The organism is Bifidobacterium sp. 7101 (assembly GCF_000499285.1).
GTDB classification, from domain to species: domain Bacteria; phylum Actinomycetota; class Actinomycetes; order Actinomycetales; family Bifidobacteriaceae; genus Bombiscardovia; species Bombiscardovia apis_A.
Genome location: NZ_AWUN01000003.1, coordinates 1 through 115,343 on the forward strand (window position 1 = coordinate 1; position 115,343 = coordinate 115,343).

The window sequence follows — 115,343 nt, forward strand, 5'->3', positions numbered from 1 at the left end:
TCTTATTCTGTACTGCCGGGGATTTGCGTCGATCTCTGTACTGCAGTTTCTGAAACGTCACTTGGAATCCATGGCTTCTATTGGCAGTGTGAGCTCGGCATTTGCTCTTGCTTGCGAGTCCATCGAATGGTTCGATCATTCTCTTATATCAGGCTTAAGGCAGCGATGGAATTGGCAGGTAATTGACATCAGTGTTTGCCAGGTCAGCATTCCATGCATAACGGTTCGTTTACCCCAAACGGCCGGCGACTCAGGCAGTTGCGCGGTGAAGAACTCAGGCCAGGCGTGGAAGAAGGCCTTGTTGACCTTGAAGGAACAAGGAACCTAAATGCTTGACGTAGCCGGACCCCTCAGAACAGGGGATGCAGCAGCAGGGCCAACAGATAAAGGGCCATGAGAGCAATGAACAGGATGTCCATCCTGCCCAGTTGCAGCAATCGGTAGTGGGTGCGCTGTTGACGGCTGCCCTCGTAGCATCGGGCATCCAAGGCCCGGCTCAGATTGTCAGCGTGGCGCAGAGCTCCGGCGAAGACGGGAACCGTGATGGCTATGGCCGCATGCAGGCGTTGCGAGAGTGAGCCGGACTCGATGGATCCGCCACGGGCGGCCTGGGCTTCCACGATGGCCTGAACCTCACGTCCCAGTGTGGGGATGAAGCGCAGAGCCAGTGAGAGGACCAGGGCTATCTCATTGGTGTGGATGCCCAGCCTGGACAGTGGACTCAGCAGCGATTCACAGGCATCGGTCATCTGCGTTGGGGTGGTGGTCTCCACCAGGAGCGCGCCCAGAAAGATGATCAGCATGAAGCGGCAGGCATAGAGCACAGCCACCCAGATGCCACCGGTGGTCAGCACGAATGGACCCCAGGCAGCCAGTCTACGGCCGGTCTGGGTGACCAGAAGATTGAATACGGCCAGTAGAAGCATGAGGATCAGAAAGCCCTTGACTGATTTCATAATGGAACGAAGTGGGGCTCGGGCAGCGGTAAAGAGGCCGATAGTAACCACCAGCGCCAGAACAAGCTGCGCAGGCGTGGAAATGGCGAAAGCGGTGAACATGGCTAGGAGGAAGGTCACCAGCTTGGCTCGCGGGTCCAGCCTTGCCAGCAAGGATAAGGGTTTCTGGTCGGCTTGGGTGCGATCCGCTTTCCTGCCTGAAGTTTCTTTGCCAGCGGCCTCCTTCTCCGCTGCGTCTGTGGCGAGCAGCTGATGGTAGCGCTCCACGACTTTGGCAGTAGGCCCATAGGCTAGCGTTTCTCCATGCTCCAGGAGCAGGGTCTGGTCGGCCAGGTCCAGGGCCTCGCGATCGGCGTGGGTGCTCATGACGATGGTGACGCCGCGCTGATGGAGCACTCGAAGCAATGCCATAATTCGTACGCAGGCCTGGGGGTCGAGACTGGCGGTGGCTTCGTCCAAAACCAGCAGTTGCGGGCTGCAGGCCACGACTCCGGCGATGGCCACCAGGCGCCGCTGACCCCCCGAGAGGTCGAAGGGGGAGCGGTCGGCCAGGTCACTGATGTCCAGAAGCTTCATGGCCTCATCCACCCGCTGCTGCACCTGTTCGGGCCCATAGCCCAGGTTGTGCGGACCATAGGCGATGTCCTGGGCAACGGTGTCCGCAAAAAGCTGATGTTCGGGGTATTGCATGACATAGCCGACCCTTTGGCGCAGAAGCTTCAGATTCCGGCGTCGCAGATGCCTGGCCTTGGGCCGGTCGGGCCCGGCCAGGGGCAGACCGGCCACCTGGATGGATCCGCTGTCTGGGGTGGCCAGGGCGCAGATGAGCCTGGCCAGGGTGGACTTGCCGGATCCATTGCGCCCGATGATGGCTAGGGTCTGTCCTGCCGCCAGCTCCAGATTCACTTGGTTGAGGGCTTTGCTCCCGGAATCCGGAAAACTGTAAGAGACATCCGACAACTTGACCATGGGGAGAGCGTGGTCATCGACCGGGGTCTTCGCATCCGTGTCTGATACCTTGCTTTGGATCAGCGGATTTGGGTCAGGTTCGCCGACAAGGGCTGGCAGATCCTGCCTGTTCAGGATCTGGTTCGGACTTCCGGAGGCCACGATGCGCCCATGGTCAAGTACCAGGACCCGATCGGCCTGTCTGGCCTGTTCGAGCAGGTGGGTGATGTGCACGACAGCCGTGCCCTGGGTCGTCAGCCGGCAGAGGATTGATTGAATCTCCTGTCGACCGGCCGCGTCGAGCATGGCACCAGGTTCGTCCAGCACCATCATGCCTGGATTCATGGCCAGGCCGCCGGCCAAGGCCAGTCGTTGTTGCTGTCCGCCCGACATGCGGGTGGGATCATCAGTCATCCGCGTCTGCAAGTCGACCTGTTTCAGGGCCGCTGGCACACAGGAGAGCATCTTCTGGCGGGGCATGCCCAGATTCTCGGGTCCGAAAGCCACGTCGTCCTGGACGACGGTGGTCACGATCTGGTCCTCAGGGCTCTGAAAGACCATGCCGATGTTCCGCCGTACCTGTCGGTAGGCCTCAGTGTCGATCTGTCGGCCCTGATCCGGGGTGTCGAAGCAGACCGCTCGGCCCATAAGCTCGACCTGGCCGTGGTCAGGTGCCGTCGCACCCGAGAGGATGCTTCCCAGCGTGGATTTGCCGGAACCATTTGCTCCCAGGATGCATAGATGCTCGCCTGCATGCACCTCCATGGAAAGATGGTCCAGGGCCCAGGTCTGGCCTTCGTCATAGGAGAAAGAGACCTGGTTGAGTCGGGCGACGGTTGCCTTCGAATCCGCTGAATCGGAGCCTGTGGATTGGGTCATGGATGCTGCCATGACGTTCCGAACCGCCGTGGCCTACTTGTTGATCAGCGTGGAGATGGGCTTGTAGATCAGGAAAGTGACCACGCCGTGGATGGCGAACTTCATCAGGTTGAAGGGCAGAAGGATCGGCACGATCATGGCAATCACCTTGGCCATGGACATGTGCGCGTAGAAGGGGGTGATCACCACGTTGCACAGTATGGCTGCGATCACGCCCAGAACAGCGCCGGAGACGATTCCGATGACCGCTCCCTTACGGCTGTGCATCCTCCGGTAGACCAAGGCCGCCGGCACGCTCAGAGCCAGGGCCACGATCATCGAGATCAGAGCACCGAAGGGGTTGGTGAACAGGTGCGGGACGAATCCCAGGATGGAGATGATGGCGGCAGCCGCTGGGCCGAAGGCGAAGCCGCATACCAGGACGACGATGCCCGAGGGGTCATATTTGAGCCAGGGTGCGGCAGGAAAGATCGGGAAGGAGAAGAAGCTCAGAACCATGGCCAGGGCTACGAAGAGCGCGTAGACTGCAATCCGCTTGGTCGACCAGCGTCCTGAACCACCTGCACCTGTGGAATGGACATCGTTGAAGCGCGTGTCCTTGTTTGTAGTGGTGTGTGAATGAGAATTGGGCATGCTCATAGAGGGCCTCGTTTCTTCCATCCGGACTGTAACCGTTGGCTTCGGATTTTGACCGATATCCACCGCTTGCGCGGGTCGCGGGCTCCCGGCATTCAGCCGGATACCGCCAGTAAGGACTTTCACCTTCCCTGAAACTGACGATTTCAATATAGCTGCGGTCCTTGGAATGGTCAATTCCCTCTCGCTGCTTGTGCATTTTCAAGACAAGCAGGAAGGCAATAAAACCGCTAAAAGCCAACAGCCGGAGAAGTGCGGCGCGCTTGAACGTTCTGCCTGCTACTTGTCCTGGCTGCCTGCCTGGAAGTATTCCATGGAGCTGACCGGGCCCGCCAGGCGGAAGCCGTCATCCCCATAAATCACCTTGGTGACCGCGGTGTTGTCCATGTCGGGAATGGGGCAGTGGTCGTCGATGGCCACCAGGAACTGTTGCAGGCACATGCCCGAGGAGACCACCAGGACAGGTCCGCCTCCCTCTTCGATGGCAGACCGGGCGATGCGCGTCAGCGCGCCGATCATTCTACCGCGGACCTGGGCCGTGGTCTCAGCCCGATCCTCTTTCTCCAGTCCGGCGGACAGGACGTCCTGGGCATCCAGCCGATGGAAAGTGTCCTGCATATGGACGGGGATGTCCCTGCCGTAGGTTGCCTTGGCCGTGGCAAAGTCCTTGAAACCCATGGCGGCGCAGACCTGGTCCAGAGTGGTGGGCTCGTCCCGGCCCTCGAAACTGCCGAAATTGTCCTCGCGCAGATCGGGGTCCACCCCCACGCGCAGGTCTCCATTGCCGGACATGTCAAGGGCCAGGCGGGCCGTTTCATACTGACGACTCAGATTGCCGCTCCAGGCTGCCCGGAAGCGAATGGACCGCAGGCCCCGACCGAACTGGCGCACATCCTCGCGACCTTGCCTGGTCAGGGGGAAATCTGACCAGCCCTGCATCAGATGCATGACATTGGCCGTCGTTCTTCCGTGCCGGGTCAGGTACAGGGTTGTCGAACCTGCTTCAATGCTCGGTTCGGTGGTGGACTGGGATGAAGATGCTCCATTGTTCATAGTTCATCACCCTACACGGCCCCTTGCCGGGTCACTGGGATACCGCTACGGTCAGGACCTGATGAAACGGCCTCCATCGCCCCAGGTCCATGTGCCGCCCCCGGCCCCGATCTGGAAGTTCATTTTGGCTATGCCCAGGTCGACTGCGGACCCGTAGGAAACCGAGGGGTCCAGGGTGGCGATCGCATCGCCTGTGTCCTTGTCCCAGGCGAAAAGCACCGGCTGTCCGTTCATGGCCGAAGGAGCCTTGGCGGCGGCAGCCACGCCGGCCTTGAACCATTCCGGTGCATCCTGGCGGTCCTGCGCGCTCATGGCTGAGGTCAACTCCTCATAACTCTTGGAGGTTCGATGCTCACTCTGACGTTGGCAAAGCTTGTCGAAGTCCTGGTTGCCGTAGCCGACCTGGTCGGCCGGATAGCCGATGGTGACCACCAGATAGAGCGACTGGCTCGGGGTGATCCGGCAGTGGCGCTCGGCAGCCTGACGGTCCCAGCTGCCCGACACCCATCCTGTCCCCAGTCCATACAGCGTGGCGGCAAGAACCATGCGCTCGCCATAGAAGCCGGCTTTCTCCAGGCTCTCCTGATTATCCTTGGGTCCGACCAGGGCCAGGTAGTTGGCCGCATTGGTCAGGTGGCCGGAAGCGTTGTCGGCCGCAAAGGCGTCGGGTTTGCCCAGAACCAGCTGCATGTCCAGACCGCTCAGTGTGTTCAGAGCGTTCAAAGTGCTGCCCAGCTGCCTGGCCAGGTCGGGATCGATAGGCTTAGGATCGTATTCTCTGGTAGTGATGCGCACGTTAACTGCATCAATGAGCTGTGTGTGTTCGGTCATAGCCTTATTATTCCACTCAATTCTTCTTCCTGCAGTTTGTAGCACAGTGCCAGCGAAACAGCCTGACCCTCTTCCGGCTCATGCCGCTCCTACGAGTTGCAGAGGCATGGCTTGGGGTACAATCGCTACCGTGCCGGTTCGGACCCTCATCTTTGATCAGCTAAGGAGCAGCAATGATTGAAACAGCGCAGGCTTTCGGAGTGGATATTGGTGGATCCGGCATTAAGGCTGCCCCTGTTGACTTGACGATCGGCGATTTTGCAGAGCCTCGCAAAAAAATTCTGACTCCGGAACATTCCACGCCAGAGGCTGTGGGGGCTGTTGTAAAGGAGCTATTGGACCGTTTTGAAGTTCCGTCGGATGTGCCTGTGGGCATCGCCTTCCCGGCCCCTGTCAAGCCTGACAAGCCGCTGGATTTCATGGCCAACCTGGACCAGGCCTGGGTCGGTACTAATGTCCAAGAGGTTCTTTCCAAGGCCTGCGGTAGACCCGTCAGCGTTGTCAACGACGCGGATGCGGCCGGGCTTGCCGAGGTGCAGTACGGGGCCGCCAAGGGCCAGAAGGGTCTGGTCATCGCCACCACACTGGGCACTGGCATCGGCACGGCACTGATTTATAACGGCGTTCTGATTCCCAACAGCGAGCTGGGCCATCTGACGCTGGACGGCAAGGACGCAGAGAAGTACGCAGCATCATCGGTGCGTGACCGCAAGAAGCTGAGCTATAAGAAGTGGGCCAATCGTCTGACCAAGTACTACCGCCTGCTTGAGCACTACTTCAACCCTGACTTCTTCGTTGTCGGTGGCGGAGTCAGCAGGATGAGCGAGAAGTTCCTGCCCCACATCGACATCAAGACCCCCATTGTGGCTGCCAAGCTGCGCAACCAGGCCGGTATCGTGGGTGCCGCTTATCTGGCTGACCTCCGGCAAAAGCATCTGGGGTGAAGCAGAGCGTTTTCTGCGACCAATCTACATGAGGCGTTTAGGCGGTTGCTGGATCGGATGAGGAGCTGAAAAATCATGCATTTTTCTCACCGTACCGGGTCTGACCGCCCCAATCGCATAGCTCTGGCCGAGTCAGAAGCACGAGCCCATGGTCTCAAGTTAGGCAGGTTGAATGATTCCAATCCCACCCGTTTCGGACTGGCCCCGGCATTTCTGCCTCAGGTCTACGAGGCCGAACCGAGGGGGCCTCGTAACGCTCGGCAGGCTCTGGCTGAGTTTCTGACCAAGCGTCAGAGTTTGTACGGCAAGGATCGTGGTATTGCGGTTGATCCTGATAACCTCTACCTGCTCTCTTCAACATCCCAGGCTTATTCCTGGCTGATGAAGCTCCTCTGCGACCCGGGTGACGCCATTCTGGAGCCCAGACCCGGATATCCTCTGATTGAATCAATCGCCGGTCTGGAATGCGTCCGAACAATCCCATACCGCCTGACCTATGACGGGTCCTGGGTCCTTGACCTGGCCACGGTAAGGCAGGCCCTGGAGGGGCCTGGAGGCGACCGTATCCGTGCCCTGGTCCTTATCAACCCCAACAACCCCACCGGTTCCTACATTCATCCGGAAGAGCGTCGGTCGCTGCTGGAACTCTGCCAGCGGCAGGGGGTGGCCATCATCGCCGACGAGGTCTTCTTCGGCTATCCTCTGGATCCCCTGCCGGGCCGTGCCCGGCTGGCTGGTGAGGATCGGGTGCTGACCTTCGCCCTGGACGGGTTCTCGAAGAGTCTGGCAGCCCCCCATGCCAAGGTGGGCTGGATCCAGGTTTCCGGGCCCGCAGACCAAGTAGCCGCCGCCAAGCGTCATCTTGACCTGATAGCCGATGACTACCTGCCCATGAGTCTTCTGATCACCAGGGATATGGAAGCCATGCTCTCGGATATTCCCGTTCAGACCAGCCGGGTGGGCAAGCGTATCAGGGGCAATCTCGGAATCCTCAGACAGACACTGGGCCAAAAGGAGTCCTGCGTCTCCCTGCTCAGGCCTGAGGGAGGCTGGAACGTTCTGTTGCGTTTTCCTCAGGTCATCGACGAGGAGGAGCTGATTCTTCGCCTGATTGGGTCCTACGGGTTGACTGGCCAGCCCGGATACTTTTTCGACATGCCAGGCAACGGATATCTGGCCCTGTCGCTCCTGCCGGAATCCTCGGAATTCCGCCGAAATGTGAACTCAGTCGTCTCAGCTATCGGAAAAATAACCTGTTTATAACCCACGTAATGCACTGTTCGCTCCGATAATATGTTCGGAACAATTGCCGGTTATGGAAGGGGGAGATTGGTACGGCTCAATGATGAGCCACTGATTGCAAGGCTGCACACGAAGGAGTGATAACGATGGTAGACGAAAATAAGGATCGAAGGGGAGGCCCAGCCGACGGGGCTGGTGCCCGGATCGGGGAAAACATCAAGGCCATGGCCTCTGTAGATGAGACCGGAGGTGCTGTGGCGAATCAAGGAGTGGATCCAAGCCTGGCTCCGGATACGGGCAGAAGGCTCAACAGCGCGGAGAAGGTCCGCTTTGCCATTGGGTTCGTCCTGGTATCCCTGCTCTGGGCCGCGCCCTTTACCATGGGGTCCGGGGTCCTCCTGCCTCAGATTTTCAATTCCCTGCATGGAGTCAGCGCTGAAGCGGCTCTGGGGACGATGAATTCGATTGGCTGCGTGTTCGCCTTGGTGGCCAACGTTGTTTTCGGCGCTCTCTCTGACATGTCCAGGTTCCGAGTCGGCAAGCGCACCCCCTGGATCGTGCTGGGCGGCATCATCGGCGCCCTTGGATTCCTGCTGGTCATCCAGTCCCATACACTCCCCATGATCATCTTCGGCTGGTGCATTGTGCAGGTAGGCATCAACTGCCTGATAGCCCCGGCCGTGGCGGTCCTCTCCGACAGGATTCCCGAGTCGACCAGGGGAACCTATTCGGCACTCTATGGGGCCAGCCAGGTCATCGGCCAGCAGTTGGGAACCATCATCGGCAGCTCGTTCATGGCCAACATCCATACCGGCCTTGTAGTCGCCATGATCATCTTCCTCTTTTCCGGCATTCTCACCGTGCTGATCTGGCCCCGGGAGAAGTCGGCTGCCAACACGGTCGTGGAACGGACCTGGGCGGATGTCGGCCGGTCCTTCATACCGCCCACCAAGAATTGCCGTGACTTCTACCTGGCGCTTCTGGGCAGGTTCACCTTCGTCGTCGGCTGCTTCATGATTCAGGGCTACCAGCTCTACATACTGCAGAAGTACTGCCACCTGAGCGATGCCCAGGCCGCATCCACACTCAAGGTCATGGCACTGATCTCGGTGGTGACCACCATCCTGGCCTCCGTGGTCTCGGGCCCGCTCTCGGACTTCCTGCACAGGCGGAAGGTGATTGTAGCCACCAGCTGCCTGATTCTCGCCCTCGGCATACTCTTCCCCTTCCTGATGCCGACCGCCACTGGCATGTACTTCTATGCTGCCTTGGCTGGAATCGGCAACGGCTGCTACATGTCAGTCGACCAGGCTCTGAATGTCGATGTGTTGCCGAACGCCAAGGAGGCGGGTAAGGATCTGGGCATCCTCAACCTGGCCAATACGATCGGTCAGGTGATTGCCCCCGGGTGCACCACGCTGGTCATTGGCGTTTTCGGCGGCTACAGGATGATCTTCCCAGTCGCCATCGTCTGCCTGCTGGTGGGAACCGTCTTCATCATGATGATCCGCAAGGTCAAGTGAGTCTGAAAACCTGTAATCTGGACCTATGCTGAGCCGCGGACCGGCTAATCGAACCCGAAAACTCGAAAGGAAAAAGACATGACAGAACAAACGCATACCAAAGCCAAGGATCTGGACCTGCAAGAGGAGGCCTCGCTGACCTCGGGGTCCGACTCCTGGCACCTGCAGGGGCTGCCCGACAAGGGCTATGAAGGTTATATGATCACTGACGGCCCCTACGGCCTGCGCAAGGCCACCGGTTCTGACGTCTACGGATCGGTTCCGGCCACTTGCTTCCCTCCGACCGCCGGATTGGCCTCCTCCTGGAATCCTGATCTGACCTACCAGGTAGGCCAGGCCATGGGCGAGGAGTGCGTCCAGGAGAAGGTGGCTGTAATCCTGGGACCAGGCATCAACATCAAGCGAAGCCCGCTGGGTGGCCGCAACTTCGAGTTTTACTCGGAGGATCCTGTGCTGGCCGGGCATGAAGCCGCAGGTCTGGTTGAGGGTGTCCAATCCAAGGGGGTGGGAACCTCTCTGAAGCACTTTGCAGCCAACAACCAGGAGACCGACCGGCTCAGGGTCAGCTCTGACGTGGACGTGCGCACCCTGCGCGAGATCTACCTGCCGGCCTTCGAATATGTGGTCAGGAATGCCAAGCCCTGGACCATCATGTGCGCCTACAACAAGATCAATGGCGTCTTCAGCTCGGAGAATCGCTGGCTGCTGACGGACGTTCTGCGCGGCGAGTGGGGCTACCAGGGCATGGTAATGTCCGACTGGGGTGCCGTCCACAACAGGGTCAACGCTCTGCAGGCCGGGCTCAATCTGGAAATGCCGCCCTCCCGTACCGATGATCAGGTGGTCCAGGCCGTGCAGGCTGGCAAGCTGGACAAGGAGCAGCTGGACCGGATGGCCCAGGGGATCCTGGACCTGATCGACAAGGCCCGTCCGGCCATGTCCCAACAGGGTTATCGCTACGACGTCCAGGAACACAACGACATGGCCCGTCGCGCGGCCCAGGAGTCCATCGTCCTCTTGCGCAATGAGGACAGGATTCTGCCCCTTGACCCGAAGCAGAAAGTTGCGGTCATCGGCGAGTTCGCCCGGACCCCGCGCTACCAGGGTGGAGGTTCCTCGCACATCACGCCTACTGAGGTCTCCTCGGCCCTGGACGGCTTCAAAGAAGCTGGCATGAATGTGGACTTCGCGCCCGGGTTCACGCTGGACGAGAAGGAACAGGATCCCGCCCTGACCCGGCAGGCGCTTGAAGTTGCGCGCGGAGCCGACACCGTGGTGCTCTTCCTGGGATTGCCTGAAGATGCCGAGTCCGAGGGCTTCGACCGCACCAGCATGGATCTTCCCGACAAGCAGGTGGCTCTACTCAAGGCCGTGTCCGAGGTCAACGACCGGGTGGTCGCCGTCCTCTCCAATGGAGCCGTGGTGACTGTTGCCGACTGGATGGACAAGACCAAGGGCTTGCTGGAGACCTGGCTTTTGGGCCAGGAGGGTGGACGCGCCGTGGTGGATGTGCTGACCGGTGCCGCCAACCCTTCGGGCCATCTGCCTGAAACCATCCCGGTTCGGCTGGAGGACAACCCCACCATCACCTCCTTCCCCGGCGAGGAGGGTCACTCCCGCTACGGCGAGGGCGTCTACGTGGGATACCGCTACTACGACACCTTCCAGCGTCCGGTGGCCTTCCCCTTCGGATTCGGTCTGTCCTATGCCGACTTCGATCTGGATCAGGTTGCGGTGACCAAGACCGGAGCCAACTCGGCTCGGGTGGAGGTGACCGTGACCAACACCTCGCAGGTGGATGGCGCCCAGACCGTGCAGGTCTATGTGGCCCCCTGCGCCAGCCGGGTGAATCGGCCCAGTCATGAGCTCAAGGCCTTCACCAAGGTCTTCCTGAAGGCGGGACAGTCCAGCCGGGTGAGCATGGACCTGACCGAGCGCGACTTCGCTTACTGGTCGACAGCCATGGATGCCTGGCATGTGGAGGCGGGCACCTACCGCATCCAGGTGGGTACCTGCAGCCGCGATCTGGTTGCAGAAGAGAATCTGCAGGTGGATGGCGACGGCCGGTTCATTCCGCTGAATGCCGAATCGACCATGGCCGAGTGGCGCGAGAATTCAATCGGCGGACCTATCCTGCGCGATCGTATCGATCAGGATGGCATACCGCTGCCCGACGATCCCAATACAGCCCAGCTCTTCGACACCATGCCTCTGGCCTCGGTCATCACCTTGTCGGGTGGCGATGGCAATGGCATCGTGGCTGACATGGTCGACCGGTATCACCAGGCCCTCAAGCAGCAGGGTCTGGACTCCTGATATCACTGTCGGCTGGGCTCAGGGTGCTATAAACCAGACGGCTACGTTCATGGCCTGACTGAGGTCGAAGTGCTCCAGCAGGACCATGGCGTTGATAAATGTCAGGACCAGTCCAGCAAGACAGGCCAGTGTTAGCAGGCTCAAGACGGCCGCTCCCGCTGCGGAGCGGCCGTCTTCATATGTTGAGGATGCGGTGGCCATAACCACAACAGCTGCCAGGCAGATCAGCCAGGCGAAATCGATGGTGTAGCGCACCGAGAATCCACCCAGATACGAGTCTGCAACCATGACCAGGACTGCCAGGGCCAGGGCCATGATCAAGGCGGGCATCCATCCCCGACGATGCAGTTCTTTCCGCACCCGAGGCAGAGCAAGAAGAGCAAGGGCCAGTACAAGTACCGGGGTGGTGACCAGAAGCCCGCCCAGGCCGGGTTCGGTGAAGTGCCAGACCCGCATGGGAGCGGGGGAGAATTGCAGGTAGGGGAAGACCGGCAGGGCGGTCAGGGGCTGCAGCAGGTAGTAGCCAAAGATCTGCAGCAGGCCCTGGGTGCCAGGATGATAGTTGGTCAGGTCCAGGACGGTCATCTGATACCGGTTGCCGAAGTCCAGCAGGGACCCGAAGCGCCAGCGGTTGTACCAGAGCAGGGGAGCGGCGATCAGGAGAACCGGCAAGAGGCCGCAGACCAGCAGGGACAGCGCCCGCCTCCGAGACAGGCCTGCAGGATGGCTACCGCGCGTGAACAGAGCGTTGGTGACTGCCTTTATTTCCTTGGCGAACAGGGGCAGTGCCAGCAGGCCGGCTGCCAGGAAGGTTGGTCGGCAGCCCAGGGTGGCGGCTACTGACAGGGAACCAAAGAAAAGTCGAGGTCTGGACAGTTGCCAGCCTTGGCCCCCGTCTTCCACGGTCCACATTCGTGTTGACCGACGACTCGGATGTTCGCCGGCGGCCGCAGACTTTCGCTGGACCCGTCTGGCCCCCATCCAGATCCAAAGTCCGGTCATGACCGCCAGCAAAGAGGCATCGAAGGGAATCGTATAGAAGTTGCGGCGGCACCAGAGGTAAGCCATGCCGGATCCTCCCAGCATGGTTATAAGGGCCATGCCGACCACGGCCAGGTTGACCCGGGGGAACCATCGGGCCAGCAGGCGGATGGTGGCCAGGGCGGTCATGATGGTTGCCGTCGCGACCAGCAGGGCCGCAGCCGAGCTGGTGGGCAGGGCATAGCCGCCCGGATGCACCAGGCTGGTTATCACTCGGTAGGGCAGGAAGAGCAGCAGCACCGGCAGGACACCGAAGTAGGAATACCAGTGGCCGCCTCGGTAGACATAGTCCCAATATATGGGTTGCTGGTCCTGGGCCAGCAGCGCGTTTCGAGTGGCTATATCGAAGGGATTGGCTGCCTTGGCCAGACCCGGCGCTTGGCCAAGATTCAGCCAGGGACGTCCATGCAGCAGGGCCTGGGCCACGTGATCGTACTGGTTGAAGTCGTAGACGTATGCATTCGGCTGGTGGTAGGCCATGGGAGTGAAGGTGGACAGATCGTGCTGGATGTTCCAGCAGGACCAGGCTGCCAACGGAGCAAGAATCAGGGCCAGGACCAGACGCTGACCTACTGAGCCTGTATTCAACCGGGTCCGCCAGAGGACCGAGCCGGGCAGGTAGCCCAGGATCAGCGCTGCCAGACAGACCAGCATCAGTATCCGTGCCGGGTTGAGGTCCAGGGGGACTACCTTGGCCGGGGTCATTCCGGTCAGCTGCAGCCGGGATCCGATGGGCTCCTGTATCCACAGTCGCATGGCCTGGATCCGTGCTCCGCTCGGTTTGCCTCTGATGCGCAGGTAATGGCTACGGGTCTGACCGGGGCAGATCAGCCCTCGGGTGCCCTGGGTCCAGCCCTTGTCGCCGACCAGGCGCAGGTCCAGACGTACATGGATCTGCGACAGGGATGAACCCTCGATGTCTTCTGTCAGGTGCGCCTGAACGAAGGATACCTGCCCATCTGTGACAGGGACATCCATCCAGGCGTTGGACGGATCGGTGACCCTTAGTCGCCCGCCAGGCATCGTGGACAGCCCTGGTCCCAGTCGGTCCGGCCGGGGTTCAATACCGCTCGCAGTCCTTGCCGAATAGGTTGAGGAGGAACCCGCCAGCGACTGCCAATGGGCCAGATTGAATACCCCGAGTTCGAGGACGAGCACAACAATGAGTGCTACCAGCAGGCGGATGGTCGTGCCCCTGGCCGGGGTGGGGCGTCTCAGGGCTGGCAGAGTCATCACGGTTTTATTCTAACGGCGACATGTCTGGCTGGATTGGGACAATCGAAGGTATGTCCAAGAACGCGAAGAAGTCCCGGAGGTTCGGGGATCTGTCCGGCCTGGGCCGTTCCATTCTTTCCTCACTGGAAGGATTGGTGGGCTCCTCTCGGCCGACCACAGGGGGTCGCGGGGATCGTCCCCTGGATTCTTCGGTGGCCGACATGGTCAATTTGATCAACCGGACGGGGCGACATCCAGATGATCGTCAGATGCGTGAATTTCTGGCCTCCCACAGCCGTATTCTGGGTATCGCTGTCAAGCGTCGGCTTTTTCCCGGCCTGCAGGGCGTGCCTGAGGGACTGACGCTGGGCTGGGTCCAATGGCCCGATGCACCCGGCCGCGGCTTCGCGCTGGGTATCTTCACTGATCGTCGTCACTTTGCTCAGATCGCCCTGGCAGACGACCATGGCCGGGTCTTCATCGGTGAGCAGAGTCGGATGGACCTGCAGAACATGGAACCTGCCTTCTTGTTGGGTCGGGAGGAGGAGGTGACCCTGGTCGACGGTCGCCGGCTGGGTCGCGATCCGGGCCAGGATTCGGGGCCGGTCCATGCCCTGCAGGGTGCTGTAGCAGGTCGTGACGATGCCGGCCACATGCGTTGGCTGGCCTCCTGGCTGCGCGCCGATGGCCGCTATTCCCTGGAGCAGCTGCGTCCCTTGCTGCCACCGGAGATGCGCCTGGACCTGGAATACCGGGATGCCGTGGCCATCGCCTTCTTCGCTGCCTACCTGCTTCCACGCATCCAAGGGACCTTCACCGGGTTCGGCTCGGGCAACATCTTCTACCGGCTCAACCGGGAGGCGCCCATGGGAGCCATTCGACGCAGTGTGGGCGACATGATTCAGGCGCGCTCACATGGACAGCGGGTCTCCGGCCTGGAGGATCTGTTCGCCGACCTGATGCGTGAGGCCGGGGCCCTCTCGCCCGTCTCGGGTCTTGAGGCTGTTCACGGGGCCGAACCCCTGCATTTGTATGCTTCCTCTTACTCCGGTGCCTACTTCCTGAGCTGGGACAACGGTCTGGAGTTCACCGCCGCCCTTGCGGCCCTGCGCATCGAGGGCAATCTCAACAGATTCGCCGCTGTCAGCGCCTGGCTGGAACGCAATGCCCGCCTGGGGACGCTGCCTACCGAGGATTCGATCAACCGTGTTCAGGCAGCCCGACTGGACCAGGCACTTTTGGACGATCCTGCCATTGTCGCCCTGATGCGACCGGGAGACTATCCGACCCGCTTCGATCCCCTGGAGGACGACGGGCGGACTGCCATCAACGCCATGGTCGACAAGGCCGCCGCAACTGCTGTCATGGTCAGCCAACAGGCTCCCCAGGCGTTGCCTGTGCGAGCGGATGGCCAGGGTCAGGAGCCGGTGCGATCCGAGTGGGTTTACCGGCAGACGCTGTCCATGCTGATGCGATCCCTCCGACTGCCCTTCCGTTTCGATGTGGAGTTCAGGTCCAACCTTGCCCAAGGACGGGTGGCCCTGGCCTTCACTGCGGCAGGACGCACCATGATGCCCTCCAGCCGCTATGAGGACCAGTCACGGGCCTGGCGTGACCTGGACGACGGCGAGCGATCCGCCATGAGTGCTGACTACAATCTGCGCGTCGGGCTGATGATGGCCGCCCTGGCCTTCGGGGTGGATCCGTCTGTGCGCGAGGTCAGCCTACAGATCGACTCCATCGGTCTGGAGGAGGCTGTCGACCAGCAAAACTCAGCTATCAGGACCATGATGGGACAGGCCCTGGAGGCCTTTGAGCGCATGCGTTCCGGCGAGGTGGCCCCCACTGGGTCCAAGGCTGATCCCAAGGATGGCGACGTCCATGGCGATCCCACCAAGCCCATTGCCTCCCGAATCGCCCCTGAGCAACAGGAGGGCAATGAGGAGGATGAGGCCGAGGATCAGGGTGAAAAGGAATCCGTGGACCGAGAGTTCAAGGATCTCATGCAGGGCGTGGACCTTGACTCTGCCGCCTTTGCACCGCCATCGTCAGCCAATAAGTCCGATGCGGATGAATCGACCACTGATGATGTAACCAACGAGGATGTTCCGGATGAGGATGCCTCTACGGATCAGACCGAGGGCGACGGATCGCAGAATCCGCTCAGCGCCCTGCAGAGCAATCCGACCATCCGTACCTTGGTCTCGGTGGTCTTCAGCAGGGAGCTCTTCCTCTCCCGCATCCGTTCGCAGGGTCTGAGGGATCCACGTGACGTTTACCGTTTCTTCGATGCGGCCATGCAGGTGGATTCCCAGGGCGGGCTCAAGCCCACTGAGGCCGAGTTCGACATGCGCGATGACCGCTTCAGCCCCCATGGTAGCCAGGAGGAGCCCGAGTTCTCCGAGGTGGCCTTTGCCGACAAGTCTGCCGAGGCCCTGGGCGCAGATAAGGCCGTGGATCTGTCCATCCAACGGGCCGACCTGCTGCAGAGGGCTGTAGGTGGTTTCCACCAGCTGGCCTCGGACCGGACCATGACTTCGGCAGCCAAGGCACAGGCGGCAACAGGTATCATCCAGGGCATTGGCGACCCGGAGCTGGAACAGTTGGCCCCGCAGGTTGCCAGCGCCATGATCGACGGTACCCCTGTTCCAGATTTTGACTTCTCACTGTCCTCACAGCTGGACAAGGAGCGCGTCAAAGCCCGAGACCTGCTTTTCTCCGGTGGCGCAGCCCAGGGAATACAGGTCGAGCAAGACGCTATCGCCCATATGGATGCCGTCTTTGCGGCCGATGGTCAGGTGCCCCGCTACTTCAACTCATACGCCGAGCGGGTGGTCTATAACCGCCTCTTCGCCACACCGGGGGAGCGGACCCTGCTCATTCCTGACAACCTCTTCTACGCCCACCTGGAGATAGCCGACCTGCTGGCCCAGCTCAAGGAGGACCAGGCGGCCCTCAAGCATCTGAACGCCATGGTGGCCTATGCGCCCGCCTACCCGCTCTCCCATCTGAAGCTGGCAGTCATGCTGGCCAACCGGGAGGATTGGGATTCGGCTCGGGCCGCCACATTGAATGCCCTGCGGGTGGCCCTGGACCGTGACGATGCCTCCTTCGCCTACTACCGTCTGGCCTATGCTTCGTGGATGCGCGACGAGTTCGACGTGGCTGCAGCGGCTTATTTGATGAGCGAGCACATCAGTCCAGACCGGATACCAGCCCTCAAGAGTGAGCTGGCAGAGCTGCAGGCCAGGGCCCGCTCCCAGTGCGTGGTCCTGCCCGAAGACCACCGGCAGGCCCGTCGGGTGCTGGCCGAACACGGCCTGCCGGTCTGGCCCCACACCGAGGTGGCCTCCATAGTGCGCCAGACTGCACGCATCTGTGTGGACGGCGGGCTCTTTGTTCCGGCCCGAACACTGTCAATGGCGGCCGCCAGGATGAACGACGACGATAATGAAGGTGTTGATGTGGTACAGGCACAGTTCATGAGGTCGCTCAATGCATGACAAAACAGGTCAGGAAGATATTCAGCAAACCAGTGATGAGGGCGGGAATGCCGAGTCCAGGCCCAGGCCGGGCACTGACCGATGGATAGCATCCCTGCAGCCAGACGATGCTGATGCCATGCGATTGGGGGAGCTGGACCTTGACTCCTTGGGAGCCCAGCAGGCCCAGCGTCTATGGTCCAGGCTGGCCGCCTGGGTGGAGTCCGACCAGGTCGCCTACTACATAGACGACGCGCCGGTCTCCTCCGACGCGGCCTATGACGCCAGGATGCGCTGCCTGCAGGAGCTGGAGTCCCGCTTCCCCAGCCTGGACACCCCCCAGTCGCCGACGCACCGGGTCGGGGGAACCTTCTCCAACGACTTCGTCTCAGTCCGTCACCCCTCCCAGATGCTCAGTCTGGATGATGTCTTTAGTGTCGCGGAGCTGCGCCAGTGGTATGACGGACTTCGCAACGAGCTCGACTGGCCGCAGGATAAGGCCCTACCCATGACCAGCGAGGTCAAAATCGACGGCCTGGCCCTCAATCTCCTCTACCGCAACGGGGTCCTGGAGCAGGGCCTGACCAGGGGGGACGGGGTGACGGGGGAGGACATCACCCTGAACGTCAGAACCATTTCGAGCATTCCGCAGAACCTGTCGGGCCCGGCCCGTGACATCCCCGAGTTCGTGGAGGTCCGCGGCGAGGTCTTCATGCGGTTCGACGACTTCAACGCCTTGAACGAACAGCAAGAGCAGGAGGGTAAGGCGCCCTTCGCCAACCCTCGCAACGCCGCCGCCGGGTCGCTAAGGCAGAAGGATCCACGCATCACGGCCAGCCGCCGTCTGAGCTTCTACGCTCATGGCCTGGGCTCCCTGAGGTGGGGGCCGGCCCATCCCAAGGGGACCCACGACGAGGTCATCGACCAGTCCCAGGCCTACGACCTCTATAAGCAGTGGGGGATTCCCGTCTCCCCCCACAACCGGGTCGTCACCTCATTCGACCAGATCCTGGACATGATCGACTATTACGGTCAGCACCGCAATGACATCGAGCACGCCCTGGACGGCATCGTGGTCAAGCTGCAGGATCGGGATCTCCAGCGCAGGCTGGGCGCCACATCCCGTGCCCCTCGCTGGGCCGTGGCATACAAGTACCCGCCGGAGGAGGTCAATACCCGGCTTCTGGACATCACCGTCCAAGTGGGCCGGACTGGGCGGATCACCCCGGTGGCGGTTCTCACCCCGGTCACGGTGGCCGGTTCCACGGTCTCAAGGACCACCCTCCACAACGCCTCCGAGGTCAAGCGCAAGGGCATTCTGATCGGTGACACGGTCGTGGTCCGCAAGGCTGGCGATGTGATCCCCGAGCTGGTCGGACCGGTCGTCGAGGCCAGGAAGGGTCGTGAGAAGGACCTGAGACCCTTCGTCATGCCCGAGACCTGCCCCAGCTGCGGCGCCCGCCTGGCTCCGGCCAAGGAGGGCGATGTGGACATCCGCTGTCCCAATGTGGAGTCCTGCCCGGCTCAGCTGACCGAGCGGATCATCCATATGGCATCGCGAAAGGCCCTGGACATCGAGCATCTGGGGGAGCAGAGCGCCATAGCCCTGACCAACCCAGATGAGAACCGACCCGATTCCGTTGAGGTCTACGCCCCTGGCCTGCGTGAGGTCCTGGTCGATCAGGGTGGCCAGGCAGCCCCCTACCAGCCGGATCCAGACCTGAAGCTTCCGCCCCGGCAGGTTCCGGTCCTGACCAGTGAGGCAGGCCTGTTCGACCTGAAGGTGGAGGACCTGCGCCAGGTTTATGTATGGCGTGAGGTTCCCCTGATGGAGCAGGTGGAGGTCGAAGGCCGGCAGGGTCGTACCGCCACCAAGCGCCGGACTGGCGGCAGTGGCCTCTGGTACCGGGTACCCGCCTTCTATAATCTGCCCAAGAGCGCCCAGGCGGGCCAGGGCGAGCGGGCCATGAACAGCCATGAGACCCAGGTCCAGGAGGCCGCCCTGGGCAGCGCCGATGCCCAACCCTCCAGGAACACCCTGCAGATGCTGGAAGAGATCGACAAGGCCAGGCATGCCGACCTGTGGAGGGTCCTGGTTGCTCTGTCCATCCGGCACCTGGGACCGACCTCGGCCCGGGCCATAGCCACCCGCTTCCCGTCGCTCAAGGCCGTGGAGGAGGCCAGCGTGGAGGACCTGTCCGAGTTGGACGGGGTAGGTCCCGAGATTGCGCACTCAATCCACGACTGGTTCCAGGGCGCCCGGCAGCCAGGCGACTGGCGTGGACGCATCCTGGATGCCTGGCAGGCCGCCGGGGTGGGCGCTCACGTCGAGCGCAGCACAAAGCCGCAGACCTTGAAGGGTATGACCGTGGTGGTCACCGGCAGCCTGGAGGACTTCTCCAGGGACTCCGCCAAGGAGGCCATCGTGGAGCGTGGCGGCAAGGCCTCAGGGTCCGTCAGCAAAAAGACCACCTACGTGGTGGTGGGCGCCAATCCGGGCTCCAAGGCCGACAAGGCTGAGAGCCTGGGCCTACCCATCCTGGACGAGGCGGCCTTCCACCGACTGCTTGACACCGGTGACCCCAACCCAGCCCAGGGTTGATTGTGACATTCGCAATATCCGACCAGCCGCGCCCTGGCAGCAGATGGCTGGGCGCGATATGGTGACGGCATGGAACAAGTAGAGCATCGCAAGGAAGGGACCCGGAATCTGGAGGAGCTGCCTCGAAGAATCAAGGGGGAGGTCTATGAGCGGCTCAGTCGGGTCATCGATCCAGAACTGGGGCGATCCATCACCGATCTGGGTATGATCACCGACATCATTGTCGAGCCGGCCAGGGATGCCCAGGCCGACTATGAGGTGACCGTGCGGGTGGAGCTGACCATCAAGGGGTGTCCGCTGTCGACCACCATCACCAACCAGATCAACGGGACCGTCACCTCCTATCCACGAGCCCGGCTGCGCCCCCATATCGATGTCTCCTCCATGAGCCGGGAGAAGCTGGACAACCTGGTGGCCGACCTCAAGGCCGCCCGGCGCAGCAACCCCTTCTCCAAGCCTGGCGTAGGCACCCGCATCTTCGCCATCGCCTCGGGTAAGGGAGGCGTGGGCAAGTCCTCGGTGACCGTCAACCTGGCGGCCACCCTGGCTGCACTGGGCTATGACACGGCCGCCATTGATGCGGACATCTACGGATTCTCCCTGCCTGGGCTCTTCGGCGTGCACAGCCGACCCACCAATCTGCATGGCATGTTGATGCCGGTGACCGCCTGGGGGGTCAAGCTGATCTCCATCGGCATGTTCGCCGGGTCGGACCGGGCCATCCTCTGGAGGGGTCCGCGTCTGCAGCGCTCGCTGGAACAGTTCCTTTCCGATGTATGGTGGGGGGACCCTGATGTACTCCTGCTGGATCTGGCCCCAGGTACCGGGGACATGGCCCTGTCAGTGGCCCAGGCCCTGCCCAACAGCCGGCTGATCGTGGTCACCACTCCCCAGCCATCGGCCTCGCAGGTGGCCGTGCGTTCAGGGCTGGTGGCTCTCCAGCTGCCCACCAAGGTCCAGGGTGTGATCGAAAACATGTCCTGGTACGAGCACAATGGCGAGCGTCTGCGTATCTTTGGCCAGGGAGGTGGCCAGCGGGTCGCCGACCAGCTGACCCGGGATCTGGGGTATCAGGTACCCCTGCTGGAGCAGCTGCCTCTGCAGACCGACCTGCGCGAGTCGGGGGAGTCCGGGCGTCCGGCTGTACTCAGACCCGATGGCTCCCTGGATGATTCACCGCTGACCCAACGATTTGTGGACCTGGCCAAGACCCTGATGGCAGGTTCGGAGCCTGGCGATGCCCGTCGGGCCGCCGGCGAGGACTGACTTTACAAGAGAACTGCCACTAAAGAGACAACTCAGTATGCTGCACTGGCCACTGTAGATATGTCTTCTTGGCCATCCTTTGGATTAGTTAACCTCGAAGTCTTTAATTCGGTGTCAAGCCTTGTCCCAGACTAGATGGCAGCCGGGCTCTTCCGGCTGGTGATCTGCCGCGAGGGAATGGCCAGGAACCAGGGGACTGCCAGCACGACCAGACCGATGGCGCACATGGCCAGGAAGGGAATGACCTCATGCCCGGCCAGGATGTAGGAGGCGAACATGGGTCCCACGATGTAGCCCAGGGAGGCGGCTGTGTTGAGCAGGCCGAACATACGTCCGCTGAACGATGGCCCGGCCAGCTCGGCGGCCACCACCGGCTGGGAGATACCCATCATGACCTCGCCCAACCCGAAGATGGTGATGCCCAAGGAGGCCACGCTCAGGGCGCCGGGGGTGGAATCCAGGCGCAGACCCAGTACGATGATCACCCAGGCCGCAGCCCAGAAGACCGGCACGGTGCGTAGCATTCGCACATGGTTGGCGTCCTTGAGCCGGGGCAGCAGCACGATATTCATGATGACCACCGAGAAGGTGTTGACCACGTCCACCACCGACAGGGACCAGCGGGGGATGTGCGGATCCGAGATCAGGGTGGTGACCAGACCAGCGTCAAATTGGGAGTAGCCGAAAAGGTCCATGAAGAAGGTGCCCAGGGTCAGCAGGGTCATGGATGCCAGCACCCTGGTCAGTGAGCTGGTCCGCCCTCCGAAGGTGCCATTGATGGTCATGCTTTCTCTGTTGTCTGACTCCTTGGCCTTCAGGGCACCGGTGGCCCCTTCGGATTCCTGGACGACCTCCCGCTCTGCCTTGGCCTTGAGTTCAGCCGTCAATCGACGTAGCTGCCAGTGATGTTCGATGATTAGCAGGGACAGGCTGAGCAGGGCGAATCCCAGAGCCCTGCCGCCGAAGCCAATGCGATAGAGGAAGTCCTGACCTCCTGCGGCCAGCAGTCCGCCCACGGCCGCCCCAAGGCCGATGCCCAGGTTGAGTTCAGCCTGGTTGATTCCATAGACGATCCGGTGCTGCTCCCTGGTGGAGATCTGTGTCAGAATGCTGGCCCAGGAGGTCTGCATGCCCATCCCCAGGCCCGAGACGAAGGCTCCTGCGACTGCTGCCCGATAGTCGTGGGCCACGGTGAAGATCAGGGGACCGATGACCGAGAAAATCATGGCCGTGTGCATGGCCAGCCAGGAGGAGCGACGGTCTGAGACCCAGCCGATGATGGGATTGGAGATCAGAGACCCTACCGAGCTGATGGTCACCAGGAGGGCGGCCTCGCTCATGGTGGCACCGAGGGAATGGGTGGCGAAGAGCAGCTCGATAGGCATGACCAGGCCGATGCCGAAGTTGCACATGAGGTCCACGATGAGCATGGCTCGCAGATATACGGGCAACTCCATGAATTCACGCAGCCAGCGCATCGGTCTCCACCTCCATCGGACCAGTCTTCATACCTGCCCTTCATTCTGGCCTGACTGCCGCCGGAATGCCGGGGCTGGCGTGTTGCCATCCATAGGCGGATACCCATGGTCGTGATAATACAAATAGGCCCGACCCTTCAGCAGGAAGGATCGGACCTTAAGCGACCTTGCCCGTCAGCCGGCCTCAGTCGTCATGTGAACTCAGATGTGGAAGTAGAGCTCGTACTCGAGAGGGGTGGGGGCCAGCCGGGTCTGGTCCAGCTCGCCGCGCTTCAAGTCCAGCCAGGTCTGAATCAGGTCGTCGGTGAAGACATCGCCCTCGCTCAGGAAGTCATGGTCCTCCTCCAGGGCGTTCAGGGCCTCCTCCAAGGAGCCGGGCACCTGCTTGATTTGGGCGTGCTCCTCCGGGGGCAGCTCATAGAGGTCCTTGTCGATGGGGGCCGGGGGCTCGGTGTGGTTGAGGATGCCGTCCAGTCCTGCCATCAGCTGGGCCGAGAAGGCCAGGAATGGGTTGCAGGAGGGGTCGGGGGCGCGGAACTCAATCCGCTTGGCAGCCGGCGAGGTACCGGCCAGGGGGATGCGGATGGCCGCTGAACGGTTCCGGGCCGAGTAGACCAGGTTGACCGGGGCCTCGTAGCCGGGCACCAGCCGCTTATAGGAGTTGGTGGAGGGGTTGGTGAAGGCCAGAACGGACGATGCATGCTCGATCAGGCCGCCCACATACCAGCGGGCGATGTCGGAGAGTCCGCCGTAACCATTCTCGTCATAGAAGAGGGGCTTGCCATCCTTCCAGAGGGACTGGTGGCAGTGCATGCCGGTCCCGTTGTCCCCGGCGATGGGCTTAGGCATGAAGGTGGCCGCCTTGCCGGCCAGGGCAGCGGTCTCGTGGACCACGTACTTGTACTTCATCAGGTCGTCGCCAGCGTGCAGCAGGGTGTTGAAGCGGTAGTTGATCTCCTGCTGGCCTGCGCCGCCCACCTCGTGATGGGAGCGCTCCAGGATCAGGCCTACCTTCTGCAGGTTGGCCACCATGTCGTCGCGCAGATCCTGGTAGTGATCGATGGGCGGTACGGGGAAGTAGCCCTTCTTGACCCGGTTCTTGAAACCGATGTTGTCGGAGCCGTCCTCCTCGACATCCACGCCCGAGTTCCAGGGGGCCTCGATGGAGTCAACCTCATAGAAGGAGCGTTGCATGCTGTTCTCGAAGCGGACCTTGTCGAAGATGAAGAACTCAGCCTCAGGAGCGAAGGAGGCCGTGTCGGCAATGCCGGTGGAGCGCAGGTAGGCCTCGGCCTTGGAGGCGATCTGCCGAGGGTCGCGCGAGTAGGGCTCGTCGGTCACCGGGTCCACGATGGAGAAGGCCACATTCAAAGTGCGGTGGCGGCGGAACGGATCCAAGTAGGCTGTTTCAGGGTCCGGAATCAGCTTCATATCGGACTCGTTGATGGCTTGGAAGCCTTGGACGGAGGAGCCATCGAAGGCCATGCCGTCCGTGAAAGCTTCTTTGAGGAATTCGCTGGCGGGGACGGTGAAGTGCTGCTGGACCCCGATCAGGTCCGTGAACCTGACTGAGACATATTCCACGCCTTCCTGGTTTATCAGAGCTTCGCAATCGGCCTTTGACTTAAGTTCGCTCACTGAACTGCTCCTTTCGTGGAAACCTTAACGGTCACCCAGTCTAGGGGACCGGTTTTTTCGGCAATGCGCCACTGAGGTTACGGGGGTGTTTCATGCGAAGGTCCCGGCGCCTCCCTGCGGAAGGGGAGATACCGGGACCTTGGAAAACATCAGCGCCCGCGCATGGCCTTGCGGCTGACGTGTATCTTGGTCGGATCGATGCCCTTGGGCATTCCCAAGGCGTTCTGCCGCTTTTGCAGGGTGACCAGCCGGTCGTTCAGGGTCTCCAGCTCGGTGGCTGTCAGCTTGATCTTCTTCTTGACCACGGTGCGCTGGAGCTTGTCGAGCGGAACCTGGTCGGGGCCGTGGCCCACGCTGATCCGGTAGATGGGGATGGCCGACCCGCGGGTGATGCGGCGGATCTTTTCCTCCTCGCGGTTCATGGCCTTGTTGACGCGGTTGTAGTCGCCCTCGGCTATCAGATAGACCCCGGTGCGACCGGTGCCCCTCCAGACGGCATCCTTGGTCTTGGCATCGATCCAGACGGGGTCCTGGGGGAAGGAGAAGCCTGCCTTGGAGATGCTGCTCAGCACAGCGGCGGCTGCGCCTGGACGACCATCCATCTTGGCGTAGCCGACCTTATCGGAGCGCCTGGTAAGGGTCATGGTGGCCAGAAGCAGGCCAACCATGATGCCCAGAAGCACGGTCAGAATCCAGGACAGCCAGCCGAAGTGGGCCAGCAGGCAGATCACAACTGCTATCAATGTGGGTACCAGAATGGCCACGGCCAGCAGCCAGGGAAGGGCCTTGTCCTCTGCATAAGTGAATTGGTAGATCTTGACGATCTGGTTGATCGTGCTGCTCTTCTTTTTTGCTTTTTTGCCCTTGGTGTCCTCTGTAGCCATGCCATCCTCACTTGGAAACGTTCACTGGTTGACCAGTCTACCGCATGCCTATCGCATGTTCAGGGGTCTGCCATCAGCCTTGAGCAGGGCCTCTCCAATGGCTTCCGAGAAGGTGGGATGGGGGTGGATGAGCCCGGCCGCCCGGTGCAGGGGGATTTGGTTGCCCACCAGCTGCTGGGCCTCAGCAATGTTTTCTGAGGCCTGGGGGGATACCATCTCCAGACCGACCACTATCTGCTTCTCCAAATCGGTGGCTTGGCAGGCGGTGATCAGACTGAGGGTGCCCTGCAGGCCGCTCATGCGCATGCGCGAGTTGGACATCATGGGGTAGATGGTCTCCTTGACCTGGTTCAGCGATGGATCGTCCTCGGCCTCCTGCCGGCTGAAGCCCACCGCTGCGGCCTGGGGGGAGGAGAAGACCACGCGGGGGATGGTGGCCTCGTTGACCGGTTCGGGATCCAGGCCGGAGGCGGCATCGGCCAGGGTGATGCCCTGTTGGAAGGCCCTATGGGCCAGATGGTGACCCGGGGTGATGTCTCCCAGGGCCCAGACCCTGTCACGACTGGTGCGCCCTTGGGAGTCGATCAGGACCTGGCCATGCTCGTCCAGGTCGATGCCCAGCTCCTTCATGTGCTTGGGGTCAGTATTGGGATCCCTGCCGATGGCTACCAGGACCATATCAGTCTCGATTGATCCTTCCTGGCCCTTGTCGTCGGTCGGCTGGTAGTCGACCTGAATTCCCCCGTCTGCGGGCAGGCGGTGTCCACCTGAGCAGCGGGCGTGGGTGATGATCTGAATTCCCTGACGCTCCAGCTCCCGGGTCATGATCTGGCCGGTCCGCCGACCCCAGTGAGAGAGCACCCGGTCCCGTCTGACCATCAGCGTCACCTGGCAACCGGCTTGATTCCAGATGGTGGCGAATTCCAGGGCCACCGCACCTGATCCGATAATCAAGGCCCGGCGGGGGAAGGGTTTGAGGGTCAGGGCCCGGTCGGTGTCGATGACCAGATCGCCGAAGGGGAGTTCTTCCAGGGCCCTGGCATGAGAACCGGTGGCCAGGATGGTGTCGCAGGTGGTCAGGCGGGTTCGATTGCCCTCGTCGTCGGTCACTTCTACCAGGCCGTCGCCGACGATGGTGCCATGGCCATGCACCACGGTGATGCCACGTTGCTTCAGCAGGCTCGCTAGACCGCCGGTCATGGCATCCACCATCCGGTCCTGATAATCCTGGAGCTTCTGGTAGTCGATGTTGGCCGACTCGATATTGATGCCCATGGCGGCTCCCAGGCCAGCCTGTTCGAGGACCTGGGTGGCGGTCAGCAGGGCCTTGGTGGGGATGCATCCCCTGTTCAGGCAGACGCCGCCGACCACAGGGTCCTGCTCGATCAGAGCCACCCGTCCGCCCAGCTCTGCCGTGCGCAGGGCCGTAGCATAGCCGCCCGGGCCGGATCCGATAATGATGGTGTCGTACTGGCGGCTGTCGGCATCCCAGGGATCAAGAGACTCTGTGCCGGATTGGTTGATCGATTGCTGCATAGCAATCCATGCTAGCCGTAGAGGCTGGGAGAATGAAGACCATTAGCAGAATATGGAGTGATTACGAAGACCGCCTGGGGTGACCGACCCTTAGGCGAGAATATCAAAACAATCGGCTGTCACTTGGGCCAGTGCCCACGCTTGCTCTGGTTGGGCTTGGGAACCCGCCAGCGCCGGACCATCATGGCCCGCTGCCATGCATAGGAGGCCGATCGTGAACCCTTGGCCACCGAGCGCTCGCCGAACTTGTCGATCAGCAGGCGCTTGAGCTTGCGCCACATCAGCCAGGTGTCGACCAGGGCCACAATCAGGTAGCCGTACAGAAGAATGGTCACCACCATGGTGAAAGTGGCATAATGCTGCGGACCCACGAACATGCCCATCAGGGTGGCCACGAACATGAGGATGATGGCTGGGAAGATCCATTCCAGCAGATTGAAGCGGGCATCCACATAGTCGCGGATGTAGATCCTCCAAGGTAGGCGCTCCGACTTGGGCATGTGGTCGATGTCGCCGGTCCTCATGGCCTCGTACTGGGCATCCTCACGGGCTCGGATCCGGGCCTTGGCGGCCTTGCGAGAGGCCTTGCGGTCCTTGGGGACCAGCGGACGCAGGTTCCGGGCCTCGGCCTGCTTGCGCTTGGGGGTGGGGCGTCCCTTGCCTCGTACTTCTTCAGCGGAGGCCGTCTGGTCCGCATCCGCCTCTTTGTCCCGTCGATCCTTGCGTGAGAAGGGGTTCCATGTCATGCGAACAGGTTACGGTGACGCCTAGACTCGCAAGCATTGATACACAAGCAATCACAGGAGGTAACGATGGCGGAACTGGGCCTGGAGACGATCCGCACACGTGTCCAAAACGATAGGGGCCGGGTCGTCGATCTGCTCAAGGACAAGATCGCCCTGGCGTCGGTTTCGGCCAAGGGGATCACCGGGGATCACATGCGCCGCTCGGCCGACTATGTGGCCGGGCAGCTGCGGCAGGTGGGTGTGGATGCCCGGGTGGTCCAGGCAACCAATCCTGACGGGACCCCGGGCGCCTTTGAGGTCATCGGATCCCGGCTGGTGGATCCCGATGCCCCGACCGTTCTGCTCTATGCCCATCACGACGTACAACCGGTACCTGACCCCTCCCAGTGGTCCACTGATCCTTTTACCGGTGTTGAGAAGGAGGGGCGGCTCTACGGACGCGGATCGGCCGACGACGGCGGCGGCATCGCCATCCATTCGGGTGCCCTGCATGCCTTGGGCGATGACCTGCGCGTCAACGTCAAGGTCTTCATCGAGGGGGAGGAGGAGATGGGCTCGCAAAGCTTCATTCCCTTCCTTCAGGCTCATCGGGACGACTTCGCCTCGGATCTGATCATCGTGGCCGACTCGGGCAATTGGTCGGCGGACACCCCAAGCCTGACCACCTCACTGCGAGGGAATGCGGACCTGGATGTCACGGTCACAGCCCTGGAGCACCCCGTCCACTCCGGGCAGTTCGGCGGGCCCATCCTGGATGCCAACACCCTGGCCGCCATGCTGATCGCCTCCATGTATGACGACCAGGGCCAACTTGCCGTGCCCGGGCTGGAGGGCGGCCAGCCCATCGGCGGCCTGCAGCGTGATCTGGACCAGGCTCAGCTGCGTGCCGATGCCGGTGTGGTGGACTCCTACCGGCTGGCCGGAACCGACTCCCTGGCCTCCCGGCTCTGGACCAAGCCGGCGGCGGCCGTGATCGGCTTCGATGCCCACCCAGTGGAGGGTTCCTTCAATGTGCTGGCCGATAAGACCCGCTTCCGCATTTCCCTGCGCACTGCGCCCACCCAGCGGCCTGAGCAGGCCGCGCAAGCCCTGGCTGATTTTTTGATTGCCCATGCACCTCAGGGGGCCAGGGTGGAGGTCACGCCCAGCGATATGGGTATGGGATGGGCCATGGATGCCGATAGCCCGGTGGTCCGGCAGGCCGAGGAGTCTATGCGTCAGGCCTTCGGACGCGACCCGGTCAACAAGGGCGAGGGCGGATCCATCCCCTTCATCCCCGAGCTCAAGCGGCTCTTCCCTGAGGCCCAGGTCCTGGTGACCGGCCCCGAGGATCCCCAGTCCAACGCCCACAGTCCGAACGAGTCCATCTCCCTGCAGGGGCTGGTCGACAACATCATTACCGAGGCCTTGCTGTTGGATTCTCTTGACCATCGTATGTTCTAAGATGGCAGGTGACACGGGGGCCGTATGCCTTAGGGCGTGCGGCTGAGAGGAGGCTCAGCCTCAACCGGACGAACGTTTACCGGGTAATGCCGGCGCACGGATGTCACTGGACCCGTGCCTGAACGGGATGGCGCTCATAGGGAGCGCTCCGAGGAAAGGCACAAGATCATGACCGATGGTCATTTCATGAACAATACTGTTTCCGGATCAGGGCCGGAGTCTGAGCGGACTCCCTCCAAGGTCAGGATCCCCTCCAGACGGTGGAGGGTGGTGGATATTGCCGTCGCCTCGGTCATCGGGGTGGCCTCCGCCGTCATCTACTGGGTGGTCGCCATGGTGACCACTATTCCATGGTCTTTCCTGGACGGGGTTGTGCCCGGTCTGGGAGGCATTCTCAATGGTCTCTACCTGTTTGCCGGCCCACTGGCCTCGGTCATCGTACGCAAGCCGGGTGCGGCCGTCTATGCCGAGCTGGTGGCGGCCATACTGGAGTCGCTGCTGGGCAGCCTTTGGGTGCCTGTGGAGACCATACTGATTGGCCTGCTTCAGGGCTTCATGGCCGAGTTGGTCTTCATGCTGCTGCGTTATCGGCGTTGGAACATGTCCACGGTTGCACTGTCGGGCGCCGCAGCTGGTTTCGGTTGCTGGCTCTATTCCTTCTGCACCCATCTGCAGGCCATCAATCTGACCGGCCCCTATGGGGTGATCTATCTGATAGCCACCCTGATTTCGGGCGCGCTGATCGCCGGAGTGCTGGTCTGGTACCTCTACAAGGCCATCGCCGCAACCGGGGCTCTGGACCGCTTTGCTTCCGGCCGCGATATTCGCACGGCCGGGAAGTAGAGGTCCGAGCGTGGGTCAGAGCATCCAGGACAATCCCTATCGCCCAGCCGCATTGGAACTGCGCGGCTGGGGGTACCGTCATGCCTACAGGAACCACTTCGCCGTCAGGGATCTCTCCTTAAGCATTCCTGCAGGTCAGCGGGTGCTTCTGTTGGGAGCCTCCGGCATTGGCAAGTCGACCATCCTTGAGGGTGTGGCTGGACTGCTGGGCGATCATGCCCCGCAGAGCGGCCAGGATCAGGTTGAGGATGATGAGGGCGGGGTGACCCAGGGTCAGGTCCTGATTGACGGCAATCCTGCCGTCTCCAGCCGGGGGCGTGTGGGTCTGGTCCTGCAGGATCCGGATGCTCAGGCCATCTTTCAGAGGCTGGGTGACAATGTGGCCTTCGGGCCGGAGAACATGGGGCTGCCCCGCGAGGAGATCTGGCCACGGGTGCAAAAGGCCATGGCCGAGGTGGGCCTGGCCGACCTGCAGCTGACCCGGTCCACCATGCATCTAAGTGGAGGGCAGATGCAGCGTCTCGCCTTGGCGGGTGCTCTGGCCATGCAGCCTGGGCTGCTCCTATTGGACGAGCCAACGGCCAATCTGGACCCTATCGGTGTCGAGCAGATAGTTGATGCAGTCAGAAAGGTCCTGGATCGAGAAGGCTCCACCATGGTTCTGGTCGAGCACCGGGCAGGGCCTTGGATGGACATGATTGACCGGGTCATCGTGCTTGGGCTGGGTGAGGTTGAAGGCGGCACTGAAGGATCGGGTGCCGCGGCCTATCGCAAGACTGTGATCATGGCCGACGGCAGTCCCCAGGAGGTCTTTACTGATCCCGGGTTGGACCTGGCATCCCTGGGCATCTGGGTTCCAGAAGCCTATAGGAGCGCCAAGGATTCGCTTCATGCGCTTGGTCAGGACAGGACCAGGTCTGGTCAATCCGATATCGGCCAGGATGAACATCCCGTTCTGCTGGCCACCCGGGATCTGGCAGTGGGTCGTCAGGGCAAGGCGGTGGCCGAGCACATCGATCTGGAATTCAGGGCCGGGCAGGTCACGGCCTTGGTTGGAGCCAATGGGGCGGGCAAGTCCACTCTGGCTATGACGCTGGCTGGTCTGTTGGAGCCCGTGGCCGGTTCGGTACTTGCCCACGATCATCTGCTTCGGGGACCTCAGGGGCAGACGCCTGTCCAGCCCGAGCCCATTCGGTGGACCTCATCCCAGCTGGCGGCGCGCATCGCCTATGTTTTTCAGAATCCAGAGCATCAGTTCGCCCGGGGCACGGTCCTGGATGAGGTCAAACTGGCCCCCATCCGCACCGGCATGACTGAGGACCAGGCCCAGGCCCGCGCCCTGGATCTGCTAAGGCGCTTCAGTCTGAGACAGTATGCTCGCGCCAACCCGTACACGCTCTCCGGAGGTGAGAAGCGGCGGCTCACCGTGGCCTCGGCCCTGGCCGCTGCGCCACAGATGCTGATTCTTGACGAGCCCACCTTCGGCCAGGACAGGAACACCTGGGTCAGCATGGCCCAGCTGATTGCAGACTTGCGCGACCAGGGAGCCTGCATCATCCTGGTCACCCACGACCGGGAACTGGTTCAGGCCCTGGATGCCCGCCTGGTGGAAATGACACCTCCGGGAGCCCGGAAGACCGTCTGGCATGCAGCCGGGTCAGATTCGCAAACTTGTCAGAAGACTGTTGCCGCCCGACTGACCGTCACACCCATGGATCAGCGGGATGAACCGGTCAAACCGGCCAGCCGATCACCATACATAGCCTCCATCAATCCGGCCTTCCGCCTGATTGGGGCCTTTCTGGCGGCTTTGCCTTTGTTGATCAGCCTGGACCCCGTCTCCGCCACGACGGCCCTGGTCCTGGAGTTCCTGCTGCTGGGCGTGGCAGGCTTCACACCCCTGCGTGTGGTCAGATCCACCTGGCCCATCTTCCTGGGGGCGCCAGGTTCAGCCCTGGCGATCATCCTCTATGGCAAGAGTGGCGGCGCCACCTTCTGGCAGTGGGGGATGATCCACATCACCCAGCGCTCGCTGGATCTGGCCCTGGCTACTGCACTGCGAATCCTGGCCGTCGGGATCCCCGCCATCATCACCGTGCTGGGAATAGATGCCACTGACCTGGCCGATGCTTTCAGCCAGGTGCTCCATCTGCCTGATCGCTTCGTGTACGGGGGGCTGGCCGGCATGCGGCTCTTTACTGTTCTCAAGGATGATTGGTCAGCCCTGACCGCCTCGCGCCGCAGCCGTGGACTGGGCGATGAGAACCGTTTCAAGGCTTTTATGCCCCAGGCCTTCGCCCTGCTGGTCCTGTCCATCAGACGTTCGACGACTTTGGCCACGGCCATGGAGGCCAGAGGCTTTGGCGGCAGCACACCGCGCACCCATGCCCGGGTCTCCCATGTCGGTCTTCGTGATGTGGGCTTCCTGCTTATCTGCTTGGCTGTGCCCACGATCTCCCTGACCGCGGCTGCCCTGACAGGTTCCATTGCCTTCTTCGGCAACTGATCGCCGCGGTTTCGCAGGCTCTGGATATAGAGGAACCCTGGCCCTTTCCACCTCCCGCAGAGAGGGGAAAGGGCCAGGGTTTGCCTGTGGTTGGAAGCGCCGACCTCTTACCTGGCCAGAGTGGTGTTGATGTTGCGCACCTCGTCGAAGCGCTTGGAGGCATCCTCCCAGTTGACGATGTGCCACCAGGCCTTGACGTAGCTGGCCCGGTCATTCAGGTACTCCAGGTAGTAGGCGTGCTCCCAGAGGTCCAGCAGAACCAGTGGGAAGATGGTGACGGGCAGGTTGCCCTGGTGGTCGTACATCTGCAGGGTGACCAGGCGCTCACCCAGCGTATCCCAGGCAAGGACGGCCCAGCCGGAGCCCTGGATGCCTGCGCACATGGACTCGAAGTAGGTCTGGAAGCCCTGGAAGGACCCGAACTGGTCCTCGATGGCGGCCTTGAGCTCGCCAGTGGGCTCCTGGCCGATGGCCGGTGCCATGTTCTTCCAGAAGATGGAGTGGTTCTTGTGCCCGGCCAGGTTGAAGGCCAGGTTCTTCTCCAGCAGGTTGGACTGAGCCACGTTGCCGGACTCGGCCGCATCGTGGATCTGCTCCAGGGCCTTGTTGGCCCCGTTCACATAAGCCTGATGGTGCTTGTCATGGTGCAGCTCCATGATCTTGCCGGACACGTACGGCTCCAGCGCCGAGTAGTCGTAGGGCAGATCGGGAAGTGTATATACGGGCATATCGTCTCCTCACAATGATTCTGGCCAAGCCAGATGAGCGATGGTCGGTCTGCGCCATACCAACGACGGACGTGGTCGACCCGACCGGTTCTTTTAGACTAGCCCCTTGTCCGGCGAGCACAAGGGGTGCGGACCTTTCTTTCAGTGAACTTTCCCACAGATGTGTGCTCTTGAAGGTTCCTCAGCAGCGCTCTCGGCCGCCGGGGCTAGAGTTGTGCCCATGCGCTTCGATGACTCCCTTCTTGACAATCCCCGTGCCCAACGGATTCGCCGTCTGGCTGAACTGCAGGATCGGCGGGCCCGGCAACGTCATGGCCGCTTCCTGGTAGAAGGCCCGCAGAGCGTGCGCGAGGCGGTCCGCTGGCGTCCCGACCTGCTGACTGACCTCTATATTCAGGCGGATGAATCCTCTCCTGTGGCCCATGGCGGTCACCCTCGGCCGCTCAACGAGACCGTAGGCGCCATAATGGAGCAGGCCGGGGATCTACCCGACTGCTATGGGCACTTCGTCTCCGCCCGAGTCATGCGTGCCATCAGTGGCAATTCCCAGGGAATCCTGGCTCAGGCACGTACGGACGGATTTCTGGCCCAGTCGACGGGCCAAGACGATTCCCAGAGCCTAACCGGGGAGGGACCCGACCTGGTGGCAGCCTTCTGGCAGATTCGTGATCCAGGCAACGCTGGAACCGTCATTCGCACCGCTGATGCCGCAGGCTGCAGGGCGGTCATCCTGGTGGACCAGTGCGTGGAACCCACCAATCCCAAGGTCATTCGCTCCACGGCTGGCTCGGCATTTCACATACCCCTGATGACCATGGGCACCGAGGACTTCCTGGCCCTGTGCAGACGGCAGGGCCGGATCATGGTGGCGGCCGATGTCTATGGCACACCGGACAAACCCGTCCGCTCCCTGACCGATCTGATGGCGGGCGATACCCCAGCCAAGCCAGACTCGACACGTCAACCCACGGTCATGCTCTTCGGCAATGAGGCACGCGGACTGCCCGAAGAGTTGCTGCAATCCATGGATCAGATAGTTCGCATCCCTATATATGGGCGGGCTGAATCCCTCAACTTGGCTACCTCGGCGGCAGTGCTGCTCTACGCCATGGCCATGTCGAGTCGTATTGAAAGAATGTGAAGGCGTCAACGACCGGGATTTCCGCTGATTTGCGGCCCGGACACGGCATTGGCAACAGTGGAAAGGTCCATGGTGGCACAGGAAGAATTCGACCCCGCGGCGATGACCGACGAGGTCAACGAGGGCATCGGCAGGATTCGCGAAGCCTCCGATTTGGAAGAGCTCAAGGCGATCAAGGCCCGGTATGCGGGGACAGGTTCAGCCCTGGCCGGATCCGGACGGATGATCGGACGGCTTCCAGCGGATCAGAAGAAGACCGCTGGCCGCCTAGCGGGCAAGCTCAAGGCTGACTTCGGCCGTGCCTACGGGCTCAAGGAGCGGCAGTTGCGCCAGGAGGAGGAGTCTCGTCGCCTGGCTGCCGAGCAGGTGGATATGACCCTGCCGGTCAACCGCCGTCCCCAGGGAGCCCGTCACCCTCTGTCCAAGCTCATGGAGGACGTGGAGGACTTCTTCGTCTCCATGGGTTGGAGCATCGCCCAAGGACCCGAGCTTGAGGCCGAGTGGTACAACTTCGATGCCCTCAACTTCGGCCCTGACCATCCTGCCCGCCAGATGCAGGACACTTTCTACGTCAAGGGCAGTCAGGCCAGGGATGCCGCCGGCTTCGTCGGCTCCAACATGGTCATGCGTACACACACTTCGCCGGACCAGGCCCGTTCGTTGATAACCCGTGGCGTGCCGCTTTACGTGGCCTGCACGGGCAGGGTCTTCCGCACCGACGAACTGGATGCAACCCACACTCCGGTCTTCCACCAGTGCGAGGCAATCGCCGTCGATGAGCACCTGACCATGGCCGACCTCAAGGGCACCCTGGACAAGCTCGCCGTGGCCATGTTCGGCCCCGAGGCCCGGACCAGACTGCGGCCCTCGTACTTCCCCTTCACCGAGCCCAGCGCCGAGATGGACCTCTGGTTCCCCGACAAGAAGGGCGGCCCTGGATGGATCGAATGGGGAGGCTGCGGCATGGTCAACCCCAACGTTCTGAGGTCGGCCGGCGTGGACCCGCAGCGCTACTCAGGCTTCGCCTTCGGCGTGGGCATGGAGCGCACCCTGCTCCTGCGCCACGACATCAATGACATGCACGACCTGGTCGAAGGCGACGTGCGGTTCAGCCAGCAGTTCGAGATGGGGGAGTGACCGTCAGATGCCAATGGTAGATATCGACTGGCTCAAGGAGCATGTGCAGGTCCCCGAGGATCTGACCTATGAACAGCTGGCCAAGGACCTGGTCCGGGTCGGTCTGGAGGAAGAGGACATTCACCAGTCCACAGTGACCGGCCCCATCGTGGTCGGCTATGTGGTGGATGCCGAGCCTGAGCCTCAGAAGAACGGCAAGACCATCAACTGGTGCCATGTGGATGTAGGCGAGCAGTACAACGCTGTGGACGACCAGGGTCACAAGGTGCCCAGGGGCATCGTCTGCGGGGCCCCGAACATGGCTGCGGGCGAGAAAGTGGTGGTGACCCTGCCGGGGGCCGTTCTGCCTGGCGACTTCCGCATCGAACCGCGCAAGACCTATGGCCACATCTCGGACGGCATGTGCGCCTCCGAGCGTGAGCTGGGGCTGGGTTCGGACCATCAGGGCATCATCCTGCTGCGCAACTATGGGTTCACCCCCGAGCAGTACGAGCAGCTCAAGCCCGGGGACGATGCCATGGCCCTGTTGCATATGAACAGGCCCGTCCTTGAGATCAACATCACCCCAGACCGCGGCTACGCTTTCTCTTACCGTGGGGTCGCGCGCGAATACCATCACTCCACGGGCGCTGAGTACACGGATCCGGTGATTGAGCTGAACAAGACCGTGCCGGCCTCCGCAGCTCAGGAGGATCAGGCTCCACTGGCCGTGCGTATTGAGGACGACAACCCCATTCATGGTCAGCCCGGTTGTGACCGGTATTATCTGCGGGCCCTGACCGGCTGCGACCCCAAGGCGGCCACTCCCAGCTGGATGCGTCGTCGGCTGGTTCGGGCCGGCATGCGCTCCATCAGCCTGCCGGTGGACATCACCAACTACGTCATGTTGGATCTGGGCCAGCCCCTGCACGCCTACGACCTGGACAAGCTCAGCGGGCCCATCGTCGTCCGCAGGGCCAGGCAGGGCGAGCACTTGACCACTCTGGATGGTAAGGATCGCGAGCTCAGCACCGAAGATCTGCTCATCACCGACTCGCCCGATGGGCAAGAGGGATCCCGCATCCTGGGGCTGGCCGGAGTCATGGGCGGTCTGTATGGAGAGGTGACCGATCAGACTCGGAACATCCTCATCGAGTCCGCCCACTTCGACCAGATCACCATTGCCCGGACCGCACGTCGCCACAAGCTGCCCTCGGAGGCCTCCAAGCGCTTTGAGCGCGGGGTTGATCCTCAGATGCAACCGGCCGCTGCAGCCATGGCCGCAGACCTGCTGCATCGCCTTGCCGGTGGCCAGGATCTGGATGCTCCGCTTGATATGAACCAGACCAAGCCCATGCCGGTCATCGACTTTTCTGTCAGCGAGGTGGCCCGGCTGACTGGGCTGGAGGTGGAGCCCAAGCGCATCGTGGCCATTCTGCGTGACATCGGCTGCACGGTCCAGGGTGATCCTCAAGACAGGCTGTCGGTGACACCGCCAACCTGGAGGCCCGATCTGGGCGAGGGCTGCGATCTGGTCGAGGAGGTGGCCCGCCTGGTGGGCTATGACCGCATCCCCGTCACCGTGCCATCACCCAAGGTGTCCGGTGCGGTTGGTCTGACCGATCGCCAGCAGCGTCGCCGTTGGGTGGCCGACACCCTGGCCGAGTACGGGCTCACCGAGGTTCTGGACTACCCGTTCGTCGGGGACAATGATTTCAAGGCCTTCGGCATGGATCCTGACGAGGTCAATGTCAACAGCGTGGAGCTGGCCAACCCCATGGCCGCTGACAGGCCTTATCTGCGGCAGAGCCTGCTGCTGCCGCTGGCCAACACCGTGGAGCGCAACCTGCGACGCGGCAACACGGATGTGCGCCTCTTCGAGATCGGCTATGTCTTCCGTCGCGACCCCAAGGCTCCTGCGGTGCCCACCCTTCCGGGCGGCGTGCGGCCCAGCGACGAGGATCTGGCCCGCCTGGACCAAGGTCTGCCGGAGCAGCGGCTGCATGTGGCGGCCCTGCTGACCGGCCGCGCCCAGGAGGACGGCTGGCTCAAGGACAGCAGGGATGTGGACTGGACCGATGCAGTCGAATCGGCTCGCCGGCTCCTGGACAGGTTGGGTGCACACTATCGGCTGGAGCAGCCCTCGGCCGATCAGGTGCCCGACCAGTGGCATCCGGGCCGTACCGCCAGGCTGGTCCTGGATGACGGTACGTTTGTCGGTATGGTGGGTGAGCTGCATCCTCGGGTCGATCAGGCTCTGGGCTTCCCTGCCCATTCGGCCGCTTTCGAGCTGAGTCTGGACATGGTGCTGGATCACCTGGACTACACCCCCCTGCAGGCCAAGCCGGTCTCGACCTTCCCGCCGGTCCGTCAGGATCTGGCCTTCACTGTGCCGGACACGGTTTCGGCCGCTGACCTGACTTCCGCCATCAGAGAAGCGGCTGGGTCTAGTCTTGAATCCATCGAGCTGTTCGACGTTTTCACTGGCGATCAGATCGGTGAGCATGCAAAATCGCTGGCCTTCGCAGTCACCTTCCGCGCCCCGGACCGTACTTTGACGTCCGAGGACAGTGAATCCCTGCGTCAGGCCATCGTTGACAAGACTGCGGGTCTGGGCGCTGTACTGCGCGCCTGACCGGGCATCGAGGGGACCGAGGGACATGACGGATTCTCAAGAACAGGGCACAGCCGGTGGACCTGACCGCCAGGATCATGATGGGGGCGACCAGCCCTTGTACGGCGCGCGCGCCGATCGTTATCCAGGATGGAATCCGTACATATACGGTCGCCCGGACCCTGAACCCAAGGCCAAGGAATCCGACTCGTCCCAAGGCAACCCCGCCAACAGGCCCATGCCCATGGCGGGGCAGTCGGGCCCCGGACGCGGTGGGAATCCTGGGAATCCCCAGGTCCGTCCCGGCACGCCTGGATGGCCTCCCCAGGGAATGCCGAATTTGAACGATCCCTCCCAAAATCCTGTCTATGGCCACTGGGATCCATGCGCCATCATTGCTTTCTTCATGGCCCTCTTTCTGCCCATGCCTGTGATCCCAGCTTTGCTCGGCGGCATTTCCATGTATCGGACACGACACCTGCATATGAAGGGCTATGGGCTGGCTATGGCTGCCCTGATCATCAATCTGCTCTTCACCTTGGCCTGGATCTGGCTGCTGGCCAACGGCATTTCCCTGAACGACTTCTACCAACAGATGGTGCCGTCGCCCTCAACGGGTGGCGGAGGCTCTGGCGGAGACGGCGTCAGCGCCTGAACTCTCGAGATACAGGCGTCGCCAGTGCCAACGTGGGCTGTGAGCAAGAGACTGTGAAAGAGTGCCAGGAAGAACCCGGCAGTTATAGGCCTGGCGGTACCATCGATTGAGGCGGTGATGTCACTTCCCGGAAGTGAGCATTGGTGCCAATGAGTATTCATGCCTGTGCGACTGATGTCAGCCTTGAGTCTGATGAGTGGCAGGTCTGCCAGTGGGGAGAGGTTCATTCGAATGGTGCCGGATGTCAATATTGTCGTATTCGACGGATTCGAACCCCTGGATGTCTTCGGGCCCTTTGAGGTTTTCATCAACACAGATGGCGCCCGCGTGCGGATATTCTCCTTGGACGGTCCTGGCGTGAAAGTCAGCGAGGGCGGTGCCAGGGTCGAGGCCCTGGGACCGGAGCAGATCAATCCCAAGGGGGTTCTGCTTATACCGGGCGGGTCCGGCACGCGCGCTCTGGTTGACGATGACCGCTGGCTAAACAGTCTGCGGAGCCTGGTTACGCAGTCTTCGCAGGTGCTGACTGTCTGCACGGGTTCGGCTCTGCTGGCTGCTGCCGGTGCTCTGGATGGTAGGCGGGCCACCTCCAACGATCTGGCCTTTGACTGGGTGGTCAGCACGGGTGAGAGGGTGGATTGGATCAAAGAGGCCCGCTGGGTGGTCGATGGAAAGTTCCGCACCTCCTCGGGCATCTCGGCTGGCATCGATATGGCCTTGGATTATGTTGAAGACACATGCGGGCCCGAGGCTGTGGACAAGGCCAGCACCCAGATGGAATACATCCGCAACCGGGAGTCCGGTTATGACCCTTTTGCACGGTCGAAAGCATAACGACACGCCGGATTGCATAATTATGCATTTTGTCGCATGACTATTTATGATGGTGCCCGGTGAAAGGAGCGTTCATGCACCAATATACAGTGGCCGTGGTGGGAGCCTCCGGTTATGCCGGTTCTGAAATGATCCGACTCATGGCCGCTCACCCCGCCTTCCGGGTATGTACGGTCACTGGGCGCAGGACGGCGGGTCGACAGCTGGGGGAGTTCTCACCCAATCTTCCGAATTCGCTGGCCTCGCTACAGATTCAGGCCACAGACCCGAAGGTCCTGGCTGGCCATGATCTGGTGGTGCTGGCGCTACCTCATGGTGCCTCTGGTCCCCTGGCAGAGCAGCTGGATCCCGAATCCATGCTGGTTGACTTGGGTGCCGACCATCGGCTGGAGGATCCGGCCGACTGGCAGGACTACTACGGCGGGCACTTTTTCTCTCCCTGGACCTATGGAATGCCGGAGCTATTGACGGCGGAAGGCGTTCGTCAGCGTGAACTGCTCAAGCATGCCCGCCGGATAGCAGGTCCGGGTTGCAACGTAACCGCAGTCACCCTGGCCTTCCAGCCGGCCCTGGCTGCCGGATTGGTGCAGGCCGATGACCTGGTGGCCGATCTTGCCGTGGCCTACTCGGGTGCCGGTCGCTCCAGCAGCAGAATGGATTTACTCGCTGCTGAAGCCATCAATTCAGCCCATCCCTATTCGGTCGGAGGCACCCACAGGCACATCCCCGAAATTCTGCAGAACCTGCGCAAGGCGGAAGCAGCCAATCAGGACCTGGGGGGAGACCATCAACCGATTCGCCTGGGGCTGACCCCTATCCTGGTTCCCATGTCACGTGGAATCCTGGCCGTGGTTTCGGCCAAACTGAACGCGCGTGGACGTGCCTTGGGCGCGGAGGGCATTCGTGCCGTCTGGGAAAAGATCTACGCCAAGGAGCCGTTCGTTGATCTGCTGCCCCAGGGTAGGCTCCCCTCCACGGCTGACGTCTACGGTTCGAACCTGGCACAGGTTCAGGTCCTCACAGACGAACGCGCCGACCGTCTCTATGCTTTCGCAGCCATCGACAACCTGACCCGGGGTACCGCCGGCCAGGCCCTTCAGGCCGTCAACCTGGCCCTGGGTCTGCCCGAGGAAACCGGTCTGACAACCATAGGAGTGGCACCATGAGCATCACCTACGCCGCGGGCTTCCAGACAGGCACCGCCATCGCCCATCGCCCGGGAGGCTCACGCCGCCGCAACCTGGCCTTGGTTGTCAACAAGGGGCCCGTGGATACTGCTGTAGGCGTCTTCACTCCCAACCGCTTCCGGGCCGCTCCGGTCATCTGGACCAGCAGGATTTTGAAAGAGGGCCGGGCAGGAGCCGTGGTCATCAATTCAGGCAACGCCAACGCATGCACGGGTTCCGAGGGCCTGGACCAGGCCAAGGCCATGGCTGAGCGGACAGGCAAGAATCTGGGTCTGCCAGCCGAACAGGTTGCCGTCTGTTCCACCGGGATCATCGGCCACCTGCTGCACCTGGACCCCATACTGGCCGGCATCGACCAGGCGGCTCAGGAGCTGTCGACCAGTCAGGAGGCCGGCGAGGCTGCGGCCAAGGCCATATTGACCACCGACACCTGTACCAAGACTGTGGCCCTGGACGGTTCTGGCTGGCGGCTGGGCGGCATGGTCAAGGGCTCGGGGATGATCGCCCCGCAGCTGGCCACCATGATCTGCCTGATTACCACCGATGCCATTGTGGAGCCTGACCAGGCCCGCCGCGCTCTGACCGAGGCCTGTCGGCTCAGCTTCAACCGGATTGATGTGGACGGTTGCATGTCCACCAATGACACGGTCCTGCTCATGGCCTCCGGTGCTTCTGGCGTTCGGCCTGACCCCGATCAGTTCCAGAAGTTGCTCAGCCAGGCCTGCGGTGAGCTCTCCCGTCGCATTGTGGCCGACGGCGAGGGCAGCCGCCACCGTATCCGTATCCAGGTGGACGGTGCCGAGAGCGAGGATGCGGCCCTGGCCTGCGCCCGGGCTGTCTCCGGCTCGACCCTGCTCAAGTGTGCCGTGGCTGGCGAGGATCCCAACTGGGGTCGCGTAGTGGCCTCCCTGGGCACCGTGCCGACTTCGACGGCGGCCTATGATCCGGACCGTGTGGATGTCAGCTTCAACGGAGTCAAGGTCTGCCAAGGAGGCCGCCCCGGCCAGGATCCCTCCCTGGTCGACCTGCACGTGCCCGAGGTCCATATCGATATCGATCTTGGTCAGGGTGACCGCCAGGCCACGGTTTGGACAGATGATCTGACCCACGAATATGTGACCATCAACGCCGACTACCACACCTGATCCGGAGCTTGCGCACGAGCGTGAGGTACCGGAGGCAGAAGCGGCAATGAGGAAAGGGAAAAGGATGGCAGATGGCGAGCAGGAGGCAGAAGCTGAACGGGCCTTGGACGATGTCAGCAAGGCCCAGGTGCTGATTGAGGCCCTGCCCTGGCTGGAGGAGTTTGCAGGTCAGCGGATCGTGGTCAAGTATGGCGGCCATGCCATGGTCGATGACCACCTGCGACAGTGCTTTGCTCAGGATATGGTCTTCCTGCGGCAGGTGGGTATGCATCCGGTGGTTGTCCATGGGGGAGGCCCCCAGATCTCTGACATGCTTCAGGCCCTGGGCATTCCCTCGGTATTTCGTGGTGGTCTTCGGGTGACCACGCCGGAAATCATGAAGGTGGTCCGGATGGTCCTGACTGGTCAGGTGGGCAGGGATTTGGTCGGTGCCATCAATGCTCATGGTCCTATGGCCGTTGGTCTGTCGGGAGAAGATGCCGGCCTGTTCAGCGCTGCCCGCCGTACCGGTATGGTGGATGGCCACCCAGTGGACTTGGGCCTGGTGGGCGAAGTTGTGGCTGTGGATGCTTCGGCCGTGGAGGATCTGATTGATGCAGGGCGGATTCCTGTGGTTTCTTCGGTGGCCCCGGACGAGCAGGACGCCACCCAGGTACTCAACGTGAATGCCGATGCTGCCGCCTCTGCCTTGGCCGCGGCCTTGGGAGCCAGAAAGCTGGTCATTCTCACCGATGTCGAGGGACTCTATGCCGACTGGCCCCAGACTGATTCCCTGGTATCCAGCATTGGCGTGGATCGCCTGGATGGTCTGCTTGGAGACATGAAGGCAGGCATGCGTCCCAAGATGGAGGCCTGCATGCAGGCTGTACGTGCCGGGGTCAGTCAGGCCCACATCATTGACGGGCGCCAGCCACACTCCATGCTCACTGAAATCTTCACCCAAAACGGGATCGGCACCGTCGTTGTACCGGGCCATGAAATGGTCATGAGGAGGAGCCATGAACAAGGCTGATCAAGATTGCGGCAAGATCGCGGAGCCAGCCGAAACGGTTGAGGGTCCACAGAGTCGCCAATGGGCCGATCGCTATGACCATGTCCATATGCAGGTCTTTGGAAGGCCAGGCAGGGTCATGGACCACGGCCAAGGTGCATGGATATGGGACGTTGACGGCAACCGTTATCTGGACATGTTGGCGGGGATCGCGGTCAACGCCCTGGGCTACGCCCATCCTGCCTGGAACAAGGCCCTGGCCGAGCAGGCCGGCAAAATGGCCCACATCAGCAACTTCTTCGCCTCCCGGCCTCAGATTGAACTGGCCGAGCGGCTGCTGGAGCTAGCCCAGGCCCCGGATGGTTCACGCGTCTTCTTCTGCAACTCCGGAACCGAGGCCAATGAGGCGGCCATCAAGCTGGCCCGGCTGCATGGCACTCGCATGGGCGGCCACCCCGGGCGGATCCTGGCCCTGACGCACAGTTTTCACGGTCGCAGCATGGGCTCGCTCAGTCTGACTTGGAAGCCAGCAATCCGTGAGCCCTTCCAGCCCCTGGTGCCGGGGATGGGCTTCCTGCCGTCCGGTGACCCCAAAGCCCTGGAGGAGGCCTTCTCCGGAGAAGAGGCTTCCGACCAGCCAGTGGCCGCCGTCATACTGGAGCTCATCCAAGGCGAGGCTGGCGTGCTGCCGTTGGAGCCCGACTATGTGCAAAAAGTGCGTGAGCTCTGCAGCCAGCATGGTGCGCTGATGATTCTGGACGAGGTGCAGACTGGGATGGGCAGAACAGGCCACTGGTTTGCCTTCCAGGATCAGAGCTTGTCCGGCGGCGCCTGTCCCGATGTTCTCACCTTCGCCAAGGGGGTGGCCGGCGGCTTCCCCATGGGAGGGATGATCACTTTTTGGCTCCGGGCCTTCTGGTCTGCTGACCCCAGGTACGCACGGGTCCACCTTCGGCGGCAACCCCCTGGGATCGGCTCTGGCGCTGACCACCCTGGAGACCATCCAGCGGGAGGGTCTGCTGGAGCAAGCAAGACAAATGGGGGAGAGGCTGCGCGATGGCATAGCCGCCTGCGGCAACCCGCTCTTCACCCAGGTCAGAGGCAGGGGTCTGCTGGATGCCGTCCAGCTGAGTTCTCCCTGCGCCGGCAAGGTGGCCTCTTGGTGCTTGGACCACGGGCTGATAGTCAATCCCGTAGCTCCTGATGCCCTGCGTCTGGCGCCGCCCCTGATCATCCAGGCCGATCAGATCGACCTGGCTGTCGACGTTCTCTCCAAGGTCCCGATCCGTCTGGGGGACATGGATTCGCAAGAGGATGATCGGTGATCTACAGCATTTAGAGACATTCGTGATGACATCGTAAGGGAGGTAGAGATGAACAGCGGTTTGCGGCACATGCTGCGTGACGACGACCTCAACCACGAGGAGCAGCTGGAGGTGCTTCGACTGGGCATGGCTTTCAGGGCCAATCCCTATTTATCCCAGCCTTACCATGGGCCTCAGGCCGTGGCGATCATCTTCGACAAACCCAGCACGCGCACCAGAACCAGCTTCTGCGTAGGCGTGGCCCAGCTGGGCGGCTATCCCATGGTCATCGACAGCCCGGGCTCGCAGCTGGGCCGCGGCGAACCCGTTGCCGATACAGCCAATGTGCTGACACGGATGACATCCACCATAGTCTGGCGCACCTTCGGCCAGGATCGGGTGGAGACCATGGCTGCCCATGCCACTGTGCCCGTCATCAACGCACTGACCGACTCTTTCCACCCCTGCCAGGTCCTTGCCGACTTCCTGACCCTGGCCCAGCACCGGGGCGGGGTTGATGCCCTGGCTGGCATGACCATCGCCTACCTTGGCGACGCGGCCAACAATATGGCCAACTCCTATATGCTGGGCGGGGCAGTGGCCGGCATGAACGTGCGGATTGCCGGCCCACATGGCTTTCTGCCCGATCCGAGTCTAGTGGACCAGGCGCGGACCCTGGCTGCTGAAAACGAAGGATCCATTCTGGTCACCACGGATCCGGTTCAGGCCGTGGAAGACGCCGACTGCGTCTTTACCGACACCTGGGTCTCCATGGGCGAGGAGGACCAGTATGCCATCCGTTCCCATCCATTCCTGCCCTATCAGGTCAACGCCCAACTCATGGCCCATGCCCGCCCGGATGCCCTTTTCCAGCACTGCCTGCCCGCCTACAGGGGCCGGGAGGTGACGGCCGAGGTTATCGACGGCCCCCAGTCCGTGGTCTGGGACGAGGCTGAAAACCGCTTGCACGCCCAGAAGGCGCTAATGACCTGGCTGGTGGCCCGCTCCCGGGGCGACGAATCCCTCCTGCAGGGGGTGTGCTGATGCGGCCGACGACCAAGGTGGCCCGGCTGGATGTCATTCGTCAGGCCCTGAACCGACACCGGGTCAACTCCCAGCAACAGCTGTCGGCCCTCTTGGCTGAGCAGGGCATCGAGGTGACCCAGGCCACCCTGAGTCGGGACCTGGACGACCTGCATGCCACCAAGCTGCGGTATTCCGACGGGAGCATGGCCTACTGGATTCCCGCCACCACCGATCAGCAGGCCATGGAGGCCGCTGCCGCCGAGGGGCCTGAGATCGAGGGTGAGAACAAGACCGATGCCTACCTGGCCAAGATTCTGACCGGGCTGATCACCTCGGTGGCCCGGGCCCGCAACCTGCTGGTGGTCAGAACCCCAGCCGGTGCCGCCCAATATGCGGCTTCCGCCCTGGACCGCCAGCCCATCAAGGGCATCCTGGGCACCATAGCCGGGGACGACACGATTCTGATCATCGCAGCCGACGATGAAGCGGCATCATCCCGGGCCGACTGGCTTATGACCATCGTCTCCGGTCAGGAGGACTCCCGGGCCCGCTGATCAATGAAAGCACGAACTGAATCTGCAAATGTGAAATTAGAAGGAAAGAGGATCGCCATGACCGAAAACAATCGCATCGTGCTGGCCTACTCAGGCGGCCTGGACACCTCGGTGTCCATTCCCTACCTCAAGGAGCGCACCGGCAAGGATGTGGTGGCTGTCTCCCTGGACGTGGGCCAGGGTGGCGAGCGTCTGCAGACCATCCGCCAGCGGGCCCTGGACTGCGGGGCCGTAGAGTCCGTCGTGGTGGATGCCAGGGACGAGTTCGCCAGGGATTACTGCATGCTGGCGCTCAAGGCCAATGCCATGTACGAGGGCGTCTACCCGCTGGTATCGGCCATCTCCAGGCCGCTGATCACCAAGCATCTGGTCCAGGCGGCCCACAAGTACGGTGCTGACACCATAGCCCATGGTTGCACCGGTAAGGGCAACGACCAGGTCCGTTTCGAGGTCTCCATCATGTCCATTGACCCTTCGCTGAAGGCCATCAGCCCCATCCGAGACCTGGGACTGATGCGCGATGTGGAGATCGCCTACGCCAAGGAGCACCACCTGCCCATCGAGCAGACCGAGGAGAGCCCCTATTCCATCGACCAGAACGTCTGGGGACGGGCCATCGAGACCGGGTACCTGGAGGATCCCTGGAATGGACCCACCAAGGATGTCTACTCCTACACCGACGACCCGGCCTTCCCACCGGTCGAGGATGAGGTGACAATCGACTTCGAACAGGGCATCCCCGTGCGCATCGATGGCAGGGCGGTCACCCCTCTGGAGGCCATCGAGGAGATGAACCGCCGGGCCGGGGCCCAGGGGATCGGACGTGTGGATCTGATTGAGGACAGGCTGGTGGGCATCAAGTCCCGCGAGCTCTATGAGGCACCAGGCGCCTTGGCCCTGATCACCGCCCACCAGGAGCTGGAGAACTGCTGCCTGGAGCGCGAACAGCACCGGATCAAGCGCGACATCGATAAGCGCTGGGGCGAGCTGGTCTATGACGCCCAGTGGTATTCGCCTGCCGTTCGATCCCTGAATGCCTTCATCGAAGAGACCCAGCGCTATGTCTCCGGCCGCATCCGCATGGTCATGCACGGTGGACGAGCCGTGGTCACCGGTCGACACTCCGACAGCTCCCTCTACGACTACAGCTTGGCCACCTATGAGTCCGGCGACAGCTTCGATCAGAACGCCTCCAATGGGTTCATCGCCATCTATGGCTTGGCCGACAAGGTGGCAGCCGCCCGTGACATGCGCTTCGGCAACGGCATCGCACAGGACGGACAAGACCAGTGAGCACCGGCGACAAGCCCATGGCCCTCTGGGGCGGGCGCTTCAGCGGCGGTCCCTCGCCGGCCCTGGTCGAACTCAGCCGGTCCACCCAGTTCGACTGGCGGCTGGCCGACGACGACCTGGCCGGTTCCCGTGCCCACGCCCGGGCCCTCAACCGTGCTGGACTGCTGGATGATAACGAGCTGGCACGCATGGAGCAGGCCCTGGATGAACTTCAGGACCAGGTGGACTCCGGTGCTTTTGCCCCAGAGCCTGGCGACGAGGACGAGGCCACAGCACTGGAGCGCGGCCTGATTGCCATAGCGGGGGACCAGCTGGGCGGCAAACTGCGGGCCGGGCGTTCGCGCAACGATCAGATCGCCACCCTGATCCGGATCTGGCTGCGTCGTCACGCCCGGGTGCTGGCCAAGGACCTGCTGAATACGGCCCGGGCTCTGATGGATCAGGCCCGGGCGGCGGGAACCACGGTCATGCCTGGCCGCACCCACATGCAGCACGCCCAGCCCGTCCTGCTGGCCCACCAGCTCATGGCCCATGTCTGGCCTCTTATCCGTGACCTGGAACGCCTGAGGGACTGGGACCAGCGTGCCGATGCCAGCCCATATGGATCTGGCGCGCTCGCCGGCACCACCCTTGGTCTGGACCCACTGCCGGTGGCCCGTGATCTGGGCTTTAGCCGGGTCTGCGCCAACTCCATCGACGGGACTGCCGCCAGGGATGTGGTGGCCGAATTCGCCTTTGTCGCTGCCATGATCGGCGTGGACCTGTCCAGACTGGCTGAGGAGATCATCATCTGGAACACCCAGGAGTTCGCCTTCGTTCGTCTGGACGACGGCTATTCGACTGGTTCCTCCATCATGCCTCAGAAGAAGAATCCGGACGTGGCTGAGCTGGCTCGTGGAAAGGCCGGTCGGTTGGTTGGTGATCTGGCTGGCCTACTGACCACTCTCAAGGGGCTGCCGACGGCCTATGCGCGCGATCTGCAGGAGGACAAGGAGGCGGTCTTCGACCAGGTGGACACCTTGGAAGTCCTGCTTCCCGCCTTTTCCGGCATGGTCACCACTTTGACCTTCAACAAGGATCGCCTGGAAGAGCAGGCTCCCACAGGCTTTGCGTTGGCCACCGACCTGGCTGAGTGGCTGGTCAGGCAGGGGGTGCCCTTCCGGCATGCTCATGAGCTTTCCGGGGCCTGCGTCAAGCTGGCCGAGGGTCGTGGTTGCGAGTTGGCCGACCTGGATGATGCCGATTTCGTCAGGGTCTTCGCTGACTGGGTGCCTGCCGATCGGGCTCCGGAGGTCCGTACTGTCCTGACCGCCGGGGGAGCCGTGCGTGCTCGCCGGGGCCAGGGAGGCACCGCGCCGGAGAGAGTCAAGGAGCAGATGGATCAGGCTGCACATGCGCTGGAGGAGCTGAAGACCTTCGCAAATTCGCAGTCTGATGGGCCTGCCTACCGTCCTCCCAGGTGATATTTCTGGTCTCCGCCGGACTGGTGGCCGCGCTAAAATGCCCAACGGTAATTCCTCAAGGGGGACGGCAAAGAACGAAAGGCGGCGGCGATAATGAATCCGGTGGCACTGGTCCAGGCTTGGTGGGCCAAACAGCACATCACTCTGGCCAAGGAGCCACCCGGATCCCGCCAGGGCCTGTGCTCGCCTCCGGATCAGGGACGAGACCTGGAGCCGCTGACCATGTTGGTGGTTGGCGACTCCATGGCGGTTGGCTGCGGGGTGAAGGACCAGAGCCAGGGTTTCGTTCCTGACATAGCCGCCTGCCTGGCCACCCGGCTGGGGCGTCCGGTATCCTGGTCGACCCAGGGTCGGCTGGGGGCCACTATCCGTAGGGTGCGCTACCGGTTCCTGCCCGCCCTGCAGGACCATCCTGATCTGCTGGTCCTGTGTGCAGGATCCAACGACATCATGGCCAACCGCACCGACGAACAATGGCGGGATGACCTGGCTGCCAGCGTCGAGCTGGCCAAAAACAAGGGCCGTCAGGTGCTGGTCCTCAGCTCTGGTCAGCTCTATCGGGATCCTGCGCTCGGCCGGGCGCTCAGGGCCGAGGTGGAGCGCAGGATAGCCCGCCAGACGCAGACCAGCCGTCAGGTCTGTCAAGAGGCCTCGGTGCCCTTTGTGGATGCCACCCGCGACGATGTTGGCACTGACCGACCCGACTTCTGGGGCATTGACCATTTCCATCCTGGGGTTGAAGGTTACCGGCGCATGGCCGCCTGTGTGGTCGACCATATTCCCCAAGACCTGATCAATCAATTGTCTGTGTCTGCGCATTCCTGACATGAATGCAGCAATTACGCTGAGAGGTTCCTTCTGGACGCCCTGCCTCAACGAGGCAGTTAGCGGTCAATAGTCAATCGATAGCGGCTGGTCCGCAATGAATAATCAATCCAAGCTTCATTCCTCGGGAATTCCGGCTTGGTGAGGCCCCGCCGTGTCGGTATCTGTTGCAAGAATAGTAGGGTTTAGCGTACATTCATCAAATATTCGATAGGGAGTAGCCTCTCATGTCGCAGGTCACCGATTTCAGGCAGGCGGGTTTCGACTCGCTTTTCGACGAACTCAAGTGGCGCGGTCTCATTGCCCAGTGCACGGACGAGTCCGAGCTCAGGAAGGTGCTGGCCGACCCCTCGGTGACCTATTATTGCGGATTTGACCCCACCGCCCCCTCACTGCACGTGGGCAATCTGGTCCAGCTGCTCAACATGCGCCACCTGCAGGCGGCCGGTCTGCATCCCATCGCCGTCGTCGGCGGAGCCACCGGGCTGATCGGCGACCCTCGGCAGTCGGGGGAGCGCACCCTGAATCCCAAGCAGACCGTGGCCGAGTGGACCGAGCGCCTTCGTGGTCAGATCGGGCGCTTCCTGGACACCGAGGGAGACAACCCCGTCCGATTCGTCAATAATTATGAGTGGACCGGGTCCATGAGCACCATCGACTTCCTGCGCGATGTGGGCAAGAACTTCCGTATGGGCACCATGCTGGCCAAGGACACGGTGGCTCGCCGTCTGGATTCCGACGAGGGCATCTCCTTTACCGAATTCAGCTACCAGGTGCTGCAGGGCAACGACTTCCTGGAGCTCTTCGACCGCTACGGATGCAGTCTGCAGCTGGGCGGCAGCGACCAGTGGGGGAACCTGACCAGCGGCCTGGATCTGATTCGCAAGGTGCGCAATGCCTCCGTCAACGTCATGACCAGCCCTTTGATCACCGACTCCCAGGGCAAGAAGTTCGGCAAGTCCGAGGGCAACGCAGTCTGGCTGGATCCCACCATGTTCAGCCCCTACCGCTTCTACCAGTTCTGGTTCAACCAGCCTGATGACCAGGTGGTCAAGCTGCTGAAGACCTTCACCTTCCTGCCCAAGGCCGAGATTGAGCGTCTGGAGGAGCGGACCGCCCAGGATCCCGGTGCTCGCGAAGCCCAGAAGGTTCTGGCCTGGCAGGTGACCTCATATGTGCACGGCGAGCATGCCGCCCAAGGGGCCATTGATGCCTCGGGTGCCCTCTTCGGTCGTGGCAAGACCCTGGAGGAGCTGGACGAGGATGTGCTGGATTCCGCGCTGGACGGACTCAAGGTCGATGATGGTCAAGGCGGGCGAGCTCTGCCCGCAGCCCGCGAGGGTCAGCGTCTGGTGGAGGCCGGGGTTGCGACCGGGCTCTTCCGTTCGGTCTCCGAGGCTCGTAAGACTGTGGCATCGGGCGGTTTCTATCTGAATAACCAGCGGGTCGAGGATCCGGATCAGGTATTGGAGAAGAAGGACTTTCTGCATGGGCGCTTCGCCCTGGTTCGCAGAGGAAAGAAGGCCCTGGGCGCGCTTGAGCGTCGGGCCGGCAAGTAGGAACGTAGGAATTAAGGACACTGATGGCAGAAGAACATAATCATTCCCGAGGTGATCGCGGACGGGGCCGGGGCGGTTCGCGTCCAGGGGGCTTCCGGTCGGGCGGCCATCGCTCTTCGGGCTTCCACCAGGGCGGTTCGCACTCGGGCGGATACCGCTCCGGAAGCTATCGTTCGGGAGGTCACCGTTCCGGCAATTTCCACAACCATGACGGCGAGGGCGGCGAAGAGCATCGCTCCGAGAGCAGGAATGGCCAGCGGTCCTTCCGCGGGCGCAGGAACGATCGATTCGACCGCGACAATCGCGGATACAGGCATGACCGTCAGGATGGTCACGGCGGTTTCCGCAGGGATTCCGACCGGGATCGGCATTTCGACAAGCGTGACGACCGCCACGGCCGTTGGCAGGATGGCGACCGTCCACGTCGCGACTTCCACGCCAACAGGAACGGCGGCTACGGGCATCGCGATCATGACAACGACCGCGGTCGGTCGGGGTATGGCTACCAGCGGCATGACCGTGACCGTGATCGTGGTCAGGGCTTCCACGGGGACCGCCGTCGGGATGGCGACCGGAGGTTTGATCGTCGGCAGGATGAGCGGTCCGGTGGGAATCGCCCCTGGAACAACCGCTCCCGTGATGACCGTCCACGTCATGACCGTTCACATGGGGATCGTCCCTATGGCAACCGCTCCTATGGCGACCGTTCCCGTGACGACCATCGTCAAGGCGGCTATCGGGGCGACCGTTCCCATGGCGACAGGTACCAGGGCCAGCATGGTCACGATGACCGTCGTCGTGACGACCATCGTTATGACGACCACCGCGGGGCCTATCAGCGTGACCGCCAGAATGGCTATGACCGCGGTCGCCGCAACTCAGACGGGACCATCTCCTACCCCTCCCAGAACCCATATACGGATCGTCGGCCTGGCGAACCCAAGATGCCCAAGGGCCTGGAATGGTCCATGCTCTCCAAGGATGATCGCCTGCGCTTGCGCGGACTGAGCAAGGAGCACGCAGAGAACATCGGCCTGCACATTCTGGCCGCCTACGCGCTGGAGGAGACAGACCCTCAGGGAGCCTTGGCCCATGCCAAGTGGGCTGCACGACAGGCCTCCCGGATCGATCTTGCCCGGGAGACGCTGGCCCTGGTGGCCTACCGTCAGGGCGACTACAAGCTGGCCTTGAAGGAGTTCCGTACTGCACATCGCATGAATGGCTATTCCGATTACCTGCCCTTCATCGCCGACTGCGAACGTGGCCTGGGCAATCCCCGCAAGGCCATTGAGGAGGCCACTTCTGAGGAGGGCAGCCAGCTGCAGGGCGAGTCCAAGGCGGAGATGTTCCTGGTTTATGCCGGAGCCCTGGGCGATCTGGGCCTGTGGGACAAGGCCATCGAGACCGTTCAGGCCCTGGTCAAGGCCCGGGGGCTCAGCGGCGACTACCGGATGCGTGCCGTGCAGGCAGAGCAGAACTTCCTCGAACAGGCTGGTCGCAGCCAGGAGGCTCTGGAGCTGGAACCTCTTCTGGATCGGCTGGAAGCAGAGTATGCCGACGAGGATGAGGACGAGGACGGCCAGAATGGCGGGCAGTCCGAGGAAATCCTGATTGACTACGACCTGGAGCACCTGGATCCGGCCATGATGGAGGATCTCTCCATTGATCCGGATGGTGGTGAGGATGCCGAGGCTGATGTCACTGACGCATCCGAGCAGGGTGCCGATGACGGTAAGGCTGAGGAATCTTTTGAATCAGTAGCCTCGTACGATTCAGTGGACTCAACTGGCACAGGTGACTCAACCGGCGCATCTGATTCTGCCGGTTTATCCGACAAAGTCGATTCGACAGGTTCGTCCGACTCAGCCGGTTCGTCCGAAATGCCGGAATCTGAAATGACAGAATCATCAGATGTTGTGGAGCAGACTGCGGGAAAGTCTTCCCGCCTTGACGCAGAAACTTCGGATGATGGTTCTCAAAGCGGCCAGAACGATAGCGAAGCTGACGTAACTGTTACTGACGAAGCTGCTGACAATGGTGATGCGACCATCCAGGATTCAGGATCCGAAGCAGACACCATCGATGTTCAAAATGAACAGGTCAAGGATGAGCAGGTCAACCAGTCCGAAACCACTGATGAAGACAAGGCAGAATCGTGACCGTCTTCCTCAAAGGAACTGATGACGCCCCGGCAAAGACCTACCGTCTGGCTCTACTGGACCTGGACGGGGTGGTCTACCGGGGCGCCGACCCTGTAGAGCATGCGGCCGAGGGTATCGACCGCGCTCAGACGCTCGGCATGCGAATGGCATACACTACCAACAATGCATCCCGGTTCCCACAGGTGGTGGCCGATCAGCTGCGCGGGTTCGGTCTGACTCTGAACGATGATCAGGTCATCACCTCGGCCGTCGTTGCCGCACGGATGCTGCGCCGATACCTGCAAAAGGGCGCCAGGGTGCTGGTCATCGGATCTGATCATCTACGTGACCAAATCCGCCTCAATGGGATGGTGCCGGTAGACAAGGCAGCAGATCTGCCAGAGGCCGTTATTCAGGCTTGGTATCCGGAGTTGAGCTGGCAGGACCTGGCCCAGGCCGCCTTTGCCATTGAAAATGGTGCACGTTACTTCACTACCAACAAGGATCAGACCTTGCCCCGTGAAGGTGGCATGGCGCCCGGCAATGGAGCTATGCTCCAACCGGTGATTCTTGCTACCGGAAAGCAGCCGGAGGATTCGGCCGGTAAGCCGGAATCGGCCATGTACGACGAGGCTCGGCAGCTGTTAGCGGATAGCCAAGAGAAGATTTTCGACGTTGACCGATGCCTGCCCGTGGGCGATCGTCTGGACACCGACATCGAGGCAGCCAACCGGGGCGGGTACGACTCCATGGTCGTCCTGACAGGCGTGGCCCGAACCCCCGCCATCCTGACAGCACCGGCCAAGTTGCGGCCGACCTATCTGGCTGAAGACCTGCGCGGCCTGACTGAGTCGCAACCGCAGCCCAAGAAGGAGGCAGACCAAACCTGGCACTGCGGCGGCCAAACTGCAAGGGTGGACGATGACGGGCGTGTCACCCTGCGCGCTCTTGAGGCAGGTGGCGATCCCCTGTCTGATTTGGATGCTGTGCGAGCCTGTGCCTGTGCGCTCTGGGAGTACCAGGATCGTGGTGGAGATATGGACTCGCTGGATCTGCCCGCCTTTGTCGTAGGGGCATAGCGGACATGTCTGAAGAAGCCAAGTCCGGACAGCCCGAAGCGAGCGAATCATCCCAGGAATCCAATCACTACGGGCTACATGGGCAGCCTGGTCAGACTGAGCAGCCTGTAGGGTCTGAGGCTTTTGGACGGTCCTCCCAGTCAGATGATGAGGATCCGACTGCGGCAGAATCTGAAGAGCCCATGGATAAGCAAGCCATGGCTCCTCTTTTGGAGCGTTTCCCTGATTTGGCTGACTTGGATAATCTGGATGATGCCCAACAGGTTGAGCTGCTCGGGAAAGTACTGACCGGTCTCCAGCAGGACCTGAAGCGGGAGGGCAAGTGAACAATGAGGATACGGTCGTCAGCGCTGGGGACGGTCGGCGAAGAACCGTGGCTCTTGCCCACGACCGGCTTGACCGCATCCTGCCCGCACAGGGATTGACGGATTCGCGTGCCAGAGCCCAGGCTCTGATTCGTCAGGGACGGGTTACGGTTAACGATCGTCTGGCTTCAAGACCTGCTCAGAGTGTTCAGCCAGGCGATGTGATCCTGCTGGACCCGGGCGATGACTATGCTTCCCGGGGAGCGCTGAAGCTGGAAGGCGCCCTGACGACTTTTGCGGAGCAAGGGATGGCCGGTCCGCGGGACAGGCTCTGCCTCGATATCGGGGCCTCCACGGGCGGTTTCACTGACGTCCTGCTCAGGCATGGTGCACGGCGAGTTATCGCCCTTGATGTGGGCCACGGACAGTTGCTTGAACGGATTGCCGCTGATCCTAGGGTGATTGACATGAGCGGTGTCAACATACGCGAAGTTCAGCCGGGGGACCTGCCTTATCGCCCGGAATACGTGGTCTCGGATGTGTCTTTTATCTCGCTGACCTATGTCATTCCGGTCCTGCCTGCCTTGCTGGCGTCTGTTGCCAACTGCCTGCTGCTGGTCAAGCCCCAGTTTGAGGTCGGACGTAGCCTGCTGGGTCATCATGGCATTGTGACGGACGAGGACAGCAGGCAAGAGGCTTTGGAGCGAGTCTTGGCTTGTGCGCGTGAGCATGGATTTGTTGTCCGTGCTACCATGCCATCGCCCATAACCGGTGCCCATGGCAACATGGAATATCTACTTTGGCTGTCTTGGTCACAGTCGGCTTAAGGCCTGTGGCTTTACGCTTCCCGCACGACACACCAGACTGGACAGAATCTGCAGTTGCGGTAATATAAATGAGTTGTCAAAACGAGTTCCTCGTCGAGATGACATGCGCCAGTAGCCCAACGGATTAGAGCAGCTGACTACGGATCAGCAGGTTGCAGGTTCGAATCCTGTCTGGCGCACCACACGGAAGCCCTACAGCCACAAAGGTTGCGGGGCTTTTCCATTACTCGGGAAGTTTGCTTAAAACTTGATTTTGTGTGACATTCGTGTGACAAAGGTTCCCGCAAAGGAAAAGCCCCGCCGGAGTGGGGCTGATCCGTTGGGATCTGGTTACTGATTGAGATGCTGCATAGCGTAAGCCACTTCTTCGGGGGTGAACTTACCTCCGTACGGGCTGGCGAGCTGATGCTGGATTTCTGCTGGGCTCATGTGCATTTTCCGGTAGTCTTTGGCTGCGGCGAGAGCAGTGGCCTTGTAGTCGGCTTTTAGGCTATCTACGGCGTGCTGGGCGACATTGGGCGTGAATTTATCCTCGCTGGTGAGCTCGTAGTAGATGTCCTCCTTGCTCTCGTGTACTGTTTCCAAATAGTCTTTGGCTCTGGCGTAAGCAGCCGCGTTGTCGTCGGCTTGGAGGTTATCTACGGCGTACTGGGCGGCCTCGGGCGTGAATTTATCCTCGCTGGTGAGCTCATCGTAGATGCCCCGCTTGCTCATGTGTATTCTTTTCTGGTAGTGTTTGGCTTCGGCAAGGGCATTGGCGTTGTAGTCGGCTTTGAGATGGTCTACGGCGTACTGGGCGGCCTCGGGCGTGAATTTATCCACGCTCGTAAGCCTATCGTAGATGCCCTGCTTGCTCTTGTACAGAAGCTCAGAGTAGTCTTGCGCCTGAGCCAGAGCCGCCTTGTGATTGTCAGAGTCAGGGTTAGCAGGTTTTTTAGGGGCTTTTATAGTTTTCTTCATCTTGTTCAGTTGCTGTGATATGCCGGCTGTCTCGATCTTGGGGACGCTGATTGGCAACTTGATGTTTGATCCTGCGGTTGCGGCAAAAACAAGAATGGCAACGACTGCGATGACGACCCAGAACCAGACCTGCTTGTAAAACGGCTTTTCCTCCGGCGGCTGCATCCACGGGGGCACGGGTGTCGGCGGGGTCTGTGTGGTCTTTGGAGTCTGGGGGGTCTGTGGGGTCTGTTCAGCGTTGGACATGACTTATCCCTCTTTCTTCATCCTCTATGACTACCAGCAGGCTACCATTTATTCTGTACGATGGTCGTGCCTGGTGGGGGGGGGCAGGTTCGTGCTTTGCAGCGCGTCTGGTTCGAATGGGTATGGGCTGGTAGCACTGGTAGCCCTGGTTGATTTGGAGGCTGACGTCGGGTTCGCAGACGATCCGATGTTCGAGGGGTTGGCGGGCTTCAGCGCGGTTTCGTGCCTTGTACGGCGTTTCAGGCGCAGGCCGTAAACGCTTGTTCTAGTGGCGTCGGTGTGCTGCCAGTGGATGGTCGCCGGTCTTGACTGTGTCCAAGCACATAAGCCGCCTTCTTATTTTCTGAGAGTCGAAGGAAATCCGCAGTCAGAGAGGATAGGGGCTAGGCTTTCCGTCATACGTTGCTCGGCCCTGCGGATGACCACCCTGATGTCCGACACGATATAGTCGCAGATCTCATTGGCAACTGCTACGTCTATCGGAGGCTTTGCATTTAGCCAGTTCGACATTGCGGATCTTGCATGGTCCAGGGCGTCTGCCACCTTGCCTTGGCTGTATCCGTGTGAGGCGTGGAACCCTCAACTCTACATCAATGTATTTCCGTACAAGATCGCTCTGTTGTGAACAGTACCGGTCGTGCAAGCACTAACCTGCTTTTTGGTGAGCAGTAGCTGAATCCAATGCGGGTAGGCTGACCGATGCGTCATCAACCCTTCCGGCTAGTCATACTTAGAAGCACAGCTATATCACGCAAAGAACCACGAGGAAGGTCAATACAGCTCTAAATGGATGCATGTATATCCGCGGACATCTTGTTGATACCTTATTTAAATATTGAATTATGATTATCAGATAATTACTTTTTCTTGTTGGACAAAATTGAACTAAATCTTTTCTACTTAATATCGAAGCATGGTCAATCCCGCAAAGATTCCCGCGCCTATTAGACTAACTGCCGCTAGAATTGCGGTATTCGTAGGACCGACCAAGTCTGATAACCAGCCGGTTAGAGATCCTCCGATTAGATATCCGACCGTACCTACCGCGCCTATAGTGGACATCACAGAAGCTCTATATTCATTGGGGGAGAGAACCTGCTCAAGTAATTCTTCAATTACATTGGCAATTGTATAGAATAAAGAAAATACAAAAAAACTGCAGAAAGCGAAAATCAGAGATTGACCGCTCAATGCAAACGCGCAGAAGGCTATTCCAGAAGCGATGAGGGACATTGGCAAACTTTTTATTGCTGATCGGGTATTTGAGGAAAAAGGTGCAGCTAGTGCTGCTCCGATAAGTGCCCCAATGGATCCAATCGTGTTCAAATACCCGTAAACAGAGTTTGGAGCATGTAACACCGTACGGGTGAAAACAACGAGTAGAGTTTCTTGTAGTCCGAGGCCGAACCAAAGTGCAAGAACAACAATGGACAAGGCAGCAAGAAGTCGTTCCTTTTTGATAAAGTCTAAAACATTTTTCAATCGAATGTTGGTTGAAGAAATTATCCCTTTTAACTTAACCCAGAAGGAAATACTTTGACTTTCCCGAAAACCATTGCGTGAATCGAAAGTTCGCTTCGAATTATGCTCCTCATGTGAATAGCAACCGTCAAGTGAAGCCGCAATTAAGCTGCCAAAAGCAGCAACCGCAAATGCAGCGACACTGTTGAAATTGGTGAGCAAACCGGCGAGGGCGCCAGAGGCGATACCTGCAGCATTGATCATGAACGATAAAACAGAATTGAGAACTGACAGTTTTGAATCTGAAACCAGTTCAGCAGCTTTTGCATATCGTGCCGGCTTCATAACCGCAGCCATGCTTGTTATGACAAAAGCAAGAATAAATGAAAGAGCAATGTTATGGTTAAATGCGAGCAATAGACAACAAAGAGCTCGTAGCGTTCCGCCCACTGCTAAAACAATCCTGCGATTGTATTTGTCAGCTATGCCGGAAAACAGTGGAGCTACAATTAAATTTGGCATAAAGGTAACTAAAAAAAGGGCGCTGACAGCCAGCGGAGACGATCCCGAAATATCGTATACATGAATGGTCAGTAAGAGATTAACGATTCCACCGACAAGACTGGTAAAGAAAGCACCAAGCGATAATGTAACCAATGGTTTGTGTCTCAAAACGTCTTTGAGGGCTACGAATGTTGTCGCTGCTTTACTTAACATGTGGCATACATCCTTCGTCTACTTATGGCTCAGTCAGCAGAATGGTTTAAACCTTCAAGGATTTCATCGTGTTGAATTCAAATTCCGTAATAGATAATATTATGCCATCCTTGACTTGTTCATCTTTGATTTCAAAATGGTCAATATGAGTCTATTAGAATCTGTATTTCGTCTTAATACTGCATTTTATGCTCCACGAGGTTGGGTTCAAGTGCTACGGTGATTGCTTAATTAAATCTTGCCTTCTTGGAAACGACATGCTGCATCTTTGCGGCATTTATATATCAGATATCCCGTGTTGGTGCTACTGCTCGATATGCGTACGGCTGTTAGGTATTCTTCATATATTCGTTCGTAATCGGCAACCACATGAGGGCAATCAGAACCAAAATGCCGGCGATCCCAAGGGTAGTGATTGCGACATTTCGATCCGCGCTCCAACCTATGATCGGGTTGCAGACCATGCCAATCAAGCTTGCCAACGAGCCCGCAATATTAAGAACAGTAGAGCGCTGATCAGGCGGAATCAAACTATTCGTAGCTGCCGAAGTTATGGGTCCCCTTCCATTCATGCACACCACGGCAAGCAGGAATCCGATCGCTACGACGATTGGCGAAGGAACTGCCATGAGTGCGAAACCAGCTGCCCCGATAGTATAGGCTAAGAAGAGGGCTTTTGATCTTCCCAGGTATACCTCAAGCTTGTCAGAAAGGTAGCTATAATCTGCGGCTAAAATAAGAGCAGCGGATGACAGCAGGCCCCCAGTATGACATAGGCAAATTGGTATGCTCATATCAGGGTTGATTTAAGGTATAAACAGTGTTGAAAAGCACGAACGAAGCGCTTGATGTAATGCTGACGAAAGCGAGAACAGGCGTTCTTATCAATACGCTTGCCCCTTTATCAAATCCTGCAGAAATGACCTCTTGCTTGTACTGTGTTTGCGATTGTTCACAGGAATAGAAGGCAGTCTAAGCACCATAGCGGTTGCATATGCGGGAAACGAGATATTTAGGTGAACGAGGTAGGATCCGCACAATGAAGCAAGCACGCTACTTATGAGTTCCAGTGATTTATAGAAGCCGAAGACCCCTGTTGCAGGCTTGTCTGCATCCTCATCAAGAGATTCGTAAACGTATGCTTCTAATATGCTTGAGATACGTCTTCGGAGCAGGGTCCACTAATGCTGAGCCAATATTCGCAGCAGGGCAGGATGTGGATATGGCAGGATCGTAACCGGTAGGACTGTCTTGCTCAGGACCTTATGCGGGTTCTAGTTCGACTCGAGGTTTTCCGGCATCTTGATTATTGTCCTTCTTATCTGAAACCGGATGGAGTATGTCAATGGAATGCGTTGGGTCTTCACTGTAAGTGTTCATGATGGTTCTTCGTGGTTCGTCGGATCGGTGCTCTCTGAGCGATGGCGCGCAGGTGGCCAGTGGAATCTTGCAGTTGGGTTCTTCCCTCTTTCGAGGGAAGAACCCAACTTAGAGACGTATCAAGAATGTCAAAGGTCAGTCTGTTTGAAGATCCCTCAGTAGTGAATCGGTGTCAGTGATGGTGATGAGCGGTGTGAACAGGGCCATCGTATCGATTGCCAGCTTGTGGTTTTCCGGTGTGGATCCAGCGCAGGCATCTGCTACCAATCGAACGGCGATACCTTGGTCTGCAGCCGCCAAGGCGGTCTGCAACACACAGGCATCGGTTGCGACACCGCACAGGGCTATCTTCTGGGAACCTTTTATTGCCGCTTGCAATTCCGGCCCCCACTTGCCGAAAGTGCTGAGCGAGACAATTGGATGTCCCTTGGCGAGCTCGGCGGTCTCTGGTGTGAGGTCATACATGGGATCGTCGGAGGGGACCTGGAATTCCGGCCATTCATTCATATATTCCACCCATACGCCTTTTGGCGGCTGCGGCGCAATGTATCTGGTGTAAGCAACGCGGTCGCCGTATGCCTTGGCGAGACGGATGTAGTTCTTGTTGGTCTGATAGTAGGTGCCGTCGGAGCAGGCCCAACGGGACCACTCGTTGTGGGCGAATACCTCCTGGCGGTCAATCACCACCAGCCATTCATCATCGTTGATCATGATAATTTCCTTTCCCGTAGTGAAGTGTGGAGCGCATCCTTCTGCGCCCCTTTCGATTTCAGTCGATGCTCTCCTGACGACGGATCTCACCCTTCTGGAAGAGGAGCGTTCCGAGGAATCCGACAGCCAAGGCTATGATGACACCCAGGTTTGCTGCCGCCCAGGTCCCGTCCTTACCTCCGATGGGACCCAGTAGGTATCCCTGCCAGCTGAGCCAGTTGGCGGAGGAGTTCACCACCAGTCCCCAGCCAAGGAAGGTGGCGATGGTAAGGATGGCGAAAGCGGTGATGTTCCAAGAACCATATCGTCCCTCAGAGTGATAGAGGTCGGTGGTGTCATAGTCCTTCCGGCGAAGCAGAATGTCGGCTACGAACATGCCTGCCCAGGCGGCCATGGGTACGCCGAGGGTAATCAGGAAGCCTTGGAAGGGGCCGATGAATGTGGAGGAGAAGAAGGTTACATAGACCACTCCGATTACGGTCAGCACGGCGGTGATGGCCGCTGCGAGTGTCCGGGGGAGCTTGATGCCGAAGGAGAGCAGGGCCAGTCCATTGGAGTAGTTGTCCATGATGGCCCCGGCTATCAACCCCAGCACCGCAACGATGGTGAATGGAACCAGATACCAAGTAGGCAATATGCTGGCCATGGCTCCGATGGGGTCGTTGCCCACGTTTTCGGCCAGGCCTTTGTTGGAGACGGCCAGGAGCAGGCCGTAGACGATAAGGAAGATATTGGCGATGGAGGCGCTGAAGGTGGTCCAGACAACGATTCCTGTGTTGGAGGCGCTGTGGGGCAGGTATCGCGAGTAGTCCGCTGCGATGTTGACCCACCCCAGGCCAAAGCCTGTCATCACGAAGAAGCAGCAGCCCAGCATGGCCGGCAAGGAACCGGAGTGGGCGGAGGAGATGGCGGAGAAGTCGATATTGCCCCAGCCGATGATGAAGAAACCTGCAATTACGATCGCGGTGACGATGGTGATGATCTGTTGGAGGCGCATGATGAGGTCGTAGCCGTAAATGCCGGCAACCACAACCAGCCCGATGATTACCAAGGTAGAGATTATTTTCGGGCTTGCGCCTGATCCCCAGCCGAGTTTTTCGATGGTCGAAGACGCTGCCAGTACGGCCGTGGTCGTTAGAGATATCTCCCACCCTAGTGTGGCTATCCAGGACATGACGGCCGGCACTTTTGCACCTTCCACGCCGAAAATGGCCCGGGTGAGGACCATGGTTGGGGCGTTGCCGCGCTTGCCTGCGATGGAGATGATGCCGACAAGCAGGAATGAGATGACGACACCGGCAATGGTGGTTAATGTGGCCTGCCAGAAGGAGATGCCGAATCCCAGTGCCCAGGCGCCATAGGACATGGCCAGTACTGAGATGTTGGCGGAGAACCATGGCCAGAAGAGACTTGATGGCTTGCCCTTGCGCTCAGACTCGGCAATGGTGTCGATGCCTTGGGCCTCAACGCTCAGGGCTGAGCCTTTGCCGGTTCCTTCTTCGGATGCACTGTGCTCATTCATGTTGATTCCTTATATCTTGTGGTGTTCGTTGACGGATTGTCTGACGAACGCCATGCTGGTGTTGATAAAGTCTTGGATTTTCTGTGATGTGGGCGGGTGGCCGGATCGGCTTTTGTTGCAGACAAAGCTGCGGCCGGTTTGGCGTAGGGGTTTGTTTCGGGTCGGGGCACCACTTGGATGGTTTAGTGCAGAGCAACCCATGTATGGCAGTCGCCTGCCTTTTGGTATCCAGAGGGATGTGGAAGGGAATCCAAGGATGTCTCGGACCTGGCTGCCCAGACAGAGCTAGTAACCGTAAGGACCGATTTGCACAATCAGAGCCGAGTCAAGGGTTTGGCACAGTTGTGAGCAGGCAGCTGTGCCGCCGTCTTCTGTTTCGCCTGTATCAGCCGGTTATTCCATACCGACTTTCTACGCGATGATAAATACTTCACCATGGCTGGAGGACCAGATGGGGAATTAGACCACCGGGGTCCGCAGAGCCGTATCTTCAGCCTTACCAAACACTGGTGAGGCATCGAAAATCGTTGCGAGGTGTCTTTGACTCGGGTGAGACCGAAGGAATCTGAGCAGCGCCTGGGCACTCCGGTGCACCAAATTGCGCCTCGTGTTATGCCCGACTTTTGAGCAAGTTGAAGTTTTAAGGAGGGTCGATCACCGTTCAGCGGTTCACCTGCTTCGATCCGTTTGGTGAAACGGCCTGCCACGCTCTGAGATTGGGGTCGGCGACCACTGTCGACCGGTTTGGACATCCATGTCATGTCTTCACTATTGTACAGGTTTATTTGCATGTTGGTTCCGGTTTAGTGAAGAGGAACTTCTGGAAAGTGTGCTCGTTGTTGTCTGATGCTGGCGCGCCACATTCTCTGTAAATACTGTATGGAAAAGATGAAACTCAACGAAGGAGTGCGAAGTGACCATACCCGGTACCTTTATAGAGTCTCATCGATATCCGCAACATGCTTTGCTCCAGGACCTCGTCTTGCCGATGGAACGACCTTGCCGCGGATGGAGTGAAAAGACAACTGTTGCGGTCCGGCATGCATCCAGGCGATTCTGGATGCCGAAGGACTTCCTGTACCGACTCTCGACACTTTGTTGGCTGAGGGGATTGAGAGCGGAGCCTACGATGTCGCCAAAGGGTGGGTATTGAGGGGTCTTCTCGAATTGGGATGTTCCTATGGCTTGGATGGTGAGGTTTTCACTGAAGTCCCAATCGGTTTTCTGGAAGGTCTACCCGCAGTCCACGTTGCTCATATAGTCTCTGTATTTTGCAACTTACGGCCACTTGGTCGTATTTCGTGGCACTTGGGCGTCTAGCACAGAAGGTGAAGTCTGCTGCTGCGATGATCCTTCAACCCAGGGAGCTACTGTCGAAGAAGTGGAACGGACTAGATTTTGGTCAGGTTTATCCGGTCGTGCGCTCATCTTGAAAGGGCGAAAGCCTGGCAGGGGTTGCGTTCGGTTATTGAGGATAAAGCTTAAGAAGCATATCTTGTTACTCGAAGACCCATCCAGTTTCTTTGACATTGCCAATGTTTGTCCGCATAGGAATTCTGAACGATATCTGGGTTAGGGCCTGAAGAAGTAGCGAAGTAGGACGGAATCGCCGTTGCCACCAAAGTCTTCTTTCTCCCAGTCGGATCGCTCCAACTAGCGCTTGCATTTCTGTTGGCCTATTATGCAGCAAATCGACCATAGCCTGGATCGTTTTGGGAATAGACTACGTAGTTCTAATCAGTCACCGCTGGGAATACCTCATATCATCGAGGAGAATATGGATGCTCTGTACTATCTGGTGAAAGCGGGAAAAGTACGTTACCTGGGAGCAAGCGCCATGTACGCCTGAAATTCTGGAAATAATGATACGTGGCGGCAAGCCGCGGATAGGCTCCTTAGTTTTGATGCGGAGCCATATGGACCTGATCTATTCCCTCTGCCAGGACGGGAACATCACCATCGCTCCATACAGATCCTCTGCCTGGACGTCAAAATCGGACAAGGGTCTCAGCTAGGGGAGCGTTCATAAAGTCATATTCCTCGGGTCTGTGACCGTCTACTTGACTTTCGCAACTGGGAAGCTTCGATTGCGGCGAGACTAACGAACACTGTTGTGCTGTTCCCTCCAAGTGATTGGAGCGATCCCGGTTTCTCTGGTGAAAGCCGCGCTGAATGAACTGGGACGCGTATATCCGACCCGCCTGCCAATCCGGGCAATGTCTTCCGTGGTTGATGAGAGAAGGAGGCGGGCCTGGTCCATTCTTTGCTCTCTGATGTACCTGGCCAGACTTGTGCCGGTCTGACGTCTGAAGGTGAGGCATAAACGTGTGCGTCCCACATACAGGGATTGGGCTATCTGATCGATGGAGAGGTCGCCGCCCAGATGGGATTTGATGTGGGTTTTGATCTGCTGGACCAGGTCTCGGTCGTGTGATGATTCGTGGCTCTGCTCAGGCGCGGAGGAAACCTGGGCCAACATTGCCATGAGGAGGTCGATGTGTGCTTTGATGAGAAACTCCGTCTGGCCCGGCCTTCCGGGGGACAACTTTGACATGGCGGTTAAAGCGGCCAGGGCAATATCGGATGGCCAGGGTTGGCAGAAGGCGTCAAAGAGTCCCTTGACCTGGCCAGGCCATTGGTTTTCCAACTCCATGAAATAGTCGGGCAGGATGCAGATGCTTCGGGTCCGCGAGCGGGAGCCTGCCGGCATACGGTTGGTGACCGAGCCCGCCTGTTGGACCAGGGAGACCATATTGTCCTCCTGCAACGTACACGGTTGCACCTCGTAAGGAACGGGGTTGGCTGCAGGGCTTTCATCCAAGATCAGGCAGGCGTAGTCGGTCATGGCGTACTCGCTGAAATCCATCTCGCGCAGGAAAGTGATGTCGTGCCATATGATCAGGCAATAAGGACCCACCGGATTGGCTTGGAATCTTCCCCGACAGATGTCGCCATCGACATGTCCTTCCAGTCCACCCGACCGGTGATGGAGTTCCATGCCAAGTTGCTCCACCTGGGGGCGGTACAGGGTCTGTATCTCACGGGATTCGGAGTCTATCGCGTGGTCTGTCATTGCGCACCTGGTTTCATCCTGCCGGCTTTGTGCCGATTTCGGCAGACTTTCGTTTTCGTTCGCACCTTTTATGGATTCATCCGTCGCTCTGTGACGGTCTTCCGGGCATTGACTTCTCAGATTACGTTCGATGGCAACGGACGGCAAGGGTTTTGAATGCAAATCAGGAGGAAAGGGATGACCACAGACCAGGTGGATTCGGTAAGCAAGCCGAATCCTACAGAAGATAAAGCACAGGGTGGGGGAGGCCGGCCTGGACAGGAGAGGTCGCATGGGCGTAGTTCCCTCAGGCGGCTGCTTGATTTCGCCGGCCCTCGCAAGGTGTTCTCCTATCTCGGCTGTGGTCTGTCCGCCCTCTCCACGATTGCTGGCCTTGGACCCTACATCTGCATATGGCTGGCGGTAAAAGACCTCCTCGCCGTTGCTCCGGGGTGGTCTCAGGCTAAAGGAATTGCCATATACGGATGGGCTGGATTGGGTTTTGCAGCGGCTTCCGTCATTCTGTACTGTGCAGGACTGTTGATGGCGCATCTGGCAGCTTTTCGGAGTGCCTCCAACATGCGTAAAGAGGCCGTAAGCCACCTGATGAGCCTGCCTCTGGGGTATTTCGACCTCCATGCTTCAGGCGAGTTGCGTCGCACCATTGATGGCTCGGCTGGCGATACCGAGAATCTGCTTGCCCATATACTTCCTGATGCAGCCGGCTCTTTCGCCATGATTCTGGGTATGCCAATACTGATGCTGATTTTCGACTGGCGTATGGGCCTGGCCTGTCTCTTCCCCATCCTGATTGCCCTGGTCTGCATCCGTGTCATGATGAACGATCAGGGACAGTCCTTTATGAAGGAATACCAGGATGCCCTGGTGCGAATGTCCAAGACGGGAACCGAATATGTCCGTGGCATTCCGGTGGTCAAGGTCTTCCAGCAAACGGTTTATTCCTTCAAGGCCTTCCATGAGGCCATTGAGCATTACAGCAGAATAGCCGGGAACTATGCCATGAAAATCTGTCACCTGCCTCAGACCATTCAGATGACGGCCCTGAACGGGACTGTGGTTTTCCTTGTTCCTGTAGCCATCCTGCTGGCTCCAGGGCAGAGTGACTTTACCTCTTACCTGACCGATTTCGCCTTCTATGCCGTCTTCTCGGGCATGGTTCCCACGGCCATGACCCGTCTGCAGTTCTCCAGTGAGTCCTTCAGCAAGGCTGACGATGCCTTGGACAGAATCACCGGCGTGCTCAGTATTGATCCCCTGACGGTAGCTGCCCAACCGAAACACCCGAAGTCGGCGGATGTGTCTCTGGATCAGGCGTCATATACCTATCCGGGTGCCAATCGTCCGGCACTGGACCGGATTGACTTCAAGGTGCCGGAGGGTGGGATGGTGGCCCTGGTCGGTCCCTCAGGAGGAGGAAAATCGACCTGTGCCAGCCTGGTGCCGCGCTTTTGGGATGTGGATTCCGGCAGGGTCGCCGTGGGTGGTATTGATGTCAGGTCCATCGATCCCCACGATCTGATGGGGCAGGTCGCCTTCGTTTTCCAGACCAACAGGCTCTTTTCGACGACCATCCTGGAGAACGTCCGCGCAGCCAGACCGGAAGCCACTCCTGAGCAGGTCATGGATGCGTTGAGAGCGGCTCAGTGCATGGACATTGTCGACAAGCTTCCTGATGGGCTTAACACCATGTTCGGTTCAAATGGAACCTACCTTTCCGGGGGAGAGGTCCAGCGTGTGGCCCTGGCCAGGGCGATCCTCAAGGAGTCTCCCATTGTGGTCCTGGATGAGGCGACTGCTTTTGCCGATCCCGAGAACGAGGTCCTGATACAGAAGGCGCTGACCAAGCTGACCCGGGTTGAAGGAGGCCGACGGCGAACCGTTCTCATGATTGCCCACCGTCTGTCGACTGTGGCGCATGTCGATCGAATCCTGGTGCTGGATGGGGGCCGCCTGGTTGAGCAGGGCACTCATAACCAGCTGCTTGATGCGCAGGGTACCTATGCCCGTCTCTGGTCTGATTACGAGCGGGCGGTCTCCTGGAAGGTCGACAACTCTTCGAAGGCTGTCGACAAAGCGGATCAAAATCCCGCAGGCTTCACTGTGGTTGAGGATCGCACCGTTCCCGGTACAGAGCCATTCGCTGCGGACTCGTCGACCGGTGATTCCGCCATCCAGAGGGAAGGAGGTGAGGCATAAGTGCTCGCCTCATTCAAGAAGAAGTACGCACTGTCCGACCAAGGTATGAAGATCGTGGTTCTGGGAACGCTGTGGACCACGCTGACCAATCTGATCATCATGGCGGGAACGGCCTTCCTTCTGCTGGTCATGAAGGTTTTTGTTGAGCACCTGACAGCAGGGGCGCCCCTGCCGGGGATCTTGCCCTACCTGGCTGGTCTCCTGGCTTTTGCCTTGGTTCTCTTCGGCTCCTCCTGGTTTCAATACAGTTATTCCTATGGCGCGGTCTTCAGCCAGACCGGAACGCAGCGGATTGACCTGGCCGAGAGACTGCGCAAACTGCCGCTCTCCTTTTTCGGGCGGCGTGACCTGGCTGATCTGACCGATACCATTCTGGGTGATGTGGCCACCATGGAGCATGCCTACGCCCATGCCTTGAGCCAGCTCTATGGTGCGGTCGTCTCATCCGTCCTGATATTCCTGTCCCTTCTGCCCATCAATTGGGCTCTTGACCTGGCTGCCTTCTGGAGTGTGCCAGTGGCCTTCGCTATCATCTTTGCCACTCGTGGATTCGTTGAAGCTTCGTCACGGCGCACGAGGCAGGCCCAGGTTCGGGTCAGTGATGGCATTCAGGAGGCGCTTGACTGCGTTCGGGAGATTCACGCCACCAACCAGGAGGAGAGGTATCTGGGCAGGCTCTTCTCGATCATCGATGACACCGAAGCCACCACAGTCCGAACCGAGATGACCAATGGCCTCATATTGAACTCCGCCATGGTGGTTTTGAGGTTGGGTGTGGCAACGACCTTCCTGGTGGCTGCCGGGTTAATCATTGAGGGCAGGATTGACTTCATGGTCATGTTCCTCTTTCTCCTGATGGTCTCACGGATCTATTCCCCGTTTGATCAGGCGCTGATGCTGGTTTCGGAGCTCTTCCAGTCCCAGGGTGCGGCACGGCGGATTCGTTCCATCACTGAGGAACCTGTGGCCGAGGGGAGTGCGGAATTCCGCCCCAATGGGCACGATATCGTCTTCGACCACGTTGCTTTTTCCTATCCTGCGCTTGCGGGTAAGGCGGTAGGCGAGCCGGTTCTTGAAGATGTGAGTTTCACCGCCCGGGAGGGGGAGGTCACGGCCCTGGTCGGCCCTTCGGGTTCCGGGAAATCGACCTGTGCTCGGCTGGCGGCTCGCTTCTGGGATGCTGCTGCAGGCTCCATCACCGTAGGAGGAGTGGATGTGAGCCAAGTGGATCCGGAGGTTCTTCTGCGCGACTATGCCGTGGTCTTCCAAGACGTGATGCTCTTTGATGACACGGTCATGGGCAATATACGGATGGGTCGGAACGGTGCTACTGATGAGGAGGTGTTGGCTGCAGCCAGGGCCGCCAACTGCGACCAGTTCGTCTCGTGCCTGCTACAGGGGTACCAGACGATGATTGGTGAAAACGGCTCCAGACTTTCCGGGGGCGAGCGGCAACGAATCTCTATTGCCAGAGCCATCCTCAAGAATGCACCGATTGTCTTGCTTGACGAGGCTACCGCCTCCCTGGATGTAGAGAACGAGACACAGGTGCAGGAAGCCTTGTCGCAACTGCTGGTGGGGAAGACCGTCATGGTCATTGCTCACCGGATGCGTACCGTCGAGCAGGCCGACAAGATTGTGGTTCTGGGCCATGGGTGCGTGGTCGAGCAAGGCTCCCCGCAGGAGCTCATGGCCGCAGATGGTGAATTTGCGCGGATGGTTCGTTTGCAGGGGGCGAGCGCAGACTGGTCCTTGTAGAGGGGGCTTGGATCGACTCTTGGCATCGCCAAACGGCAGAGAAGGACAACACTACATCATAGGCAGTCAGATTATTTCCGAACAAACTGAGGAACTAGTGGCTGAATGCGAGATTTCATTCCAAAATTGATTGTTCCTAAGGCTGTTCCGAGTAAGCTTGAACTGTTTACATTTATGTTGCTGACTTTATCAACGCACAGTATAAAGTTTTAATTTATAAGTTTTAATGTAAGCTCACATGCTTCACAAGGAGGTGGCTTTACAAAGAGAATTGGATCTGACTGAGCCTCTTCTGCCGCTCGAAACAAGCCATGAAATTTGATCAGCATCATCAAAGGTAAGTTTCGCTGGACAATCAAGCAGCTCGGACATGTCGAAATTAGCCTGGTGGCGTCTGCGAAAGGTGGCACGGTGAGACGCTTTATGGATAGATCGATACTGAGGCTCAACAATCGCCTTGAGTTGGTCTTTCTGTATTTGGGCTGCTTTCTATTGGCTGGGTTTTTCGTGTATTTGAAACACCAGGCGGATGATTCGGAAGTGTTGATGAGTTACATCAAATTCATGATCGAAAAACGGCGCGCTTTCGTTCTGGGATTTTCTGCGTTTGTGTTGGTGTTTCTTTATCAATTGGTGACAAAAGCCGGAACTGAGGTCAGATGCCGGGTACTGGTGGGGGATACGTTGAGGCAGATAAAACTCAGGTATCTTGTCGAATGCCTGATATTGCTCGGCATTTCTTTCTTGCTTTCGACTGTGGTCCATCTGCTGTTGGGCTTCGAGATAGTCGATAGCTTCTATGTGCTCCTGGCCCTGGCCGCATACGTACTGTTGAGCGCTGTGTTCTTGGGGGCAAGATGAAGGTTTTCCGCTTCTTTCTGACTCGTGTATTTCTCAGGAAACCAATCTTTGCCATAGGTGCACTGATCTTGTTCTTGATGGCCAACTACATGGCATTCCTGACAGCTCATAGTGTCTTGTCCACGCGTGAGGGATACCAGCAAATGGCGCATTTTGACAAGGAGGGAACATTCGTAGCGAACCTGGATCCGGATTCAGATTTTGGTAACAAGGACATCTCAAAAGCATCGATTCAGAAAGTCTACGATCGTCTGGACAGCCGATATCACTACGCGCTCTATACGGACGGAATGATGACCAATCTGGCCAATGGGCGCGGGGTTAAGGTTCCGGTGAGTTATATGAACCAGCGATATAACGACCTGGATGGGTTTCCCATTGCTCAAGGACGCGGGTTGAAGTTTGATTACAGCCTGGGGCGGAAGGATGCGATTCCCGTGTTGGTGGGCGAGGGACTGGCCGACGACTATCCACTTGGCACGCAATTCAAGATGTATGACCCTGCCCTGCTGCGAGAAGTAAGGGTGAAGGTCGTCGGTGTTATCGCCGAGAACTCGGTGCGTTCAAACTTCTACGCGCTTAATTCGAAGAAGTACTATAACTTTTCAGTAGTTGTGCCCGTCACCACGGCTTTCATCAAACAGGCCGATGTCAGTTTTAATATCAACGCGCTCAACGATCTCGTTCTATCTGATACCGATCGTGCGGACGTGTCCGAATTGGGCGATTACATCGACAAGACGATTGGGGCCAAGTTCAACCTTTACAGTTATCAGGACAACATTGACTATTACAACGAATATTTGTTCTCTTCTTTGCGTTTTCTGACCGTGGCTTCCGGTGTACTGCTTATTCTCATCGTTTTGCTGTCTGTCTTGAGTGCACTGATCAGTGTGCGGGTAATGATGCGTGATTTCACGATCAACCTCATGGTGGGGCTGAGCTATGGCAGACTTCGTCGGCTTTTCTACGCATATTATGCGGGTCTTTCCTTAATTGCATTGCTTGCTGTTTTCGCCATGGCAGCTTATTCGCGGCATAGCTACTGGCGAAAGAAAGATGCATTCTTAATGACCTATGGCTTGTGTGGAATGATCAGGATGGACTGGCTGGCCTTACTTGTCGCGTCGCTGTTCGATTTTCTTCTGGTTGCTATGCTCGCTCAATTGACCACCTGGAGGCTCAGGCGTGTTCCTATCTCATTGGGGGTGCTGCAATAATGGACAAGGTCATTGATCTCAACCTGGATCATAAAACATACAGGAAGGGCTCATCTTCAGTCACTCTTCTTGAACATTTCTCGCTGACAGTCACCGAGGGCGAGAAGGTCGCAATCGTTGGAGAGTCTGGCGTTGGCAAGAGCACATTACTGAACATCCTCGGTCTGCTCGATACACGCTATGAAGGCTCTTACAGGCTGCTGGGCAGATCCGCGCGCACGCTGTCCGACCTCGAATCGGCCGCATGGAGAAACGAGAAAATCGGGTTCGTCCTGCAGGAATCAGCACTTATCAGCTCCTTGAGCATCGCGGACAACATCAGGCTGCCCCTGCTTTACGCGCGGACACCGCGCAAGGGGGATTCTCGAAGATTCGACCAGGTGGTGGACTCTTTAGGCATCGGGTCGATACTGAGCAAAAAACCGCTTGAATGCTCCGGAGGGGAAAAATCAAGAGCAGTCTTCGCCCGGGCCATCATTATGAACCCCGAGGTTGTTTTTGCCGATGAGCCCACTGCCTCACTCGATTCGGAGAACCGGTCGAGGATCATCGCCCTGCTCTTTGCCCTGAACCGCGATTCGGGATCCACAATCGTCACCGTTACCCATGATGCCTCACTGGCTGACCAACATGATCGAATCATCAAACTTCAACGAAAGGACTAGAGCATGGGTTTCTGGATTATGGTATTCGAGGCTTTGCTCGGGCTGGTGCTTCTAATTCTGGGAGTCGTTCGGGGCAAGAATGACAAGCGCTGGTTTGCGCTGTGCATATTGGGCGTAGCATGCCTGGCGTTCGCCGTTTGGCTTGCCATATGAGCAGCCGGTGAAACAATGCCGGTGGCCGGCATCGAGTGAGTATGAGTAGCGGTTGCTGACGGGAGGGGAGCAGCAGATAGCTTATTGGGAGAGCCAAAGAGATTCCGAATTGCCATGGCTGATCGAATTAATGAGTGAGTTTTGCTTCTTTCCATGAACATGCAGGAGATACTGTTGATTCGCTTGATTCGCCAAAGATTTGAGATACCTGTTCCTCTTTAAATCTGTAGACAGGTGCTTGAGCATTCGGTCCTAACAGCTAGCGGTTCTGATGCCGATATATTTCAATCACCACTGGTGGTACTCTTTTCGAAGAGTGTCTGGCAGGTTTGGCCGCTCAATGCAATGAAACTTTAACGAACCGCTGTACCTACCATAAAGGGTGGCACCAATGAATGCTGCTATAGAACTTGGCAATCTGGTTAAAGAGTATGAAACACCGGCAGGGGTTATCAAGGCGCTGGACCACCTTGATCTAATTGTCCCTGAAGGAGGTATCTTTGGTCTGTTGGGCCCTAACGGTGCTGGAAAATCAACAACGCTCGAAATAGCTGTCGGCTTGAGAAAACCGACTTCTGGAACTGTCAGCATATTTGGCAGGAATCCGCAGACCGACTCGCAGTGGGTACATCAGCGGGTTAGTATTCAACCCCAGGAGTCCACTATCTTTCCCCAGGAAAGAGTGGGCGAGATACTGTCATTTTGGGCCAGTCTTTATGATCACCCGCGCGACGTGGATCAAGTCGCAAAATGGATGGGCCTGGATGAATTGCTGCTCCGCAAGGTGGCGAAATTATCAGGTGGACAAAAACAGCGTCTGAACGTTGGTCTATCCATCATTGGACGTACGAAATTAGCCATACTTGATGAACCTTCCACTGGTCTTGATGTAATGGCTCGAGACAACCTTTGGAAGGTGCTTAGGTTTCTGGCTGAAGAAGGTACGACGATTGTCCTATCGACACATGATCTAGATGAAGCGCGAGTTCTCTGCCACGAAGTAGCAGTGATAGATCATGGTCGGTCTGTAGCCCAAGGCAGTCCAGAGGAACTCATAAGGAAACATGTCAAGGGAACGTTAATATCCTGCCAAGTAACACCAGATGGAATATTGGACCTTGTGAGCATGCTTCGAACTTTTGGCGAACCGGAAGTTATTGATAAGACAACCATCTCAATACGTGCCGACGATACGGATCCTGTTATTGCTGTGCTGTCGAGCAATCCTGCGGTTTCCCAATTACGTATGAACGAACCAAGCCTTTATGATGCCTTCGTGAAATTGACCGGGCATGATTTTGAATAATTGATAATACTCATTTTTGTTAGGACTCCAGATGATAGAAAAAAGGCACCTTCGCCCCCTCTTGGCGCTGCAGACTCGTGAACTAGTCAGGAACACTTCGTATTTTATTTTTGTCATAATTTTCCCTTTTGGCATGGCGGGAATGTTCCTTCTCATGTCCGAGATGATGAAAGGGCAGGCTGATGCTCCGGATTTCAGCCCATTTGTCATGCCCATGGCGCTCTTTCTGGCAGTGACCGGTACAGCTTTGACCATGACTGCAGGTCCTTTGGCCGAGGTCAGGCAATCAGGAGCTCTTCGGGTATTTTCAACAACGCCTATTCGAAAAGCAGACTATTTGATGACGTATCTGGCTGTAAGGCTCATTATGGCGACCGTGCAGATCCTTGTCATAGTAGGCGCTTCGGTATTGCTGAATCTGCTTCCGTTTAGGGATATTGGTCGGGTTTTTGTCGTGTCCTTATTGGGACTGGTCATGTTTCTTGCCTTGGGGTATTTAATGGGTGGGTGGCTTTCGTCACCGCAGTTGGCAACCAACTTGGGAGCTCTCGTGCAACTGTTGGCTTTGTTCCTCAGTGGCCTGGCCATACCCTTCGCCATCCTTCCGGATTGGTTGACGAATGTTATCAGATGGATTCCGTCGACTCTCTTTGGAGATCTCATTTTCTGGGCATCAAAAAATCCCCTGCAGCAAACGGGCGCTATGCTTTCAACCTCCATTGTGCTTGCTGTTACTGCAGTGCTTGTGTTTTTGGCGGTTCGTGGTTTCAAATGGGATGTGGAGTGAGTTTGGAGCCCGAAGTGTCATTGATTAAAAATGTTTGAAAGTTAAAATATTCAAGCAAGTCATAAGTTATCCATGCCACCAGCCATAGGACAGTTGGAGGGCCAAGCTCGGTTTTTCTCTTGCTTATTTGTCCATGTCTTGGACTGCCACACCATACTCTGTTGTTTTGATTTAGCTCGTCCACGCTACCCTCAGCGCCTGCGGTTATTTCTCCTGATATGAATCTGATCTTGCTGTCAGCCGGGCGGCGGGGCCGCTATCATGAGAGCCGGAACAGGATCGAGCGGGTCCTTCGGATTGGGGCCCGATGAAGGAATGCGTACATGGCGGATATGGTTGACAATCACAATGACGACGAAGGCCCGGACCTGGGCAGGACCTACCACAGCGGTCCGGTCATCATGCGCGGGCCCATGATTCCCGAGGCGGATGCCAATGCTGGGTTGCTCTCGTCGGGTGGCGATACGGACTGGCTGCACATGGATCCTTGGCGGGTGCTGCGCATCCAGGCTGAGTTCGTCGACGGGTTCGGTGCGCTGGCGGAACTGGGTCCGGCGGCAGCGATCTTTGGGTCAGCGCGGACCGGCAGGGATGATCCCACCTATGCGGCTGCACGCAAGATGGGCGGCGACCTGGCCAAGGCCGGTATGGCGGTCATCACCGGGGGAGGGCCAGGCATCATGGAGGCAGCCAACAAGGGCGCAGCTGAGGTCGGCGGCAAGTCCGTCGGTCTGGGCATCGAATTGCCCATGGAGCAGGGACTGAACCGCTGGGTGAATTTGGGTATCACCTTCCGCTACTTCTTCGTACGCAAGATGATGTTCATGAAATACTCCTCGGGCATCATCGTCTGCCCCGGTGGGTTCGGCACCCTGGATGAGATGTTCGAGGTACTGACCCTGGTGCAAACCCATAAGGCACCCAGCATGCCCATCGTCCTCTTCGACAGGGCCTACTGGCAGGGACTCTTCGATTGGATCTCGGACACGGTGAAGCAGCGGGGCATGATTTCTGATCTGGACCCCGATCTGGTCATCCGCACTGATGATCCTGATGAGGCTGTCGAAGCCATCCTACGACACCGTGCCTGAATGGTAGGTGGGCGGCAGTCAGTGGGCGCGGGTGGCCATGATCATGCCCGTGCCGACGGGCAGCAGGCAGGATTCCCAGTCATTGTCTTTGCTTATGGCCTCCATGATGGTCCGTAGGGTGGTCGTTTTGGCGGATCTGTTGGCCGGGTTGAGCACGCCGCCCTTGTCTGGGTCGTCCAGCAGATCGAAGGCATCCGTGAAGATCAGCTGTCCCCGGTCCTTGAGCAGACGTGGGGCCTGGTCCATGACCTGTTGGTAGTTGTCACCATTGCCCGAGACGACGATAAGGTCGTAGTCGCTGGGATTGAGCCTGGGGAAATAGGTCCTTGCAGCCGCGTTGACCGCCCGCAGCCTCATGCCTGGATGGACTTTCTCCATTCCTGCGAATATTTTTTTGACCAGAGAGGTGCCTTGGGCTGTGGAGTCAACGGCGGTGAACTGGCCATGGCCATGCAGACCCGTCATCAGGCGCAGGGCTTCGACCACGGAGCCGTTGCCCACCAGGATGATGGATGCCGGAGCGTTCCGGCCGGCCAGGAACTGCAGAAAGGCGCCTTGAGACCTGGAACACTGGGCGAATCCGGCCTCCGAAGCCTTGTCTCGCAAGGCCTGCAACTTGTCGGATTCGACGTTCAGAGCGCTTGCCTCGGCGAATTCCCATCCTCTGGCGATGTTGTTGTACGAGGTTTTGTCCATGCTAACCATGGTAACGACTAGAGGGCACAAGCCTGTCGCCTGCTCACGCTGGCCTGTGTATGCATGAGTTTGGCTACTCCTTGACGGCTTCGACCAGCTTCCACATCTCTTCGCCCACGTCAATCCCTCTGGGGCAGGGTCGGGTGCAGGCCCGTATGGACTGGCATGCCTGGATTCCGTCCACCTGGTCAATGGCCTCAAGGCGTTCCTGCCGATGACTGTCGCGGGAATCGTTGATGAATCGAGCCGCTGCTATCATGGCCGCCGGGCCGGCAAAGGCCTCACCGCCCGCATAAATAGGACAGGCGCCCTGGCAGAGCCCGCAGGCGATGCAGGTGCTGAGCAGTTCGTACCGGGCCAGCTCTTCAGGAGTTTGCCGGTATTCTGACGCTGGTTCTGCGTTGGCTGCCTTTGTCTGGGCTGCTTGGCTGCTATCAGCAGAGGAATCATCATTGATCAGATAAGGCTTGAAGCGTCGAATTTGGTCAAACATGGCATCGGTGTCCGCTATCAGGTCTCTGAGAGGGGTGAAGCCGGGAAGCGGGCGGATCTCTACTACTGAAGATTCTGCATAGCTTGATGTTTCAGTAGGGTGTGGTGTGTCAGTATGGCTTGTAGCTGCTGTAACGGTTGCGGTTTCCGTAGGATTTGTAGCCGAGAAGTCTGTGGCCGTCGAGTCTGAGACCGAATCCGAATGCGATAACGACGGGGATACGGCCGTTTTGGAGGTCGCTGTGCCGGTGCGACGGAAGGCTGGAGGCTGCTGATCCTGCGGATTTCCAGTAGCTACACCGGGTGTGGCGTATGCGTTCGGCATGGTTTTGGATGCGGAAAGGCAATCGGCGATGGTTGCTGTGCAGAGCAGATCCGGACGACCGTTGATGAGCACGGCATCCGATCCGCACATGCCATGTCCGCAGGAGTACCGGAAGTTCAGTGTGGGGTCCACCTCCCGCTTGATCTGCAGCAGGGCATCCAGAACAGTGCGCTGTGGGGCAATGCGGATCGTATACTCCTGCGTCCAGCGGCGGCCTCGGGCCCGTCGGTTGCCAGCTGTGGCAAAGGGGTTGCTCTTGGCGAATGGGTTGGTTCGTGCCGGGCGCTCTGATTGGGGTCGTGGGGTGAACCGGGCTATTCGGAAGGTCACCGGACGGGGATCGCGGTCCGGTGCAGGTGCCTTGGATCCGTCTGAGCCGGTGGACTGTGATGTCACGGTTGCTCCTGTCCTTGCTCGGGATATGGCCCGATGCCCATTGATATGCGCGGACTCCATCCTAATCCCTGACTGACCAGGTTCGGTGTCGAACAGGTGCCTGTCTGACCAGATTGGATTCAGAGTCCATAATCGGGGTCCATCAGTAGTTGCGGCCCTTGGGAGGCATGTCGACGATATGAACAGGCTGCCAGGAGACGTCTTCATTAGCATCGATCATGGTGTGAGCCAGATAGTGTTCGTCATCGCGCTGCGGAAAATCGCGGCGATGCAGGGCGCCGCGGGATTCCTGACGTTGCAGACTGGCATTCAACACAGCCCGGGCCAGTGTCAGCAGGTTGTCCACCTCCATGATGGCGGTGACTTCCTGGTTGAGTACTGCTGTCTCACTGTGCGCACGTAGCTGTTTTGCATCAGTTTCCAGTTGATCCAGACCGCGCAAACCCTTTTCAATGCTGCCCTGATCGCATCGGACGGCAACGGCCTCCTCCATCAGCCGTCCTAGTCGGCCCATCAGCGCATAAGGGTTGTTCAGGCTGGCCTCGTCACCGGGGTCGGAGGCTTCGCCTTGGTCGTCAGCCAATGCTGGTTCCGAGGGTTCGCCGTTGCTTGCGCCAGCCAGCAACTCGTCCAGGAAGGCCTGACGCTTTTGCAGAGCTTGTGTGAGCGGAGATGTGTCGGTCGTGTCGTTTGGCTCATCGGCTTTGGATATGGCGGCGGCGATGGTCTGCCCGGTCCTGGTGCCAAAGAGGCAGGCGTCCAGCAGGGAGTTGCCGCCCAGTCGGTTGGCTCCGTGAACGCTGACACAGGAGCATTCCCCGGCGGCGAACAGTCCGTCCACGATTCGACGGTGGCCATTCTGCCAGCGGTAGACGCGACCACGATCGGTAATGGGAATGCCTCCCATAGTGTAGTGGGCGGTGGGTTTGACCGGAACCATGTCCACAGTGGGATCCAGGTGGGCATAGCGATGGATGGTCTCGGTGACCTGGGGGAGTAGGGCGGTCATGCGCTTGCTGTCAATGCCGGTCATGTCCAGCCAGACGCAATCATGAGGCCCGTCCGGGTCCGATGGATCGGCCACTCCTCGGCCTGCATCAATCTCGGCCATGATGGAACGGCTGACGACATCCCTGGCGGCCAGGTCGCCGTGTCCCGGTGCGTAGTCCTGCATGAAGGCCCGGCCCTGACTGTTCCTGAGCACGCCGCCTTCTGCCCGGGAGGCCTCAGAAAGCAGGATGCCAGTGTGGCCCAGGCCAGTGGGATGGAATTGGATGAACTCTACATCCTCCAGCTGCAGACCGGCCTGTAGTGCGAGCGCCATGCCATCGCCGGTCAGATCCCAGGAGTTGGAGGTCGTATGGAAGAGCCGGCCGGCCCCGCCCGTGCACAGGACGATATTGTCGGCTTGGATGGCTTGCAGCTTGCCGGCGTGAGTGTCCAGGACGATCAGTCCACGGGCCTGGCCGCCGGATTCCTCATCAACGGGTGGGTCAACGACCAGGTCGGTCACATACCATTCCTCAGCGAACTCGACTCCCAGACGCAGGCACTGCTGCCAAAGGGCGTGCAGGATCTGATGGCCGATACGGTCGGCTGCGTAGGCTGCTCTCCTAACTGGATGGCCTCCATAATCGGCGGTATGGCCGCCAAACTTCCGCTGGGCGATGTGCCCGTCTTCAGTTCTTGAGAAGGCCACTCCGTCATGCTCCAGTTCGATGACGATGCCCGGAGCCTGCTCGGCCAGAATCCGCACGGCATCCTGGTCGGCCAGCCAGTCGCTGCCCTTGACGGTGTCGTAGTAGTGCCAATGCCAGTCGTCCTTCTCCTGATTGCCCAGACTGGCCGCAATGCCGCCCTCCGCCGATCCGGTGTGGGATCGCAGGGGCTGCAGCTTGGAGACAACCAGGACCTTTGGCAAAGAGCCGTTCCTGTTTCCGTCGCTCTCCAGAGCTCTGTACAGTCCCAGAGCCGTCGACAACCCGGCCGCTCCGGCTCCGACGATGACGGCATCATAGCGGTTTCTGACCTTCTGCGGATTCATACCATCGATACTGTCACGACCTATTGATACCGGCAGCCCCACCAGTGCATGTCTGCTTGCGTGGGCAAAATAGGTCGTATGACCGAGCTTTCCTTCTCCCAGCAGGTTTATCAGGTCGTCAGGCGGATTCCTCGCGGCAAGGTCGCCACCTATGGCCAGGTCGCCTCCCTGACTGGTCATCCGTGCAACGCCAGGTTCGTGGGTTATGCACTTCATGACAATCCTGAACCTGGGGTGATTCCCTGTCATCGCGTGGTCTTTCGTGATGGTTCTCTGGCCCCGGGATTCGCCTTTGGCGGTCCTGAACGTCAGCGTCAGCTGCTGGAGGATGAGGGTGTTCATTTTGTTCCTCCCCGTAGCGATGAATCTGCTGGTGCAGATGGCTGGGTGGTTGATTTGGATCGCTGTCGCTGGAAGGCCTGATTCATTGGATCTTCAGCTACGACGCATCCGTCCTGCAGCCTGATCAGGCCACGAATCTCCAGGGACCCCAGTAGTTGCATCAGATGCCTGACTGAGAGCTCATGCCCCTGATTGGCTAGCTCAGCGCGAAGCTGCCCAGTCATTGGCGGACCTCCCTGACGCTGGTAGGTGCGGATAGCTGCCAATACGGTTGCCTCTCCCTCGGTTAGACGATCGTCGTCGGTTTTTTCATATTCATGGTCCTTATCTGGACTCGATGACGGGGTTAAAGGATGCTCTTTGTGCGGAGAGCGACTCGAAAGCCCACCTCTATCTGTCCGGGGTTGTTTGACTGTGATTGAGGACGGTTGACCGCCATGTATTGTCTGGATCGGATGATCGGAGTCAAGCGGTGGTATGCGCTGCCTGGGCTGTCTGCTTGCTTGGTGCTCATGATCTTCGGTGGTTTTGACTGAACCGCCGGTTCCTCCTTGGACTGGCTTGTCAGGGTGGATAGGTGCATGGGTGGGATGGCAGATCTCTTGGATGTCGGATGCCGATAGGAGCAACTCCGCCTTGCCCTCATGGATAAGTCGGTTGCAGCCGGTGTTTTCCGGCTGATCGATTCTGCCGGGGGCAGCCAGCACACGACGGCCCAATTCCACGCCCCAGTTTGCTGTATTCAGTGCGCCTGATCGGTGCCGTGCCTGTGCTACTACGATATCGGAGGCCAGGGCTGCAATGATTCGGTTGCGCAGCAGGAACCGACGCGCCTCGGGGATGGTGTCAGGGGGTAGCTCGCTGATCAGTGCGCCGCCATCTGTCTCAATGTTCTCGAACAGACGGCTGTTGCGTTTGGGCCCCATATGCCGCAGGCCTCCGGCAAAAACGGCTACTGTGCGTCCGCCGCCGGCGGCCAGGGCTCCCCAGTGGGCTGCGGCGTCCGTGCCCATGGCTCCGCCGGAGACGACCAGGTGGCCTTGGCTGGCGGCCTGTCTGGCAATCTGGTGGGCGATGGACCGGCCATACTCGTCGCAGGCCCTGGACCCGACCACGGCCAAGGGTTGATCACAGCAGATCAATGCTTCAGGATCGCCACGTCCCCATAGACAGAGGGGAGGGGCCCAGTCGGATCGGCGTGCCAGGTCATCCACCTGGCCTGGCCAGCAGGAATCACCTGGGGTCATCACCCAGAATTGGCCTCCACCAGTCATCATGGTCCGTACTTGGCCAGTGTCCATGGCCAGCAAGGGCGTCAGGCGTCTTCGCCAGGTGTCGCTGGTCTTGTGGAACCGGATGAGGTCCTCAGGCCTTGTTTGTCGTCCCCACCGAGCCGTCCCCTTCAGAAAGCGTTCGTCCAGACTGACGCGAGCCGCGTCATGAGGGTCGTCGCCATCCGGCTGATTCGGCGCTCCCAACTCGATCAGGTTTCGGCACAGGTCGGCCGCCTGGTCCGAGCCCAGCAGGCAGGCAATCATGAAGGCATCGGGGCCGTCTGCCGCCAGAGTCAGCACAGCCCTGGCAAGCCAGTCGTTTTCAACCATGGTCATCGGTCTCGGCTGGCCGTCGGGCATGGTTCTCATCAAGGGTTCGGCCATCTCAGACGGCCCTTGTCCTGAGCAGGATGCCGGTGGTCACATCGTCGGCACCGGGGCTGGTCCGTCCGTCCAGGTCTGCCAGAGTCCATGCCAGTCGCATGGTCCTGTCGGCCCCGCGCAGACTGATCCGTTGCTTGCGCAGGGCCTGATCCACGACCGAACGTGCCTTGGCTGAAGTGTTCTGACGCAGCCATTCGCCGCTGATCTGGGCGTTGCAGGTCCAGCCTTCCCTGTGAAAACGCTCATTTGCTGCCTGGCGGGCGCGGGTCACACGCTGACGGATCAGGGCGCTGCGCTGGCGTGGACGGTGGTCATCGAATCCCGGGTCGGTTACCGGAGGAACTGTGGTCTGTATGTCGATGCGGTCCATAATGGGGCCTGACAGCCTGTTCCAGTAGCGGAGGCGCTCGCGGGGCGTGCAGGTGCAGCGCTCGCCGGTTCCGTATCCGTATCCGCAGGGGCAGGGGTTGGCGGCCATGACCAGCTGGAAACGAGCCGGGAAGGTGGTGCTGCCCTTGGCCCGGGATAGGAAGATTCGCCCGATCTCCAGAGGCTCACGCAGGGATTGGATCACTCTTGGTGAGAATTCCGGAGCCTCATCCATGAAGAGGACACCACGATGGGCGCGGGTGATGGCGCCAGGCGTGGCCAGTCCTGCACCGCCCCCGACCATGGCCGCCATGGAGATCGTATGATGAGGGGCCTCGAATGGTGGCACATCGGTGATCCCATACTGGCTCAGCGTGCCGCACAGGGATCGGATGGAGGCCACTTCCAGCTGTTGGACAGCATCCAGAGCGGGCATGATGCTGGGAAGCCGTTCCGCCAGCATGCTCTTACCGGCCCCCGGTGGACCGACCATGAGCATGTGATGACCGCCGGCCGCGGCCACCATCATGGCCCACTTGGTCTCTTCCTGGCCTATCACGTCAGCCATGTCCGGCTTGGGTGGAGCTGGGTCGGAATTGGCGGGGGGATTGGCTTCATGACCTGAGTTCATGTGGTGCACGCTCGCTACGGGTGTCGATTTGTCAGAGTCTTGGCGAGTGTCTGCTTCGGGGATGGCGATCCTGCTTCGCCCACCCAAGGCCTGGATGAGCTGGCCCAGGTGGCGCAGTCCCACGACCTCGATATCGGGAACCAGACGGGCCTCGTCAAGGTTGTCTGCAGGGACGAAAGCCCGTGTGATCCCCTGGGCTCTGGCTTGCGTCAGAATGGGCAGCAGACCATTGATGGGCAGAATCGTGCCGTCCAGGTTGAGTTCACCCAGGATGACCGTATGGTCCAGCCCTTCCGTTGGCAATGCTCCGCCGGCTTCCAGAACACTGGTCGCAATGGCCAGATCATGTGAGGAGCCATGCTTGGGTTTTGAAGCAGGAGACATGTTGACGGTGACCCTGGTCTGCGGCCACCGGAATCCGCAGGCCGAGCAGGCGGATTTGACCCGTTCTCGTGACTCCGACAAGGAGGCATCCGGCAGGCCGATGATGGAGAAGTAGGGCAGACCCGGGGAGATGAAGGACTGCACGTGGATAAGAAAGGCCTTGAGGCCTATCAATCCCACGGATTCAGCGGATCCAAGACGCATCAGAAAGCCTCCCTGGTGTGCCTGAGGAAGACTGATCCCGGATTCCAACCACCCCTGCTCGAATGGTTGGATCCTCTGGCGGCCTTGGCGGAAGTCTGGCAGGAAGCCGGGGGATAGGCGCCCTCGGAATGCGTGCTTCTGCCAGGGTCGGATTTGACTGACAGGCTGATGACATCGAAACGTGTGCCACGATGCCGTGCGCTGGGATCTCGGTCATGGCTGATCAGCCATCGGACTGCCGCGCGACGAAGGTGGGTCTGCTTGCGCGGGCCGACGGCCTGCTCTGGGGATCCGAACCGACCGGTGCGTCTGGTTTTGACCTCTACGAAGACCAGAGTCGCCTCGGGATCCAGAGCGATGATGTCCAGCTCGCCGAACCGGCTTCGCCAATTCCGAGCCAGGATTTTCCAGTTTCGTTGTCGCAGCCACTGGCAGGCGTAGTCTTCGCCCAATCGTCCCAGTTCTCGGCTGTTTATGCCACTGGCTCTGATCTGTCGTTCAATACCTGCCATCTCCATGTCGGAAGATTCATGGTTGTTCCTGCCTAACCTGGTTCTCCTAGGTTGCGTGGTTTCTGGATTGTCGACGGACCTTATGGAATCGGGCAGAGCGCTTACGGGTCGCGCGACCAATGGGTCTGTGGTCATAACGTCGAGGCCAGCTCTGTCGCCCCTATAGCGGGGAACTGTGCGGAGATTACTTGGTCTAGTCAGTGCTTGTGTGTCCATGTTTCTAGGAGACCACCGAAAGGAAATCGGTGACTAGTCAAACCAGGCATGTGGTCGAATGAACCTGCGCACCCACGAAAGTGGATGAACTAGTGGATTTACGATGCTTACGCTGTATCGATTGCACTCATCTCGGTATCAGACAGAGGCGGCAGAGGCAAGAAGGACCGAAACAGAAAGCAAGGTAGGCAGAAACCAAGCAAAGCGGGACTAAGTCGAGCGGAACTTAGGAAACAGAATCCATGGAAATAAAAACGAGTGATACCAGGTAAAGCAAATGAACAAGGGGAGCGGGGCAATAGGCAGGCAAAAGAACCAGAAGCAAAGAGATAACAGAGGCCGGAAGACATCGCCGGCGGATTCGCTGGCAACGCCTTCCGGCCTGCTCTGGTCAACTGATCTTTATGACTGATTGATTACCTTGTCAGCCGAGTATTTGTCTAAAAGGAATACAGCGATTGAGGTGGTCTGGGTTCCATTTGTCCACTCTTGTCTTCCGCTCTTGACAAATACCCAGACTCTCAGGTGGTTTTCACCGGCCTCGGGCTCACTTCTCCGGCACCAGAGCGGTCATCTGTCCCAGGTCCAGCTCGAAGCTGACCCCGCGCTGCTGATAGTCGGGCTGGTTGCGTGTGTGCTGCATGGCCGAGCGGACGAATTCGCCGGCGATCCGGGCGGCATCGGCCAGACATCGTCCTGCAAAGAGCGCCCCGCAGAGGCTGGATGCAAAGGCATCGCCGGTTCCGTGGATCATGAAGGGCAGCTTGTCATGGACCAACTCGGTGCGCTCGCTGACTCCGCCATGATCTGCCGAGGCCACGAAGTTGCGCAGCTTGCCGTCCTTCCGGTCGATGCCCTTGATGATGACGTTTTTCGCACCCATGTCCAGCAGACGGCCCAGACGCTCACCAACCTGGGCATCGTCAAGGTCCTGGCCTTCGTAGTCGATGCCGGTCAGCAGGCTGACCTCGGTCAAGTTGGGCATGAGCAGGTCGGCCCCATCGACCAGATTCGTCACGGCCCGGCACATTTCCTCGGTGTAGGTGGGATACATGGATCCGCCGTCGCCCATGACCGGGTCGACCAGCCGCAGGGCCTTGGGGTATTCCCGATACATGCGCTGAATGATGTCGACCTGCTCGGCGCTACCCAGGAATCCGCTGTAGATCCCATCCAGTTCGACGCCCTCCTTCTGCCAGGCATCCAGGTATCCCGGCAGCATATCGGTGGTGTCGTGGAAGGTGTAGTCCTTGAACATGGTGTGCGCGCTGAACAGGGCTGTGGGCACCGGGCAAACGTCGCATCCGGCTGCTGAAAGGATGGGGATTGCGGCCGTCAGCGAGCACTTGCCATACCCACACATGTCATGCACAGCGGCGACTCGGGGAATGTACTTGCTGTCGCGCTGGTAGAGCCTGTTCTGATCGTCCGACTGTCCGGCCATCTTTTGAACTCCTTCATGCCTGCTGAGGCTGTTCGCATCGGAGCCTTCTCCGTTGCTTATTCGACTCTACAGCGGAGGGGTTAAACGGGTACCTCCGCGTGTGCAATGTTGAGATGAAAAAGGCCTGTTTTCAACCTTTTGGAAGCTGTTATAAAAAAGGACGATACCGAAAAGTCCTTTCCGGCTTGAACAGGTGGGCTTGGGCCGCTTATGGTCACATTCAAGAACTTAGAAGATGACGCACGTCACCAACAGATAGGAATCGACATGACCGACCAGAACCCGCACAAGTACCATTTCGAGACGCTTCAGCTCCACGTGGGCCAGGAGCAGGCCGACCCCGCCACTGATTCCCGGGCCGTGCCCATCTACGCCACCACCAGCTACGTCTTCCACGACTTCGACCACGCCGAGGCCCGGTTCGCGCTGAAGGACCCGGGCAACATCTACGGCCGTCTGACCAACTCCACCCAGGGGGTTTTCGAGGATAGGATCGCCGCCTTGGAGAACGGCACTGCCGGTTTGGCCGTGGCCTCGGGAGCCGCTGCCGTGGAGTATGCATTCCGCAACATCACCCAGACCGGGGATCATATCGTATCCTCCAAGAACATCTATGGGGGCACCTTCAACCTCCTCAAGCACACCCTGCCCCGCGATGGTGTCGAGACCACCTTCGTGGATCCTTCGGACCCGTCCAACTTTGAGTCGGCCATCCAGGACAACACCAAGCTGGTCTTCTTCGAGACCTTCGGCAACCCCAATGCGGACCTGCCCGACTTCGAGGCCATCTCCAAGATCGCTCATGACCACAACCTGCCGGTGATTGTCGACAACACTTTCGCCACTCCTTACCTGTTCCGGCCGCTGGAGCACGGGGCTGACATCGTCGTGGAATCGGCCACCAAGTTCATCGGCGGCCATGGCACCACCCTGGGCGGGGTCGTCGTGGAAGGCGGCAAGTTCGACTGGGCGGCAGTGCCCGGCAAGTTCCCAACCTTGACCGAACCCGACCCCAGCTACCACGGTCTGCGCTTCTACCAGGATCTGGGCGCTGCGGCCTTCGTCACCCGTATCCGCGCCATCCTCCTGCGCGACACCGGCGCCGTCATCTCGCCCTTTGCAGCCTTCCTCCTCCTGCAAGGGACCGAAACGCTCTCGCTGAGGGTTGAGCGCCACGTTGAGAACGCCCTGAAGGTAGTGGACTACCTGCAGACCGTGCCGGAGGTCGCGTCGGTCAGCCACCCGGCCATCGAGGGGCGCCCCGACCACGAGCTCTACAAGCGCTACTTCCCGAACGGTGCCGGCTCCATCTTCACCTTCGACCTGAAGGGCGGCAAGGATGCGGCCAGGGTCTTCATCAACAACCTGCATCTCTTCTCCCTCCTGGCCAATGTGGCTGATGTGAAGTCCCTGGCCATCCATCCGGCATCGACCACCCACTCCCAGGAGACGCCGGAGGAGCTGGAGGATCAGGCCATCCATCCAGGTACCATCAGGCTCTCCATTGGCACGGAGAACATCGAGGATATTCTGGATGACCTCAAGGGTGCCTTCCAGGCATTGAAGGAGTCCGGTTTGGCCAAGTAGCCGGCAATCATACTTCCTTCTTGGTGCCGTATATGCGTGATATATGACCAAGAAGGCGAGCAAGCAGAAGGCGCCCATCGAAACCTCATTACGTTTCGATGGGCGCCTTTTGTATATGCCCTCTCCTCACCTCTCTCCAGTGGCAGACAGCACCTGACATGCGAAGCGGAAATACTGTGGTGGGTAAGATGGGGGCATGAAACATGGAGCAAAGACGAGGTCGTCTTCTGATTCGTCGTCCGGTGCGGGGAAACCGAGGCAGATCGCTCAGGTGGCCATCAAGGCCAAGGGATTGACCAAGGACTATGGGAGTGGGGAGAACCTGGTCCATGCCTTGCGGGGCGTAGACGTCGAATTTGAGCGGGGCAGGTTCACGGTCATCATGGGTCCCTCCGGGTCGGGCAAATCCACCCTCATGCATACCCTGGCTGGCTTGGACACCGCTACCTCCGGACATGTCTACCTGAACGGGGCCGATGCTGCCGGGGTGAAGGGCAAGCGGGTCCACCGTCAAGGAGGGCTGAGGGGAGTGGTCGACCTGACCAAGCTCAACGACAATCAGCTGACCCTCTTGAGGCGCCAGAGCCTGGGCTTTATTTTCCAGAGCTTCAACCTCCTGCCCATGTTTACGGCCAAGCAGAATATCCTCATGCCTCTGATACTGGATGGGGCCAAGCCAGACACAGCTTGGCTGGAGGTTCTGGCCAAGACCCTGGGCCTGGAGGAGAGGCTGGACCATCGGCCCAGTGAGCTATCGGGTGGCCAGCAGCAGCGTGTGGCCATCGCCAGGGCCCTCATCACCAAGCCTTCGATTGTCTTTGCTGACGAGCCTACGGGAAACCTGGACACGGCCTCTTCGACCGAGGTGCTCAGCTTCCTTCGGGATTCGGTCCGCGAGCTGGGGCAGACCATCATCATGGTCACGCATGATGTCTTTGCGGCCTCATTCGCCGACCGGGCTTTGGTATTTGCGGATGGGCGGATCGTGGCAGACCAGGACAGACCCACTGTGGATTCCATGAACTCCCTGCTCTCCGAGGGAGTCATGGCCTCCGCAGCTACAGCTGGCTCAGCTGCTCATCGCTGAGGTTGATGCTTATGTGGTTCGTCGCCAGAAAAATGATGCGGCATGACCTGGGCATGATGGTTCCCGCCGGCATCGCCATTGTCGTCGGGACACTGTTTATTGCCATGACCTTCCTCTTCGGCAACACCATGGACGTTTCCATGCGGCGGATGGTCTCATCCGATGCGGCCCAGGCCAACTACGCCATCATCCCCGCGGAGGGCAGCCATCCCGATCAGAAAAGGGTGAAGGACTTCAAAACCGAGGAACTGGCAAAAGTCCCAGGCGTTCACGCAGTCAGATCAGACACCCAGCTTATGGCGGATGTCCGCGCCGGCAAGATCAAAAGCGAGAGCGTGATTGCCATTCCTATGGCGGGTTCATCGCTGATGCCGGTCGGACTTGCCAAGGGATCCTGGCCCAGTGCCGACGACCAAGTGGTCCTACCCGGGCCGACTGTGTCCAGGCTCAGGCTCTCCCTAGGTGACAGGGTGAATCTGAATCTGTCGCCTAACATGCTGTATATTTCCGAGGATCTTGGGTCGAAAAATCAGGCCAGTGCCGACCAGGTGGCGGGCAGGTTCATATCGATGCCCTTGACCTTGTCGGGCGTAAGTTCGAACCAAGGCAACGAGGGCGGCGAGTTTGGCGAGTCGGGCGGTGCAATCGTGCTGACCCCCAAGACCATAGATGCCTTTATGGCTACAGCAGGCCTTGGCGACATGGGTAATCTGTATGCCCAAAATGCATACTTGAATGTTGCCGGGCAGGGCAGCGACCTCGATGGGACTCTGGCCTCTCTGCGCAAGCTCATGCCTTCGGGCTATTCCCTTGAGGACCGTCACACTATGGAGGACCGACTGGTCAAGACCGCGCTCGGCGGTTCCCAAAACCCCGTGACCACCTTCCTTCTGGTCTTTGGCACACTGGCCATGTTCGTGGCTGCCACCGTCATCGCCAACACCTTCCAGGTCATGGTCGCACGGCAACGTCGCTATTTGGCCCTCCTGAGGACGATAGGCGCCAATAAGAACCAGGTCAGGGCCAGCGTCCTGATGCGTTCCATTATCCTGGGTGCTGTGGCATCCCTGATCGGTGTTGGTGCCGCCATCGGCATTATGGCTATTCTTGGTGTAGCCAAGGTTCATACGAATTCCCTCTACTTCCAATTGAAGCTGACCCCGGCAGTCTTCCTGGTGCCCCTCGTTTTCGGCATCGTCGTTACGGTCCTGGCCTCCCTGGGCTCCTCATGGGCCGCCACCAGAGTCAGTCCTTTGGAGGCTCTGAGGCCTGCCGATCTTCTGGAGAACAAGCAGACGAGCAGGATGCGTCTGTTTATCAGCGTGGTCATGATTCTGCTGGGCATCACCATGACGGTCTGGTCCCTCTGGCAGGTCAGGCTCAGTGCCACGGCAGACAAGGCCAGCAAGACATCCGGAGACGGGCCGAACATTGTTGCTGCCATGGCTGTCATCGGCATTGTTCTTACCTTCCTGGGCATTTTGTTCAGTGCCAATCGTTGGATTCCTTTCATGCTCAAGGGAGTCGGGTCCCTGGTTTCGCGGATCGGGCCCTCGTCCACAATCGCTGTGGCTAACATCGCACGGAATCATTCCCGTGTGGCGGCTACGGGTACCGCCCTTCTAATCGGCGTGACACTGGTCGCCACCCTGGCCACGGGCGCCGCCAGTGCCAAGCAGACCATGGCCAACATGTTGGACGAGCACTACTCCGTCGATCTGCAGATCAGCGCCGATGGCCTGGATGACAAGGCTCTGAATGCCATTCGTCGAATCGACGGGGTCGCTCAGGCCGAGCTGGTGCCCCAGTATGCTGCCATGGTCAAATCAGGCGGCGAGAACGGTGCGGGAATGACTATTTTCGCCCTTGACTCGCAGAAGATCGATCGTCTTCTGAACGCCAAGGTCGGCAAGGATCTTTCCGGACAGGATGCCCTTTTGCTTCCAGAAAGCCTCATGGACAAACAGAAGGATTTTCATGACGGAGGGAATCTGGGGCTCAATATTCTCAACCCGATTCAAGGAGATGCTCATGGGGGATCCGCATCGGTGGCTCAAAGACTCTTCGTGACCAGTGTCTATGCGCCCTTCCAGGGGATTGATGCCAGTAATTTCTATGGTCTGACTGACTCATCCTCGCTAAATGGCGTTCAGCCTCAGACCGTGCAGATCTGGGCCAAGGTCGATGGTTCACCAACAGTCCCGACATTCATCGACAAGGTAAAAGACGCGCTTTCTGGTTATTCGGCTGTTACCGTCAAGGGTGGGTTGGCTGAAAAGCAGCAGTGGGATCGGACCATCGACAGCCTGCTCATGATCATCCTGGCTCTCTTGGCGGTGGCGGTGGCCATCGCCCTGATTGGCGTGGCCAATACGCTTTCCCTCTCGGTGCTGGAACGCCGACGGGAGTCCGCCACCCTGCGGGCCATCGGGATGACCCGGAAGCAGATCAGGATGTCCCTGGCTGTGGAGTCAGGGTTGATAGCTCTAGTGTCGTCCTTGTCTGGCATGGTCCTGGGCCTGCTCTTCGGATGGGCTGCAGCCTATGAGATCTTTTCCTCTCTGGGTACGGTGGCTTTCCCCATTCCTTGGACCATAGGCATAGTGATTCTGCTGGTGGCGCTCGTAGCCGCGATCTTGGCAAGCGTCCTGCCTGCAAGACGCGTCAACCGGACTCCACCGGTCGTGGCTCTAGCAGAGGAATGACGGCAAGCCAACCTTCACCCAGGCGCATCTTGGTTGAAGCCGGGAATGAATGACTCATTCTGCCGGGTGATGGTTTCCTTGATGCTGCTTAGGTGTTCCTGTAGTCATTCATGGGAATCCAGGCAACTGTTTCACTCCCTTGGTCCGAAGGTTGCATGTCTTGTGACTCGTGTCTTTTGTGTTGAGCAAGACGCTTGACGTGATTTGCTCCATCTCCGCAAATGTCCATCCCCGCCGCCCCGCGTTGGTTTGGATGGTGTCAGCCTAACAGGAGGAGTTCTTCATCGCACTCATCCGTAAGGATGATTATCTTCATCGCTCCCAGGGAGCATATCGCGGCAGCTAATAGCCGCATAGGGTCGGAAGCTGACGGGAGAAAGGCTTCCTCGCGGATAAGGAGCACCATGCAGAACAAAGCGGATACTTCGTCTTCACAAGGGTTAATCGACAGAGCAGGTCCAGGCGTCGTGGGACAGCCGGCCGTCAGCGCCAGGCAGCTGACCAAGGATTATGGGCAAGGATCGAACGCCGTCCATGCCCTGCGTGGAATCGACGTGAATTTCGAGCGTGGCCGGTTCACTGCCATCATGGGTCCTTCAGGTTCGGGCAAGTCAACGCTCATGCACGTTCTGGCTGGTCTGGATACTGTCACCTCAGGCCATGTCTATATAGCCGCTGATCTTCTGCATTCGAAGAGCGGAGATCGTCACCATCCATCGATTGATCAGGCCGGCCGAGTCGACCTGACACGAATGGACGACCGTCAGCTGACCCTTATCAGGAGACGGCATCTGGGATTCATCTTCCAGAGCTTCAACCTATTGCCCATGTTCACTGCCAAACAGAACATCCTCATGCCGCTGGTACTGGACGACGTTCGGCCCGACACCTCATGGATGGAGCAGCTGGTAGAGACTCTGGGATTGTCGGAGAGGCTGGACCATCGGCCCAGCGAGCTCTCGGGTGGCCAGCAGCAGCGAGTGGCCATCGCCAGGGCCCTCATCACCAAGCCTTCGATCGTCTTTGCGGACGAGCCTACGGGAAACCTGGACACGGCTTCCTCGACCGAGGTGCTCGGCTTCCTTCGGGATTCGGTCCGCGAGCTGGGGCAGACCGTCATCATGGTCACGCATGATGCCTATGCCGCATCCTACGCCGATCGTGCGCTGGTCTTTGCCGACGGACGGATAGTCGCGGACCGACAGAATCCGACAGTGAAGGCCATGAATGACCTTCTGGCTGAACAAGTGTCGGCTGGCACTGCTGGCGATTCCCAGGTACGGGACTAGGGGGTGCACTGTGTGGCGGATAACCCGTACGATGATGAAGCGCGATGCACGTATGATGATGCCGGCTGGTCTGGCCATCGTTATCGGCACCCTCTTTATGTGCCTGACGCTCCTTTTTGGCAACGTGGCGAAAGCCTCCATGCGTCGCGAGATCAGCGTGGATGCTGGTCAAGCCAACTATGTTGTGGCCTCCAGAGAGGATCAGGACAAGCCAATCCTGTTCGACGAGTTTGACGGCAAAGGACTGTCGAACTTGCAGGGGGTTCGTGGTCTGCGCCCTGATGTCAGCCTCTTGGTGGATACGGAAGCGAACGGTCAATCCAGCAAAGAAATTCTGGCCATTGCGGGTGCCAGGCAGGAACTCATGCCTGTTGATCTGGTCCGGGGGCAATGGCCGGATTCAGATGATCAGGTTGTGCTGCCGCATCCCGTCTCCGACAGGCTCCAGGCGGGCCTGGGTGATAAGGTGCGCCTCCATCTGTCCACCTCGATGCTGCCAGGTAGTGATAGCGATAGTGCTCAGGATTCTGCAAGCAAAGAACGCCTTGTTGACCAAGGAACCGTGGACTTGACCATCTCAGGCATCAGCAAGAGCCGTGGTCGACAGTACGATGCCTTCGGTGGAGCTGTGGTGCTGAGGGATTCTCGGATTGAGTGTCTGCTGAGTATGGCGGGAATAGTTGGACCGGAGTCTCCTCCTGTGAATAATGTCTATCTGCAGGTTGATGGCCAAGGCAAGGAGCTTCAGAAGGCTCTGCAAAATATCAGGCGATACGTTCCCAAGGGATACCAGCTGGAGGATCGTCGTACCATGGAGGACAGGCTGCTCAGAGAGCAGACCGGCGATGGTGTGGACATCACAACTCTTTTCCTCATGACTTTTGGTTTGCTGGCCATGGTGGTGGCTGCCTTGGTGATTGCCAACACCTTCCAGATCATGGTGGCCAGACAGCGCAGGTATCTGGCCCTGCTGAGGATCATTGGTGCTGATCGACGGCAAATCAGGGTAGGCGTGCTGCAGCAGGCCCTGCTTCTTGGTGTCATATCGTCCCTGATCGGCATCCTGCTGGCCATGGGTTTGATGGGCCTTGCCGGTTGCCTTGGTCTGCATTCGGGCACCATGAAGTTTGAACTCCTGCTTACACCCGCCTCCCTCCTGGTTCCGTTTGTGCTCGGTGTTTTGGCAACCCTGGTGGCTGCCTTTGGATCTAGTCATAGGGCTATCAGAGTCAGACCGCTTGAAGCCCTGCAGCCAATGGATTATCAGGAGCAGGGCAGCAGGAATCGGACCGGTTTACGAATCAGTATCCTGCTGGCTGTCATTGGTCTGGCGTTGGTGACCTGGTCATCTTGGCGCGTAGGGGAGTTAGTCCGGACAAACTCTGGCGATACAGTCCAGACCAGTAATCAGCAGGAACGATTGCTGGGTCTCGCAGTATTGGGTGTTTTGCTGATCTTTCTGAGTGCGCTGATAGGGGCTCGGCGATGGATTCCGGCTCTTCTGCGTTGTTTGGGTAAACCTGTGTCCAAGATTGGACCATCTTGCAGGGTCGGAGTGGCGAATATCGCTCGAAATCCCTCACGAGTCGCTGCCACAGGTGTTGCTCTGCTGATTGGCGTGACTCTGGTCTCAACTCTGGCTACGGGTGCGGTAACCGCTAAACGTACTTTGTTCAAGGATATTGATCAGCGTTATTCCGTGGATATTGAAATATCTGGTCAGGGGCTGAACAAGAGAAATGTGCGGGCCATTGAGCGTATCGAAGGTGTTGCAGATGCAGAGCTGGTGCAGCGATTCAATGCCAAGGTCGAGTCAGGAGGCCCCTCACAAGCTTCCATGACTGTCTATGCCTTGGATGCTTCACGGATCAGGCGAGTGCTTCATGCCGATCTGGGCCCAGGTATGCAAAGGTCGGATGCATTGTTGGTGTCGACCAGAACGATTTCCAAGCATTCCGGTTACCGGGATGGAAGTCGGCTGAAGTTGTCGATAGCTGATCCTCAGGCGGACGATGAACGTGAAAAGGAGGCAGATGCAAGAAGAACATTGACTGGGGTCTTTGCCGGATTCGGCGGGCTGGATACCAGTGGCGTCTATGCAATCACGGACTCCCGGAATGTCGCCGGGATTGACACCAAGACGCATGAAATCTGGATTAGGACCCAGGGAGATCGCGATACCGCACTGCTCTTGGATGACATACGTCAGGCTGTAGGAGAGCATGACGATATGGCTATGAGCGGAGGGCTGACGCAAATGAGGACATGGAGCGAAAGAATCGATTCCTTGTTGGCGATCATGGTGGCATTGCTGGGCGTTGCTGTGATTATCGCCCTGATAGGGGTTTCCAACACTTTGATGATGTCGGTGCTGGAACGCCGTCGTGAGACTGCCACGCTCAGGGCAATCGGCATGAGCAGCGTCCAGGTTCGTCGATCCTTGGGAGTCGAGGCCTGCATGATAGCCCTGGGAGCCAGTCTGGCTGGAATCGTTCTAGGAACGCTTTTCGGATGGATAGGAGCCTACCAGGTCTTTGTGCCCTTAGGGTCCGTGACTTTCACCGTGCCATGGTCGGCTTTTGTGCTGATACTGCCAGTGGCCTTGCTGGCTGCTGTGGCAGCCAGTGTGCTGCCAGCCAGGGAGGCAGTCAAGGTTTCACCCATTGAGGCGCTTAGTGACGATTGATGCTGTATGACGTCCAGGTTCATACCAGATGGTTTTCGTAGGCGAAGACCACCGCCTGGACGCGGTCGCGGGCATTGATTTTCTGGAGAATGTGAGTGACGTGAGTTTTCACCGTGGGCAGTGAGATCCCCAGATTGTCGGCTATCTCCTGGTTGCTCAGACCTTGGGCTATGTGAATCAGGACCTGCAGCTCGCGATCGGTGAGCAGGTCCGCTTCGGGATCGCGATAGGTCGATCCCGATGTCATGGCCCCGGTCTCAGGCACGTCATGGGCCATGTGTTCGATCAGGCGTTTTGTAGCCGAAGGAGCGATGATCGCATTGCCCCGGTGAACTGTACGGATGGAGGACAGGAGGGTTTCAGGCTCGGTATCCTTGAGCAGGAATCCTGATGCACCGGCTTTTATAGCAGCCATGACGTATTCGTCAAGATCGAAGGTTGTCAGCACAATGACCCTGGACTCCGGACGGTCAGGTGACAAGGCAGTGATTCGGCGGGTGGCTGTCAAACCATCCACGCCGGGCATGCGTACATCCATGAGGATTACATCGGGCCGCAGGCGTGAGGCCAGATCCACTGCTTGTTCGCCGTCTGCGCCTTGGCCGACCACGGTCATGTCATCCTGGGAGCCGATGACCATGGCAAAACCGGCCCGGACCAGATTCTGGTCATCCACGATGGCAACGCTGATGGGTTTGGTCCGTTCCATGATTGCCTGCTTCTTTCCGTTAGATGGTAGCCAGCGCTACCATTCGATTTTATCTGAGTTGAGTGTTGCCAGGAATTACGGCTGGTTTCGATTTGTGGCTAAGGCAATCGCTGTAAGTTTTGCCCGAACATCCGTTGCCGGAGTAACTGTCAAATAACAAAACGACTTACCCTGGTCATTGATTCCTGGGGCAGGTTAATGTTCGGATGCATGATTCGTGGGGTGCTTGATTCTTTGGTTGTGCTGATTACCTGCTGTGCTCATTAGTGCTCATTATCAAGAATGCTCATGCCTGGTGTCCGGTTGGACATGCGTCGGTTTCTTGTCCCGTTGCGAGTGTTGCGAAGGGTTGTCAACCTGATCGTCAAGATCTACTGGCAGGGGTTTGGCTGGGTGAAGAGCCGTCATAGGTGGGGTTTTGTGGGTGGATTCAGCCTTGTGGCTCCCATCTGAATTAAAACTCTTGTTCGGGTCATAGATGGTCTCGGTGTCTGAATGCGGATCGGTGCTGGAGCTGTGACGCAGGACTGTTAGCAGTTGCCGCATTCGAGCCAGGGCCTCGCGTCCTTGGCTTGCAATGTCGCCGAAGGCTTGCGCTATCTGTTCCGGGGGAGGGTCCACTCCCTTGACTTGATAATCGTTCAACACGCCGATGGCTTTAGTGGCGGCTGCAATGACTGTATTTAGTGTGTCAGCTACTTCTATCTGCATGGTGGCGCCGATAAGTTCCCGCTCCTGATTGGCGGCCAGAGCCTGGCTTTCCTGCAGGGTCTGGCTTAGCGCGCGCTCGCGTTCCTGCTGCAGAAGAAGGACCGAACCACGAGTGCGTTGGTGCGACGCAATCAGAATGGTCAGCAGACAGATCAAGGCCGGCGCGGCCATCACTGTGAAATGCGTTAAATTGGATGCAGAAAAAGGTGATTCTGCTGGTCGTTCTGTAATGTATGACAGAACGGTGGGACACCCTTGGTTATTGGCCACACATCTGGCAGCCCATAAAACCACATCCGTGATGACCGCGAATGGAACCCATCGCCTGGTGGTGTCTTTACCATAAACCACTGCCGAATAGATGGCGATGGGGGAACAGATCGCAGCCTCTGGCAGCCATGGCGAGAAGAGCAGCAGCAGGGCGGCAGCTGCAGCCACTAGGGCGGCGCAAATGCCGGGACGGACTCTGCGCACAATCAGAGGCAAAGTGATACCTAGCGTAGCGATGATCCTTACTGGTCGGCCCGGGTCATATTGGGGCGTGACAGGTGCTATAGAAAGAGCTTGACCTGGATTCCCTACCAACACAAGTCCGATTACCAAACCCAGGTCGGCCGTCAATGGATGGCGTTGAAACCAAATGAAGAGTTTCGAGACAATCGAGCGCAAGGACCACTGAGCTTGTCGATTTGCGTATATTCCCATTTCGGGGTCAGATTGTGGCGGTGCGACAAAAGGAATCCATACCTGAAGGTGGTAACCGCCATCTGGTTTGGGGCCAGCTTGAAGGTTGCCTCCCAGAGATGTCAGTCGTTCCTGCATCCCCAAAAGTCCGAAGCCTGAATGCTCAGGTTGTTCCATCTGCGTCTGAGAATCTGAAATAGTAGTGGCAAGGTCAAGCGGGTAGTCGTCAATAGTCAGGCTCAAACCGTCCGTGAGCCACTGCTCTTCAATCAGCACGTGTGAAGCAGGAGCGGCATGCTTGCGAACATTGGTCAATGCTTCTTGCAGGACCCTATAAGCAGTTATGGCGCGGCTGCGATCCAACCTTTGTGGTTGGGGTCGGCCTTCGACGTGCCGGCTGAATTGGGATTCTGGCTGAGTGAGTCGAGCCGCATCTATCAGGTCTGTCCATGATCCGTAGCTGGTCGGTGGGTTGCTTGAAGAGGTGGCAGCCGAGGGCCAAGTATGTGCATTGTCGGCCGTATCAACATTGGCCTTGACAGTGTCAACAGTTGGAGTCTCTTTAATTGTGGGAGGATGACCGCTGGCTTGTCTTGGTTGAGCACCTTCTGCATCAACTGAATTGCGATCATGCGCGTTCGCAAATTGATGAGTAATGCTCGTTTGGGTAGCTGCTTGAGATCGGTCAAGTATTCTTGGGGAAGACGGGTGTTGACCTGGAGGGAAATCCGTTGTTTTTTGGCTGTTTTCGGCCACCGGGTTGGTTGGAGCCCTGAGTTTGCCGAAGAGCGAGCTCAGCTCACGTAGGGCGCGACGGCCCTCTTGATCAATGGTGCGCATGGTCTTGAGGGCCAGGTTGGCATCGGCAGTGGCAGCATATCTGCCGGCATCTGCCTGTACGATAACAATGGACAGTGTGTGTGCGACGACATCGTGCATATCACGGGCCATACGGGCCCGCTCAGCGCTTGCAGACAGGGCCGCGCTTTGTTCTGCCTGCAGGGCCAAGGCGTGGTTGCGTTGCCGGGCCTCGTCAAGGGCATCCCGCCTGGTCTGCGCCCAGTAGGACGCAATGATGGCGACGAGCAGCAGAAGCCCATCGAACAGAAAGTTCAATAGGAAGTTAATCGTCAGATCTCTCAATGAGCCCGGCGACATGAAGGTGCGGTCCTGCCGTGTCCTGCCTGGAGGCAGAAACCCCGAATTGACCAACGTGAAGGCCAGGCAGGCCAAGGACACCATGACCCAGGCCAAGATCAGGTAGAGTCGACGCAGGGATGGGCGTCCGTAGAGCAGACAGGAATAGACCATTATCAGGCAGACTGCATCAGCTAGCATGATGGCAGGCCCCAACAGGAGCTGAGCCAGAGCCACAGCGATGAAGAGCCCGGCTGCCAGGTCGGGGAATCGGCGACGGATAATGACAGGCGCTATGATCAGGATCGTCCAGATCAGGATTTGGATTTTCTGCGAGGGAATCAGGGCTCCATCTATTGGAACGGAGGCGGAGGTGGGGCCGCTCACTAGTAGAAGTAGAAGGATGGCCAAGAGAGTGTCAGTCAGCAGCGTTCGACCGTTGGACCTGGTGATCGGCCGCTGCGCTGTTTGACTGACTGTGTTCATGGAACCAACAATATTCGTGGGTGATGGGAGGCGCTATCAGTCCGAGGGATGATGTGGTCAAATGTGGTCTCTGGCTATCGCAAGGTGGATGAGCCAGAGCAGTCACAATCGGGGGTGGGCGCTTGATGATTGGTCGAAGAATTGTGGCTTTGCAGATGTGGTTACTGATCATCGGTTTAGCCACCTCGAGGGGCTTAATGCCGTTCCCTCACTCAAATACCAGTCAGGCCGACTCCCCGTCGTGCATTCCACAACGGTTCGTCGGCCTGACAAAGCCGGGGGAGACCGGTCCACTTGCCTAATCGTTGGACCCTGACCAATGGACCTTGGTCATAAGATCCCGGTGGACTGATCCCGATGGCTCGACCTTATGGTCCGCCCCCGAGCGCCCGGTCTCAGGAGAAACGCAGCCGAATCTGCTCGGCTGTGCCGTAGGAGGCCTGCGCCCCCTGCCCGGTGGCGGCGTAGGCGGAGACGTAGGAGGCCAGCTGGGCGGCCTGCACCAGGGTCATGTCGGAGGCCAGGCCGGCCAGCACGGTGCCCATGAAGGCGTCCCCGCAGCCGGTGGTGTCCACGGCGTCCACATGCACGGCGTGAATTCGGTAGGTCTGGCCCTGGTCCAGCACCATGGATCCTTCGCCGCCCAGGGTGACGATGGCCCGGTGGAAGCCGAAGTCCTGCATGGTCTGGTTGATCCGGTCCCAGTCGGCCCCCAGCCAGTCGCCATCCTCGGGCTCGTCGATGCCCAGCAGCTGGGCCATCTCATGCTCGTTGACCAGGATCAGGTCCGAGTTGGCGATCAGGTCGGCGGGCAGGTCGGCGCGGAAGGGGGAGTCGTTGAGCAGCACGGTCATGCCGGCCTCGTGGCCCATGCGCGCCGCCTCGGTGACCGTCTCGATGGGGCTCTCCAGGCACAGTCCCAGCACCTTGGCCGAGGTCAGGGCCTGGCGTGAGCGATGGGCGTAGTCCACATCCACCTTGCCGTTGGAGCCGGGGGAGTAGACGATGGTGTTCTCGCCGCGCGCATCTACGGTGATGACTGTGGTTCCGCTGGCTCCCGGCACGGTCATCACGTGGGAGACGTCCACCCCGGCGTTGCCCAGCTGCCCCAGCAGGAAGTCGGCGTTGGAGTCGGATCCGACGGCTCCGAAGAGCCTGACCTGGGCGCCGATGCGGGCCGCAGTCGCCGCCTGGTTGGCCGACTTGCCCCCGGGCAGCACCTGCAGGGGACCTCCGTTGATGGTCTCGCCGGGCTTAGGCAGCCGGTCGGTGTTGACGGTGTAGTCCGCATTCATGGACCCGACCACCGAGATGGATCCCGTGATGGTATCCAGTCCCTTGAGCACCTGGTCGGGTTCTGCCGCCATATCTTGAATCATGTTTCTCCGTTCCTTGATGAGCTTGTCCGCCTTGATGATCACGCTGTGACAGGTTCAGGGATCCTGGCCGGTGTGCGCGGGCGGGCGACCCACCGAGGCGCAGTGGCGGTAGCTGGTCTGCAGCCGGACCGACCGCACGGGCGAACCTGCCATCAGAGCCAGGAGCATGTCCACGCAGCGGGTCCCCATGGTGTCGATCTGCTGGGAGATGGTCGATACGGCCGGGGTCAGGATGCGGAAGACGGGCAGGTCGTCGAAGGTGATCATGGACAGGTCCTCGCCGATGCCGATTCCTCGGGACTGGGCCGTTTTGATGGCGCGTATGGCATCCAGGGAGGATCCGAAGAGCACGCCGGTGATGCCCTGCCGGGCCCAGAGGTCGATCATGTCGGGGTCGAAGGTGCCTGGCTCTACCTGGTCGGCCAGGGGGTCGTCCATGCCCTCGATGCCTGCCAGCAGGTCCCGGTAGACGTTCAGGCGTTCGCGGAAGGTGGCCGATTCCTTGAGGGGCCCGGGCACCAGGGTGATGCGTCGGTGGTCCTGGGCGTGCAGATCCTCAAGGGCCTGCCTCAGGCCGGGCTCGGGGTCGGCGTCCACGCAGGGGATGGCACGCCCGTCGCGTCCGGCGGCGCCCTCGGCGGCACGGTCCACGCAGACCAGGGGCAGTCCGCGTCTGGTCAGCTCCTCCAGGGTGTGTGAGGAACGTGGCCCGGGCACGATGATGGCTCCATCGATGTGTTGGCCCAGCAGGTTGCGCACCTGGGCCCGGTCCTCGCCGGGGTCGCCCTGGGTGGAGGTGCAGATCAGGGTCTGGAAGCCGTGGTTGAGCAGCTGCCCCTGGATCAGGTAGGCCAGGTCTGCGAAGTAGGAGTTGCGGATGTCGGGGATGAGCAGACCGATGGTGCGCGAGTGGGCTGAGTGCATGGACCGGGCCCGGGAGTCCGGCACATAGTGCAGGTCGTGGATGACCTGGTTGATGCGCTGTCGTGTGGCGGGGGAGATGCGCCCGGAGTCGTTGAGGGCTCGGGAGACCGTCGATACGGAGACTCCGGCCCGTTGGGCCACATCCCTGATCGTCGCGTACGCCATCATGGCCTTTCGTCGAAGTGGTCGGCCGCCGGGCCGGACTGCCGACCTCGGCGGTTGCCTGACCGCCGCCATGGGCAGGCGAACGGTTCTGACAGCCTTCAGTTATATCAGTGCGGTAACGATACCGCAACTTTCACAGCATGGCCCGTCGAGGCTTGGCTATGAGTGAAGGCGGGCGCGGCTGAATGCTCGGGGATGAAGCTGCTGTTTACGCGATTATTTTGAGATTGGGAGGTCGACAGCAGCCGGGCTGGCTGGGATCTATATATCCGTGGCCGGCTTGGCCATGTTTCCTTCTCTCCTAGGCGGAGGTGGGGGCGTGCATGCCTGCCCTCGGCTCCTGTCTGCAGAAGTGTGGTGGGGGCGCGGGAGGGAGTGTCGGCTCTCTTGGGGTTTGAGCCTTAAATGACACGTTTCCTCCCTGCTCCCCCTAAATGGGCCGGGGCGGGGGGATTGATACGCCGCCCGGCCGCTCTTACTCATGCGAAGCGTGAAGCAGCTGGTGTTGTTCTCTCCGGTGGCGGCGTGATGCCAGGACACCGCCCGTGCCGGTCATGCCGGTGGCCAGGGCGAGCAGGATGCCTTCCCCGCCTGCCTTGGGGAGCACGCCTGCTGGCAGGTACGTGTACCTGAGGGAGGTGTCCGGCGTTTGGGGTGCGCCGCCCAGCGTGTAGTCCACGCTGACCGTGACCGTGCCCGGCTGGTGTGCAGGCGTGAGCACGCTGACGCTGCTTCCATCACCGCTTTTCAGGTTCGTGCCGGGGCTGGTGTCAAATATGACACCCGTGATAATCCGCTGCAGGTTGAACACCACCGGTACAGGAACAGGACTATAGCTGCCTGTGGGGATGCTGTCGTTGCCGAGTTCTCCATAGTTGTTGTATCCCCAGGCGTAGGCGTTGCCGTCGCTGCCCACGGCCAGCGAATGAGAGCCTTTGGCGCTCACCTGCACGGCTTTCAGTCCTTTGCTCGTGTCGGTGGGGCTGGCGGGGTCATGCACGCGCACAGGAACGGAGGAGTTGTAGCTGCTGTTGTCGCCGAGCTGGCCATTGCCGTTGTACCCACAGGCATAGGCGTATCCGTTGCTGCCCACGGCCAGCGAATAATGTAACCCGGCGCTGACTTGTGTGGCTTTCAGCCCTTTACTCGTGTCGGTGGGGCTGGCGGGGTCGCGTACACGCACAGGAACAGGATTTACGGTGGAGCCTCTGGTGTTGTTGCCGAGCTGGCCAAATAAGTTGCATCCCCAGGCGTAGGCGTATCCGTTGCTGCCTAATGCCAGCGAATGATCGCCTCCGGCACTGACCTGCACGTAAGTGAAGTCCGCAGGCGCCCCCACCGTGACTGGCGTAGTCCGGTTGGTGGTTGTCCCGTCGCCGAGTTGGCCTTGCGCGTTGTATCCCCAGGCGTAGGCATTGCCGTCACTACCCACAGCCAGGGAATGACTACTTCCGGCGCTGACCTGCAAGTAGGTGAAGTCCGCGGGCGTGCCTTCAAGCTTCCGCACCTTGACCGGCGTATACTGCCTGGTACTCGTTCCGTCGCCGAGCTGGCCATAGTTGTTGTTCCCCCAGGCGTAGGCGTATCCGTCGTTGCCTATGGCCAGCGAATGATCGTATCCGGCGCTGACCTGCAGGTAGGTGAAGTCCGCGTGCGCGTCTGCAGGCTTGCTCACTTTGACTGGCGTAGTCCGGTTGGTGGTTGTCCCGTCGCCGAGTTGGCCTTGCGCGTTGTATCCCCAGGCGTAGGCATTGCCGTCACTACCCACAGCCAGGGAATGCCGGTATCCGGCGCTGACCTGCAAGTAGGTGAAGTCCGTCGGCAAGTCCGGATACGTCTTGCGATCAGGCGTCCTCACCATGACTGGCGTACTCCGGGTGGTTCTTGTCCCGTCGCCGAGTTGGCCATAGCTGTTGTTTCCCCATGCGTAGGCGTTCCCGTCGCTGCCCACAGCCAAAGAAAAACCATAGCTGGAATCTTTCCCTCCACTAACCTGGCTGAACCTGATGTTCCTGCTGGTGTCTGGCGGTGTGATGATGGTGGATTCCCAGCCCAGTTGGCTGCCCTGGTCGGGGCTGATGCTCCATGTGCTGTTCCGGCTTTCGGTCCAATTAGCGGTCAGGGTGAGGTCCTTGGTGACTGGCTTGCTGAAATCGTAGGCGACCTGCCCGATAAACCATCCGTCGAACTGGAAGCCTTTGCGCGCAGGATCGGTGGAGGGCCGCTTCACCCTGCTGTTTAAAGTGGAAAAATGCTGGTCTTCTGGTTCTGGGCTGCCACCGCCCGTGTCGAAGCGGACCGTAAATGTGGATCTTGGTTCGACATCTCGTGTCAGCGGCTGGTCGACCGTGTACTTCAGGCTCCTGGTGAAGGGCTGGTTGTCTTGTTTGCCGGCGATGAGGATGGTGGCTAGTCCCGGCTTGCGAGCGGGTATGTCCGTCTGCCAGGAGTCTTCTTTTTTGTTGAATCTGAGCGGCTTGCTGTCCATGCTGGCTGTTTCCAGTATGGGCGCTGTGGCGGTGTCGAGTCTGGCTGGCTTGCCGGACTGACCCTGCTCGTCTATGCTCCACATGAATATGCCGCCCTGCCTGCTGATGGCGGTGATCCTGCTGCCGGTGCTGGCGGCCTGCATGTACTGCTGACTCCCGTCGTCCACGCGCTTGGGCGCTTCGCCGGGCTTCCAAGCCCAGACGCGGCCGTCCTTGCAGGTTATCGTGGCCTGGTCCTTGTTGGTGGAGATTGAGTTGGCTTTCATGTCTTCCGACAGTTCGACGGCTGCTGAATCGGTTGTGTTGTCGGTCAAATACCGGACGTGTCCGTCCGCGTCCTGGAGGAGGAACCCCTGGTTGAGGGCTTGGGCTTGGACGGTGCGCATGCCCGGGGCCTGCCTGACGCGTTCGGGTTTGACTTTGCCGGTCTTGCTTGCGTCCCAGGTCCAGGCCTGTCCATCTGCGTCCACGATGAGAGCCTGGCTGTCGGATGCTGTGGCGGTGACGGCCTGTACTTTTCCGGGCAGGCTGGCCGTGGCTAGCTTTGTGAATTTCGGGTTCAGATCCTGGCTGTCGGCATTATTGACCCGGTAGGCGTGGATTCGTCCCTGCTGGTCCACGGCCAGGAGCCGATTATCGTTCATGCTGATGCTGGTGAACCTGGTATTCTGATTGGAGTTGATAATCGTGGGCGCCGCTTGTCCGCTGGCCCATGTGTAGATGTGCTGGTCAGATCCCAGAGCGGCATGCCATCGGCTGTCAGCTACGGCCTGCAGATAATGTAACCCGCCGGATGTCTGGGCGGGGAAAGGCATCTGTTTGGGTGTGCCGTCTTGCGTCCAGGTGCGGATGCGGCCGTCACCGGTCAGGCCGACAGCCTGGTCTCCCGCGGCCTGGAGGCTGACGTGGTATGGCTCCTGCCTATTGGGCGGGCTGATGGTCAGCCGCGCACCGGTAGCGGGCCCGTGGTCCGGGCTCAGTGTCCAGTCCGTTATCTTCGACCATTGTGCTTTCAAGGCCATGTCCTGGAGGACGGGGGTCTGGAAGTCAAAGGGCTGCCCGTCATGAGCCCACCCGTCGAACCGGAAGCCGGGACGTTGAGGATTGTGTTGCGGGGGGTGGCGAGAGTGCCGGTTTTCACGGTTGACTGTGTGGGTTTGGTTCCGTCGGCCGGGTCGAAGCACACTATGTGCGTGGCTTGATCATCCGTCTTCTCTGCTGATTTAGCCGGCGAGGAGTCTACGCTGTTCGGATTGCCTGTCGTCAATGACGGGATGCCAGGGCTTGGCGTTGCGGAACTCAATGGTGTGGTGGTTTGTATTGGCGATGGTGAGGAATGTGGAGTATCTGATGCGCTGCCGGGGAGAATGGCGGGGGTTTGCTCAGCTATTGAGGGGGTTTGACCCGACCCCCCCCCCCCGCTAAACACAGGAGCGTCCGCGTTGGCGGACGCGACGCCAAGGCCTGCCAGCAGGCTGATCAGGACGGTCATCATCGCCATGATGCGACTCAGACGGGAAACCAGATGCATGAAACCAAAACCCCTTCACCAAATACCAAGCGGAGCAAACGCCGCCTGCCTAATAAAGTCCCTCTTGTCGGAAAGCCACCCATAGCTCAATACCAGCCCGTGCAACAGACTACACGAGCCATGACAAAAGTCAGTTGTCTTCTCGACATCCCCTGCTTTTTACCCTACCACCCAGCCCACCAACAACACACAAGCCAGGTCCAACCGCCCGGCGACAATGAACCCGACTGATCTCAAAGAAAGGAGCCAGCGCATGACCAACCAGGGATACTATCTGCCGGGACTCTACGTTCGGGAGGGGTCCATCCCCGTTCCCTTGGACTGGGCGGGCAGTGAACCTGGCGTCTGGCGAGCCGAAGATCATTCGGACCAGGCGGTCGTCCGCTGCTTTTACCGCGTGGTCTGCGCCCCCGAGCACATCCACGACGACCTGCCGCTGCTAGTCTATCTGCAGGGCGGGCCCGGGTATGGGGCTCCACGGCCGCTGAACGCCACTGCCGACGGGTGGATGGCCGAGGCCCTACGCCACTTCCGCATTGTTCTTCCCGACCAGCGGGGTACGGGCCGGTCCAGCGCCATTGACGGCTCCACCATGGCCTCCCTGGGCGAGCCCCGGGCCCAGGCCGACTATCTGAAGCATTTTCTGGCGGACTCCATCATCAGGGACTTCGAGCACCTGCGTCGTACGGTCTTCGTCGGCCGTCCCTGGGTCGCCCTGGGGCAGAGCTTCGGCGGCTATCTGACCCTGGCCTACCTGTCGAACTTCCCCCAGGGGCTGGCTGCGGCCTTCACTGCCGGGGGCGTGCCTCATATCCCCACTGATGCTTACGAGCTCTTCTCTCATACCTTCACCAAGATGGCCCAGCGATCCCAGATCTTCTATCAGCGCTATCCAGGGGACCAAGACCGTGTGGCGGCCATTGCCGACCGGCTGGCCCAGGGCGATGTGGTTCTGCCCGGAGGCGACCCCCTGAGCGTGGAGCGGCTGCAGACCCTGGGCGCTGACCTGGGCAAGAGCGGCGGGTTCGAGCGTCTCCACTGGCTGCTGGACACGGCCTTCCTGGACGGCGACGGCAGCCTGCCCGCTTCCGGCTCTAGCAGCTCCCGGGCCACCCTCTCGCAGACCTTCCTGGAGGGGGTGCGGGCGGCCACTACGGTTACACCGCTCTACTGGCCCCTGCAGGAGTTCATTTACGCCGATGGGGACTGCGAACCCCTGCGCTGGGCTGGACAGCGGGTGCGCGATGCCCGTCCTGAATTCGACACTGCTGCCCGCCCGCTCATGTTCACCGGAGAGGCGATCTTCCCCTGGATGTTCGAGCAGGAGTCGGCCCTGCGCCCCTTCGGCCCGGCGGTCAGCCTGCTCATGGAGGAGGGCTCCTGGGGCCACCTGTACGATCCCGAGCGTCTGGCCGGCAATCAGGTTCCCCTGCAGGCCGCGGTCTATGCCGACGACCTCTACGTGCCCTCCGAGCTCCAGCTGGACACCCTCTCGCGCGTGGGTCACGCCCATGCCTGGGTGACCAACGAGTTTGAGCACGACGGTCTGCACGGGGACAGGGTCTTCGCCCACCTCTACCGGCTGGCCCTGGAGCGCGGCGATCTGGAGGGGCTTTTCCCGGCGCGCAGCTAGACTTGAGGGCATGAACACGGACTCATTGACTCTCGGATTCATCGGATACGGCAACATGGCCCAGGCCATGGCCCAGGGGCTTGTCGACGCGGGTGTGCTACCCGGCGGCCGGATTATGGCCTGCGCAGCCCATTATGACCGGCTGGTGGAGCGGGCGGCTCAGCTGGGGGTGCGGCCCATGCACTCCGGAACCGAGGTGGCTGCAGCCGCCGACCTGGTGATTCTGGCCGTCAAGCCGGGGCAGGTGGCCCAGGTCTGCGAGCCCATCCGCCATGAGCTGGCTGATCCGGACCGCATGGTCCTTTCTGTTGTAGGCGGCATGACCCTTGAGGACTATGCCGACATCCTGGAGGAGGGCACCCACCTGATCTGCGCCATCCCCAACACCCCCATTTCGGTAGGGCAGGGGATTCTGGTCACCCAGGAGGACGATACCCTGACCGACCAGGAGCGGGAGCTGTTCACCCAGATCTTCGACCCGGTGGCCATGATCGAGCGTCTGCCTCGGGAGCTGGTCTCGGTGGGTACGACCATCGCCGGATGTGCGCCCGCCTACACAGCTATGTATATGGAGGCCCTGGCCGATGCCGGGGTGGAGCACGGGCTGCCCAGGCAGGCGGCCTACCGGCTGGCGGCGCGAATGGTTCAAGGGACCGGGGCCCTCTATATGGCCACCGGCACCAACCCCGGGGCCATGAAGGACGCGGTCTGCTCGCCGGGCGGAACCACCATCAAGGGGGTCGCCTCCCTGGAGAAGCACGGCTTCCGTGGAGCGGTCATCGATGCCATCGATGCGGTGGAGCGCGGCCACTAGGGGGAGCCACGCCGGGGCAGTCCGGGCAATAGACTGGTACATATGTCGTTAACCATAGGAATCGTCGGGCTGCCCAACGTCGGCAAGTCCACACTCTTCAACGCCCTCACCCGCAACAACGTTCTGGCGGAGAACTACCCCTTCGCCACCATCGAGCCCAACACCGGCATCGTGCCCCTGCCCGACGACCGGCTGCCCGTCCTGGCCAAGCTGGTCCACACGGACAAGATCGTGCCCGCCACGGTCACCTTCGTGGACATCGCCGGCATCGTCAAGGGGGCCTCGGAGGGGGAGGGGCTGGGCAACCAGTTCCTGGCCAACATCCGCGAGGCCGACGCCATCTGCGAGGTAGTCCGCGCCTTCAATGACGACGACATCGTCCACGTCAACGGCAAGGTGGATCCGGCCGACGACATCGACACCATCAATACCGAGCTGATTCTGGCCGACATGCAGACCATCGACAAGGCCCTGCCCAAGCTGGAGAAGGACCAACGCGGCGGCAAGATCAAGCCCGCCTACCTGGACACCGTCCGCAAGGCCAAGGAGATTCTGGGCCAGGGCCGGACCATCGACCAGGCGGCCCAGGCCGGGGACATCGACAAGGACGAGCTCTACGACCTGCATCTGATGACCGCCAAGCCATTCATATACGTCTTCAATGTGGACGACGACGAGCTGCAGAACGAGGACATGAAGAAGCAGCTGGCTGATTCCGTGGCTCCCGCGCCAGCCATCTTCCTCAACGCCCAGTTCGAGTCTGAGCTGACCGAGCTGGACGAGGCAGACGCCCGCGAGATGCTGACTGACGCCGGACTCAAGGAGTCCGGCCTGGACCAGCTGGCCCGGGTGGGCTTCGACATCCTTGGCCTGCAGACCTTCCTGACCGCCGGGGTCAAGGAGGTGCGCGCCTGGCAGATCCACAAGGGCTGGACCGCCCCCCAGGCTGCCGGTGTTATCCACACCGACTTCGAGAAGGGTTTCATCAAGGCCGAGGTGGTCTCCTACGACGACTTCGTGGCCGCCGACGGCTCCTATGCCAAGGTGCGCGAGGAGGGCAAGATGCGCCTTGAGGGCAAGGACTACGTCATGCAGGACGGCGACATCGTGGAGTTCAAGACCGGCATTCCCTCCGGTTCCAAGAAGTGAGCGCCAGGCCCGGGTTCGCCATTCGCCGGGGCCATGGGCTGCCGCTGATCTTCGTGCATGGGTCCGGCGTGGACCACCACATCTTCGACGACCTGGATTCCGTCTTCGAGCGGGTGGGCGACTTCGAGCGGATCTATCTGGATCAGCCCGGCTTTGGCCGCACGCCGCCCGACCCGTCCATTCTCGATCTGGACGGTCTGGCCCGGTGGCTGGATGATCAGGTGGACATTTTCTGCGGTGGCGGCCCCTTCGCCCTGGTGGGTAACTCCCTGGGCGGGCTGCTCAGTCGCCATGCCGCCGCCGGTCGGTTGGACCGTTGCCGGGGGATGGCTCTGCTCTCTTCAGTGGTCGACCCGGTGACCGCCCACAGGCGCCTGCCCCCGCGTCAGGTGCTGGTCCGGGACGACCAGGGACTGGCCGATGTGGACGAGTTCACCAGGCATGCTTACCGGCAGATGGCTGTGGTTGAGTCCCGGGAGCATCTTGAGGCCTACCAACGCACCATCATGCCCGGCATTCGTTCGGCCGATGCCGATACGGTGGCTCGAATGGAGGGGCACTACCAGCTGGATATGGACTTCGACCAGGTTTGGTCCGGATTCATAGCCCCTGTGCTCTTTGTCTGCGGCCGCCAGGACGACCGTGTGGGCTACCTGGACCAATTCGACCTGGCCTGTCGCTTCCCCCGGGCCTCCTACTCGGTGCTGGACCAGGCCGGCCACAATGTGCAGATCGAGCAGACCGCCCTGGTGTGCGACCTGCTGGAGGATTGGGCCAGGCAGGTGCTGAAAGGCTGAGTCCGCCTTGTTTCCTTCTGCCGCTAAAATGAACTGTGCATATAGGTTCGTTCGATGGCGACGAAGGGGAAGGACATGGCTGTCTGGGGATTGGATAGCAAACGCCTTAAGCGGCGTGTGCTTGCCATGCTCCGTTGGCTGCTGGACCCTGTCCGCCGCACGCCTGTGGTGGTGACAACCGCCCTGTTGACGCTGTTGTTGACAGTCATGATTGTCAACCTGATTCAGCCGGTGGATGCGGCTCATGCGGAACGATCAGCAGGTGCGAGCGCTTCCAGCACAGCCACTGTTTCGGCGAGACAATTTCCCAAGGCGCATCATTCCGGTAAATCCGAGTCCTCCTCTTCATCAGCGACAAAGAGGCACACAAAAAAACAAGATGAGGAGCAGACAAAGGTTCAGACGACCGAGCCTGCTGGCGCATCTGCACAGCCTGTCGATTGGCTCAAGCCTTCACAGCAGATCGATTACCCGGATCCTGCGGCCCACCCTGGCCTCTCCCTGGAGGTCAGCCTTCAGGATCAGCGGGTCTATGTGCGCGACGGGTCTCAACTGCTCTACACCATGTACGCCTCGACGGGTATGGATGACTCCACGCCCAGGGGCAGCTTCCGTATCCAGTCTGAGCGCGGCGACCACTTCTACAACCCTAGGGAGGGGATGGGCGCCCGCTACTACACCAGCTTTCTGAACCACGGGGTCTTCCTCTTCCACTCGGTCCCCACTGATTCCAGCGGCAGCTACATCAAGGAAGAAGCTGACCTGTTGGGCATTCGACCCAGCTCCCATGGTTGCATCCGGCTGACCGTGCCCGATTCCCTGTGGATCATGCAGTCCGTGCCCACCGGCACTCCCGTCCTGATCAACTGAATTCCAGTCGGAGCCGGAACAGCCTCGTCCAAAATGTGACCATTCGCCGTCGTGCCTGCCCTCGGTTTTCTAACTTTGCTCTACCACAGAGAGAACTATCGAGAGGAAGTGGTCAGGAATCATGCAAAAGGTGCAGCGGTTCAGTGACTGGTTGACTAAGTGGTTCATTCTGGTGGTCCTAGCGTGGGCCGCCATCAACTTCTTTGTCCCGCAGATTAGCATTTGGGCCCGCAGCTACACCAACTACTTCCTGAGCATTATTCTCTTCGGCATGGGACTGACCCTGAGCCTGGACGACTTCAAGCGAATCGTCAAGATGCCGCTCATGGTCATCGTCGGCACTATAGCCCATTACCTGATCATGCCCCTGCTGGCCGTGCTGCTCTGCCGCATCTTCCGACTGGACGGCATGATCGCTGTGGGAGTCATCCTGGTGGGCTGCTGCCCGTCGGGGACCTCCTCCAACGTCATGTCCTACCTTTCGCGCGGTGATGTGGCCCTGGACGTATCAATAGGACTGCTTTCCACCTTGTGTGCGCCCTTCATGATCCCCATGCTGATGAACCTGCTGGCCAGCCAGTATGTGGCCATCCCCACCAAGCAGCTCTTCCTGACCGCCCTTGAGGTGGTGCTGATCCCCATCGCCCTGGGCCTGGCCGTCCACGCCATCTTCAAGGAGAAGGTGCAGAAGGTGACCGTGGCCCTGCCGGCCGTCTCGCAGATTGCCATCCTGGTCATCATCGGTGTGGTGGTCTCGGTCAACCATGCCAAGCTCTTCACCGCTGCCACTGCACTGGTTCTGCCGGTGGTCATGCTCCACAACCTGTGCGGGTACGGGCTGGGCTTCCTCTTCAGCCGGCTCATGTACCGCATCTACCCCAAAGGCTTCCGCTACGCCCAGCAGAAGGCCATCACCTTCGAGGTGGGCATGCAGGATTCCGGACTGGGCGCGACCCTGGCCCTGCAGGCCTTCGCAGCCGACCCGATCGTGGCCATCCCCTCCACCTTCTTCAGCGTCTGGCACAACATCTCCGGATCGGTACTGTCCGCCTGGTGGCGTCGGCATGACGACCGTCTGGGGATTGCCGCCGACTCCGCCCAGGGTCGTCCGGAACCGGCTCGCGCCTGATTCCGGAACGCCTTGATTGCTGGCCGGACCTGCTATATGCCCGGTCCGGCCAGCAGGAAGCCCAGGGCCGTCAACAGAGGCGGCAGGAAGATCGAAGCTGTTAGATAGCACAGGGCTGCCAGATGCCGTCTCTGCCGGGCCAGGGCCAGCACCTCGTTGACCGCTGTCGAGAAGGTGGAGAAGCCGCCCAGCAGTCCTGTGGCCAGCAGGAGCCGTCCCCAGTTAGGCAGTCCGTGGAAGGTGGCCAGGGCGGCCACCAGCCCTGCGGCCAATCCGGCCAACAGGTTGATGATCATGGTCGACAGGGGCAGGTCCACCTGCCAGCGGGCCTTGACCAGGGCATCCAGTAGGTAGCGCAGTCCGGCCCCCAGGCCGCCGCACAGGCAGATTAGCAACGTAAACGTAATGGTCATCGCGCACCCGCCTGGACGCGTGCGGCAAGACGCGCTCCCAGCGCTGCCATGGCCCAGGAGACCGAGAGGCCTCCGGCGAAGGAGATCAACAGGTAGGCAAGGGTTGCCTGGATTTGACCGCCCGACAGGCCCTGGACCAGTTCCAGCGAGAGGGTGGACATGGTTGAAAGTCCTCCGCACAGGCCCATGCCCAGGCCCTTGTTGGTCAGCTGCCTTCGGCGCGCATGCGTGCTTTTGGGCAGCCCGGCCAGGAAAGCGGTCAGCAGGGCGTAGCCTGCGCAGGCGATCAGGTTGGCCAGGAGGGTTCCCGGATGCAGTGGGCCGCTCTGGCCCGGCAGCAGGCTCAAGGTGTACCGGCAGCCGGTGCCCAGGATTCCGCCCAGAATTACGACCAGAGCCGTGGCCATATCAGGTCCGGTAGGGGGTTTGGTCATTGGAGGCCTCGGTTCCCGACGGATCAGCATCCGCGGGGTCGGGCTGAATGGCATGCGCCTGCACCCGGCCCGCAGACGGGGTCGTCGAATCATGGTGCAGGAACTATCAGCAGTTTGCGGTTCGGGGCTCAAGCCCCGGGCGGGTTCCATCGCCCCAGGTCCATTCTAGGGGCGCTAGAGGACCGTAACTGTTCACTCGGTGTGATTCTCGGGGTCCAGGGTCAGCCGATCATCGTCGGCATCGTAGTCGAAGAGCTCGCCGTAGCGGCCCCAGGTGATGGCGGTGTCGAACTGCTGGACGGCTTCCTTGTCCGAGTGGTGGGCCCGCAGCAGGTCCAGGATCAGGGAACCATGCAGACTCTTGTCGTCGCTGTTCTTCAGAGCCCTGTCGATGATGCGGATTAGCGGAACGTGGTCCATCAGCATCTTTGAGAACATCTCCTTGCTCTCCAGAATGTCCGCATCATGCCAGGCCCGGCCCTGGTCGGTCAGCCTGACATGTCCGTTGTCCGCCTGGAAGATACCCAGCATGAGCCCGGCGTCGATCAGAGGGAAGAGGTCATCCACTTCGAAGGAGAGCTTGGCGGCCAGGTCGGCCAGGTCCATGCCGTTGGGCTGGTTGACCATGACATCGGCCAGACCGGCCAGGCCGCCGGGGGTTGCGTCGGGCAGGTTGCGCTCCGCGGTCTCCTCGTCCCGCACCGAGTCCCGCACGGCCTGACGGTTGCGTACCTTGGTCTGCAGACGGCGGCGGATGTCCTCGCTGTCGCGCTGGCCGGTCAGGATGGAGTAGAGGTAGTCCACGCAGGACTGGAAGAGGTCGGACTGCTTGTCCCGAGGCCTGTCCAGGTTGATGGGCACGTTGGCGATGACCCGGCCCGGATGCGAGTCCAGGACCAGGACCCGGTCGGCCATCTCCACGGCCTCCTCGATGTTGTGGGTGACGATCAGGACCGACTTGACGCTGCCAGCCTCCTCGGACCAGACCTTGAGGACCTCCTGGCGTAGATTCTCGGCGGTCAGCACGTCCAGGGCCGAGAAGGGCTCGTCCATGAAGAGGGCGTCCGGCTTGAGGACCAGGGCCCGGGCGATGCCCACGCGCTGGCGCATGCCGCCGGAGAGTTCCTTGGGGTAGGCGCTCTCGAAGCCGTCCAGGCCGATGGCGTCGATGGCGGCCAGGGAGAGTTTCTCGCGCTCCTTCTTGGGCACACCCCGGGCCTGCAGGCCCAGTTCGACGTTGTCCTTGACGGTCAGCCAGGGCATCAGGGCGAAGCTCTGGAAGACCAGTGCCACGCCGGGGTTGGGCCCGTCCAGCTGCTTGCCCCGGTATTCGACGCTGCCCTTGCTGGCCGGAACCAGGCCGGCCAGGATGCGCAGCAGGGTGGACTTGCCAGCGCCTGAGCGGCCCAGGATGGCCACCACCTCGCCCTCATGCAGGGTGAAGTCGATGTTGTCCAGGACGGTCAGCTCCGCGCCCTTGTCGGACTGGTAGGTCTTGGTCACGTGCTCGGCCGTGATGATTCCGTTGGAATTGATCTTGGTCATTGTCGAACCTCTCAGACTTCTCATGTCAGGGAATAGCGCCGTTGTGCCAGTGATTGCAGGGGAGACCAGAAGAACCGGTCGGCCAGGACCACGAAGATGCTCATGACGGCCACCCCCAGGATGATGCGGGGGGCGTCGCCGGTGGCGGTCACCTGGGCGATGTAGGCACCCAGGCCCTTGGCCGTCAGCTCGGTTTTGCCGTAGGAGACCACCTCGGAGACGATGGATGCGTTCCAGGCCCCGCCGGCCGCTGTGATGCCGCCGGTGCACCAGGAGCCGAACAGGGCCGGCAGGATCAGGGTCTTCCATCGTTGCCAGCGGTTCTGGCCCAGGCTGCGCGACATCTCCAGCAGGTCGTCGGGGATGGCGGAGGCACCGGCGATGACGTTGAAGAGGATGTACCACTGGGTGCCCAGGGCCATGAGCAGGATGCTGCCCCAGTTGATGTCGATTCGCCAGATGATGAAGACCATGGTAACGAAGGGGAAGATGAAGTTGGCCGGGAAGGAGGCCAGGATCTGCACCAGAGGCTGCAGGTAGCGGGAGATGCGCGGATTCATGCCGATCAGGGCACCAATCGGAACCCAGACGATGGTGCAGACCACCATCAGGATCAGCACTCGCAGGAAGGTCAGCAGACCCAGCTGGAAGACATGCCCGACCTCGCCCAGACCCAGTGGACGGATGACCAGACGGTCCAGCTGCCAGAGTCCCCACAGGCCGATCAGAGCCAGGCAGACCCACCAGACCAGGTCGCTTGCCCGCCTGCGTCCGCCGCCACGGCCCCAGCGCGCCCCGGTGCGGCCCAGTGGGCGGGTGATTCGGTCCAGCAGGTCGGCCAGTGGATGACCCACCAGGCCCAAGAGGTCCTTGACCCCGGACAGACGGATGACCGTCAGCACCAGGCTGTGCCGGGGCTCGGTGGACTGGCTGCTGGTGTAGCGGAACTTCTCGGCCCAGGCGGTCAGCGGCTTCCAGAGCAGGAAGTCAATCAAGAGGACCACCACAATCATGGTCAGGATGGCCAGGCCCACCTTGCCCAGATCCTGCTCGGCGGTGGCCTCCTCCACGAAGGAGCCGATGCCGGGCAGAGCCAGGGTCCTGTTGTTGACCGAGATCATCTCGGAGGCGGTCAGGAAGAACCAGCCGCCGCCCATGCTCATCATGCAGTTCCAGAGCAGGGGAATCATGGAGTTGGGCACGTCCAGCTTCCAGAAGCGCTGCCAGCGGGTCAGGCGCATCAGCCTCACCGCCTCGTCCAGGTCGGTGGGCTCGCTGGTCAGGGAGTTGTAGAAGGAGAAGGCCATGTTCCAGGCCTGGCTGGTGAAGATGGCGAAGATGGAGGCCGCCTCCACGCCCATGATGGACCCGGGGAAGAGGACCAGCCAGATGGAGATGGTGGCCGACAGGAAACCCAGGACGGGCACCGACTGCAGGATGTCCAGCAGGGGGATGAGCACGGCGCCCAGGCGGCGGGAGCGCGCGGCGGCCAGTCCGTAGACAAAGGCGAAGACCAGGGAGATGATTAGGGCCGCGAACATGCGGAAGAGGGAGCGCAGCGCGTAGTAAGGCAGGTTGGCCGGGTCGGTGGAGACGTGGGAGGGAACGCCGGCGGGACCGATGGGGGCACCCAGGGCCGGCAGCAGATAGGCCAGGGCCCCCAGCAGGACCAGTGCGCCTATGGCTACGGCCAGGCCCGTCCATATGCGGGTGGAGCGCGATGCCTGGCTGCGGTCGTCGTTCAGTGGCGAACGGAGCATTCCTGGCAGTGCGACAGTATTCACGATGGCCTCCCTCCAAGGTGCGGAACATCCCTGTCGGCAGCCTCGAAGACGGCGTGGCAATCGGCCCATGAGCCGATCATTGTCATCGTTCAAGCTTCGGCTTCGCATGGTATTTGGCCCTGCATTAGTCCCTGCCTTGATCCGACGGGGACTGTTGACCTGCGCGGGGTGTCTCCACCACTTTGCGGCAGCATGCCTTGTCCATGCGGTAGCTTCACCTACCGACCACCCAATAACATAGATGGGCCCTGGGGGCAGTGTCAAGCATTTGCCTAACCAGTGTTGCCGTCCTTGCCAGGACTGACAATGACAAGGGTCTGCACGCAGTCGGTGCAGGTGCGAAATGGAATGTAAGGAGTGAATCCCTATGAAGATCGTGGCAGTCACGGCCAACCCCGAACCCAAGAGTCTGACCGATGCGGCGGGCAACGCCCTGCTGGACGGTGCGGCCGAGGGCGGGGCTCGCACCGAGTTGATCGACCTTTGCGCCGAGGGGTTCAATCCCGTCTTCGGCATGGAGGACAGGACCCACTACCTGGGCCAGGGACCCATGCCCGAGGATGTCCAGGCCATGCAGGAGCGAATCAAGGA

84 protein-coding genes, 1 tRNA gene, 1 pseudogene and 3 riboswitches (1 of these 89 running past the window's edge) are annotated in these 115,343 nt (G+C 59.9%); of the genes and pseudogenes, 53 read left to right on the plus strand and 33 right to left on the minus strand.

The window, feature by feature from the left end:
- Positions 1–328 (plus strand): hypothetical protein (locus P272_RS09485; RefSeq protein WP_044097796.1); only part of this gene is annotated, 328 nt, incomplete at its 5' end.
- A 22-nt stretch (positions 329–350) separates the two neighbouring features.
- On the opposite strand, the gene P272_RS0104735 is transcribed toward P272_RS09485, so the two are convergent.
- The 4 genes from P272_RS0104735 to P272_RS0104750 form a co-directional block, all read right to left on the minus strand.
- Positions 351–2,795: an energy-coupling factor transporter ATPase gene (locus P272_RS0104735; RefSeq protein WP_253269670.1), complete on the minus strand. Its 2,445-nt coding sequence runs from the start codon at positions 2,793–2,795 to the stop codon at positions 351–353.
- Positions 2,796–2,816: 21 nt separating this feature from the next.
- On the minus strand, positions 2,817–3,422 hold the full coding sequence (locus P272_RS0104740) for an ECF transporter S component (RefSeq protein WP_015022098.1): 606 nt from the start codon (positions 3,420–3,422) through the stop codon (positions 2,817–2,819).
- Between the two features lie 5 nt (positions 3,423–3,427).
- A riboswitch (FMN riboswitch) is annotated at positions 3,428–3,562 on the minus strand.
- 136 nt (positions 3,563–3,698) lie between these two features.
- Positions 3,699–4,472, minus strand: a complete 774-nt coding sequence (locus P272_RS0104745) for a histidine phosphatase family protein (protein ID WP_029678403.1) — start codon at positions 4,470–4,472, stop codon at positions 3,699–3,701.
- 51 nt (positions 4,473–4,523) lie between these two features.
- The gene (locus P272_RS0104750) at positions 4,524–5,303 is read right to left on the minus strand and encodes a nitroreductase family protein (protein ID WP_029678404.1); all 780 of its coding nucleotides are present in this window, start codon (positions 5,301–5,303) and stop codon (positions 4,524–4,526) included.
- A 173-nt stretch (positions 5,304–5,476) separates the two neighbouring features.
- Here P272_RS0104750 and ppgK point away from each other — a divergent pair, with 173 nt between their 5' ends.
- From ppgK to P272_RS0104770, 4 genes are all read left to right on the plus strand, one after another.
- Entirely contained in the window at positions 5,477–6,247 is a 771-nt protein-coding gene (gene ppgK, locus P272_RS0104755; protein ID WP_029678405.1) for a polyphosphate--glucose phosphotransferase, read from the plus strand.
- 75 nt (positions 6,248–6,322) lie between these two features.
- Positions 6,323–7,510, plus strand: a complete 1,188-nt coding sequence (locus P272_RS0104760) for a pyridoxal phosphate-dependent aminotransferase (RefSeq protein WP_029678406.1) — start codon at positions 6,323–6,325, stop codon at positions 7,508–7,510.
- 125 nt (positions 7,511–7,635) lie between these two features.
- Entirely contained in the window at positions 7,636–9,012 is a 1,377-nt protein-coding gene (locus tag P272_RS0104765) for an MFS transporter (protein WP_253269671.1), read from the plus strand.
- A 78-nt stretch (positions 9,013–9,090) separates the two neighbouring features.
- Entirely contained in the window at positions 9,091–11,328 is a 2,238-nt protein-coding gene (locus tag P272_RS0104770; RefSeq protein ID WP_029678408.1) for an exo-alpha-(1->6)-L-arabinopyranosidase, read from the plus strand.
- 18 nt (positions 11,329–11,346) lie between these two features.
- Here P272_RS0104770 and P272_RS0104775 read toward each other — a convergent pair whose 3' ends face one another.
- Entirely contained in the window at positions 11,347–13,605 is a 2,259-nt protein-coding gene (locus tag P272_RS0104775; RefSeq protein ID WP_155805008.1) for a hypothetical protein, read from the minus strand.
- Between the two features lie 200 nt (positions 13,606–13,805).
- Here P272_RS0104775 and P272_RS0104780 point away from each other — a divergent pair, with 200 nt between their 5' ends.
- From P272_RS0104780 to P272_RS0104790, 3 genes are all read left to right on the plus strand, one after another.
- Positions 13,806–17,087: a hypothetical protein gene (locus tag P272_RS0104780; protein WP_044097816.1), complete on the plus strand. Its 3,282-nt coding sequence runs from the start codon at positions 13,806–13,808 to the stop codon at positions 17,085–17,087.
- Positions 17,080–19,668 (plus strand): NAD-dependent DNA ligase LigA, encoded by a 2,589-nt coding sequence (gene ligA, locus P272_RS0104785; protein ID WP_029678411.1) that lies wholly within the window; start codon positions 17,080–17,082, stop codon positions 19,666–19,668. The genes P272_RS0104780 and ligA overlap by 8 nt, the downstream gene beginning before the upstream one ends.
- Before the next feature lie 69 nt (positions 19,669–19,737).
- On the plus strand, positions 19,738–20,934 hold the full coding sequence (locus tag P272_RS0104790) for an Mrp/NBP35 family ATP-binding protein (RefSeq protein WP_044097797.1): 1,197 nt from the start codon (positions 19,738–19,740) through the stop codon (positions 20,932–20,934).
- 131 nt (positions 20,935–21,065) lie between these two features.
- On the opposite strand, the gene P272_RS0104795 is transcribed toward P272_RS0104790, so the two are convergent.
- The 5 genes from P272_RS0104795 to P272_RS0104815 form a co-directional block, all read right to left on the minus strand.
- Positions 21,066–22,412 (minus strand): MFS transporter, encoded by a 1,347-nt coding sequence (locus P272_RS0104795; protein ID WP_029678413.1) that lies wholly within the window; start codon positions 22,410–22,412, stop codon positions 21,066–21,068.
- A gap of 201 nt (positions 22,413–22,613) precedes the next feature.
- Complete coding sequence (gene glnA, locus P272_RS0104800) at positions 22,614–24,050, minus strand: type I glutamate--ammonia ligase (RefSeq protein WP_029678414.1); 1,437 nt, start codon at positions 24,048–24,050, stop codon at positions 22,614–22,616.
- Between the two features lie 149 nt (positions 24,051–24,199).
- A complete protein-coding gene (locus tag P272_RS0104805) occupies positions 24,200–24,934 on the minus strand; it encodes a DUF4191 domain-containing protein (protein WP_029678415.1) in 735 nt (244 codons plus the stop codon).
- A gap of 48 nt (positions 24,935–24,982) precedes the next feature.
- A complete protein-coding gene (locus tag P272_RS0104810) occupies positions 24,983–26,470 on the minus strand; it encodes a dihydrolipoyl dehydrogenase family protein (protein WP_081709051.1) in 1,488 nt (495 codons plus the stop codon).
- Positions 26,471–26,589: 119 nt separating this feature from the next.
- Positions 26,590–27,216: a DUF3043 domain-containing protein gene (locus P272_RS0104815; protein WP_029678417.1), complete on the minus strand. Its 627-nt coding sequence runs from the start codon at positions 27,214–27,216 to the stop codon at positions 26,590–26,592.
- Between the two features lie 66 nt (positions 27,217–27,282).
- Between P272_RS0104815 and P272_RS0104820 the strand changes: the two genes are divergently transcribed.
- The 3 genes from P272_RS0104820 (at position 27,283) to P272_RS0104830 (ending at position 32,008) form a co-directional block, all read left to right on the plus strand.
- Entirely contained in the window at positions 27,283–28,659 is a 1,377-nt protein-coding gene (locus tag P272_RS0104820) for a dipeptidase (RefSeq protein ID WP_029678418.1), read from the plus strand.
- 168 nt (positions 28,660–28,827) lie between these two features.
- Positions 28,828–29,502, plus strand: a complete 675-nt coding sequence (locus tag P272_RS0104825) for an ECF transporter S component (protein WP_253269672.1) — start codon at positions 28,828–28,830, stop codon at positions 29,500–29,502.
- 10 nt (positions 29,503–29,512) lie between these two features.
- Positions 29,513–32,008, plus strand: coding sequence for an ATP-binding cassette domain-containing protein (locus P272_RS0104830; RefSeq protein ID WP_044097798.1), 2,496 nt, complete (start codon positions 29,513–29,515; stop codon positions 32,006–32,008).
- Between the two features lie 107 nt (positions 32,009–32,115).
- On the opposite strand, the gene P272_RS0104835 is transcribed toward P272_RS0104830, so the two are convergent.
- Positions 32,116–32,736, minus strand: a complete 621-nt coding sequence (locus tag P272_RS0104835; protein WP_015022073.1) for a superoxide dismutase — start codon at positions 32,734–32,736, stop codon at positions 32,116–32,118.
- A 220-nt stretch (positions 32,737–32,956) separates the two neighbouring features.
- Here P272_RS0104835 and P272_RS0104840 point away from each other — a divergent pair, with 220 nt between their 5' ends.
- The 20 genes and pseudogenes from P272_RS0104840 to P272_RS0104935 all read left to right on the plus strand — a co-directional run bounded on the left by P272_RS0104840 (position 32,957) and on the right by P272_RS0104935 (position 54,977).
- The gene (locus P272_RS0104840) at positions 32,957–33,877 is read left to right on the plus strand and encodes a TrmH family RNA methyltransferase (protein ID WP_029678421.1); all 921 of its coding nucleotides are present in this window, start codon (positions 32,957–32,959) and stop codon (positions 33,875–33,877) included.
- Positions 33,878–33,946: 69 nt separating this feature from the next.
- Complete coding sequence (gene pheS, locus P272_RS0104845; RefSeq protein ID WP_029678422.1) at positions 33,947–35,014, plus strand: phenylalanine--tRNA ligase subunit alpha; 1,068 nt, start codon at positions 33,947–33,949, stop codon at positions 35,012–35,014.
- A 7-nt stretch (positions 35,015–35,021) separates the two neighbouring features.
- A complete protein-coding gene (pheT, locus tag P272_RS0104850) occupies positions 35,022–37,628 on the plus strand; it encodes a phenylalanine--tRNA ligase subunit beta (RefSeq protein ID WP_029678423.1) in 2,607 nt (868 codons plus the stop codon).
- 25 nt (positions 37,629–37,653) lie between these two features.
- Complete coding sequence (locus P272_RS0104855; protein ID WP_052323200.1) at positions 37,654–38,262, plus strand: DUF4190 domain-containing protein; 609 nt, start codon at positions 37,654–37,656, stop codon at positions 38,260–38,262.
- 192 nt (positions 38,263–38,454) lie between these two features.
- On the plus strand, positions 38,455–39,096 hold the full coding sequence (locus tag P272_RS0104860; RefSeq protein WP_216476235.1) for a DJ-1/PfpI family protein: 642 nt from the start codon (positions 38,455–38,457) through the stop codon (positions 39,094–39,096).
- Positions 39,097–39,170: 74 nt separating this feature from the next.
- Positions 39,171–40,262, plus strand: a complete 1,092-nt coding sequence (gene argC / locus P272_RS0104865; RefSeq protein WP_029678426.1) for an N-acetyl-gamma-glutamyl-phosphate reductase — start codon at positions 39,171–39,173, stop codon at positions 40,260–40,262.
- On the plus strand, positions 40,259–41,428 hold the full coding sequence (gene argJ, locus P272_RS0104870; protein WP_029678427.1) for a bifunctional glutamate N-acetyltransferase/amino-acid acetyltransferase ArgJ: 1,170 nt from the start codon (positions 40,259–40,261) through the stop codon (positions 41,426–41,428). The genes argC and argJ overlap by 4 nt, the downstream gene beginning before the upstream one ends.
- Before the next feature lie 64 nt (positions 41,429–41,492).
- Positions 41,493–42,440, plus strand: coding sequence for an acetylglutamate kinase (gene argB / locus P272_RS0104875; protein ID WP_044097800.1), 948 nt, complete (start codon positions 41,493–41,495; stop codon positions 42,438–42,440).
- Positions 42,427–43,744: pseudogene (locus P272_RS08660) on the plus strand (acetylornithine transaminase). Before argB ends, P272_RS08660 begins: the two are co-directional and overlap by 14 nt.
- Positions 43,745–43,792: 48 nt before the next feature.
- Entirely contained in the window at positions 43,793–44,767 is a 975-nt protein-coding gene (argF, locus tag P272_RS0104885; RefSeq protein ID WP_029678429.1) for an ornithine carbamoyltransferase, read from the plus strand.
- On the plus strand, positions 44,767–45,303 hold the full coding sequence (locus P272_RS0104890) for an arginine repressor (RefSeq protein WP_029678430.1): 537 nt from the start codon (positions 44,767–44,769) through the stop codon (positions 45,301–45,303). The genes argF and P272_RS0104890 overlap by 1 nt, the downstream gene beginning before the upstream one ends.
- Before the next feature lie 57 nt (positions 45,304–45,360).
- Positions 45,361–46,596 (plus strand): argininosuccinate synthase, encoded by a 1,236-nt coding sequence (locus P272_RS0104895; protein ID WP_029678431.1) that lies wholly within the window; start codon positions 45,361–45,363, stop codon positions 46,594–46,596.
- Positions 46,597–46,613: 17 nt separating this feature from the next.
- Positions 46,614–48,059 (plus strand): argininosuccinate lyase, encoded by a 1,446-nt coding sequence (gene argH, locus P272_RS0104900; RefSeq protein ID WP_081709065.1) that lies wholly within the window; start codon positions 46,614–46,616, stop codon positions 48,057–48,059.
- A 93-nt stretch (positions 48,060–48,152) separates the two neighbouring features.
- Complete coding sequence (locus P272_RS0104905) at positions 48,153–48,884, plus strand: SGNH/GDSL hydrolase family protein (RefSeq protein WP_044097801.1); 732 nt, start codon at positions 48,153–48,155, stop codon at positions 48,882–48,884.
- 227 nt (positions 48,885–49,111) lie between these two features.
- Positions 49,112–50,443: a tyrosine--tRNA ligase gene (gene tyrS, locus P272_RS0104910; RefSeq protein WP_029678434.1), complete on the plus strand. Its 1,332-nt coding sequence runs from the start codon at positions 49,112–49,114 to the stop codon at positions 50,441–50,443.
- Between the two features lie 23 nt (positions 50,444–50,466).
- Positions 50,467–52,602 (plus strand): hypothetical protein, encoded by a 2,136-nt coding sequence (locus P272_RS09540; protein ID WP_029678435.1) that lies wholly within the window; start codon positions 50,467–50,469, stop codon positions 52,600–52,602.
- Positions 52,599–53,663 carry an HAD-IIA family hydrolase gene (locus tag P272_RS0104920; RefSeq protein ID WP_029678436.1) on the plus strand — a complete coding sequence of 355 codons (1,065 nt, stop codon included), beginning with the start codon at positions 52,599–52,601 and terminating at the stop codon, positions 53,661–53,663. The genes P272_RS09540 and P272_RS0104920 overlap by 4 nt, the downstream gene beginning before the upstream one ends.
- A 5-nt stretch (positions 53,664–53,668) precedes the next feature.
- Positions 53,669–53,989 (plus strand): hypothetical protein, encoded by a 321-nt coding sequence (locus P272_RS0104925; RefSeq protein WP_029678437.1) that lies wholly within the window; start codon positions 53,669–53,671, stop codon positions 53,987–53,989.
- 47 nt (positions 53,990–54,036) lie between these two features.
- Positions 54,037–54,795, plus strand: a complete 759-nt coding sequence (locus P272_RS0104930; RefSeq protein ID WP_029678438.1) for a TlyA family RNA methyltransferase — start codon at positions 54,037–54,039, stop codon at positions 54,793–54,795.
- A gap of 105 nt (positions 54,796–54,900) precedes the next feature.
- A tRNA-Arg gene (locus tag P272_RS0104935) sits at positions 54,901–54,977 on the plus strand.
- Between the two features lie 148 nt (positions 54,978–55,125).
- Here P272_RS0104935 and P272_RS08665 read toward each other — a convergent pair.
- The 6 genes from P272_RS08665 to P272_RS0104965 form a co-directional block, all read right to left on the minus strand.
- A complete protein-coding gene (locus P272_RS08665; protein WP_052323201.1) occupies positions 55,126–56,001 on the minus strand; it encodes an Ltp family lipoprotein in 876 nt (291 codons plus the stop codon).
- A 900-nt stretch (positions 56,002–56,901) separates the two neighbouring features.
- Positions 56,902–58,179 carry an MFS transporter gene (locus P272_RS09105; RefSeq protein WP_081709052.1) on the minus strand — a complete coding sequence of 426 codons (1,278 nt, stop codon included), beginning with the start codon at positions 58,177–58,179 and terminating at the stop codon, positions 56,902–56,904.
- 329 nt (positions 58,180–58,508) lie between these two features.
- The gene (locus tag P272_RS09435; protein ID WP_029678441.1) at positions 58,509–58,973 is read right to left on the minus strand and encodes an MFS transporter; all 465 of its coding nucleotides are present in this window, start codon (positions 58,971–58,973) and stop codon (positions 58,509–58,511) included.
- Positions 58,974–59,694: 721 nt separating this feature from the next.
- Positions 59,695–60,270: a cysteine hydrolase gene (locus P272_RS0104955; RefSeq protein ID WP_029678442.1), complete on the minus strand. Its 576-nt coding sequence runs from the start codon at positions 60,268–60,270 to the stop codon at positions 59,695–59,697.
- Between the two features lie 58 nt (positions 60,271–60,328).
- Positions 60,329–61,792, minus strand: coding sequence for a purine-cytosine permease family protein (locus P272_RS0104960; protein ID WP_029678443.1), 1,464 nt, complete (start codon positions 61,790–61,792; stop codon positions 60,329–60,331).
- 2,098 nt (positions 61,793–63,890) lie between these two features.
- Positions 63,891–64,865, minus strand: coding sequence for a helix-turn-helix domain-containing protein (locus P272_RS0104965; protein ID WP_029678444.1), 975 nt, complete (start codon positions 64,863–64,865; stop codon positions 63,891–63,893).
- 177 nt (positions 64,866–65,042) lie between these two features.
- On the opposite strand from P272_RS0104965, the gene P272_RS0104970 reads away from it, so the two are divergent.
- The 9 genes from P272_RS0104970 to P272_RS0105010 all read left to right on the plus strand — a co-directional run bounded on the left by P272_RS0104970 (position 65,043) and on the right by P272_RS0105010 (position 74,902).
- Positions 65,043–67,061, plus strand: coding sequence for an ABC transporter ATP-binding protein (locus tag P272_RS0104970; protein WP_029678445.1), 2,019 nt, complete (start codon positions 65,043–65,045; stop codon positions 67,059–67,061).
- On the plus strand, positions 67,062–68,819 hold the full coding sequence (locus P272_RS0104975; RefSeq protein ID WP_029678446.1) for an ABC transporter ATP-binding protein: 1,758 nt from the start codon (positions 67,062–67,064) through the stop codon (positions 68,817–68,819).
- 318 nt (positions 68,820–69,137) lie between these two features.
- A complete protein-coding gene (locus P272_RS0104980) occupies positions 69,138–69,680 on the plus strand; it encodes a hypothetical protein (protein ID WP_029678447.1) in 543 nt (180 codons plus the stop codon).
- A gap of 77 nt (positions 69,681–69,757) precedes the next feature.
- Complete coding sequence (locus P272_RS0104985) at positions 69,758–70,900, plus strand: ABC transporter permease (RefSeq protein WP_172636713.1); 1,143 nt, start codon at positions 69,758–69,760, stop codon at positions 70,898–70,900.
- On the plus strand, positions 70,900–71,565 hold the full coding sequence (locus P272_RS0104990; RefSeq protein ID WP_029678449.1) for an ABC transporter ATP-binding protein: 666 nt from the start codon (positions 70,900–70,902) through the stop codon (positions 71,563–71,565). The genes P272_RS0104985 and P272_RS0104990 overlap by 1 nt, the downstream gene beginning before the upstream one ends.
- Positions 71,566–71,568: 3 nt before the next feature.
- The gene (locus P272_RS09290) at positions 71,569–71,718 is read left to right on the plus strand and encodes a hypothetical protein (protein WP_154312449.1); all 150 of its coding nucleotides are present in this window, start codon (positions 71,569–71,571) and stop codon (positions 71,716–71,718) included.
- A gap of 391 nt (positions 71,719–72,109) precedes the next feature.
- On the plus strand, positions 72,110–73,024 hold the full coding sequence (locus P272_RS0105000; RefSeq protein ID WP_029678450.1) for an ABC transporter ATP-binding protein: 915 nt from the start codon (positions 72,110–72,112) through the stop codon (positions 73,022–73,024).
- Between the two features lie 31 nt (positions 73,025–73,055).
- Positions 73,056–73,811, plus strand: a complete 756-nt coding sequence (locus P272_RS0105005) for an ABC transporter permease (protein ID WP_029678451.1) — start codon at positions 73,056–73,058, stop codon at positions 73,809–73,811.
- 323 nt (positions 73,812–74,134) lie between these two features.
- Complete coding sequence (locus tag P272_RS0105010) at positions 74,135–74,902, plus strand: TIGR00730 family Rossman fold protein (RefSeq protein ID WP_029678452.1); 768 nt, start codon at positions 74,135–74,137, stop codon at positions 74,900–74,902.
- Between the two features lie 18 nt (positions 74,903–74,920).
- On the opposite strand, the gene P272_RS0105015 is transcribed toward P272_RS0105010, so the two are convergent.
- The 3 genes from P272_RS0105015 to P272_RS0105025 form a co-directional block, all read right to left on the minus strand.
- Positions 74,921–75,598 carry an O-methyltransferase gene (locus P272_RS0105015; protein ID WP_029678453.1) on the minus strand — a complete coding sequence of 226 codons (678 nt, stop codon included), beginning with the start codon at positions 75,596–75,598 and terminating at the stop codon, positions 74,921–74,923.
- A 73-nt stretch (positions 75,599–75,671) separates the two neighbouring features.
- Positions 75,672–76,604, minus strand: coding sequence for a succinate dehydrogenase/fumarate reductase iron-sulfur subunit (locus tag P272_RS0105020; protein WP_441293858.1), 933 nt, complete (start codon positions 76,602–76,604; stop codon positions 75,672–75,674).
- A gap of 349 nt (positions 76,605–76,953) precedes the next feature.
- Positions 76,954–78,855, minus strand: coding sequence for an FAD-dependent oxidoreductase (locus P272_RS0105025; RefSeq protein ID WP_029678455.1), 1,902 nt, complete (start codon positions 78,853–78,855; stop codon positions 76,954–76,956).
- 78 nt (positions 78,856–78,933) lie between these two features.
- Between P272_RS0105025 and P272_RS09110 the strand changes: the two genes are divergently transcribed.
- Complete coding sequence (locus P272_RS09110; RefSeq protein WP_081709054.1) at positions 78,934–79,278, plus strand: MGMT family protein; 345 nt, start codon at positions 78,934–78,936, stop codon at positions 79,276–79,278.
- Here the strand turns inward: P272_RS09110 and P272_RS0105030 are convergent.
- The 4 genes from P272_RS0105030 to P272_RS0105045 form a co-directional block, all read right to left on the minus strand.
- Positions 79,194–80,855, minus strand: a complete 1,662-nt coding sequence (locus P272_RS0105030; RefSeq protein WP_052323203.1) for a DNA-processing protein DprA — start codon at positions 80,853–80,855, stop codon at positions 79,194–79,196. The genes P272_RS09110 and P272_RS0105030 overlap by 85 nt on opposite strands.
- A 1-nt stretch (position 80,856) precedes the next feature.
- On the minus strand, positions 80,857–82,443 hold the full coding sequence (locus P272_RS0105035) for a YifB family Mg chelatase-like AAA ATPase (protein ID WP_029678457.1): 1,587 nt from the start codon (positions 82,441–82,443) through the stop codon (positions 80,857–80,859).
- A complete protein-coding gene (locus tag P272_RS0105040; protein ID WP_081709068.1) occupies positions 82,443–82,955 on the minus strand; it encodes a YraN family protein in 513 nt (170 codons plus the stop codon). The genes P272_RS0105035 and P272_RS0105040 overlap by 1 nt, the downstream gene beginning before the upstream one ends.
- Before the next feature lie 763 nt (positions 82,956–83,718).
- Positions 83,719–84,615, minus strand: coding sequence for a pyridoxamine kinase (locus P272_RS0105045; protein ID WP_029678459.1), 897 nt, complete (start codon positions 84,613–84,615; stop codon positions 83,719–83,721).
- 267 nt (positions 84,616–84,882) lie between these two features.
- On the opposite strand from P272_RS0105045, the gene P272_RS0105050 reads away from it, so the two are divergent.
- The 5 genes from P272_RS0105050 (at position 84,883) to P272_RS0105075 (ending at position 93,969) form a co-directional block, all read left to right on the plus strand.
- Positions 84,883–86,202 (plus strand): O-acetylhomoserine aminocarboxypropyltransferase/cysteine synthase family protein, encoded by a 1,320-nt coding sequence (locus P272_RS0105050; RefSeq protein ID WP_029678460.1) that lies wholly within the window; start codon positions 84,883–84,885, stop codon positions 86,200–86,202.
- A gap of 196 nt (positions 86,203–86,398) precedes the next feature.
- Entirely contained in the window at positions 86,399–87,289 is an 891-nt protein-coding gene (locus tag P272_RS0105055; RefSeq protein ID WP_253269673.1) for an ABC transporter ATP-binding protein, read from the plus strand.
- 11 nt (positions 87,290–87,300) lie between these two features.
- Entirely contained in the window at positions 87,301–89,994 is a 2,694-nt protein-coding gene (locus P272_RS0105060) for an ABC transporter permease (RefSeq protein ID WP_172636714.1), read from the plus strand.
- 404 nt (positions 89,995–90,398) lie between these two features.
- Positions 90,399–91,283: an ABC transporter ATP-binding protein gene (locus P272_RS0105070; protein WP_155805012.1), complete on the plus strand. Its 885-nt coding sequence runs from the start codon at positions 90,399–90,401 to the stop codon at positions 91,281–91,283.
- A gap of 31 nt (positions 91,284–91,314) precedes the next feature.
- Positions 91,315–93,969 carry an ABC transporter permease gene (locus P272_RS0105075; protein ID WP_172636715.1) on the plus strand — a complete coding sequence of 885 codons (2,655 nt, stop codon included), beginning with the start codon at positions 91,315–91,317 and terminating at the stop codon, positions 93,967–93,969.
- A gap of 19 nt (positions 93,970–93,988) precedes the next feature.
- Here P272_RS0105075 and P272_RS0105080 read toward each other — a convergent pair whose 3' ends face one another.
- The 5 genes from P272_RS0105080 to P272_RS08895 all read right to left on the minus strand — a co-directional run bounded on the left by P272_RS0105080 (position 93,989) and on the right by P272_RS08895 (position 103,675).
- On the minus strand, positions 93,989–94,678 hold the full coding sequence (locus P272_RS0105080; RefSeq protein ID WP_029678465.1) for a response regulator: 690 nt from the start codon (positions 94,676–94,678) through the stop codon (positions 93,989–93,991).
- A gap of 276 nt (positions 94,679–94,954) precedes the next feature.
- A complete protein-coding gene (locus P272_RS0105085; RefSeq protein ID WP_029678466.1) occupies positions 94,955–97,696 on the minus strand; it encodes a DUF7134 domain-containing protein in 2,742 nt (913 codons plus the stop codon).
- A 395-nt stretch (positions 97,697–98,091) separates the two neighbouring features.
- Positions 98,092–99,075, minus strand: coding sequence for a ribokinase (locus tag P272_RS0105090; protein WP_155805013.1), 984 nt, complete (start codon positions 99,073–99,075; stop codon positions 98,092–98,094).
- 54 nt (positions 99,076–99,129) lie between these two features.
- A complete protein-coding gene (locus P272_RS0105095) occupies positions 99,130–100,164 on the minus strand; it encodes a LacI family DNA-binding transcriptional regulator (protein ID WP_029678468.1) in 1,035 nt (344 codons plus the stop codon).
- 475 nt (positions 100,165–100,639) lie between these two features.
- The gene (locus P272_RS08895) at positions 100,640–103,675 is read right to left on the minus strand and encodes an RCC1 domain-containing protein (RefSeq protein ID WP_052323205.1); all 3,036 of its coding nucleotides are present in this window, start codon (positions 103,673–103,675) and stop codon (positions 100,640–100,642) included.
- Positions 103,676–104,437: 762 nt separating this feature from the next.
- Here P272_RS08895 and P272_RS0105105 point away from each other — a divergent pair.
- The 6 genes from P272_RS0105105 to P272_RS0105130 all read left to right on the plus strand — a co-directional run bounded on the left by P272_RS0105105 (position 104,438) and on the right by P272_RS0105130 (position 110,576).
- Entirely contained in the window at positions 104,438–105,817 is a 1,380-nt protein-coding gene (locus tag P272_RS0105105; protein WP_029678470.1) for an alpha/beta fold hydrolase, read from the plus strand.
- 10 nt (positions 105,818–105,827) lie between these two features.
- Positions 105,828–106,631, plus strand: a complete 804-nt coding sequence (proC, locus tag P272_RS0105110) for a pyrroline-5-carboxylate reductase (protein ID WP_029678471.1) — start codon at positions 105,828–105,830, stop codon at positions 106,629–106,631.
- A 42-nt stretch (positions 106,632–106,673) separates the two neighbouring features.
- Complete coding sequence (gene ychF / locus P272_RS0105115; protein ID WP_029678472.1) at positions 106,674–107,780, plus strand: redox-regulated ATPase YchF; 1,107 nt, start codon at positions 106,674–106,676, stop codon at positions 107,778–107,780.
- On the plus strand, positions 107,777–108,577 hold the full coding sequence (locus tag P272_RS0105120; protein ID WP_029678473.1) for an alpha/beta fold hydrolase: 801 nt from the start codon (positions 107,777–107,779) through the stop codon (positions 108,575–108,577). The genes ychF and P272_RS0105120 overlap by 4 nt, the downstream gene beginning before the upstream one ends.
- Positions 108,578–108,631: 54 nt before the next feature.
- On the plus strand, positions 108,632–109,447 hold the full coding sequence (locus P272_RS09115; RefSeq protein ID WP_081709058.1) for a L,D-transpeptidase: 816 nt from the start codon (positions 108,632–108,634) through the stop codon (positions 109,445–109,447).
- Between the two features lie 121 nt (positions 109,448–109,568).
- A complete protein-coding gene (locus tag P272_RS0105130; RefSeq protein ID WP_029678475.1) occupies positions 109,569–110,576 on the plus strand; it encodes a bile acid:sodium symporter family protein in 1,008 nt (335 codons plus the stop codon).
- Between the two features lie 32 nt (positions 110,577–110,608).
- Here P272_RS0105130 and P272_RS0105135 read toward each other — a convergent pair whose 3' ends face one another.
- The 4 genes from P272_RS0105135 to P272_RS0105150 all read right to left on the minus strand — a co-directional run bounded on the left by P272_RS0105135 (position 110,609) and on the right by P272_RS0105150 (position 114,728).
- Entirely contained in the window at positions 110,609–110,989 is a 381-nt protein-coding gene (locus tag P272_RS0105135; protein ID WP_029678476.1) for a fluoride efflux transporter FluC, read from the minus strand.
- Complete coding sequence (locus tag P272_RS0105140) at positions 110,986–111,423, minus strand: FluC/FEX family fluoride channel (RefSeq protein ID WP_044097802.1); 438 nt, start codon at positions 111,421–111,423, stop codon at positions 110,986–110,988. Before P272_RS0105140 ends, P272_RS0105135 begins: the two co-directional genes overlap by 4 nt.
- 90 nt (positions 111,424–111,513) lie before the next feature.
- Positions 111,514–111,586: riboswitch (Fluoride riboswitch) on the minus strand.
- Positions 111,587–111,615: 29 nt separating this feature from the next.
- Complete coding sequence (locus P272_RS0105145; RefSeq protein ID WP_155805014.1) at positions 111,616–112,968, minus strand: nitrate/sulfonate/bicarbonate ABC transporter ATP-binding protein; 1,353 nt, start codon at positions 112,966–112,968, stop codon at positions 111,616–111,618.
- A 20-nt stretch (positions 112,969–112,988) separates the two neighbouring features.
- Positions 112,989–114,728 (minus strand): ABC transporter permease, encoded by a 1,740-nt coding sequence (locus P272_RS0105150; RefSeq protein WP_029678479.1) that lies wholly within the window; start codon positions 114,726–114,728, stop codon positions 112,989–112,991.
- 98 nt (positions 114,729–114,826) lie between these two features.
- A riboswitch (M-box (ykoK) riboswitch) is annotated at positions 114,827–114,985 on the minus strand.
- Positions 114,986–115,119: 134 nt separating this feature from the next.
- Between P272_RS0105150 and P272_RS0105155 the strand changes: the two genes are divergently transcribed.
- Positions 115,120–115,343: the start of an NAD(P)H-dependent oxidoreductase gene (locus tag P272_RS0105155; protein WP_029678480.1), read on the plus strand. Its footprint extends 409 nt past the window's final position; only the first 224 of its 633 coding nucleotides appear in the window; its start codon is at positions 115,120–115,122; its stop codon lies beyond the right edge, outside the window.

Bases quoted from the DNA above. Each gene is read 5' to 3' on its own strand.
- P272_RS0105040 (WP_081709068.1), bottom strand. From the start codon at position 82,955: ATGGCAGGTATTGAACGACAGATCAGAGCCAGTGGCATAAACAGCCGA.
- P272_RS09540 (WP_029678435.1), top strand. From the start codon at position 50,467: ATGGCAGAAGAACATAATCATTCCCGAGGTGATCGCGGACGGGGCCGG.
- P272_RS0104770 (WP_029678408.1), top strand. From the start codon at position 9,091: ATGACAGAACAAACGCATACCAAAGCCAAGGATCTGGACCTGCAAGAG.
- P272_RS0104960 (WP_029678443.1), bottom strand. From the start codon at position 61,792: ATGAATGAGCACAGTGCATCCGAAGAAGGAACCGGCAAAGGCTCAGCC.
- P272_RS0105010 (WP_029678452.1), top strand. From the start codon at position 74,135: ATGGCGGATATGGTTGACAATCACAATGACGACGAAGGCCCGGACCTG.
- P272_RS0105135 (WP_029678476.1), bottom strand. From the start codon at position 110,989: ATGACCATTACGTTTACGTTGCTAATCTGCCTGTGCGGCGGCCTGGGG.
- P272_RS09290 (WP_154312449.1), top strand. From the start codon at position 71,569: ATGGGTTTCTGGATTATGGTATTCGAGGCTTTGCTCGGGCTGGTGCTT.
- proC (WP_029678471.1), top strand. From the start codon at position 105,828: ATGAACACGGACTCATTGACTCTCGGATTCATCGGATACGGCAACATG.
- P272_RS0104990 (WP_029678449.1), top strand. From the start codon at position 70,900: ATGGACAAGGTCATTGATCTCAACCTGGATCATAAAACATACAGGAAG.
- P272_RS0105130 (WP_029678475.1), top strand. From the start codon at position 109,569: ATGCAAAAGGTGCAGCGGTTCAGTGACTGGTTGACTAAGTGGTTCATT.
- P272_RS0105140 (WP_044097802.1), bottom strand. From the start codon at position 111,423: ATGACCAAACCCCCTACCGGACCTGATATGGCCACGGCTCTGGTCGTA.
- P272_RS0105070 (WP_155805012.1), top strand. From the start codon at position 90,399: ATGCAGAACAAAGCGGATACTTCGTCTTCACAAGGGTTAATCGACAGA.
- argB (WP_044097800.1), top strand. From the start codon at position 41,493: ATGGCAGATGGCGAGCAGGAGGCAGAAGCTGAACGGGCCTTGGACGAT.
- P272_RS0105005 (WP_029678451.1), top strand. From the start codon at position 73,056: ATGATAGAAAAAAGGCACCTTCGCCCCCTCTTGGCGCTGCAGACTCGT.
- P272_RS0105030 (WP_052323203.1), bottom strand. From the start codon at position 80,855: ATGGCCGAACCCTTGATGAGAACCATGCCCGACGGCCAGCCGAGACCG.
- P272_RS08895 (WP_052323205.1), bottom strand. From the start codon at position 103,675: ATGGCCTTGAAAGCACAATGGTCGAAGATAACGGACTGGACACTGAGC.
- tyrS (WP_029678434.1), top strand. From the start codon at position 49,112: ATGTCGCAGGTCACCGATTTCAGGCAGGCGGGTTTCGACTCGCTTTTC.
- P272_RS0104810 (WP_081709051.1), bottom strand. From the start codon at position 26,470: ATGCAGCAATCGATCAACCAATCCGGCACAGAGTCTCTTGATCCCTGG.
- P272_RS0105150 (WP_029678479.1), bottom strand. From the start codon at position 114,728: ATGCTCCGTTCGCCACTGAACGACGACCGCAGCCAGGCATCGCGCTCC.
- P272_RS0105085 (WP_029678466.1), bottom strand. From the start codon at position 97,696: ATGAACACAGTCAGTCAAACAGCGCAGCGGCCGATCACCAGGTCCAAC.
- P272_RS0104840 (WP_029678421.1), top strand. From the start codon at position 32,957: ATGCGCTTCGATGACTCCCTTCTTGACAATCCCCGTGCCCAACGGATT.
- argF (WP_029678429.1), top strand. From the start codon at position 43,793: ATGAACAGCGGTTTGCGGCACATGCTGCGTGACGACGACCTCAACCAC.
- ppgK (WP_029678405.1), top strand. From the start codon at position 5,477: ATGATTGAAACAGCGCAGGCTTTCGGAGTGGATATTGGTGGATCCGGC.
- P272_RS0104905 (WP_044097801.1), top strand. From the start codon at position 48,153: ATGAATCCGGTGGCACTGGTCCAGGCTTGGTGGGCCAAACAGCACATC.
- P272_RS0104890 (WP_029678430.1), top strand. From the start codon at position 44,767: ATGCGGCCGACGACCAAGGTGGCCCGGCTGGATGTCATTCGTCAGGCC.
- P272_RS09110 (WP_081709054.1), top strand. From the start codon at position 78,934: ATGACCGAGCTTTCCTTCTCCCAGCAGGTTTATCAGGTCGTCAGGCGG.
- P272_RS0104970 (WP_029678445.1), top strand. From the start codon at position 65,043: ATGACCACAGACCAGGTGGATTCGGTAAGCAAGCCGAATCCTACAGAA.
- P272_RS0104895 (WP_029678431.1), top strand. From the start codon at position 45,361: ATGACCGAAAACAATCGCATCGTGCTGGCCTACTCAGGCGGCCTGGAC.
- P272_RS0105105 (WP_029678470.1), top strand. From the start codon at position 104,438: ATGACCAACCAGGGATACTATCTGCCGGGACTCTACGTTCGGGAGGGG.
- P272_RS0105075 (WP_172636715.1), top strand. From the start codon at position 91,315: ATGATGAAGCGCGATGCACGTATGATGATGCCGGCTGGTCTGGCCATC.
- P272_RS09435 (WP_029678441.1), bottom strand. From the start codon at position 58,973: ATGAGCATACCAATTTGCCTATGTCATACTGGGGGCCTGCTGTCATCC.
- P272_RS0105015 (WP_029678453.1), bottom strand. From the start codon at position 75,598: ATGGACAAAACCTCGTACAACAACATCGCCAGAGGATGGGAATTCGCC.
- P272_RS0105080 (WP_029678465.1), bottom strand. From the start codon at position 94,678: ATGGAACGGACCAAACCCATCAGCGTTGCCATCGTGGATGACCAGAAT.
- P272_RS0105025 (WP_029678455.1), bottom strand. From the start codon at position 78,855: ATGAATCCGCAGAAGGTCAGAAACCGCTATGATGCCGTCATCGTCGGA.
- P272_RS0105035 (WP_029678457.1), bottom strand. From the start codon at position 82,443: ATGCGTCTTGGATCCGCTGAATCCGTGGGATTGATAGGCCTCAAGGCC.
- P272_RS0104805 (WP_029678415.1), bottom strand. From the start codon at position 24,934: ATGGCTACAGAGGACACCAAGGGCAAAAAAGCAAAAAAGAAGAGCAGC.
- P272_RS0105145 (WP_155805014.1), bottom strand. From the start codon at position 112,968: ATGACCAAGATCAATTCCAACGGAATCATCACGGCCGAGCACGTGACC.
- P272_RS0104735 (WP_253269670.1), bottom strand. From the start codon at position 2,795: ATGGCAGCATCCATGACCCAATCCACAGGCTCCGATTCAGCGGATTCG.
- P272_RS0104780 (WP_044097816.1), top strand. From the start codon at position 13,806: ATGGTCAATTTGATCAACCGGACGGGGCGACATCCAGATGATCGTCAG.
- ligA (WP_029678411.1), top strand. From the start codon at position 17,080: ATGCATGACAAAACAGGTCAGGAAGATATTCAGCAAACCAGTGATGAG.
- P272_RS0105060 (WP_172636714.1), top strand. From the start codon at position 87,301: ATGTGGTTCGTCGCCAGAAAAATGATGCGGCATGACCTGGGCATGATG.
- P272_RS0104765 (WP_253269671.1), top strand. From the start codon at position 7,636: ATGGTAGACGAAAATAAGGATCGAAGGGGAGGCCCAGCCGACGGGGCT.
- P272_RS0104855 (WP_052323200.1), top strand. From the start codon at position 37,654: ATGACGGATTCTCAAGAACAGGGCACAGCCGGTGGACCTGACCGCCAG.
- P272_RS0104750 (WP_029678404.1), bottom strand. From the start codon at position 5,303: ATGACCGAACACACACAGCTCATTGATGCAGTTAACGTGCGCATCACT.
- P272_RS0105055 (WP_253269673.1), top strand. From the start codon at position 86,399: ATGAAACATGGAGCAAAGACGAGGTCGTCTTCTGATTCGTCGTCCGGT.
- argJ (WP_029678427.1), top strand. From the start codon at position 40,259: ATGAGCATCACCTACGCCGCGGGCTTCCAGACAGGCACCGCCATCGCC.
- P272_RS0105095 (WP_029678468.1), bottom strand. From the start codon at position 100,164: ATGGCGTACGCGACGATCAGGGATGTGGCCCAACGGGCCGGAGTCTCC.
- P272_RS0104815 (WP_029678417.1), bottom strand. From the start codon at position 27,216: ATGACATGGAACCCCTTCTCACGCAAGGATCGACGGGACAAAGAGGCG.
- P272_RS09105 (WP_081709052.1), bottom strand. From the start codon at position 58,179: ATGTTAAGTAAAGCAGCGACAACATTCGTAGCCCTCAAAGACGTTTTG.
- pheS (WP_029678422.1), top strand. From the start codon at position 33,947: ATGGTGGCACAGGAAGAATTCGACCCCGCGGCGATGACCGACGAGGTC.
- P272_RS0104965 (WP_029678444.1), bottom strand. From the start codon at position 64,865: ATGACAGACCACGCGATAGACTCCGAATCCCGTGAGATACAGACCCTG.
- P272_RS0104825 (WP_253269672.1), top strand. From the start codon at position 28,828: ATGACCGATGGTCATTTCATGAACAATACTGTTTCCGGATCAGGGCCG.
- P272_RS0104760 (WP_029678406.1), top strand. From the start codon at position 6,323: ATGCATTTTTCTCACCGTACCGGGTCTGACCGCCCCAATCGCATAGCT.
- P272_RS0104860 (WP_216476235.1), top strand. From the start codon at position 38,455: ATGAGTGGCAGGTCTGCCAGTGGGGAGAGGTTCATTCGAATGGTGCCG.
- P272_RS08665 (WP_052323201.1), bottom strand. From the start codon at position 56,001: ATGTCCAACGCTGAACAGACCCCACAGACCCCCCAGACTCCAAAGACC.
- P272_RS0104745 (WP_029678403.1), bottom strand. From the start codon at position 4,472: ATGAACAATGGAGCATCTTCATCCCAGTCCACCACCGAACCGAGCATT.
- argH (WP_081709065.1), top strand. From the start codon at position 46,614: ATGGCCCTCTGGGGCGGGCGCTTCAGCGGCGGTCCCTCGCCGGCCCTG.
- P272_RS0104985 (WP_172636713.1), top strand. From the start codon at position 69,758: ATGGCCAACTACATGGCATTCCTGACAGCTCATAGTGTCTTGTCCACG.
- P272_RS0104790 (WP_044097797.1), top strand. From the start codon at position 19,738: ATGGAACAAGTAGAGCATCGCAAGGAAGGGACCCGGAATCTGGAGGAG.
- P272_RS0104925 (WP_029678437.1), top strand. From the start codon at position 53,669: ATGTCTGAAGAAGCCAAGTCCGGACAGCCCGAAGCGAGCGAATCATCC.
- P272_RS0105090 (WP_155805013.1), bottom strand. From the start codon at position 99,075: ATGATTCAAGATATGGCGGCAGAACCCGACCAGGTGCTCAAGGGACTG.
- P272_RS0105000 (WP_029678450.1), top strand. From the start codon at position 72,110: ATGAATGCTGCTATAGAACTTGGCAATCTGGTTAAAGAGTATGAAACA.
- P272_RS0104820 (WP_029678418.1), top strand. From the start codon at position 27,283: ATGGCGGAACTGGGCCTGGAGACGATCCGCACACGTGTCCAAAACGAT.
- P272_RS0105050 (WP_029678460.1), top strand. From the start codon at position 84,883: ATGACCGACCAGAACCCGCACAAGTACCATTTCGAGACGCTTCAGCTC.
- P272_RS0104795 (WP_029678413.1), bottom strand. From the start codon at position 22,412: ATGCGCTGGCTGCGTGAATTCATGGAGTTGCCCGTATATCTGCGAGCC.
- P272_RS0104740 (WP_015022098.1), bottom strand. From the start codon at position 3,422: ATGAGCATGCCCAATTCTCATTCACACACCACTACAAACAAGGACACG.
- argC (WP_029678426.1), top strand. From the start codon at position 39,171: ATGCACCAATATACAGTGGCCGTGGTGGGAGCCTCCGGTTATGCCGGT.
- P272_RS0104835 (WP_015022073.1), bottom strand. From the start codon at position 32,736: ATGCCCGTATATACACTTCCCGATCTGCCCTACGACTACTCGGCGCTG.
- ychF (WP_029678472.1), top strand. From the start codon at position 106,674: ATGTCGTTAACCATAGGAATCGTCGGGCTGCCCAACGTCGGCAAGTCC.
- P272_RS0104955 (WP_029678442.1), bottom strand. From the start codon at position 60,270: ATGATCAACGATGATGAATGGCTGGTGGTGATTGACCGCCAGGAGGTA.
- pheT (WP_029678423.1), top strand. From the start codon at position 35,022: ATGCCAATGGTAGATATCGACTGGCTCAAGGAGCATGTGCAGGTCCCC.
- P272_RS09115 (WP_081709058.1), top strand. From the start codon at position 108,632: ATGGCGACGAAGGGGAAGGACATGGCTGTCTGGGGATTGGATAGCAAA.
- P272_RS0105045 (WP_029678459.1), bottom strand. From the start codon at position 84,615: ATGGCCGGACAGTCGGACGATCAGAACAGGCTCTACCAGCGCGACAGC.